Consider the following 112995-nt stretch of genomic DNA (forward strand, 5'->3'; position numbering starts at 1 on the left):
CGCGTTCCCCTGGCCTCGCGCGAGATCTCGGGCGTCCTGAACCTGCGCGGCCGCATCGTCACCGTGGTCGACATGCGTGCCCGTCTCGGCCTGCCCAGGGACGAGGATGGCAAGACCCCGATGGCGGTCGGCGTCGACCTGCGCGGCGAATCCTACGGCCTCCTGATCGACCAGATCGGCGAGGTGCTGCGCCTGCCCGAGGACAGCAAGGAGGACAACCCCGTCAACCTCGACCCCCGCATGGCCAAGCTCGCCGGCGGCGTCCACCGCCTCGACGGACAGCTCATGGTCGTCCTCGACGTCGATCGCGTCCTCGAGCTCAAGAACGAAGTGCAAATGGCTGCCTGAACGGAAACAAAAGACATTCAATGCCGGAGAGCAAAATGAAGACGTGTTTGGTGGTTGACGATTCCAGCATCGTTCGCAAGGTCGCGCGCCGCATCGTCGAATCGCTGGGCTTTCAAGTCATCGAAGCGGAAGACGGCGTCGAGGCGCTGGTCCATTGCAAGAAGGCCATGCCGGAAGCGATCCTGCTGGACTGGAATATGCCCGTGATGGACGGCTTCCAGTTTCTGGGCACGCTGCGCCGCATGCCCGGTGGCGACGAGCCCAAGGTGGTGTTCTGCACCACAGAGACCGGCATCGACCACATTACGAAGGCGATGGGCGGCGGCGCCAACGAATACATCATGAAGCCGTTCGACAAGGACATCGTGATGGCGAAATTTCAGGAAGTCGGGCTGGTCGAGCGCGAAGAAACAGCTGCCTGAAAATACACCTGTCAGTAGCGTCAAGAGGTATCCTGTGAACGCGCCCGACTACGAGTACCTGCGTAAGTTGCTGAAAGAGCGCTCCGGTCTCGACCTGTCCGCCGACAAGCAATATCTGATCGAAAGCCGCCTGCTGCCGCTGGCACGCAAGGCCGGGCTCGCCGGCATTCCCGAGCTCGTGCAGAAGCTGCAAAGCGGTTCGAGTGCGCTGATCACCAGTGTCGTCGAAGCCATGACCACGAACGAGACCTTCTTCTTCCGTGACAAGGTCCCGTTTGATCATTTTCGCGATACCATCATGCCTGAGATCCTCAAGGCTCGTGCTGCCAAACGCAGCGTGCGGATCTGGTGCGCCGCAGGCTCGACCGGACAGGAGCCCTATTCGCTGGCGATGACCTTGAAGGAGATGGGCGCGGCGCTGACCGGCTGGCGGGTCGAGATCATCGCGACCGACCTTTCGCAGGAAGTGCTGGAGAAGGCCAAGTCCGGCGTCTACAGCCAGTTCGAGGTGCAGCGCGGGCTGCCGATTCAGCACCTGGTGAAATACTTCAAGCCGAACGGCGAAACCTGGCAGATCAATCCCGAACTGCGGGCGATGGTCCAGCACCGGCAGCTCAACCTGCTGCAGGATTTCTCCCATCTCGGAACGTTCGACGTCATCTTCTGCCGCAACGTGCTGATCTATTTCGATCAGGAGACCAAGATCAACATCTTCAACCGCCTGGCTCGCCAGATCGAGCCCGACGGCTTCCTGGTGCTCGGCGCGGCGGAGACCGTGGTCGGACTGACCGACACGTTCAAGCCAATTGCGGATCGCCGCGGCCTCTACAAGCCGAACGATCCGCGTGCAGCATTGGCCAAGCCCGCCGCTGAAACTGCGGCGCCGCGCATGGCGATGGCAGGACGATAGACATGGCCGAGGATGGCAAGGGTGCAGAGCGCGTCACATTCAGCCGGGGCTATGATGTCTGCATCATGGCCATCGACGGCACGTGGCGGCGCGACTGCACGCTCAATGCGATTTCCGACACCGACGCCATCCTCACCGTGGAAGGTTCGATCCAGGGGTTGAACCTGAAGGAGTTCTTCCTGCTGCTGTCGTCCACCGGCCTTGCCTACCGCCGCTGCGAGCTGGTGCGCGTCAATGGCGCGGAGATGGATATCCAGTTCCTGCGCGGCAAGAACCGCAAGAAGCGTGGCGCAGCCAGCGGTCATGATGCGGTGGCGTGATCGCCGCGCTCCCGTGCGGCCCGTTGCCGACGCATTGCTTCACATTTTCTGAAAACATCCGAACGAATTGGCGGACCCGGCTTTACGCGGCCTAAGCGCGGACCATGTACCAATCGCTGGTCGCAATTTCAGGGTCCGGCCATGCCAAGAAGCTCTCTCTCCCCCATCCGTTCGAATCTGCCCGATGCCGCCGAGCGGCGCGCGCTTCAGCTCCTCGTGGTCGATGACGACGCCACCCAGCGCAGCCTGATCACGGTGGCCGCCAAGCAGGCCGGCCACGAAGTCGCCGTTGCGCCCTCCGTTGCGGAGGCGATCGAAAAGCTGCGCGCCGGGCGCTTCGACTGCGTGACGCTCGATCTCGTGCTGGAGGATGGCGATGGCACCGATGTGTTGCGTGAGATGGCCGCGGCGAAATTCTCGGGCTCGGTGATCGTGATCAGCGGCATGGACGGCAAGCGCCGCAGCGCCGCTCGCAGCTACGCCCGCTCCGTCGGGATCGAGCTCCAGAGTCTGCCGAAGCCGCTGGATCTGGCGGCGCTGCGCATCAGCCTCGCCAACCTCGGCAAGACCGCGATGGGACTGCCGACCATCCACACCTGGGGCGGCGTCGCCACCGATGCGATCGTGGCGCGGCACCGGGCCTAAAGGCGCGGCGCTGCCATGTCATCGGCTGCGGCCAATCAGCCGCGCCGATCGCGACCTACGCTGAATTGCCGGATTCCGACAGCTTCTGGAGGGCCCGGGCGAGCTCCGCCCGGCAGGCATTGAGGGCGGCGCTCGCGGTCGCATAACGCGGCGTGACGTCATCGAGCACGACAATCTCGGTGGAACCCAGGTTGGCGCTCACGATAGCGCTGTCGTCCTCGGGCTCCATCGCAGCGTCGATCAGACGCATGCTGATCTCGATGCGCGCGATCAGTGAGCGAAGTTCGGCCGCGATCAACTGACGGCTGTCGGTTTCGGCCATCGCGGCGAGCGGGGGTGTGGCTGCGTAATTTAGCATGGATATTCTCCGTCTCCCGCAATTAGGCACCTCAGCGCTACTTGTGCGTTAAGTTCATGTCCCGTACAAATGCGGGTGGGCCGAATCTGCGCCGAAAGCCGAAACTTGAGGCGCGGACGCGAGTCCTTCAATGCCGACACGGCTTGGCGAATGGACGTGGCACATGGTCGAACAAAGCTCCCGTGGTGAGATCTTCGTGGTCGATGACGACCCTGCTGTTCGCGACACCCTGTCGATGGTGTTGAAGGCGGCGGGCTATGAGGTGATCTGTTTTGCGGACGGCGCAGCACTGCTGTCCGTCGCGCGAAACCGCACACCGGCGGCGATCCTGCTCGACGTGCACATTCCCGGAAAGTCGGGTCTCGACATTCTGAAGGAGCTGCACGGCGAGGATTATCCGGCCCCGATCTTCATGATCTCCGGCCAGGGTGACATCGCGATGGCGGTGGGCGCCATCAAGAGCGGCGCGCTCGACTTCATCGAGAAGCCGTTCCGCGGCAGCGAGATCGTCGGCCGCTTGGATGAGGCGATCGGCGCTTATGCACGCAGGCAGGCGGAGAACGCGTCGCCGAAATTCGGCTCGCTGCATTTCCCCGGCCGCGAGCCGCTGACCCGCCGGGAGCGCGAGGTCCTCGAACAGTTCGCCGCCGGTGCCTCCAACAAGGAGGCCGGCCGCACGCTCGGCATCAGCCCGCGCACCATCGAGGACCACCGCGCCAACATCATGAAGAAGCTCGGCGCCCGCAATGCTGCCGACCTGATCCGCATCGTGATGACGGCGGCCCAGCGCGCGTCGTAATGATCTCTTGCCTCGGACGCAGCGCGTCACGCAGTGATGCGCTGCAGAGCCGGGGCCCATCTCTCCAATTTCACATCTCGCAATCCCAGGTTCCGGCTCTGCGCAGCAGCGTTGCACGCTGCCGCGCGTCCGGGATACAAGAGGCACTTCAAGCGCTCAGCGCCTTGCGGATGATGCGGGCGAGATCCGATTTGCGATAGGGCTTCGGCAGCAGCAGCACGCCTGAATCCAGCCGGCCGTGGTGGATGATTGCGTTCTCGGTATAGCCGGACGTGTAGACCACCCGGAGATCGGGACGCGTCTTCAGCACCTCGTCGGCGAGCTGACGTCCGTTCATCTTGCCGGGCATGATCACATCGGTGAACAACAGGTCGAACGGTTGTCCGGCGGCGACGATTGCCAGCGCCTCCGCGGCGTTGGCCGCCTGCAGGGTGACGTAGCCGAGTGAATGCAGCTGCGCGAGCACATATTCGCGCACAAGGCGGTCGTCCTCGACCACCAGGATCGTCTCGTGTCCGCCCTCGATCGACGCCGGCAGGGCGCCTTCGCCGACGACCGCAGGGGTCTTGCCGGGCGGCAGGTACATCTTGATCGTCGTGCCGTGGCCTTCCTCGCTGTAAATCTTGATGTGGCCCGCGGATTGCTTGATGAAGCCGTAGACCATCGAGAGTCCCAGCCCGGTGCCTTTGCCCGGCCCTTTCGAGGTGAAGAAGGGATCGAACACGCGCGCCAGCATATGGGCCGGGATGCCGGTGCCGGTGTCGCTCACTGCGATCAGCACGTAATGTCCGGGCGAGACATCGTTCGCGCTGGCATAGACCTCGTCGAGATAGGCGGCGCCGGTCTCCAGGATCAGCTTGCCGCCATCGGGCATCGCGTCGCGCGCGTTGAGCGCGAGGTTGAGGATGGCCGTGGTGAGCTGGTTGGGATCGACGACTGCGACGCAGCTCTCGTCCTCGAACACGGATTCGATCTGGATCTGCTCGCCCAGTGTCGGCCGCAACAGCTTTGCGGTGTCGACGATCAGCGAGTTGATGTCGACCTCGCGCGGCTGGAGCGGCTGCTTGCGCGCAAAGGCGAGCAGATGCTGCGTCAGCTCGGCGCCGCGACCGGCAGCCTCGTCGATCATCTTCGTGATCGCCGCGAGCCCCGGATCCTTGGCCACCGCATCGGCCAGAATCTCGATCGTCCCGGTGATGACGGTGAGGATATTGTTGAAATCGTGCGCCACGCCGCCGGTGAGCTGGCCCACCGCCTCCATCTTCTCGGCGTGACGGATGCGCTCCTCGGAAGCGATCTTGTCGGTGAGGTCGCGGTAGAACGAATTCAAAAACACGCCTTCGCGCTGCCGGAGCGCCGTGGCGCTCAACTCGGCCGTGAATTCCTTGCCGTCGCGCCGCCGCACAAGGAGTTCGCGCCGGGGGCTGGGTAGCGTTTGTTCCCCGGATTCAAGAAAGAGCTGGACTCTGGCCAAGGCCCCTTCCCGTTCGCTGGGGGCAATAAAGAGATTCAGTGCATTCCTGCCGATGGCCTCTTCACGCGGCCAGCCGAAGAGCTTCTCGGCCTGCGAGTTCCAGATCAGGATGGTACCGACCTGGTCTGTCTGGACGAAGGCGTCGAGGGCGGTCTCGACGATGTTGCGCGCAAGCTGCTCGCTGTCGCGCAAAGACACGGCGGCCAATCTCGCCTCGGTCATGTCGCGCCCGACGAAGAAGTAGCGCTTGACCTGATCCGACCAGCTGCCGAGCCAGGAGAGCCAGACCTCGCGGCCGTCCTTGTGGAGGCAGCGCGTGTCGGCAAGCTTGGGATGCCCGCCGCGCTTGAGCTCGCGCATTTCCTCGCGGGAGTGTTCGAGATGAGAGGGATGAATGAATTCGACGCCGCTGTGTCCGATCATCTCGTCCGGCCTGTAGCCGAGGATGGTCTCGCTGCTCGGACTGATCTGCACGATCTCCCCGCGCGAGTTCATGATCATGATCAGATCCTGCGAGGTTTCAAAAAGCTGCCGGCGCTCCTCGAGTTGCTGCTGAAGCGCACGCTCCGCGCGGCGCCCTTCGGTCAGGCTGCGCGCGGAGCCGGACACGCCGATGATCTCGCCCGACGGCCCCCTGATCGGCGACAGGCTGAGTGAGATGTCGACCAGCGTGCCGTCCTTGCGGAGCCGGACCGTCTCGAAGCGTTCGATCGGTTCGCCGCGGGAGATCCGCGCCAGATAGTCCTTGCCCTGCTCGCGGCGGTCCGGTGGGACGATGATCGCGGTGGATTTCCCGATCGCTTCATTCGCCTGATATCCATAGAGGCGCTCGGCTGCAGGATTCCAGCCGATAATGACGGCGTCAAGGGACTGCATCACGATCGAATCGTCGGACGATTCGACGGCGGCGCTGAACAACAGCTCGCGCGCGGCATGATGGCTTCGTGCGGCCTCAGTGCGGCGATGCTCCTGGACCTCGCGTTCGAGAGCGGCCGCTTTCGCACGCGTTTCTTCGACCATCCGGGCAAAGGCCCGCGCCAGCGCACCGGTCTCGCCGCTTGCATCGACCGGAATGTCGGCCGGCTGTCCGTCGCCGATCGCCGCCACCGCCGTGGTCAGGCGCGTGATCGGGCTCGTCAATGAGCGCGCCAGCAGCACGGCGAGCGAGGCTGCGGCGAGGACGGCCAGCACACCGACGAGCACGGACGTCTTTTGAATGGCCGCGGGCACGAGACCGAACACAGGCGCCGGAATCGTCTCGATGATGGCGACCCAATCCTTGCCCACGAGCAGCGCCGGCGCGATCGCGGCGCCGCTCGGCCGGCCCGATTCATCGGTCATGAGCCGCGTGGATGCATCCAGCGCGCCGGTCAAGGCGGCGAAATATGGAAAGTCCTTGCGCCAGTCATTGGCGCCATCATGCGGCGCACCGAATTCCTGCGCGCGATCGGGATGGACGAGATATTCCCCCCGCGAATTCACGACGTAAAGCTCTCCTCCGGAGGTCCCGGTGGAGCGAATGCTGTCGAGCGCCGGTCGCATGTCGATATTGGCGACGATGATGCCGAAGGGCTTGCCGTCGGCTGCGAACAGCGGCATCGCGACGCGCAGCGTCGGAACGTGCTGGGCCGTGGTCCCTCCCTGGCGGGTGGCAGGCTCGATCGGCGAGACATAAATTTCGCCGGGCCCGAGCCGGATCGTTTCCTGGAAGTAGGCCCGGTCGCTCTTGCTCTCCAGTTCGCTCTCAGGAACGATCCGTGCTGCTCCGTTCGGTCCGGAGCGATCGACCCGGACCAGCTCGCGCTGGTCGTCACCAAGCCCTATGATCCGAAACTGCCCATAAATGGGCTTGGCGTCGATCTCGGCCGCGAGCCGCGCCGCGATACGATTGCGCCAGGTCTGCTCCGAGACGCCGTCGGAAGGGTCGATCCCACCGCTGCCGTGGGCTCGGATCAGGCCGTTGATGGCCGCCGCGGCGCGATAGCCGATCAGGTCGCCGCGTACTCCGGCCACGTAAGATTCAAGATTGGCCGCCAGCAGCCGTGACTGGGCGCCGACCCGCTCCAGAACGCGCGGGATGACCGCCTGCGTGGTGTTGCGATAGCCCAGCCAACCGACTGCAGCGACGGTGACCGCCACGAGCAGGGTCATGGCGATGGCAAGTCGGGTCGCGAGCGTTGTTCCGGGCTTCACGGGGGCATTCGCTGGGCTCCCTGCACCATCGCGCCCGTGCCGGCCCCGAGCGGAGGAGCCGCTGCCATCATCGGCGGCTGGCATTGACATCGGAGCCCTCCGACTCGACGGCCTTCAGGCAACCGTCGACCGCCGCCAGCAACGCATCGGCCCGGAATGGCTTCTGCAGGCTCGCGACCGCGCCGAGCTTGGTCGCCATCTTGAGGAAGTCCGGTTCGGCATAGGCGTCGGGTGTGATCGAGCGACCGGAAATGACGACGATCGGGATCCCCGGTTGCAGCGCCCGGACATGGCGCATTGTCTCCAGTCCGTCCATGCCGGGCATGAAGATGTCGAGGAACAGCAGGTCGAACGAGTTGGCTTCGAACTGAGCGAGCCCCTTGCGGCCGTCGCCGGCGACCGTCACGTGGTGGCCGGCCCGCTCCAAAAGCAGCCGGATTGTTAACTGAACGGCCGGGTCGTCATCCACGATCAGGATGTTGGCCACGCTAAAACCTCCGGGCCGGATGGGATGCTCCAGCGACCCAAATCAAAGCTCCAAATATGAAATTGTTGCGCGGATTACGGGCGCGCTGCAAGCACTTAGGGACTGGCCTGCCGGAGCCACCCGATATTGCGCTGCACCCCGAGGTATGCACGCCTGCATGCATACCGGAAGTCCACCCCGCTACCGATGCCTTGCGGGAAGCGGACTGGCTGTGGGAAGAGCACGGCGGGCTCCCGACGGACAAGGACAATGACCAAAACCAGGAAGAAAACAGCCGACCAGCTCCGCAGCGCGCGCTGGTTCGCGCCCGACGATCTTCGCTCGTTCGGCCACCGCTCACGCGCCATGCAGATGGGTTACGCCCCAGAAGAGTGGAAGGACCGCCCTGTTGTCGCGATCCTCAATACCTGGTCGGACGCCCAGCCCTGCCACATGCATTTCAAGTCGCGCGTCGACGACGTCAAGCGCGGCGTCCTGATGGCCGGCGGCCTGCCGCTGGAATTGCCGGCACTGTCGCTCTCCGAATCGCTGCTCAAGCCGACCACCATGCTCTATCGCAATCTGCTGGCGATGGACGTGGAGGAATTGCTGCGCAGCCATCCCGTCGACGGGGTCGTGCTGATGGGCGGCTGCGACAAGACCACCCCGGCGCTGCTGTTAGGGGCGACCTCGATGAACATCCCGGCGATCTATCTGCCGGCCGGTCCCATGCTGCGGGGCAATTGGAAGGGCAAGACGCTCGGCTCCGGCTCGGACGGCTGGAAATATTGGGACGAGCGTCGCGCCGGAAAGATCTCCGACAAGGACTGGCTCGACATCGAAGCCGGCATCGCCCGCAGCTACGGCACTTGCATGACCATGGGCACGGCCTCGACCATGACCGCGATCGCGGAATCGATCGGCATGACGCTGCCGGGTGCCTCCTCGATTCCGGCCGCCGACGCCAACCACATCCGCATGGCCTCGGAATGCGGCCGCCGCATCGTCGAGATGGTGTGGGAGGATCTGACGCCGAAGACGATCCAGACCCGCAAGGCGTTCGAGAATGCGATCGCGGTGGCGATGGCGATGGGCTGCTCGACCAATGCGATCATCCATCTGATCGCGCAGGCCCGCCGCGCCGGCCAGGATATCGGGCTCGACGATTTCGAGGTCGCGAGCCGCAAGGTCCCCGTGATCGCCAATGTCCGCCCGAGCGGCGATACCTATCTGATGGAGGACTTCTTCTATGCCGGCGGCCTGCCGGCATTGATGGGAGAGATCAAGGAGCATCTGCATCTCGACTGCATCACGGTCACAGGCAAGACGCTGGGCGAGAACATCGACGGTGCCGAGGTGCACAATGCGGACGTGATCCGCTCGGTCGACCATCCCATCTACAAGGAAGGCGCGCTCGCTGTGCTGAAGGGCAATCTCGCGCCCGACGGCTGTGTCATCAAGCCGAGCGCTTGCGCGCCACGCTTCCTCAAGCACACTGGCCCGGCGCTGGTGTTCGACGACTATCCCTCCATGAAGAAGGCGGTCGACGATCCCGATCTCGACGTCACCGAGGACCACATCCTCATCCTGCGCAATGCGGGGCCGCAAGGCGGGCCGGGCATGCCGGAATGGGGCATGCTGCCGATCCCCACAAAACTCGTGAAGCAGGGCGTGCGCGACATGGTGCGCATTTCCGATGCACGCATGAGCGGCACCAGCTACGGCGCCTGCATCCTGCATGTTTCGCCGGAGTCCTATATCGGCGGTCCGCTGGCCCTGGTGCAGAACGGCGATCGCATCACGCTTGATGTCGCCGCCCGCACCATCAATCTCGATGTCTCGGAAGCCGAGCTCGCCAGGCGCCGCGCGGCCTGGAAACAGCCCGAGCGCCGCTTCGAGCGCGGCTATGGCTGGATGTTCACCAAGCACATCAAGCAGGCCAATGACGGCTGCGACTTCGACTTCCTCGAGACCGGTTTCGGCGCGCCGATCGGCGAGCCGTCGATTTACTAAGGGACGCACATGTCAAAGCTTTCCGAAGCTACCCGTAACAAGCTCAAATCCGTCTCCACCGCGACCGTCGCCACGGCGCTGTTCAAGCGCGGCCTGCGCATCCAGATAATCCAGGATGTGCATCCGGTCGGCCCGGACAAGCCGACCATGGTTGGCGAGGCCTTCACGCTGCGCTACATGCCGGCGCGCGAGGACCTCAACACCATCGACGTGTTCAGGGACCGCTCCCATCCGCAGCGCAAGGCGGTCGAAGACTGTCCGCCCGGCGCCGTGCTGGTGATGGACAGCCGCAAGGATGCGCGCGCGGCTTCGGCCGGCGCGATCCTGGTGACGCGGTTGATGAAGCGCGGCGTTGCCGGCGTCGTCACCGATGGCGGCTTTCGCGATTCCGCGGAGATCGCCAAGCTCGGCATCCCCGCCTATCACCATCGCCCGTCGGCGCCGACCAATCTGACGCTGCATCAGGCGATCGAGATCAATGTTCCGATCGGCTGCGGCGACGCGCCGGTGTTTCCCGGCGACGTCATCCTGGGGGATGCCGACGGCGTCATCGTGATTCCCGCCCATCTCGCCGACGAGATCGCGAACGAGACGTTCGAAATGACCGCGTTCGAGGACTTCGTCACCGAGGAAGTCGCCAAGGGCCGCGGCATCTTCGGTCTCTATCCCGCGACGGATCCGCAGACGCTCACCGACTTCGCGGCGTGGCGGAAGAAGAACGGGCGGTAAGGCGGATCCCGGGCTACACAATCACGCCTTCGCCATCCCCGTCGCCCACAGCGCGAACGCGTAGACGATCGCGACTTCGTCGAGCCGGTCGAAGCGCCCCGAGGCTCCGCCATGGCCGGCACCCATGTTGGTGCGCAGCAGAACAGGGCCGCCGCCGGTCATGGTTGCGCGCAGGCGAGCGATCCATTTGGCAGGCTCCCAATAGGTGACGCGCGGATCGGTCAAACCGCCCATCGCCAGGATCGCGGGATAATCCTTTGCCGCGACATTGTCGTAGGGCGAGTAGGACAGGATGGTGCGGAAGTCCTTCTCGCTCTCGATCGGGTTGCCCCATTCCGGCCATTCCGGCGGCGTCAGCGGCAGCGTGTCGTCGAGCATGGTGTTGAGCACGTCGACGAACGGCACTTCGGCGACAATGCCGGCGAACAATTCGCCGGCGCGGTTGGCCACCGCGCCCATCAGCATGCCGCCGGCCGAGCCGCCATGGCCGACGATGCGTTTGGCGCTGGTGTACTTCGCGTCGACAAGCGCGCGGGCGCTGGCGGCGAAATCGTCGAACGAGTTGGTCTTCTTTTCGCGCTTGCCGTCGAGATACCAGCCCCAACCCTTGTCGGCACCGCCGCGGATATGGGCGATGGCGTAGACGAAGCCGCGATCGACCAGCGACAGGCGGTTGGCGTTGAACGAGGCCGGCATCGCCATGCCGTAGGAGCCGTAGCCGTACAGCAGCAGCGGCGCCGCGCCGTCGAGCTTGAGGCCGCGCCGATAAAGGATCGAGACCGGCACCTCGGCGCCATCATCTGCCTTGGCCATGATGCGGGTGGTGACGTAGTCGGCGGCATCGTGCCCGGACGGGATCTCCTGGCGCTTACGCAGCGCGCGCGTGCGCTTCACCATGTCGTAGTCATAGACTTCCGACGGCGTCGTCATTGACGAATAGGCAAAGCGCAAATTCGTCGTGTCGAATTCGTAGGAGCCCATCGTATCCAGCGAATAGGCGGCCTCGTCGAACGCGATAGCATGTTCTTCGTTGGTCGCCAGGTCGCGGATCACGATCGCAGGCAGCGCATTGGCGCGCTCCAGCCGCACCAGATGACCGGCATAGAGATCGAGGTCGATGATGTAGATGCCGGGGCGATAGGGAATCAGGTCGCGCCAGTTCTTGCGCTCGGGGGCGCCGAGCGGCGCGGTGACGATCTTGAAGTCGATGGCCTCGTCGGCGTTGGTGAGGATGAACAGCTCGTCGCCGCGGTCGGCTAGCGAATATTGCACGCCTTCCTCGCGGGCGGCGACGAGCCGCGGCGGCGTCTCGGGGTTGGCGAGATCGATCAGCCGCTGCTCCGACGTCTCGTGGTCGCCGCCGGCGATCACGCAGAAGCGGCCGCTGGTGCTCTCATGCAGATGGGTGAACCAGCCGGAATCCTGCTCTTCATAGACGAGTGCATCGTCGGCCTGCTTGGTGCCGAGCCTGTGCCGCCACACCTGCATCGGGCGATGATTGTCGTCGAGCTTCACATAGAAGAAGCTTTTGCCGTCCTTGCTCCAGACCACGCCGCCGTCGGTTTCCTCGACGATGTCGTCGAGGTCCTGGCCCGTCGCCCAGTCGCGCACGCGGATGGAGAAATATTCGGAGCCCTTGGTGTCGGCGCTCCAGGCCTGCAGCTCGTGGTCGTCCGAGTGCCGGCTGCCGCCGAACTTGAAATATGTGTGGTCCTTGGCGAGCGCGTCGCCGTCGAGCACGATGTGAGCCTCGCCGCCCTCGCGCGGCATGCGGCCGAACAATTCGTGCTGGCCGCCTTCGCGGAACTTGCGGAAATAGGCGAACCGACCGTCCGGCGACGGCACGCTGGAATCGTCTTCCTTGATGCGTCCGCGCATCTCGCGCACCAGCGTCTTTTGCAAGCTTGCGGTGTGGCCGAGCAGGCTCTCGGTATAGGCGTTCTCCTCGTCCAGGTATTTGCGGATATCAGGGTCCAGCACCGCAGGGTTACGCAGTACCTCCTGCCATTTCGCGTCCTTCAGCCAGGCATAGTCGTCGGTCACGGTGATGCCGTGCCGGGTGAAAGAATGCGGCCGGCGCGGCGCAACGGGGGGCTGGGAAGGTGTCTTGGCCTGGGTCACTCGATCCTCATTCAGCTGCGTATTCCACCTTATATCGTCCCGATTCCGCGAATTGCCAGCGGCCGCTGCGCGTCACCGGGTTGTTGGCCGGGCGTCGGTGTGCTTTAGGGGCCATATCGCCGCCGCTGGTCCAGCCTGATGCTCTTCAATTCCTATCCGTTCATCCTGCTGTTCCTGCCGGCCGTGCTGGCCGGCTATTTCTGGCTGGGGAAGCGCGGCAATCTTGCCCCGGTGATCTGGCTGGCGCTCGCCTCGCTCACCTTCTACGCCGTCGGCAGCTGGCAGTTCGTGGCCCTGTTGCTGCTCTCGATCGCTTTCAACTACGGCATCGGTCATCTTCTGATCGTGGCGAAGCTTGGCCCATCGCAACGGAGGGCCGCGCTCGCGCTTGGCGTCACTGGCGATCTCGTCGTACTCGGCATTTTCAAGTACGCCGGCTTCGTCACCGAAAACATCAATGTACTGGCCGGCACGCATTTCGCGGTCCACATCCTGCTACCGGTTGGGATCTCTTTCTACACGTTCACGCAGATTGCGTTCCTGGTCGATGCGTATCGCGGGCAGGTCGCGGCCTATGCGCTGCCGCACTACGCGCTGTTCGTGACGTATTTCCCGCACCTGATCGCGGGGCCGATCCTTCACCACAAGGACATGATTCCGCAATTCGAGCGGAATGAAACCAAGCTACCCGATGCGCGCCTGATCCTGTGCGGCGTCATCATTTTCGCCATCGGACTGTTCAAGAAGACCTGTCTCGCCGATGGTATCCAGCCGCTGGTGACGCTTGCCTTCGAGGCCCGCTCGCCGAGCTTCGACCAGGCCTGGCTGGGCGCGCTGGCTTACACGTTCCAGCTCTATTTCGATTTCTCGGGTTACTCCGACATGGCGATCGGCATATCGCTGATGTTCGGCATTTTCCTGCCGGTGAATTTCAACTCGCCCTACAAGGCCACCAGCATCGTCGACTTCTGGCGCCGCTGGCACATGACCCTGTCGCAATTCCTGCGCGACTATCTCTACATCCCGCTCGGTGGCAACAGGCGTGGTCGCGTGCTGCGCTATGTCAACCTGATGATCACGATGCTGCTCGGCGGGCTTTGGCACGGCGCGGCTTGGACCTTTGTCGTGTGGGGCGCGCTGCATGGCGCCTATCTCTGCGTCAACCACGCTTTCAATGCGCTCGTGCCGAACATCCCGACGGCTTTTGCAATCCCGGGCCGCATCGCCGGCACCGTGCTGACGTTCCTCGCCGTCGTCGTCGCCTGGGTGTTCTTCCGCGCCGCGAGCGTCGAATCGGCGTTGCGCGTTCTCCATGCCATGTTCGATCCCTCCAACATCGTCTTCGGCCGCGAAGAGACCGCGGCTCTGGTGCTGGTCGCACTCTATGCCGGCTTGGTGTGGCTGGTGCCGAACACGCAAACCATCATGGGTTACGATCATGGTGGCCGCCGGGTCGGCGAGGCTTTCCTCGCAGGACGCATGCGGCCGCTGGTCCTCTATGGCGCATCGCTGGCGCTGGCCTTCGGCATTCTGGGCATCCAGAGCCACAGCGAATTCATCTATTTCCGGTTCTGATGCGCGGGGCGTTCACATATCTCAGGCGCCTTCTCCTCGCGAGCATCGCGTGCGTACTAGGTGCTGCCGCGCTCGTCTATGTCGTGGATCCCCTGCAGCTGTTTCGGTCTTCGCCGAGGGCGTTTTATTCCGACGACACGCGCGTGCAGAACGCCGGACTGATCCGGAGCCAGTCGTTCGACACCGCCTTCATGGGTACATCGCTCGCCATTCACTTCCGCCAGAGCGACATCGATCGCGTGCTCGGCGTGCATTCGCTCAAGCTGGCCATGACGGGCTCCAATTCGCGCCAGCAGAGCTTTGTGCTGGAGCAGGCGATCGACCGCGGCGCACGGCGCGTGATCTGGGAGATGGACGACTTCGTCTTCGTCGACGCCGCCGACATCGAGGCCGATCCTTACTTGCCTGTCGATCTCTATCGCCGGACGGCCAAGGGCATCGCGTCCTATCTGTTCAGCGCGGCGATGGCGAAGGAGTCCGCGTTCACGCTGGTGCGGTCGATCCCGCCGCTGCGGGAGCCGCTGAGCCGGGCGGCGCCTTATCTGCCTGTCAAGTTCGCGCTGGCAGATGTCGACGACATCTACGCGCTGCCGCAGGATTACGACGTCGCGCGCGACTATAACGCGAACAAGGCGCTAGCTTCGTTTGCTTACATCACCGCGCCCTCGCGCAGCCGCTTTCTCGGCGAAGGCTATGGTTATATGGCCATGGTCCGGCATTTCGAGCAGGATGCCTTCGGCCTCGCCGCGCGTCATCCGGACGTGACGTTCGACATCTACTTCCCGCCTTATTCGATCCTGCAATTCGTCGCGATGCGCGATGCCTCGCCGGAGACGCTGAAGATCGTGACTGACCTCACCGCGCATATTGCGCAGCGTCTGACGCAGCTTCCCAACGTGCGCCTGCACGATTTTCGCGCGATCAAGGCGGTGACGCACGACTTGAGCAATTACGGCGACGTCATCCACCATTCACCGGTGGTGGATGCGAAGGTGCTGCAGTGGCTCGCGAGCGGGGAATATCGGGTCGACGCCCGCAATCCGACAGCATCGCTCGACGATCTGAAGGCGCAGGTCGAGGCGTATCGTGTGCCTCAGTAGTCTGGGACGCCGTCGGAGTTTGTAACGGGCGCTTTACGCCGCCACCTCTTCGCCGAGATAAGCCACCGCCGCCTCGAGCCCGCCCTTGCCGTGCGGGATCTTCAGCGCGTTGAGGCCGACCTCGATCACGCCCAGCGTCCCGAGCAGCATCGGGGCATTGACATGACCCATATGGGCGATGCGGAAGGCTTGCCCGGAGAGATCGCCGATGCCGGTGCCGAGCACGACGCCGCATTTCTCCTTGCAATAGCGTTGCAGCACCGCCGGGTCGTGGCCGCTCGCCATCGTCACCGTGGTCACGGTGTTGGAACGCTCGCTCGCTTCCGCAACGTTGAAGCCGAGCACCTGGCCTTCCGTCCATGCGCCGACCGCGCGACGTGTGGCTTCGCCGAGCAGGCTGTGACGACGGAAGGCGTTCTCCAGCCCTTCCTCGTGCAGCATGTCGATCGCCTTGCGCAAGGCGAACAACAGATGCACCGGCGCGGTGCCTGCATATTTGCGGTAGTTCTCGGTGCCCTCGCGCTCGCTCCAGCTCCAATAGGGCGTCGACATGTTCGCCTTCTTGTGCACTTCCAGCGCGCGCGCATTGGCCGCGACGAAACCGAGGCCGGGCGGCGTCATCAGGCCCTTCTGCGAGCCGGACATCGCGACGTCGACGCCCCATTTGTCCATCTCGAACGGCATGCAGCCGAGCGAAGCGACGGTGTCGACCATGTACAGCGCAGGATGGCCGGCCGCCTTGATCGCCTTGCCGATCGCCTCGATGTCGTTCTGCACGCCCGAGGCCGTGTCGACCTGGACGACGACGACGGCCTTGATCTTGTGCTCGGTGTCGCGGCGCAGCCGTTCCTCGACCTCGTGCGGCCGCACCGCGCGGCGCCAGTCGCCCTTGAGCACCTCGACCTCGGCGCCCATCAGCGCGGCGGCATTGCCCCAGCCGATCGCGAACCGTCCGCTCTCCAGCACCAACACCTTGTCGCCGCGCGACAAGACGTTGCTCAAGGCAGCTTCCCAGGCGCCGTGACCGTTCGCGATGTAGATGTACGACTTGCCCTTGGTCGCGAACAGACCAGAGATGTCGCGGAGCAGGCTTTCGGTCAGGTCGAGCATCTCCTTGGAGTAGATGTCGATCGCCGGACGATGCATCGCCTGCAGCACCGCGTCGGGCATCGTGGTGGGCCCGGGGATGGCCAGAAACTCCCGGCCCGCGCGAACGGTCATTGCTGTCGGTCCTTGTTGCTTGAGAACAGGATGGTGGGTCGCTGAAACAACGCTTTTACGCGGCACTGGCGCTTCGGAAAAGCGCTCAAAACGCAGGTCTGGGTTATCGTTTGGTCTCGCGGCAGCCGGCGGCTTCCGCCTCCTCGACCGAGCAGAACCAGCGGGTGCCCTTGCTGATCTTCATCTTGATTTGCGCATACCAGCGGCTGGTCGGCTGATGATAGATGCATTCACCGGCGCTGTTGACGTTGCCCTTGATGGTGCAGTCCGGCGACGGCGCGACCGGGCCCGAGGCCGAGGCCAGCAGCACCGCATGCGCGCCTTCCGGCGGCTTGGCGGCGCCCAGGATCGCGGTCTTCTTGTTGCGCACGCGCCAGTCCCAGGGGGCGATGAAGGCGCCCTGCCACATCCCGACCTTGGCGTCACGTGCGGCCTTCTCGTCCGCATCGTAATCGTGGGACATGCGGGCGTAGGCCAGCGCCCAGCCGTTGCCAACCAACCACTTCTGGATGTCCTCACCGCCGACCTCGCAGCGCGCTACGGTGCGGCCGCGTCGGTCGATCGAGCGGGCATGGCAGGTCCAGCTCTTGCCATCGGTATGTTTGGCGAGCTCGTCGCGTGCCGCCACGCCGCAAGTCCAGCGTTCGCCCTTGGTGTTGAGGCAGAGCTGGTCGACCGACGGCGCGTCGATGCCGCCGAGGCGGATTCGCGTACTGCCGATCAGGACGGAATCGCCGTCACGGACTTTCGCGGTGCCGGTGATGTCGGCCGCCTGCGCCAGCGACGGGACAGTCAGCAAAGACAGCGCAATCAGGATCTTTCGCAACATGCCGGTCCGGGGTGTTCAGGAAAATCTCGATAAGCCGCGCAATTGTGGTCGGCTTTGGGCTATCAGGCCAGCATATGCTGAACAGAACGGGTTTCAACTTCCCGTCATTACGAGATCGTGCCCGGGGCACGACCTCACCCCCGCGCCATCACCCGCCGCGCCACCGCCAGTCCCATCAGCACGAAGGCCGATGTCACCTCGGGGCCGCCGACCAGGATCCGCGTCGGCGTCTTCATCTTGTTCCATTCATAGGCGCGGAACGGGCCGCGACGACCGCCTTCGCCGATGGCATCGACGATCACGTTCAGCGCGGGTGCAAAGGCCCGCGGGTCGGCGCCGAGATGGCCGAGCGCGATCAGCGCCAGCGCGGCGTCGAACACGTTCATCTCGGCGGCGATCAGCTCGCCCTTGACGTAGGAGAGCACGCGGTGGCGGATGAAATCGAAATCGCCGTCGGGATCGATCGCGGCCTGCGCGGCCAGCGGCAGCGCCAGGAAGGCCGCATAACATCGGCCGAAATAGGCGCTGTAGAGTTCCGGCAGATAATAGATGTGCGAGCGCGGATTGGCGAAGGCGCCGCTTGCCGCCAGCCGCTTCTGGAAGCCGACGATCCGGTGCACGGTCGCGAGCCGGGCTGGCGTCTCCAGAATCTTCCAGCGTGCCAGGTTGCGAAAGCTCACCTCGAGAATGTCGAGATTGAGCGTCGGATCGAGATCGTTGCCATAGGGGCGCTCGCCGGCGAGATTGTCGATCCAGGTGGCGACGCCGCCCTCGTAGTCGATGTTGTCGTTGAGGGGCACCGTCACGCGCGGTTCGTTGACGCCGGCATGCACCTGGTAGCCCGCATAGAAATCCAGCAGCGGCTGGTCGATGATCGGATCAAGGCAGCCGGCCTGCGTCGCCGCTGAGATCGAGCACGCCGTGGTGTCGCAGTCCGGGACGTAGATGCCGAAGCCGAGGTCCTGCTTGATCTGCGCGAAATAGCGCGAGAAGCGCGGATGCGGCGCCGGCGCAAGCGCGGTGATGACGTTGAAGCGTTGGCCGCCATCGCCCTCGACCTCTTCGCGGCTGATATTGATGCAGAAATCGACCATGTCGGCGATCGCACGCTCCGCTGCCGTCTTGTCCGCAGGCGATGCCAGCCCCGTCTCGACATAGCTGAGCAATGCCTCGATGAAGAACGCATCGTAATAGGCCGAGCGGTGCCGAATCTGCACCGGCTCCCACATCGGCTCGGCGATCCCGCGCCAGGGCGGATCGACCACGGCGCGCGCGGGCGAGCGCGCGATGAAGACGCGCGCGAGGTTGAACAGCAGCGACGAATTCTTGTAGCCGCGCGCGTTCAGCCCGGTGAGCGCCATGATCAGCTCGCGCCCGCGGAAATCGGGATCGCCGATCAGGTTGAAGGCGGCATAGGTCGGCAGAAAGCCGTTCTTGCGGTACGAGCCCAGCAGATGCTGCGCGCAATCGCGGATCACGCCGTCGATCTGCGCCGGTGCCGGCATCGTGCCGACGAACGCGGCCGGGGGCGGTTTGGGATGATCGAGCGCGATGCTGTCGACCAGCTCGGCCACGGGCCGGCCGACCGCGGCCCAGTCGGGCTCGGCATCGTCGCGGGCGCGGACCAGTGCTTCGCGCAGCCGGGCCAGCTTCGCCTCGTCACGTAGTTCGGGCAGGCCGGCACGGCGCAGCAGCACCCGCAGCGCGGGATTGCCGAGCGCGGTCTTGTAGAATTTGGCCAGATGCGGATCGCCGCTGGCCTGACCCGACAATACGGGATCGCAGACGTCATAAAGGGAGGGGCCGTCTTTCCGGGCCATCAGCGCCCGGCACGCGGCACCTGCGAAATAATGAAAGCTCATGAAATACCTGGTCGCGGGGGACTTTCGCGGAGGCCAAGTCGGCGCCAAGTCGGCGACCCATCCTCCGCAAGTCGTTGAAAAAGCTACCCGGATTCGCAGGAAAAACAAATGTGACCGGCATCACGTAAAAACCCGCAACGAGGCCTGCAAAATCCGCCCCCGGAAGGCTACGGGGACGTGGAAAACGGAGAAATTCGGCTCATAAAATATACTGCACGATCAATGGGTTAAATGAATTCTTGGCAATCTATTGCCCGCGAGCCTATATCCGGTTAAGTCTTTATTTGGTGCGGCGCCGCAAATTGCGCGCAATTCGGGGGCACTCCCCCGGCCAATCCCTCAAACCTAAAGACGCCATCGCGCTACTCAAGCAGTGTGCGCGCGCTTGGCAGGTCTTTGGCACCGACAGGAATGAAGCGAGATGAATTTTAGGCAGCTCGACATTTCCAAGCGCTCAATAGCGCTCGCCGCGGCCCTCATCGGCACGGTGTCGCTGGCGATCGGCGCCCATGCTGCCCTCAACATGCGCGTGCTCGACGCCGCCAAGGCCGTTCCGACCGACCAGGTCGCCGGCCCGGTCGGCCAGACCTCCCGCCTGGCGCTCGTGATCGGCAATGGTCATTATCCCGACGCCAGCGCGCCGCTGACGCAGTCGATCAACGACGCCCGCGCGCTGTCCTCCAGCTTGCGCAAGAACGGTTTTGACGTCGACATGGTGGAAGACGCCAGCAAGGACGACATGGTCCGCGCCGTCAACCGCCTGAAGTCCCGCATCACGCACGACACCACGGTCATGCTGTTCTTCGGCGGCTACGGCGTGCAGGCCGGCCGCGAGAGCTACATGCTGCCGGTCGATGCCGTGATCTGGAAGGAAAGCGACGTCCGCCGCCAGGGCGTCTCGATCGAGGGCGTGCTCGACATGATGAAGCAGCAGGGCGCCAAGGCCAAGCTCGTCGTGGTCGATGCGTCCCGCCGTAACCCTTACGAGCGCCGCTTTCGCTCCTACAGCCATGGTCTCGCGCCGATCGGCACGCCCGACAACGCGCTGATCCTCTCCTCCGCTTCCCCCGGCAAGGTCGTCGACGACGGCAAGGGCGAGCACTCGACGCTGGTCAGCGAGCTCCTCAACAATCTGAATGCGCAGGGCAGCAGCGCCGAAAGCATCTTCAACAAGACCCGCATCGCCATCTCCCGCGCCAGCGAAGGCGATCAGGTCCCGACCGTGTCGTCCTCGCTGCTTGAGGACGTGCAGTTCGACCAGGCCGGCGGCTAGAGGCACGACTGCTTCCTCATCGTCATTGCGAGTGCAGCGAAGCAATCCAGACTCCCTCCGCGGAAAGACGCTGGATTGCTTCGCTGCGCTCGCAATGACGGGTGTAGCGAATCTACTTCGCCGCTTCCGCGCTCGCCATCACCGGGCGCACGGGATCGCCTTCGCGGAGCAGCGCGCCGGCGCGGGCGACGACGATATCGCCTTCGTTGACGCCGTCGCGGACCTCGATATTGCCGCCCGACATCAGCCCGATCTCGACGCGCTTGGTCTCGACGCGGTTGCGGCGGATCACCTGCACCACGGTGCCGGCGGATGAGTATTGCACCGCTGTCAGCGGCACCGCGACATTGCAGCTCTGCCCGGTCTTGATCAGCGCGCGTCCGCTCGCATTCAGCAGCAGCGGCTTCTGCGGCGAGATGCCGATATAGACCATGCCCTGCTGGATGTTCGGCTCGACGGTCGGACCGATGCGGCGCACCTTGCCGTCGATATCGCCGGCGCCGGCGATACGCACGGTGACGGGCTGGTTGACCGCGAGCTTCCTGACATCGTTGGTGGCGACCAGGCCGACCAGATCATATTCGCTGCGCGCAACGATCGTGAACAACGCCTCGCCCTTGGCCGAGGCGAGATTGCCGATCTGCGCGGTCGAGGTGGCGATGACGCCGGCGACGGGAGCGGTGATCTGGAGCGTGCCGCCTTCAGGCAGCGCCAGCCGCGCCAGCACCTGACCGGCCGTCGTGGTATCGCCGGCCTCGGCGAGCACGTCCGTCACCTTCAGTCCGGGCCGCTCGGGTCGCACCGAGGTCTCCTCGCGGGCGATGATCGTGCCGGTGGCTTCGACGATGTCGGAGAAGCAGGACTTTGCCGCCTTCAGCACCGTGACCGCCGGGCCCTTGGGGGCGTCGTCATCGGCGGCCGTGGCGGGGCACTGGCCGAGGACCAGCACTCCGGCGACGGCTACGGGACACAGGCTTCGGACCACGGCACGGGGCAAATGACGCATCGGAAATTCCACGGGGGATATGCCTCCAATCGATAGCAGATGGCAGCCGTGCGGACTATGGCGGCGTCGTCCCAAGACAGGACGCTGCGCCGCCGCCGGCTGTCGTTGCAAGTCCTTGATTAGTCGCGGGAATGGAAATCTGGTTCGCGGCCTGCACGCGGGGCCGGCCGGCCTCGAAGCGGCGACGGTTGCGGCTATCACGGTCTTCTCATCCGCTGGAACCAGTTGTATGGAGCTACCATCAGACGTCACGCGGCGCCGCGGCCGCGCAGCTCATGGTTGAGGCGGGATGCAACGGTTCGTTTGCGAGCAGAACATCGTTCACTTCGAGCGGCTGCTCAGTGAAACGGCTGACCCGACGGTTCAGCAGACCGTCCGCGCCCTGCTGGCATCGGCGAAGCGGCAATTGGCGCTGCTGAACTCGGCTGCCTCAGGTGCCGATACGTCGCCCTTCGAGCAGCGCCGGCGCCAGCAGACCGATGCCGAAGCCATCCGGCAGCAATTCCAGCCGGAATTCGACAACTCGCCGCACCCCTACATGCTGCTGGACCCGGGACCGGGCCTGGCGATCGTCGACATCAATGACGCCTATGCGGCGGCGACCTTCATCAGCCGGTCCGAGGTGGTCGGCCGGTCGCTGTTCGAGATCTTTCCCGACAATCCCGACGATCCGCTCGCCGATGGGGTCAGCAACCTCTACGGCAGCTTGAAAACGGTGGGCGAGACGGGGCGCGCCCATGCCATGAATATTCAGCGCTACGACATCCGGGACCCCAATGGCGCCTTCGTCGAGCGCCATTGGCAGCCGATCAACTCGCCGATCCACGATACCGCGGGCCATTTGGTCTACCTGCTGCATCACGTCGAAGACGTCACCGCGCAGGTCACATCAAAGCCGTAGCCGGCCTCTCAGGCCCGGCGATCGCCCATCAGCTTGCCGCTGGAGCGATCAATCAGGTGCAGGCGCATACAGGCCGGACAGGAGACAGGCACGTGCGTCCGATCGGCGGGCTCGTCGCCAAGCCGATGCTGCACGTTCAGGCCTGTCTGGGGGCACTTGAAGACAATATGACGGTCCATAGCGACGATATGACGCTAGGGAGGACCTCGCGAAATTCCGGATGTTTACTTAGGTCGGCCGCCCCGGCCCTCAGGGCAGGGTCAAGAATTCCACCCAGTTCGGCTTCTTTCCGGTGGCGTAGGCTTTCAGCTTGCTGAGCGCGCCGCTGGTCTGGTCGATGGCATAGACGGTCATGCCGTTGGACAGCTCGCCGACGGCGGCGAGATAGCGGCCGGTCGGGTCGATGTTGAAGCCGCGCGGCTGCTTCTCGGTCGGCACGCTGCCGATCGTGGTCAGCTTGCCGCTTGACGCATCGACCTTGTAGGCGGTGAGGGTATTGGTGGTGCGCTCGGAAGCGTAGAGGAAGCGACCGTCCGGGGTGATGTGGATGTCGGCCGCCCAAGGTTTGCCGTTGAAGCCCTCTGGCAGCGCGGTGGTGCGCTGGATTTCGCTCCAGGCCCCGCTCTTGGCCTCATAGCTGAACGCCGCGACGTCGCCGTTCAGCTCGTGGATGAGATAGACGAACTTGCCGTCCGGGTGGAACACGAAGTGCCGCGGCCCGGATTTCTCCGGCACCTTGATGACAGGCGGATCGCTCGGCGTCAGCGAGCCGGCCGCGGCCTCGAATGCAAAGCTCAGGACCTGGTCGGAGCCGAGATTGGTCGCGAACACGAAGCGATTGTCGGGCGAGGGCAGGAAGGCGTGCGCGTTGAGCCCGGTCGGAATCACCTGCTTCGGCTCGCCGACGACGCCGTTCGCTTCCAGTGGATTCGACGCGACCTTGTTGCCGCCATAGGAGGCGCTGAACAGCACTTTCCCGGTGCGGTCGGTTGCGATGTTGGCCATGCTGTCGGCGAGCGGCCCGTTGCCGATGTGGCTGAGGAGGCCTGTCTTGGGATCGATGGCAAAGCTCACCGCGAGGAACGGCTGCGAGCGGACGCCGGCGATCAGCACGCGATGGTCCGGTGTGATCGCGAGCGGCGTCGAGGCGCCCGGCTTTTCGACGCCGGTGAAGGGCGCCGTCTGCACCGCATTCATCTCGCCGTTCTCGGCCATCTTGAACACGCTGATGTCGTTGGAGTCGGCATTGCCGACATAGGCGAAGGTTTCAGCCATGCCGGCATGGACTCCGGAGAGAAGGGCAAGAGACGTGACGAGAGCGGTGGCAATCGCAGCGCGGGGTGCGGGGCGTGTCGGTCTGATCAAGGGCGTCCTCCTGCCGGCGTGGTGTTGTCGTTTTGCAGGGAAGGATAGCGGCCGGTGTTCCGTTGCACCAAGCTCCAGATGGGATTGATCGATACCGAAATTGGATCGGTCGGACCAAGGCGTTTTCGAGCGACGCGGAGGCCGGTTCGCGTCGGGACGAAACCGAAACCTAGTGCACCGAAGCCGTCAGGTCGCGCGAGGGCAGATGCGGACCGGCCGGATGGTCGGGCGGCCCGAGCACGCTCCACACCGCGACCGCGACGAAGGCCGAGGTCAGGATGGTCCAGGCAACGAGGTGCTTCCGCATCAGGCCAGATCCGTTCGTCGAGGGGGCGATGCGCGGGCTGCGCGACCCATCGTGCACCGCCAAAGACGGCGATCCTATGAACTCGTTCACAGCCACAACGCCGAACGCAAATTGCGAACCATTGCCGGGTGAGCGCATTGACACATCATGACCCGTGAAAACGACCTCGAAGGCAAGCCCGACATGGGCGGCAAGCATGGCGGCCAGTCCGGCCAGCCCAAGCCGCCGCCGCGTCCGCGCGAAGGCCCGCGGGACGAAGACGTCGTGGCAAAGCGCCACACCGGTCAAACCGATCGCAAGATCCCACCGACCAACACCAGAAAGCGCTAGACTTGCCTGCGCTTGTTCGAGCCGCAGGCCCCCATCATGGGCTCATTCTGGAACGGCAGCCTCCCGGCGCCGTTACTCCGGGCGCCGCAGGCGGAGGACGCCAAAACGGAGGCTGAAAGTGTTTTGGATCTATTGGGACACCGCCTGGTCGCTCATCATCAGCGGCATCATGTTCGCAACCATCGTTGCCCACCCGGACGCCGAGTTCGTCGAGATCCAGGCCGCCAGGCGGGTGAAGTAAGCCGGGAACTTGGGCGGCGCAGCGTTGCACGCTGCGCCGCACGCGGGACACGAGAATCAGTCGATCACTGCATCATCGCCGCCGCGATCTTCTCCGCCGACATCAACACCGGAAAATTGGTGTTGGCGCACGGCACCACCGGGAAGATCGAGGCATCGACGACGCGCAGGCCTTGAACGCCTTTGACGCGGCCCTGACTGTCCACCACCGACATGGGATCGTCGGCCCGGCCCATGCGGCATGAGCACGAGGCGTGCCACACGCCGATCGTCGCCTTGCGGACGAAGGCTTCCAGTGCCTCGTCGTCGTTGATCACGTCATCGAAGGTGAAGCCTTCGACCACGAAATTGTCGATCAGATAGTGACGCAGCGCCGCCGGTCCGTCCATCAGCGTCGCGGCGATCCCGGTCAGGATCTTGTTCGTGGTGTTGACCACGCCGATCTTGCGCACCCTGTCGGTATAGGCGGCCGGGAACGGCTTGTCCGTCACCTGCTTCACGATGTCGCTCATCTGGATCGCCGCCATCTTGCGGAAGCCGCTCATCAGGCGATCGAGGTCGCGCCGGTCGGACAACAGGTTGAATTCGACGATCGGCTCCGCTGTGGGATCGCGCGAAGCAAGCTTCACCTGCCCGGTCTCGGAATAGGTCTTGTTGACGAAGATCAGCAGCGAGCCGATCTGCGCGCCGACCGCGTGCCAGGCCGATTTGGAGAGCACGACGACGAACATGTCGCCCTTCGGCACGCCGGGAAGTCCGGACGAATAGCGCAGGCCGAGCTGCATGTGCCGCCTGGTGTGCTCGTTCATGCGCGCGCCGCGGCGGACGAAGGATGACAGCGAGATCGAAGGATGATCCATCAGGCGCTGGCCGACGCCCGGCAGTCCCATCAAAACGGGAATGCCGAGATCCCTGAGGTGGCCGACCGGTCCGATGCCGGCGCGCAAGAGATGCGCCGGCGAGTGGATCGCGCCGGAGGAGAGAATGATCTCGCGTCCCCGGAATTCCTGCTCGCGCCCGTCGATCACCGCCTTCACGCCGACGCATTGTGTGCCTTCGAAGATCAGCTCTCTCACCTCAGTGTTGGTGGAGATCGCAAGGTTGGCGCGCTTGCGGGTATCGCGATCGAGATAGCCCATCGCGGCCGAGACGCGCTGCTCGGCCTGGTTGGAATGCGTCACTGCAAAAAAGCCGTCGACGAACTCGCCGTTCTGGTCCGGCAGATATTGATGGCCGGCCTCCTGAAATGCATCGGCGAACGCCTGCGAGTGCCGGGTCCAGTGCTCTCTGGAAATTCTGCGCACCGGAATTCGTCCGTCCTTGCCGTGATACGGCCCGTCGAAATCGAGGTCGCGCTCCACCTTCTTGAAGAACGGCAGCACGTCGTTCCAACGCCAGCCTTCAGCGCCGCGCGCTTGCCATTCATCGTAATCGGTCGGTGCGCCGCGGTTGGCCATCTGACCGTTGATCGACGAGCCGCCGCCGAGCACGCGCGCCTGCTCGTATTTGCGTAACGGCGGGCGCGCTTCGTCAGGATTGTTGTGGCTGACGACCTGGGTCGTGACCTTGAGCTCGGTCCAGTGAAAGCGCGGGTCGAAATAGGCGGTGCCCGGATAGCTGTCCCTGATTTCGGCCGGTTCGTTGCCGGGTGGTGTGTCCTGTCCGGCTTCGCACAGCAGGACCTTGTTGGCGCTCCTGGCGGAGAGCCGGTGGGCCAGCACGGACCCAGCCGAGCCGCCGCCCACGATAATGTAGTCGTACACGATTGGCGTTTCCTCTTGTTCTTGTTCTCTTGTTCTTGTTTTGGGAAGCTAGCGTGGTTTGATCGCGAGGTCACGCCAAAGCCCCCGATGTCGCGTCGCGGTGACATCAGGGGCTCGTTGCTGCTGTCGTCACGCGGACTTTGTCGCGCTCGCCGCGATCTGGGCCGCGAAATCGCGATAGGAGTGCAGCGGACGGCCGAGCATCCCAGTGAGACGTTCGACGTTACCGGCTTCGGGAATCATGCCGTCGGTGACATAGCGCTCGGCCATCAGGCGCATCTCGTAGGCCGTCCACTTCGGCAGGAAGCGCGCCATGCTCTGCTCGAAGCCGCTGGGATCGTCGCCGCCATAGACGATCGGGCGGCCGAGCAGGTCAGACCAGATCTTCGCCACGCCAGGACCGGTCAGCGTGTCGGGACCGACCAGGTTGATGGTCTCCACCGGAAGCTTTTCCGAAGCACGGTCGCGGCGGATCAGTTCGATCGCGGCGACCTCGGCGATGTCGCGCGCGTCGACCATGGCGACACCCTTGCTGCCGATCGGCATCGGATAGACGCCATGATTGAGGATCACGTCCTTGATCATGAGCTCGTTGTCGATGAAGTAGCTCGGACGCAGTATGGTCGCGCTGAAACCCATCCGCGCGAGCATGCGCTCGGCGCCCGACTTCACCGCGAAGTGCGGCACGTTCACGGCCCCGTCGGCGTCGAACACCGACTGATAGACGACGCGTTCGACACCGGCCTCGCGGGCGATGTTGAGCGTGATGATCGCCTGGGTGAATTCATCGCCGGTCACGGCGTTGAGCAGGAACAGCGTCCTGACGCCTGAGAACGCGGCGCGCAGCGCTTCGATGTCGAGCAGGTCGCCCTTGGCGATCTCGACGCCCGCGGGGACATCGGCCTTGGCGGGATCGCGGGTCAGCACGCGCACCTTGGCGTCGCGTTTGACGAGCTGTTCGACAACGTGGCGGCCGACGCGGCCGGTGGCGCCGATTACGAGGATGGTCATGGGGGTCACTCCTTGTTGGGGTTAGACACCCCGCAAATTAGTGATCCACACGCGGACCGATAGCCGCTATATTTGGACAGTCTGTCTCATTGGTGGAACGAATGGATCTGCTGGCCCTCGCCGACTTCAATCTGGTGGCCCGTCACGGCGGCTTTGGGCGGGCCGCCCGGGCTGCCGGCCGCCCGAAAGCGACGCTGTCCCGCCGGGTCTCCGAACTGGAGAGCAGCCTCGATCTGCGCCTGTTCGAGCGCGGAACGCGCAACCTGAAGCTCACGGAGGAGGGTCGGGCGCTCTATGAGCGGACCGGGGCGTTGCTCGCCGAGCTCGACGAGACGGCGGCCGCGATCGCTTCCGGAGGCGACAGGCCGCGCGGGCGATTGCGGATCAGTGCGCCGCTGGTGTTCTCACAGACCGCGATGGGGAAACTGGCGGCCGCGTTCGCGAGGAAATATCCGGAAGTCCGGCTCGAGGTCACGACGGAAGATCGCTCCGTCGACATGATCGAGGAGGGTTATGACCTCGTGATCCGCGTCAATCCGGATCCGGACGAAAGCCTGGTCGGACGAATCTTCCTGCGCGACCGGCTGGTGGTGGTGGCGAGCCCGAGTCTGCGTCGTCCAACGGGCGATCTTGCCGCGCCGGCCGTGGTGCGCAGCGCGGGCGATTTGAGCTCTGCCTGGACTGTGGTGACGCCAGTCGGAAGCGCGGAGATCGCAGTCGAGCCCGTGCTTCGCCTGTCATCGCTCATCATGATCCGCGATGCCGTCCGGGCCGGGGTCGGTGCCGCGCGGCTTCCCGTCTCGCTCGTGAGCCGCGACCTCTCGGCCGGCAGGCTCGTGCACTGGGGCGATGTCGAGGGACCCGAGATCTGTCTCTGGACGCTCTACCCGTCGCGCCGGCTGCTGAGCGCGCGCGTATCGGCGTTTCTCGAATGTCTCAAGGACGCGTTCCCCTCCGGCGAGCCGGAGGAGCTTGCATCGTTCATCGATTGAGCAAGGCGTTGCCGGCTACTTATTGCAGAACCTTCGGCATCACGACGACGAGGTCGACCTGCTTGCCCAGCACACGCGACGCCACGGCGGCGATCAGGGGCGAGTAGCTGTCCTCGATGTCGGACGCGACGTCCTCGTTCCGTGCGAAGGCGTAGAGCATCGAGCCCTCGACCTCATCGAAGCGGATGCCTGCGAAGACCTGATCGAACGTCTCGGCGCCGACGATGCCGGCCATGAGCGCCTGAATGGCGTGGTCCTGAACGCGTGTGAGCTTCATCATGCCGATGAGATATGGCAGTGCCGTACGAATACAAGATGCGCCTGTGCGCGATCGGCTGCTCCGACGACTTCACGTCATGCTGCCCGGCATGAAGCAGCGGATGATGGCGCGGCCGTTGATATAATAGGGCCAGACGATCGTGCGGCCGACGCGATTCGGCTCGGTGATGACAGTGTCGTCAGGCACCTCGATCCATTCGCCCTGGATGCGGACGCGGTAGTGCCCGCCGCGCGTGTCCCAATCGACGTCGTCGAGCGCCGTGCCGTCGGCATCCGCGCAGCACGGACCGCCCCCTTTGCTGTGCAGGCTCTCGAACCAGCCCTTGAGGGGAGAGTTCGCGTAGCGGCCGTCGTCGCGCGCCTGTGCGGCAAAGCCGATCACGGCAGCCGCCGCTATCAGAGGGATCATCCGGAACGTCACGATCGCCATGTCGCCTCGCTCGATTTCGCACACGCGCATCCGTTCGCGGACGGCAAAGCCGCCTGCGATGCGCGTGATGCAATGTTGACGAATTCCCGCCGGCCGGAGTTCCCGGCCGCCTCAGCAGCGCGATAACTGCAAGGTGCGAGGTTTGATCCTATTCTTTCGGATCGGACGTGCTCATTGCCGTGATTGCAGGGGAGGCGATTTCGGCCTCAGGCCGCTGCCGCCTGCTTCGACAGCAATTGCTTCAGCTTCGCCGCCGGCACCGCCGGGCTGAACAGCCAGCCCTGCATCTGGCTGCAGCCGAGCTGGCGCAATACCTCGCGCTGCGCTTCGGTCTCGACGCCTTCGGCCGTCGTCGCCATGTGGCGGGCGGCGGCCATGTGGACCACGGCCTGCACGATAGGGGAGGAATCCTCGGGCTCGCCGATGTCGCTGATGAAGCTACGGTCGATCTTGATCTTGTCGAACGGGAAGCGGTGCAGATAGCTCAGCGAGGAATAGCCGGTGCCGAAATCGTCGAGCGCGATGCGCACGCCGAGCTCGCGCAGCTGCTGCAGGATGGTCAGTGCCTCCTCGTCGTCGCGGATCAGCACGGTCTCGGTGATCTCGAGCTCGAGCCGTTCCGGCGCGAGGCGCGACTCGGCGAGCGCCGCGGCGACCTTCAGCGCCAGCGTCCTCGAGCGGAACTGCACCGGCGAGACGTTGACCGCGATGTGGATGTCGCCGGGCCAGGACGCAGCCTCCGCGCAGGCCTGCCTCAAGACCCATTCGCCGATCTCGCCGATCAGGCCGGTGTCTTCCGCGACCGGAATGAAGTCCGCAGGCGAGACCATGCCGCGCTCCGGATGGCGCCACCTGAGCAGCGCCTCGCAGCCGCTCACGACATTGGCGGACAAATCGACCAGCGGCTGATAGTGGACCTCGAATTCGCCGCGCACCAGCGCCTGGCGCAAATCAAGCTCGAGCTGGCGGCGCTGCCGCGCCTTGTCGTCGTATTCGGGCACGAAGATGCGGAAGGTGCCGCGTCCTTCCGACTTGGCGGCGTACATCGCGAGGTCTGCGCGCTTGAGCAGGTCGTCGATGACGTCGCCGTGGTCGGGCGCGATCGCGATGCCGATGCTGGCATTGGTGGTGATCTCCTGGCCCTTGCAGTCGACCGGCATGCGCAGTGAGGCCAGGATCCGTTCGGCCAGCGCGCTCAGCTCGTCCTGGTCGCAGCTCGCAGCCTTGATGATCGCGAACTCGTCGCCGCCGAGCCGTGCCACCATATCGTTGCCGCTGACGCAGGCGCGCAGGCGGCTCGCCACCTGTCGCAGCAATTCGTCGCCGACCTCGTGTCCCAGCGAATCGTTGACGCCCTTGAATTCGTCGACGTCGATATAGAGGATCGCGAACGGATGGCCCTGGGCGAGCTCCGCGACGCGCCGTTCGAGATGGCCGCGCATCAGCACGCGGTTGGGCAGGTCGGTCAGCGCGTCGTAATGCGCCAGATGCGCGATGCGCTCGTCGGCGCGGATGCGTTCGGTGACGTCGTCATGGGTGGCGAGCCAGCCGCCGGCCGCGCCGGGCTGGTTCTTGATCTCGATCAGGCGGCCGTCCGAGGTCTCGACGATGTTGCTCTGGGTCCGACCGACGTTGTCCAGGATGGCGTCGCAATAGGAATCGACGTCGCCGTCGAACGATCCGGTATCGGCGCGATGCTGGATCACGTCGCGGAAATAGGCGCCGGGCTTCACGACATGGGTCGAGAGACCATACATCTCGATGTAACGGCGGTTGCAGACGATCAGCCGCTGGTCCTGGTCGAACATCAGCAGGCCTTGCGTCATCGTGTTCATCGCGGTGTCGAGCTGCTCCTTCTCCAGGGCGAGCCGGCGCGTCATCTGGCGGAAGATCAGGACCAGCGTGAGCACGAGCAGGCCCATCGACACGACGGCCACGGCGACGAAGAACTTGGTTTGCGTGCGCCAGGTGGCGAGCGTCGCATCCAGCGATTTGGTGGCGACCACGACCAGCGGCTCGCCCGCCAGGAGGCGCGAAGCGACGATGCGGTCCTTGCCGTCGATCGGGCTTGCGAGCTGCGTGGTGACGGAGGTGCGCTCGAACACCGCCATCTGCTCCGGCGTGCCGCCCCGGAAATTCTTCCCGATCATCGCATCGGCATGCGGGATGCGTGCCAACAACTGCCCGTTCTGGTGATGCATGGCAATCGACGAATCCTCGCCGAGGCCGGCCGAGGCGAAGAAGGCTTCGAGCTGGTCGGGCGTGATGGCGCGCGACACCAGCCCGAAGAACTCGCCGTGCGGACCGGATACGCGCCTTGCGAACACGATCGCCGGCCCGGACCCGAACCGGCCCGGCACCACCTCGACCTCCTCCTGCGCCGCCGGATCGCCCTTGAGACGAGCGAAATAGCTGCGATCGGAAACCGAGACGTCGGGGACGGGCCAGCTCCGCGACGAGTTGATCAGCCTGCCGTCGGAGTCGAATACGTTGGCGCCGGCGACGTCCGACCAGCCGCTGGCCTTGGCGCGCAGCACCTCATGCATGGCGAGCGTTGCCATCTCGCTGCGGAACACATCGGCGGACTCGATGCCGTGGCTTTCGAGTTCCGCGATGATGCTTTTCTGCAGCACCGCAAAATCCTCGAACTCGCGGTCGAAATGACGGGCGAGCAGGCGAACCGAGTTTTCCAGGCTGTCGCGGCCGCTCTCGATCGCGTTCTGGCGGAAGCGATCGACGGTGAGGCCGGTGCCGATGGCCATGGCCGCCATCAGTACGAAGCCGCCGGCGATCAGCCACGTCAGCGGCGCGCCCCGCCAGCGGCGAAGCAGCGCGCGCAATCGTGCGGTCCATCGAATCGATGTGCCCATCCAGCCCTCCCGTGGGATGCAGGATGCCGCAAAACCGACAAGAGCCCGTTACCATTAAAGGTTAGGGAACTATGAATCGGAACAATATCAGGGGCTTGGCGCGGCGCCGGTGGACAAGGTCCTGTACGGTGGGCAAAGCGTAGCGTGCCCACGCACTTTTTGCGGTCGAGGCAGATGGTGGGCACGGCGCAAGAGCGCCTTTGTCCACCCTACAAAGCGTCTCCTCTCACTCCCGCTTCACTTCCCATGTCAGCGCCTGCGCATTATCCTTGGCGAAGATCTCGGGCACGTCGAATTTCCCGGTCTGGAGATCATAGCGGCATCGCCAGCCGCCCAGTCCTTTCATCACGGTGTTTTTCGGGTGCTTGTCGTACTCGCCGCCGAGGCCGATCACGAGGTAGCGGTTGTTGGGCCAGTTCATGCCGAGCTCTTGATAGGCGTTTTCCGTGCCTTCCAGCAGATTGGCCGAGATGTGAAAGTCGAGCCTGGCGAAGTGCTTCGTTTCCGGGCGGCCATAGAAATAGGCCCAGGCGAGCTCACTGAGCGACTTCTTCTTGGTGGCACCAACGAAGACGCCGTTCTCGAGATGATAGAGGAACAAATCCTGCTCGCCCGAGCCGGTCTTCTGCATCCGCACCAGCCATTGCGAGTCCGCGGTGAAGCGGAAGCCGGCGCCATAGCCCTGCTCGGGCTTCAGCTCCGTCATCTGGTCGCCGCGTCGCGCCCAGACCTGCCACTTGACGCCGAACAGATCTTCGCTGTCCTTCATGTACTGCTCGAGCCTGGTGGCGCCGTCCGGCGAGGTGAAGGCGAGATCTGGATTGTCCGTCAGGACGAATCCCGGCGGCGGCCCGGAGGCGGACAGCGCGGGAGAGGCGGCGAGCGTCAGGGCAAGCGCCAGAAATGGCGCGGCGCGGCAAAATGCGGGCATGATGAAATTCCAAAAAGAATGGCCGCTACGGCCTCGTTGATTTGACGCCGACAGGGCCCACTCGGTTCATCCCTATGACCGGCTTGCTGCCGGTGCCAAAACGGCGCAATTTGCGCCTGATGATTTGCGACCTGAGTTTTTGATCGAGGTTTGAAGGCTGATGATCACCGCATCCAAGGCCGTCATTGCATTCTGTCTGCTCGCGGTGGCCGGCACCGTGCTGGTGATCGGTCCAACCGAGCTGCGCCGCATGCTGCCGGGCGGGGCAAGCACCGAGGTCGCCGCCGTCACCAAGCCCGAGAGCAAGCCGGAGGCAAAGGCCGAGGCCAAGGATGAAGCCAAGCTTGAGGCCAAGCCTGAGGTGAAGGTCGAGCCCAAGACAGAGTTGAAGGTTGAAGAGCCGAAGCTCGCTGCGGCCGCACCGCCTGCGCCGTCCGTTGCCCCTGTGACTGCCGACGCGCCGAAGCCGGATGCGCTCGCGGAGACGCGGAAGCAGGTCACGGCGCTGGCCGATGTCGCTCCAGTGAAGCCGCAGCCTTCCGTGGCGGACACCGGCCCTCGTTTCGACGTCGCGCGCGTTGACGATCATGGCGAGGCGGCGGTGATCGCAGGCCAGGCCGCGCCGGGCGCGAAGGTCGAGCTGCTGCGCGACGGGCAACCGCTCGACAGCGTCGTGGCCGATGCGTCCGGGCAGTTCGTCATGACTCCGCCAAAGCTTCCCGCCGGCAGCTACGAGCTGGCGCTGCGCGCTCACGCACCCGACGGCACCGTCACGCAGTCCGGCCGCACCATGCCGGTGACGATCGCTGAAGTCGCGCCGCCCGCGCGCGTCACACCGGTCGCAAAGCAAGACGCAAAGCCTGATGCGAAGCCCGACGACAAATCCGACCTCGCTGCCCTGCCGTCGCCGCGCCTTGCGGCGGTCCCGGAGCGATCGGCGGTTCGGCCCCGCCTGATGGGCGCGCCCAAACCCAAGTCGATGGCGCGGGTGCCGGCGGCAGGGCCGACGGTCGCATCGGCCTCGCCCGCGGACGCGCTCACCACCGGAACGGTCGAGGCCAGCGGCAGCCGGGTGATTTCGCGCGGCGACAGTCTCTGGGCATTGAGCCGCCTCGCCTATGGCGACGGCGCCCGCTACGCCGTGATCTTCAACGCCAACCGCGAAAAGATCCACAACCCCAACCTGATCTATCCAGGTCAGACGGTGGTGGTGCCGCAAAAGGCGCAGTAAGGCGTGGCCGAGACGGCGGTCCTTCGTCTCCCTCGCCCCGTTCTTACGGGGAGAGGGCGGGGTGAGGGGCTATCTCCGCGATCATTCTCCGTCGATAGACCCGTACCCCCTCACCCGGAACGCATCTGACGATGCGTTCCGACCTCTCCCCGCAAGCGGGGCGAGGTAAAGCGCGCCGCGATGATGCCTCACAGCTCTGCGACGCTTTGGTCGTCTCGCCGTGGAACAATTGGTTCCCTCGCGAGTCTTGCTCATGCGTCGTGATGCGCGCTTGGCGCTGGAGGAGGGCCAAGAGGTGGTCAGCTCGGTGGTCAACTCGGTGAGCCTATCGGGATCGCGCTTGAGGCTGGCGCTGGCCGGCGCGGTGCTGGTGCTTCTGACAGTGATGCTGCCTGATACGGCGCAGGCGCAGTTCGGATTCCGCGGCGGACCGCTCGGCGTGGCGCGCTTTGCCGTCGGTCATATGCTCGGCCTGTCGCGCCTTCGCCACGCCCGCATGGCGGTGCGCGGCGGCCGCTATCGCTCCGCGGCGCTGCGGTCGCAAGATCCGCGCGGCAGCGAGCGCGGCCAGCCAGCGAACCCCTATGTCATGCGCGCGGCGCTCACGGCGCAGGCCGCGCTCTCGGGCTGGCACGGGGGGCGTCGTCCGCAGGGCTGGTGGCGGCATCCGGACGGCAGCTATGGCTGGATCGGTCCCATGTTCTGGCCGTTCGCGCATGACGATCTCACCAATGCGGTGATTGATGGCGATACCACCAGCCTCTCGCTGTACGGCTATGGCGATATCTACGCCGCGATCTTCGCGCCCTACGCGGCCCCGGAGCTCGCCGCCTACACCGCGCCGCATGGCCGTCGTGCGCGACGTGTGCCGTCGGCCGAGGCGGTTTGCGACAGCAGCGACACCGGCGGCCTGCCCGTCGAGCGCATCGCCGCCGCCGTGCAGCCGAACGAGATGCAGCGCACCGCGCTGGATGAGCTCGCATCGGCCTGGACGAGCGCGCGCGATACCATTCGCGCCTCCTGCCCGGCGCAGGCGCCCACCAATGCCGCCGAGCGCCTCGGTGTGATGCAGGCCCGCCTCGATGCGATGATCAAGGCCATCGATGCGCTGGCGCAGCCGCTCGCCAAATTCGTCGAGCTGCTCGACGACGGCCAGAAAGCTAAGTTCGACTCGCTGGCGAGGGAGCGCCAGGCCGCGCTTGCTTCGGCTCAGCACAAGGACGCGCAGCCGGCTCAAGCGGCGCAGGCGGGCAAAGCCTGCGATCCCAATTACGATCCCCGCTACGATGTGCAGGCCCAGCGCCAGTACGAGCAGCTCGTGCAGCAGCAATGGCCCGCCGACGACATCGCCTCGACCCTGAAGCTCGACGACACCGGCCGCGCCCGCCTCGACGTGCTCCAGGACACCACGCTCCGCACTCTGCAGACGCTGAGCTCTTGCCCGATGAAGGCGGCAGCCACCCCGCAGGCCCGCCTCGCCGCCGTGAAGACGCGCCTCCAGACGATGCAGCAGGCGGTCGCCGGCGTCGCTGACGCGCTCGACGATTTCGAATTCGATCTGAGCGGCGAGCAGAAGGCCGCGTTCGAGGCGATCGGGCCGAAGCGGGGGGCGTGATTAGCGAAGACGGGCTTGATTAGAGGAGCAGGTGGCCTGCTCTTCCGTTCACATCCTCCGCCTTGCCGCCGTCGCATCCAGCACGTTGTCCACCGCCTCGCGCCAGCCGAGGATCTCCATCGCCAGCACCGGGTGATTGAAGCCTTTGAGCTGGAGATCGTCGAGGGCGCGGGCTTCGACCCATGGCTCGACCATGCCGTAGACGCGGCGGCTGACCACGATCTGGTTGGGCTTGGCCTCGCTGCACAGGCGAGACGCAAGGTTGGTGACGCTGCCGATCGCGGCATATTCCAGCCGCTGCTCGAAGCCGACCTGGCCGAGCGTGGCATAGCCGAGCGCGATGCCGATGCCGAAGCCGAGGCTGTGACCGCGGTTGCGCCAGCGTTCGGTCAGCGGGCCGATCGTGTCGCGCATCTCCACCGCCATCTTCACGGCGCGCGCGGTATGGTCCTCGAACTGGATCGGCGCGTTGAACAGGATCATCACGCCGTCGCCGGCGTATTTGTCCAGCGTGCCCTCGTATTTGAAGATCAGCTTGCCGAGGGCCGCGTGATACTCGCGCAGCACGTTCATCGCCTCTTCCGGCTCGGTCGCTTCCGTGAACGCGGTGAAGCCGCGCAGGTCGCAGAACACCACCGTCACCTCGCGGCGCTGGCTGGTGAGCAATCCTTCCGGACTGTCCGATGAGGCGATCAGCTGCGCCACCTGCGGCGCGAGGAAGCGCTCGAGCTTGCGAATGCGCTCGATCTCGCCGAGCTGGGTCTTGACGCGCTCTTCCAGCGACTTGTTCCAGTCCTTGAGCTGCTCGGTCTGCTGCTTGAGCTTGTCGGCCTGGGCGCGCACGGTCTCGTTCGCCGTCTCCAGCGCGTGGCTCTTGTGATCGACCTCGGTGAACAGGCGCGCATTGCGCATCGCCAGCACGGCCTGGTTGGCGAAGGTGCGCATCAAGCCGGTGAGGCTTCCTTCGAATGCGCCGATCGCCCGGCGCAGCACCACCAGCGCGCCGAGCGTGCCCTGCTGGTCGAGCAGCGGCACCACCAGCACCGAATGGAAGCCAGCGGCGACCGCGACGTCGCGCAAGGGCTGCTCGGCGGCGTGGTCGAGATCGGCAATCGCGATCGGCTCGCCGCTCGCGGCGGCATGGCTCAGGATGTTCGCGCCTTCGTCGATGGTGACATGGACGCCCTCAGCCGACTTGTCGATGCCCTTGGCCTCGATCAAATTGAAGCGATGTCGTTCGGCCTCATAGCCGTAGATCAGCACCGCATCGGCATGGCTGATCTCCAGCGCGCGGGCGGCGATCGTCGGCAGCACGGCGTTGAGGTCGAGCGAGGAGGCGAGGGCGCGGCCGACCTCTTCCAGCACCTTCAGCTCGTTGATCGACTGCGCGAGATCGCGGGTGCGCTCCTCGACCTTCGTCTCGAGGTTGGTGTACGTCTCCTGCAGCTGGCCGGCCATGCGGTTGAACTGGCCGGCGAGCTCCTCCAGCTCGTCCGAAGTGTGCACGTCGATGCGGTGGCTGAAGTCGCCTTCGCCGAGCCTGTGCGCGCCATCGCGCAGCGCCGTGATCGGAATGATCATGCGGCGCGCCAGCAGCGTGCCGGCGAGGATCGCGACCAACAGGCCCATGCCGATCAGAAGCGCGATGCGCACGAGCTGGTCGCGGATCGGCGTCAGGGCCTGCGTGGTCGGCTGCTCGAACAACACGCTCCAGCCGAGCTTCGGCACCGTGCTCGCGGCCGACAGCACCGAATGGCCGTTGAAATCGGTGCCTGACGTGTCGGGCTCGCGGCCCGGCGCGATGGCAGCCGCAACCTGCGGCAGCTTCGACAGGTCCTTGCCGATCTCGGGTCCTTTCGACGAGGTCGCGAGCACGCGGCCGCGCGCGTCGACCACATAGGCAAAGGCGGCCTTGCCGACCTGGGCGTCGGACAGAAAGTCCGAGAGGAAGCCGAGATCGACCTCGGCCACCGTGACGCCGGCGTTGAAGCCGGAATGCGCCACCGAGATCGACATCACCGGCTTCTGGTCGACGAAGTAGGCCGGGGCATAGCTGACGCCGCGGGCGACCGCTTCGGTGAAGCGTATGTCGCGCGCGAGGTCGGCATTGCCGCCGGTCGTGGTCGACTGGCGCGAGACGCGCAGCACCTCGCGACCCTCGCCATTGAGCTGGAACAGCTGCGAGACTACGGCGACCTGTTGCAGCAGCTGGGCGTAGTCGGCGCGGCGCTTCTCGATCGTGTCACGGCTGGCCGTGGTCACCCAGCTGATCTGGCGCTCCAGCTCGGAGACGGATTGCTCGATGCGCCGGGCGGCGCCTTGCGCCTTGTCCTCGAGCCCGTCAGTCAGCTGTGTCTTGGTGGCGCGATAGGAGATCCAGGTCTCCATCGCGCCGTTGACGGCAAGCACGAACACGACGAGGCCGACGAGGGAGACGACGTATTTGGCGAACAGGCCCTCGCGCAGAAACCAGGTCTTGTCTTTCGCACCCGTCATCCGGTTCCTCTCGCGCCGCGGCCGACGCCGGCGCTATGGGCGGTACAGGCCCATTGCCCTTCTAGCACAATTTGGGCTTTTGGACGGGCAAGAGGCCGGACCAGGCGCAGGTGTGGGACCCGCCGGTGAATGCAGGGCTGACCGGCAGGGCGGCGGATTGCCGCAGCTGACAGGCTCCCTCCTCCGTTCGGAGGAAGAGCTGTGTGATGAGGCGGTGTAAGGGCTTCGCGTGGAGTTCGATGCCTTGATCCCCCAATCACCTGTTAAAGAGCTGTCGCATCAGGTCGTTCATCGGCTGACTGTCCTGCTGCGCCTCGGCCGGGTCCTGGGTTGGGGGCGCGGGCGAAGCCTGCGGCGCCGGGCTGGTCGGCGCGCCGGGCAGGCTGCGGCTGCGGCCGGTGCTGTTTCCGGCGCCGCCTGCGAGCCCCTGCTGGATCAGATTGCCGATCGCCTCGCCCAGCTGGCCGCCGAGCAGATTGTTCTGTCCCTGTCCTTGCCCCTGCTGCGGGGCTTGCGGATTGGCGTTGCCGCTCGGTGCGGCGCCACCGAGGCCAAAACTGTTCAATATGTTGCCGAGCCCGGCACCATCGGGTCCGAACAGGCCCTTGCCCATCTCGCGCAGCTTCGCATAGGCCGCGTCCGGATTGTCGAGCACACCGGCCATATCAGGGTAGATCCGTGGCTGCGACCACGCGCCTGTGATCATCACGGGGATGCCGAAGCCGACCGGCTCGGACGCGCGGCCCTGGCCTTGCGTCGTCATCACCAGCTTCGGCTCGACGCGAAAACCCATCATCTTGGTGTCGAGCGCGATCGTGCCGGCGCCGGTGACACGCACCAGCGGTCCGATCAGGTTGAGATCGGTCGTCACCGCCTGGCCCTTGTCGATGCGGAACGACGCCGAGAGTTGCGAGAGGTCGGTGCTCTGCTCCTGGCTGTTGTCCTGGTTTCCCTGCCAGCCCGACAGCGTGCCCGATGTCAGCGAGCGGATCATCTGCGCGACGTTGATGCCGCGGATGGCGCCGTCCTGGAAATTGACGAAGGCGGTGCCCTGCACGTTCGCCATCAGCGCGCGCTGACTGGCGCCGGCGCTGCGCAGCGCGAGCTTGGCCTGCAGCCTGCCGTCGATCCGGTCGAATTCGGCAAGGCCCTGCAGCAGTGGCAGCGCGCGCACGCCGACGAGGTCGGAATGCATCGCAAAGCTCGGCGCGCCGCTGGTCGCGTCGAGAATCACCTCGCCCGAGACTTGGCCGCCATAGGCGCCGAGATTCGCGGTGCCCGCCTTCAAGACGCCGCCGGCGAGCTTCGCATCGAGCGCCAGTGGTGCAAGACGGGCATCGCCGATGACGGCTTCGTTCGCCGAGATCCTGATCTGCGCGTCGACATAGTTGAGCCCGGACACGTCGATCGGCGTATCGCTCCAGGGCTGGCCGGTCGCGCCCTCGGGCGATTTCGCCAGCGGGATCGCAAGCCGCTGGAAATCGAGATCGACCTTCACCAGAGGTTTGCTGGCGATGTCGACCGAGGCCCAGCCGTTGAAGCCGCCATCGCCGAGCGTGCCATTGACGCCATTGATCATCACGACCGCGCCGTTCAGTCGCATGTCGGCATGGCCGGCCAGCTGAGACTTCAGCACGTCGGGCATGTCGATGACGAAATCCACGGGGATGCTCTGTCGCTCGATCGGGGGCGCCGGCGGTGTCGCCTTGATGTCGAACTTGGTCGGGTGCTCGCCGACGCGTGCGGTGCCGGCGAGATTGACCTTGCGGTCGAGGCTTATGACGGCGTCGGCGTTGATGGCGCTGATGCGGCTGTCGACACGATCGCGGGCACGCGAGAATGCGACTTCGCCGTTGATGATCTTGACTTGGCCGATGCTCGCGCCATCCGCATCGAGTGCGATCGGTTTCGGCGATGCATCGGCGTTCGGCAGACGCTCACGCAGCAGCGGCTGGTACAACACCGGATGGGTGACGACGATCTCTTTGATGTCAGGATGGCCCGACCATACGCTCGAAAGCGACATGTCGGCTTGCACGCTGTCGATCGTCACCCGCGTAATGCCGCTGCGGTCCTTTGGGTCGGACAGCGTGAGGTCCTTGAGCGTGATGTTCAGCGTCGGCCACAGGCTGATCCTGGTGGTGCCGTCGATCGAGAGGCGATAGCCGCTCGCCTGCTCGACGCGCGAGGCAATCGTCGCGGTCAGGAAGCCCGAGGGGATCCCGATCACCAGCAGGAGGACGATCACGACGATGACGGCGGCCAAAGCTGCGCCGACGAATTTCACGGCTCTCATGTCGACTTTCCAAAAACGGACGAGCGGCGCCGCATCCGGCAGATGCCCCGTCCTTTAAGCCCGAGTTTATCCCGGGATGGGAAGCCGCTCCAAGTCGCTAAAAATAGTCGGGAGGTGCTGCAAAGTTATGTGACTTATGACACACTTTCCCGACGCGGTTTTACGCGATTCTGACGTTGATGCTTCCAAGCGATTTGCAAGTGGTTTGCCACAGAACCTGGCCAAGGAATTCACAAGGACGTTGAAATGAGCAAGCAGGCCGAATTTGCGGTCATTCTGAAAATGAATGCCATGTTCGCCGATCTTGGGGCGGATGAACTCCAGCGGCTGTCCAGCCTCTGCCACACCCAGCATCTGGCGAATGGCGAGGTGCTGTTCCAGAAGGGCGACCCGGGCGATGCGCTGTTCGGCGTGCGCCGCGGCCAGGTGCGCATCGAGACCGGCGCCTCCGACGGCAGCCGGCTGACGCTGAACTTCATGGGGCCGGGCGATCTGTTCGGCGAGGTCGCCGTGCTGGACGGCCAGAGCCGCACGGCGGATGCGACTGCCGGCGAAGCCAGCGAATTGTTCGTGCTGCGGCGCGAAGACTTCCTCGCCTTCCTCGAGCGCGAGCCCAAGGTCGCGATCAAGATCATCGCGCTGCTCTGCCAGCGCATCCGCTGGCAGAGCGAGCGCATGGAGGAATCCATGTTGCAGCCGCTGCCGGTGCGCCTGGCGCGCCGGCTCTGCGCGCTCGCCGCCGATTTCGGCTCCGAGGTGCACATCTCGCAGGAGCAGCTCGGCGTCTTCGTCGGCGCCGCCCGCGAGAGCGTCAATCGCCAGCTTCAGGCCTGGCGCAAGGACGCGATCCTGGACCTCCAGCGCGGCCGCATCCTGCTGCGGAACATGACGAAGCTGACCGCGATCGCGCGGAACGAGTAAGGGCAGCCATCGCGGCGAGATGTTCGTTTCGCCGCGAAACGCGCCGGCGTAACTTACTCCGCCGCAGGGCGCGCGACATTCGTGGGCGCGTGTGCCGCGTCTGTCGCCTCGTGATGACCACCCGTCTCGGCGTCCGCGCTGTGCACGATCAGGCGCTTGCCGAAGCGCCAGATCAGGGCGCCGAAATCGTCCATCACCATGAACATCGCGGGCACGAACACCAGCGACAGGATGGTCGAGAAGATCAAGCCGCCGATCACCGCGAGCGCCATCGGCGAACGGAACTCGCCGCCGGCGCCGACCGCGAGCGCGCTCGGCATCATGCCGGCGGCCATCGCGATCGTGGTCATCACGATGGGGCGGGCGCGTTTCATGCCGGCGTCGATCATCGCTTCGTCGCGCGGCTTGCCGGAATTGATGGATTCGATCGCGAATTCCACCAGCATGATCGCGTTCTTGGTGACGATGCCCATCAGCATCAGAATGCCGATCCACACCGGCGTGGTGAGCTGCTTGCCGGTGATGAGCAGCGCGGCGATCGCGCCGCCGATCGAGAGCGGCAGCGAGAACAGGATGGTGATCGGTTGCAGGAAGGTGCCGAACAGCAGCACCAGCACCGCATAGACCATCATCAGGCCGGCCGTGATCGCGGTGGCGAAGCCGTCGGACAGCTCGTTGAGGCTTTCGGCATCGCCGGAAGGTGAGACCTTCACGCCCTTCGGCAGGCTCTTCATGACGGGGAGATCGTAGATCTTCTTGGTGGCGTCGCCGAGCGCCGCGGAGCCGACGAGGTCGGCGGCGACGGTGGCCTGCCGCTCGCGGTCATAACGGTTGATGCTGGTCGGGCCCTGGTCGAGCTTGACGTCGGCGATGACCGAGAGCGGCACGCCGCCCTTCTCGCCGTGCTCGCCGAGCGGCACCCGCAGCTGCTCCAGCGTCTTCAGATTGCCGCGCGCGGCGTCTTCGAACTGCACCCGGATCGGCACCAGGCGATCGCCGACGTCGAACTTGGCGAGTGCGGGACCGACGTCGCCGATGGTGGCGACGCGGATGGTCTGCGACAGGCTTTCGGTCGAGACGCCGAGCCGTGCGGCGAGATCGGCGCGCGGCTCGATGCGCAGCTCGGGACGTTCCAGCGAGGTTTCCGAGATCACGTTGGAGATGGTCGGAATCCGCTTCATCTGCGTCGCGAGCTCGCTGGCGACGTTGTTGACGATGTTGGCGTCGACACCCGTTACCACCAGCGAGATCGCGCGCAGGCCGTTCTCGTCGAGGAACCAGAAGCGGATATCGGGAACGTTCTCCAGCTCCTGGCTGATCGAGAATTCGAGCTCGCGCTGAGTGATCTTGCGGTCGTTCTTGGGCGTGTAATTGATGATCAGGGAGGCGCGGCGGACTTCCTGCGTCCCGGGAGGGACGCGGCCGCCATCGACGAAGATGCTCTTCACCTCGGGCCGCTTGCGCAGGCGCGCGACGATGTCCTCGGTGACCTTCTCGGTATAGGCGAGCTGCGTGCCCGGCGGCAGTTCGAGCGCGAGCAGCGAGCGGGCGCTGTCCTGCGCCGGCAGGAAGCCCTGCGGCAGCAGCGTGATGCTCCAGATCGAGGCCGCGAAGATGCCGAAGCCGATCAGCACGGTGATGAAATAATGCTTCACCGACCACGAGACGAGGCCGTGATAGGTGCGCAGGATGCGGCCCGGCGGCGGCTCTTCGTGGGAATGATGCTTGAGGAAATAGGCCGCCAGCATCGGCGTCACGAACCGCGCCGCGAGCAGCGAGAAGAACACCTGCACCGAGACCGTAATGCCGAACTGCTTGAAGAACTGTCCGGCGATGCCCGACATGAAGCTTGCCGGCGCGAAGATCGCGATGATGGTCAGCGAGATCGCGATCACGGCGAGGCCGATCTCGTCGGCGGCCTCTAACGCGGCACGGTAGGGCGATTTGCCCATGTTCATGTGCCGCACGATGTTCTCGATCTCGACGATGGCGTCGTCGACCAAAATGCCTGTCGACAGCGTGATGGCGAGGAAGCTGACGAGGTTGAGCGAGAAGCCGAGGATGTCCATCGCCCAGAACGCCGGGAAGATCGACAGCGGCAGCGAGACCGCGGCGATGATGGTGGCGCGAAGGTCGCGCAGGAACAGCAGCACGATGACGACGGCGAGGATGGCGCCTTCGAACAGGGTCGAGATCGCCGCTTCGTAATTGCCGTTGGTGTAGTCGACGGAGGTGTCGATCAGCTTGAGGTCGACATCGGGATAGGCGGCCTTGAGCGCGTCGATGCGCTTCTGCACGGCTTCGGCGACCTTGACGTCGCTCGCGCCCTTGGAGCGCTTGATGCCGAGCGCGACCACCGGCTCGCCGTTGAAGCGGGCGAAGGTGCGGCGGTCGGCGATGGTGTCGGTGACGGTACCGAGGTCGTCGAGCCGGACCTCGCCGCCGCCGAACAGCGGGACCATGGTGCCGGCGAGATCGCTCAGCGTCTTGGCGCCGGCGAGCGTGCGGATCGCCTGGTCGTTCTTGCCGATCTCGGCGCGGCCGCCGGCGACGTCGACATTGGTACCGCGCAGGCTCTGGCTGACATTGACCGCGGTCAGTCCCATCGCCTGCAGGCGATCAGGATCGAGCGAGACCAGGATCTCGCGCTCGACACCGCCGATGCGCTCCACCTGGGCGACGCCGCGCACGCCCTGCAGCGCGCGCTTGACCACGTCGTCGACGAAATAGGAGAGCTGCTCCGGCGTCTTGCCGGGCGAGATCGCGGCGTAGGTGACGATCGGCAGGCCGATCACGTCGACGCGCTGGATCAAGGGCTCGGTGACGTTCTGCGGCAGGTTCGAGCGCACGCGCGTCACCGCGTCCTTGACGTCGTTGAGCGCGCGGTCGGTGTTGGTCTCGAGCGCGAACTGGATGGTGGTGACCGAGACACCGTCGGTGATCGAGGAGGTGATGTGCCTGATACCCTCGACGCCGGAGACGGCGTCTTCAACCGTCTTGGTGACCTGGGATTCGAGCTCCGCGGGCGCGGCGCCGAACTGCGCCACCGCGACCGAGATCACGGGAATGTCGGCCGACGGCAGCCGCGTGATCGCGAGCTTGCTGAAGGAGGTCCAGCCGAGAATCAGGAGGATGATCGAAAACACCACCGACGGCAGCGGATTGCGGATCGACCATGCCGAGATATTGAGAGCCATCAGCGTACCCGCGTGCGATCGAGTTCATCGGCGAACATGGTCTTGATCTGGTCGCCGTCATGGAGCGAGGAGCCGGCGTCGGCCACGACGATCTCGCCGACGTTGACCCCTTCGAGGATTTCCGTTTGGCTGTCGGATGTCAGCCCGACGCGCACCCGCCGCGTCTCGACGATGTTGCCCTTGACCACCTGCACGGTGAGATGGTCGATCGCGGTCTTGGGGACCGCGACGCCGCAGCTTCGCTTGGCGTCGATCGAGGCGCGGGCGAACACGCCGACCTTCAGCGACGGATTGTTGGTGAGGCTGATGCGGACGCGGCCGAGCTGCGTGGCGCGGTCGATCTGGGGCGCGACCAGCCTGACGCGGCCGATCAGATCGGCGGCGTCGTCCCGGCTGATCCGCACCGTCGCGCCGGGGCTGAGCTTGGGCATATGCACGGCCGGGACCTGAGCATCCAGCTCGATCTCGTTGTTGACGGCAATGCGGAACATCGGTCCGGCCTGCGGCGAGGCCGGTGCGCCGACGATGGTGCGGACTTCCGTGATCAGGCCCGGCGCAGGCGCCTTCAGCGAGATCGGCCCCTGCGGGCCCGGCCGTTGCGGCTGGCCGGGGATCTGCGGCGGCGCCGTCAGCCGCGCCAGCTCCTGGTTCTCGGTGACGACAGTGCCTTCGGTGACGAAGAGGTCGGTGACCCTCGATCCCTCCTGATCGGCCATGACCACGGCCTCGCGCCGCGGCACGAAGAAGCCGGTCGCTCGCACCAGGTCGGAGAAGCAGGCATTGGTCGACTTCGTCACGATGACGAGCGCTTCGCCCGGCGTCTCCTTCGGCTCGGGGTGATGCCGATGCTCGAACCAGTAATAGCCGACGCCGAGCGCAACGATGAACGCCACGGTTCCCGCAGGCTTGAGATATTCGGAGATGTTCATCGCCGGATCATCCTGGCCTGGCGCGTGGTTGGCGGGGGCGTTTGCCTGAAACGAAGCGGCGTCCCGCAGGGTTGCGGGACGCGCGCTGGGCTTGAGACTTTACACCACATCGGAACGTGTCACTGCAAAGGATTACGCGGTGGTCACTTCGATGCGGTGGTCTTGTTTTCCATGTTCACGACCTGCACGCGGCGGTTCACCTCGGCCATCGGCTGGCTCGGATCCTTCAGCTTGCTCTTGCCGTAGCCGACCGTGACGAGGTCGCTCGCGGCGATGCCGTACTTCTCGACCAGATAGCGCTTGATCGAATCCGCGCGGCGTTCCGACAGGTCCTGATTGTAGCTTTCGCCGCCGGCGGCATCGGTGTGGCCGGCGACCACGAAGGTGGAGCCCTTCAGGTCGGGGCTGGTCAGCGCACGGCCGAGCGCCTGCACCGAGGGCATCGACTTGGCGCTGATATTGGCCGAGTTGTAGTCGAAGGTGATTTCGAGATCGATATTCGGCTTGTCCTTGGCGGCGGAGGCGATCTCCTCGCGCTCTGTCGAGGACAGCGATCGCGTGGTGCGGCCGCGGACGGACTGCATCAGCTTGGTTTCCGCCGGATTCGGCGCCGGGTCGGCCTGCGGTGCCATCGAGAGGCCGCGGGTCAGGGGCTTTTTCGGCGGCGCCAGGGCGCGGACGATCTCGTCCTCGGTGACGTTCTTGCTGTTGTTGTCGTCGCCGGCGAACGCCGGTGTCAGCGACAGCGCCGCACCGAGGGTGACGATGGACAAGATCGCGGTCAGTCCCTTTGCAGCCAATCTCATTGTCTGTCCCTCCTGCGCGAAGTCCGCGCGGTTCCAAAATTCCTGCAAATGGCGACGAAGGCCGCCTGCGGCATCCGTTCCGTTAGTCTTGGCCGGACCGCTGGGGGTTCGAGGCGGCGCCCGCCTCAAACCAAAAAAATATCAACGCACTCCGTAGCTTGCGAATTCCTGGACGATATTCGGGTCCATCGCCTTGGCATTGGCGATGTCCAGCGCCCCCTCCTGGACCGAGCCATTGCGCTGCTTGGCGAGGCCGCGCCCATAGAGCGAGGAGGTCAGGCGCGGGTTGATCCTCAGCGCCGCGTCGAAATCGGCAATGGCGTTCTTCACCGCCCCGGATTTGAGGTTCACCAGCCCCCGGCTATCCAGCGCGTCGACGAAGTTCGGCCGCAGCCGCAGGGCCTCGTTGCAATCCTTCAAAGCGCCCTGGAGATCGCCCACCACGGTCCGGGTCCAGCAGCGGTTGTTCAGCGCCTCGACGTCCTTCGAATTGATCCGCAGCGTGTCGTCGAAATCCTTGATGGCGAGGCTGTAGGCCCCCTTGCTGGCATAGACCTGTCCACGCCGGTACAGCGCATTCTGGTCATCGGGATTGGCGGCGATCTTGGCCGTCAGGCTCTTGATGGTGGGATCCTCCGCCAGCGCGGACGCGCTCGGCCCGCCATCCGCGTTCGGAGCCGGCTCGGCGGGTTTGACCGGCGGGGGCGGCGGAGCCGGAGGCAGCGCGGCCTCGACCTGCGGTTTCGGTGCGGGAGGTGGTGATGGAGGTGCGGGCGGCGCCGGCGGATTGTTCGAAGCCACCGGTGCCGGTGGTGGGGCCGGCGGAGCCGGAGGCGGGTTGTTGGCGACCGGAGGAGGCGCCGGTGCGGGAGGCGCCGGTGGCGGCGTCGTCGCCGTCGGGCGCGAGCCCGCGGCTCCCGGAATGAACGAGAAGTCTTCGGCGAGCGAGGACGAGATCCACGGCACCTGCTCGCCGCGCGAGGCGCGGGTAACGCCCATCTTGGTGCGGTTCAGGGTTTCCTCCGCCATCAGGTCGGGGACGCGGATTTCCTTGAGCAGTTCCTGCACGAACAGGCTGTGGTCGCCGCCGGCATCCGACACCACCGATGCCAGCGCCGCCGAATACATCACCAGCGTGCCGTTCGGCGCGATGACCGGGGTGAGCCCCGCCGAGAAGCTGCGGAACCGCCGTTCGAACGGGTTGCGCCTGGAGGCGTCAATCAGCGCGATCTTGACGCCGGCGCCGCGCGTGTTGAGCTCGCCCAGCACCGCTTCGATGCTGAATCCGTCGCGGCGGACGTCGGACTCGGTCCAGATCTGCGCATCGACCGGGATCATGTAGCTCTGCCGCGCCGACTGGATGCCGAACCCGCTGTAGAACAGCAGCGCCACCGAGCCCGGCTTGATCTTGCCGTAGAGCTTGTCGAATGCGCGGCGCATGCCGTCGCCGGTCAGGTTCTCGCCGACCTCCACCGAGAAGCCGTCGCGCTTGAGCTCGTCGGCGACGTCGCGGGCGTCGTTGATCGGCTCCTTCAGCGGGCTGTCGGCATCGGGATATTTGGCATTGCCGATCACCAGCGCGAAGCGGTCGCCGGCCGCAAGCGACGGCGCGGTCGGGATGAACGAAACAAGCAGCAAAGGCAGAAGACAAAGGAAGCGAATTTTCATAATCAGCGCGGTCCAGCCAAAAAGGCGCCGTTCCAGCTTGCGCCGCGGCGACCTTAACTTACGCAAAGTGCATTATCAAACCGGCGAACGGGGGCGTCAACCGCTTGGAGATTCTGCATTATCGCGCCAATTGACCGCGAGGTGCAGGCCGGCTGCGAGGGGAATAATTCGGTGGTCACGCTTCTCCTCGACGCACGCTTGCTCACGGTTCCGGGCATCATGTTAGGCCGGCGCTCGCGACGATAATGTGATTGGTCTCACATTGTGACCTCGTGTCCGCCCCGGATGTTTGACCTTTGTGGCGGGCGATGGCTTGGTGCGCGCAGGCCCAACCAGAAAAGCAAGAGCCGGGATCAGAGCCAATGGGAAACGTCTACGAGATCTACGCCCTGCGCTATGCGACGATGTCGCCGCGCACCCCCAGCATGAACTTCCTGGCGCCCGACCCGCATGACAATGCGGCGCAGGACCTCGATTATTTCGTCTGGCTGATCCGGGGGCAGGGACGCGATATCCTGGTCGATACCGGATTCAACGCCGAGGAAGCGAGCCTGCGGGCGCGCAAGTTGACGCTCAATCCGGTCGATGCGCTCGAGCGCTTCGGCGTTGCCGCCTCCAGCATCCGCGACATCATCGTGACGCATCTGCATTACGATCACGCCGGCAATCTCGACCGCTTCCCGAACGCGCGCTTCCATCTGCAGGAGCGCGAGATGGCCTATGCCACCGGCCGCTGCATGTGCAATGGCCTGCTGCGACATCCGTTCACGGTCGAGCACGTCACGCAGATGGTGCGCCATGTCTATGGCGAGCGCGTCAGCTTCCATTCCGGCGATGGCGAGGTCGCGCCCGGCGTCACCGTGCATCGCGTCGGCGGCCATTCCGACGGCCTCCAGGTGGTGAAGGTCGAGACCGCGCGCGGCGCGGTCGTGCTGGCGTCCGACGCCGCGCATTACTACGCCAATCTGCAGCGACGCAGCCCGTTTCCGATCGTCTACAATGTCGGCGACATGGCCGTCGGCTGGGAGACGATCGAGCGCCTCGCCGGCCATCCCGACCGCTACATTCCCGGCCACGATCCCATCGTGACGGAGATCTACCCGCGCGCCAGCGACAAGGTGGACGCCTGGGCACTGCATCTGCCGCCGTCGCGGTCGTTTGCGAAATGACGGCGAGTCCAGCGACGCTCGCGCTCCGCGCGTCCTTGACTCAGGCTGAGAGGTCTCTGCGCGCTACTTGAGTCGGTAAGCCGCGTGGCAACCCACGCAAGCAGCCATCACCTCGCCGAGAGCCCCGATAGCCGGCTTCAGGTCACCGGTGACGCCGACGTTCTGCGCCTCGATGGCGAAACGGCTCGCGGCCTTGTGCATCATTGTGCCGGTGTCCTGCATGCCTTGCGGCATGTACTTGGCGACCTCCGCCGCGCCGTGCAATCGGAGCGAACTCATGCCCAGCCGCTCCTCGGCGATTCTTCCCGCCTTCTCCGGCTCGCCGGCGGCCAATGCCTCGTTGATCTGCTGAAGCGCCGAGAGGTGATCCCGCATGTTCGCGATGGTGTGTTCGACCAGTTCAGGCGGAAACTGAACAAACTCGCGCGTGTCGGTTGCGGCGGTGCCGTGGTCCATGTGGCCCTGATGCATGTGATGCTGAGCGGCTGCGTAGCCGGCCGAAAGAACCAGTCCACCCGATACGAGAATGGTGAAGAGGACGCGCATTGATCGCCTTTCCCAATTGAGATCCGAAAAGCATAGCGGCGCCAAGATGATCCGCATATGATTGCGGTCATATGGCCCTGACCGAAAAAATCCCAAAGAGGCTCGACCGGGCCCTCGCTTCAGGCTTGGACTGGAAATCTCTGACGCGCGCCGCGCCACTGCTGGCGTCCCTGCCGGAGCCGGCACGGCGGCTCACGCGCTTGCTGGAAATTTCGCGTCATACCTCAATATTCAGTCAGGGCGACCGTCCCCACGCCATGTACTTCGTGCTCTCGGGAGAGGTGCGGCTTATCCGCCGTTCGAGGTCTGGAGGAGAGATCATCCTGCAGCGGGCACGTCACGGCTTCCTCGCCGAGGCCAGCCTCGATCAACCCGCCTATCATTGCGATGCAGTCGCCGCGCAGCCATCGTCGCTGTTGGCGATCCCCCGAAAAGCATTCAGCAAAGCGCTTGTGGTCCCCGAATTTCGCAATGGGTGGATCGCCCATCTGGCGCGGGAGCTTCGTAAAGTGCGTGCCAATGCGGAAAGGCTCAGCCTGAGAACGGCGCGGGAGCGAGTCCTCCATTTCATCGAGACTGAAGGCGACAGCGGCGTCGTCAATCTGAGCCAATCCAAGAAGGATTGGGCGGCTGAGCTCGGGCTTACGCACGAGGCGCTCTACCGGGCGCTGGCGCAAATGGCGAAGGGCGGAGAACTGATCGTGGAGCGCTCGCGATTGACTTTGCGATGAGCCCGCAACTGCTCGCCCTCATGAAGCCGACGTCTGTCTCCTGCGAGCACGCACCCTAATACGCCTGCTTCGCGTCCGCCTCTTCGCTGGTCTGAATCAGATCGAGGCTCTGCTCGATCTTGCCGAGCAGTGCCGAGAGCTGCCTGCGTTCCTGCGCCGAGAGGCAGGCGAGGATCTCATCTTCCCGCCGCAGCAGTTGCGGGAAGAGCTCTTCGTAGAGCGCGCGGCCCTTCGTCGTCAGTTGCAGGCGGAACTCGCGGCGGTCGGCTTCGTTCTCGACGCGCTCGATCAGTTTCTCATGCAGCAGCGCGGTCACCGCGCGGCTGATGGTGGATTTATGCGTGCGGGTGCATTGCGCGATGAACTGCGCGCTGCAGGCATCGTTGCGGAATCCGAGCGTCGCAATCACCCGCCAGGCCGGAATGTCGAGGCCGTGACGCTCCTGATATTCGACCGCGAGCGCGGAACTCACCTCCGCTGCGAGCCGGTTGAGGCGGAACGGCACGAATCTGAACAGATCGAGCCGCGCCTTTGCCTTCGGCGTTGGCGGATCTGCCTCGCGTGCCTTCAGCGCAGTGTCTGTCGTCCTCGCCAAGGAGAGTGCTCCGAAATATAGTTGACGGCCGTCCGGCTCCGGTCCAAAATAGTTGCACGTGAGACTATCTAGCAGATCAGTCCCTTCCTGACCAGAGCCGAGGTTAGTGTATGGCTCCCGCCAATACGCATCGGGCCAAAATCCAGTTCGGCTATCGCCGTCACGGCGACCAGGATCGCCCCGGCCAAAGTCCGGCCGAGCATCCGGTGGTAATCGTTGGCGCCGGTCCGGTCGGGCTGTCGCTGGCGATCGATCTCGCCCAGCGCGGCCAGCGCGTCGTCCTCTTAGATGATGCCGACCGCATCGGCGAAGGCTCGCGCGCGATCTGCTTCTCCAAGCGTTCGCTGGAATATTGGGACCGGCTCGGCGTCGCCGACCGCATGGTTGCCAAGGGCGTGGTGTGGAGCGTCGGCCGCATCTTTCATGGCGAACAGCAGCTCTATCAGTTCAACCTGCTCCCGGAGGATGGGCACAAGCGGCCGGCGTTCATCAATCTGCAGCAATATTACGCCGAGGCCTATCTGGTCGATCGCATCCAGGATTTGCCTGCGGTCGACCTGCGCTGGCGGAACAAGGTGACGGCGCTGGAGCAACGCAACGATTCGGCCCTCCTGACGATCGAAACGCCCGAGGGCGCCTATCGCCTGCAGACGCAATATGTCGTCGCCTGCGACGGCGCGCGCTCCTCGCTGCGGCAGATGGTCGGCGCCGACTTCGCGGGGCAGGTGTTCGAGGATCAGTTCCTGATCGCCGACGTCAAGATGACCGCGGAATTCCCGACCGAGCGCTGGTTCTGGTTCGATCCGCCATTCCATGCGGGACGCTCGGCGCTGCTGCACCGGCAGCCTGACGATGTCTGGCGCATCGACCTTCAGCTCAACCGCTATGCCGACCCGCTTCTCGAGAAGAAGCCCGAGAATGTGCGGCCGCGGATTGCGCGCATGCTCGGCCACGACAAGTTCGAGTTCGAGTGGATCTCGCTCTACAAATTCCAATGCCGCCGGATGGATCGCTTCATCCACGGCCGCGTGGTCTTTGCCGGCGACTCCGCGCACCAGGTCTCGCCGTTCGGCGCGCGCGGGGCCAATTCCGGGCTCGAAGACGCTGAAAATCTGTCCTGGAAGCTCGATCGGGTGCTGCGTGGCACCTCGCCCGCAAGCCTGCTCGAAAGCTACCATGTCGAGCGCAGCATGGCGGCCGACGAGAATATCCGCGAATCCACCCGCTCGACCGATTTCATGGCGCCGAACTCGCACCAGGAGGCGCGGCTACGCAAGGCGGTGCTGTCGCTCGCCAACGAGACCGAGTTCGGCAAGCGCATGGTCAATGGCGGGCGGCTTTCGGTGCCGTGCAGCTATGATTCGCCGCTGTCGTCTTCAGACGCGGATGCGTGGCGCGGCGGGCCATCTCCTGGCTGTTCCATGCCGGACGCGCCCGTTGCCACACGCGCGGGCGAGCTGGCCTATCTGACGGATGCGTTCCGCAACGGTGGAACGGACTTTACCCTGCTGTCGTTCAGCAATGGCGCGGCGATTGATGTGCCCGAAGGCGTCAAGGATATCAGCATCGGCGGCGAGCGCGGGCTCGCCGATCCGCAAGGCCTCGTCGCCAAGCGCTACGATGCTGAGCCGGGCTCTGCCTATCTGCTCAGGCCCGATGGCTATGTCGCAGCACGCTTCCGCCACCCGACCGCGGCCGCGATTGCGGCCGCCCTTGCGCGTGCGGAAGGCTTGAACTGAGGTCCCGGATGTCGTTGTCCACCAGCTCCAATTTCGCGCGCCCCGATGACGCCTTTCGTGCCATCGTCGAGGCGCATCGCGGCCTCACTGACGAGCAGAGCGCGGATTTCGACGCGGCGCTGGTCCTGATTCTCGCCAACCATATCGGCGACATCGACGTGTTGCGTCAGGCGATCGCCCTGGCGAAGCGGCGCATGATCGACGGCCAGCAGCAACAACAGCAACAACAGCAACAACAGCAACAACAGCAACAACAGTAACCGTGCAAGGAAAGAACTGATGGCGAAGAACTTCGCATCCACCGGCGATCTCGCCGAGAAGAAGATCACCTTTTCCGAGATCGGCACCGATCTCTACGCCTTCACCGCGGAGGGTGATCCGAACACGGCCGTGATCGTCGGTGACGACGGCTGCCTGGTGTTCGATGCGCAGGCGACGCCGGCAATGGCGAACAAGGTGATCGAGCGCGTCCGCAAAGTCACCGACAAGCCGATCAAATATGTCGTGCTGTCGCACTATCACGCGGTGCGCGTGCTCGGGGCCTCCGCCTACAAAGCGCAAGGCATCGTCGCCTCGCAGGAAACCTATCGTCTGATCGAGGAGCGCGGAAAGCAGGATTGGGATTCCGAGTATGGCCGTTTTCCGCGCCTGTTCCAGGACGCGCAGAGCATCCCCGGCCTGACCTGGCCGACGCTGACCTTCGAAGGCGAGATGTCGATCTATCTCGGCAAGCGCGAGGTGCGGCTGCTGCAGCTCGGTGCCGGCCACACCTCCGGCGACATCGTCGCCTGGGTGCCGGATTCCGAGGTGATGTTCTCCGGCGACCTGATCGAATATCACTCGGCCTGCTATTGCGGCGATGCGCATTTGCGCGAATGGCCGATGACGCTGAACGAGATCCGCAATTTCAATCCCAAGGCAATTGCGCCGGGCCGCGGCGATGCGCTGAAGGGCACCGCCACCGTGCGCGAAGCCATCGCGATGACGCGCGATTTCGTCGCCTCGCTCTATGGCGCCGCCGAAATCTCGGTCGCAAAGGGACGCACGCTCAAGGAGTCCATGGCGGCGACGCGCGAGGTGATGGATCCGAAGTTCTCCAGCTTCGCGATCTACGAGCACTGCCTGCCGTTCAATGTGTCGCGCGCCTATGACGAGGCGTCGGGGATCGACGACCCCGTGATCTGGACCGACAAGCGCGACCAGGAAATGTGGGCGGCCCTGCAAGGAGGAGGATAGTCATGAACATCAATACCTCGCCTGACCAGATCATCCGCAGCTCGGCGCAGGTGACGCCGGGCTACATGTCGGGCTTCGGCAACAGTTTTGAGACCGAGGCGCTGCCGGGCGCGTTGCCTATCGGCCGCAACTCGCCGCAGCGCTGCGCCTACGGGCTCTATGCCGAGCAGCTCTCGGGCTCGCCCTTCACAGCGCCGCGCGGCGCCAATGAGCGCTCCTGGCTCTACCGCATCCGTCCCTCGGTGAAGCATTCCGGCCGCTTCGAGAAGGTCGATGCCGGCCTGTGGCGCTCGGCGCCGTGCCACGAGTACGATCTGCCGATCGCGCAGCTGCGCTGGGACCCGACGCCGCTGCCGAAGGAGGAGGTCACCTTCGTTCAGGGCGTGCAGACCATGACGACGGCGGGTGACGTGAATACGCAGGCCGGCATGGCCGCGCATGTCTATCTCATCACCAAATCGATGGTGAACCAGCATTTCTACAATGCCGACGGCGAGCTGATGTTCGTGCTTCAGCAGGGCAACTTACGCTTCGTCACCGAGTTCGGCCGCATCGATGCCGAGCCCGGCGAGATCGTGGTGATCCCGCGCGGCGTCAAGTTCCGCGTCGAGATTCTGAACGGGCCGGCGCGCGGCTATCTCTGCGAAAACTATGGCGGTGCCTTCACGCTGCCGGAGCGCGGGCCGATCGGCGCCAACTGTCTCGCCAACGCGCGCGACTTCCTCACGCCGGTCGCGAATTACGAGGACAAGGACACGCCGACCGAGCTGTTCGTGAAGTGGGGCGGGGCGCTGTTCAAGACGAACCTGCCGCATTCGCCGATCGACGTGGTCGCCTGGCACGGCAATTACGCGCCCTACAAATACGATCTGCGCACCTTCTCGCCGGTCGGCGCGATCGGCTTCGACCATCCCGATCCCTCGATCTTCACTGTGCTGACCTCGCCGTCGGAGACGGCGGGCACCGCGAATATCGACTTCGTCATCTTCCCCGAGCGCTGGATGGTGGCCGACAACACCTTCCGCCCGCCCTGGTATCACATGAACATCATGAGCGAGTTCATGGGGCTGATCTACGGCGTCTACGACGCCAAGCCGCAAGGCTTCGTCCCCGGCGGCATGAGCCTGCACAATTGCATGCTGCCGCACGGCCCCGACCGCGACGCCTTCGAGCACGCCTCCAATGGCGAATTGAAGCCGGTGAAGCTCACCGGCACCATGGCCTTCATGTTCGAGACCCGCTATCCGCAGCGGGTCACCGCCCACGCCGCGAAGTCGTCGACGCTGCAGGACGATTATGCCGATTGCTGGAAGGGCCTCGAGAAGAAGTTCGATCCGAGCAAGCCGTAGTCTTCTTCCCCTCTCCCCCTGTGGGAGAGGGTGGCTCGTCGCGCAGCGGCGAGACGGGTGAGGGGTCTCTCTCCGCGAGCGCATCTCTCACATCTGAACACGCGGACAGAACCCCTCATCCGGCGCTTCGCGCCACCTTCTCCCACAAGGGGAAGGAAGAAAGAACCGAGTCAAACGTGACAACCCATCCCAACGACCCCAGCCTCCAGTCCTTCATCCAGGTCGATCCCGCCTCCGACTTCCCGATCCAGAACCTGCCCTATGGCGTGTTCTCGACCCCAGGCAATCCGACGCCGCGGGTCGGCATCGCGATCGGCGATTACGTGCTCGATCTCTGGGAGCTGGAGCAGGACTCGCGGCTCGACGTCGGACCCCTCGGCGTGTTCTCCGGGCCCTCGCTCAATGCCTTCATGGCGCTCGGGCCAACGGTCTGGAGCAGGACCCGCGCGCGCATCAGCGAACTGTTGCGGCACGATCATCCCGAGCTGCGCGATAACGAGGAGCTGCGCAGGCAGGCGCTGGTGCCGATGCGCGATGCAAAGCTGCATCTGCCCATCGCGGTTTCCGGCTACACCGATTTCTATTCCTCCAAAGAGCACGCCACCAATGTCGGCGTCATGTTTCGCGGCAAGGACAATGCGCTGCAGCCGAACTGGCTGCACATGCCGATCGCCTATAACGGCCGCGCCTCCACCGTCGTGGTGTCGGGTACCAAGGTGAAGCGCCCGCGCGGGCAGTTGAAGCCGCCGAATGTGGAGGTGCCGAGCTTTGCGCCCTGCAAGCGGCTCGATTTCGAGCTGGAGATGGGCGTCGTGATCGGCCAGCCCTCGCCGATGGGCGGAATGCTCAGCGAGCAACAGGCCGAAGAGATGATCTTCGGCTTCGTGCTGCTCAACGACTGGAGCGCGCGCGACATCCAGCAATGGGAATATGTGCCGCTCGGCCCGTTCCTGGCCAAGGCGTTCGCGACGTCGATCAGCCCATGGGTGGTGACGCGCGAGGCGCTGGAGCCGTTCCGCGTGAAGGGGCCCGAGCAGGAGCCGGTGCCGCTCGATTATCTCAAGCAGACCAGGCCCCAGAACTACGATATCGCGCTCGACGTCGCCTTGCGCGCGGCCGGCGCCAATGCGCCTGCCGGCATCAGCCGCACCAATTTCAAATACATGTACTGGTCCTCGGTGCAGCAGCTGATGCACCACGCCTCCTCCGGCTGCGCCATGAATGTCGGCGATCTCTTAGGAAGCGGCACCATCTCCGGTCCGGAGAAGAACCAGCGCGGCAGCCTGCTCGAGATCAGCTGGAACGGCACCGAACCGGTCGAACTGCCCGGCGGCGTCAAGCGCTCGTTCCTGGAGGACGGCGACAGCCTCGTGATGCGCGGCTGGTGCCAGGGCAACGGCTATCGCGTCGGATTCGGCGAGGTCGAGGGGACGATTTTGCCGGCGGAGTAGCCTACCGCTTCTCCGGCGGCACGTCCTGGACCCGCGCGCAATGCGCCGCGACGTCGTCCAGGCTGTACTTCAAATGCACCCGCTTGTCCGATGGCGCCTGCTTCGCCGTGCACACACCCGGCCGCCACTCCTGCGTCGGGCGGATCGGGCGCGGGGCGAAGCCGCCGCCGCAGTTCGGGCAGACGTTGAAGAGCTTCGTCTCGACGCACTCCGCGCAGAACGTGCATTCATAGGAGCAGATCCGCGCATCGATTGCATCAGGCGGCAGGTCGCGGTCGCAATATTCGCAGTTGGGTCGAAGCTGGAGCGCCATGGCCTAAGTCTCCCGGATTGGCCGCGATGATTGCAGATCGCGCCCGCGACTCGAATGGCGTAGTTCCCTCGATTTCAGCCAGCCTTCAGATCCTTCAGCGGCAGCTTCGCGCTTTCCTTGAGCCGGTCGAGCACGATCGAGGAGCGCACATGCGCCACGCTCTGGTGCGGCATCAACACGTCATTGACGAGATTGGACAGGCCCTTGAGATCGCGCAGCACGGCCTTTAGCACGTAATCGGCATCGCCGGTGAGCGAATAGGCCTCCTGGATTTCGTCGATCCGGTTGACCAGCGCGCGGAAGCGCTTGGAATTATCAGGCGAGTGGGTCGCAAGCCCCACCTGGATGAAGGCGATCACGCCGAAGCCGAGCGCCTCGCTGGAGAGATCGGCATGATAGCCCGCGATCACCTTCTCCTCCTCCAGCCGCATCCGTCGCCGCGAGCATTGCGAGGCCGACAGGCCGGCGAGGTCGGCCAGCTCCTGGTTGGTGAGGCGGCCGTCGTCCTGCAGCGCGCTGAGGATCTTGAGGTCGAAAGCGTCCACCGGAATCATGCGTCTTTTGTCCAAATCGTGCACGGATCGTGCATAAAATAGCGAAATCGAGTCTCATTTGCACGCTCTTTGCGGGCCTCATGAAGGATAATTCAGCCAGCAGCAATTTGGGAGAACCGCCAATGGGTCCGTTTCCGCACGATGCACCGCCGGCCACTGTGAGCGTCGAGAATCCGATGGGCACCGACGGATTCGAGTTCGTCGAATATGCGCACCCGAACCCGCAAGAGCTGCACGCGCTCTTCAAGCTGATGGGCTTTACGCCGGTCGCGCGCCACAAGACCAAACGAATCACGGTCTATCGCCAGGGCGACATCAACTATCTCGTCAACGAGGAGCCCGGCACTCACGGCACCGAGTTCGTCGCCGCGCACGGTCCGTGCGCGCCGTCGATGGCGTTCCGCGTGGTCGATGCGAAGGCGGCCTATGAGCGCGCGATCGCGCTCGGCGCCGAGCCGGCGGATGTGCCATCCGCACAAAAGACGCTCGACATGCCCGCGATCAAGGGCATCGGCGGCAGCCTGCTCTATCTGGTCGACCGCTACGGCGCCAAGGGTTCGGCCTATGATGCCGAGTTCGAGTGGCTGGGGACGCGCGATCCCAAGCCGGTCGGCGCCGGCCTGTTCTATCTCGACCACCTCACCCACAACGTCCATCGCGGCCGCATGGATGTCTGGGCCGGCTTCTACGAGAAGCTGTTCAACTTCCGCCAGATCCGCTTCTTCGACATCGAGGGCCGCGCCTCCGGCCTGTTCTCGCGCGCGCTGACCAGCCCCGACGGCAAGATCCGGATTCCGATCAACGAGGACGCCGGGGATTCCGGCCAGATCGAGGAATATCTCAAGACTTATCGCGGCGAGGGCATCCAGCACATCGCCTGCGGCTGCCGCGACATCTACCGTACCATCGAGGGCCTGCGCGAAGCCGGCCTGCCCTTCATGCCGTCGCCGCCCGACACCTATTTCGAGAAGGTCGACGCGCGCCTGCCCGGGCACGGCGAGGACCTCGCGCGCTTGCAGAAGAACGGCATCCTGATCGACGGCGAAGGTGTCGTCGACGGCGGCCAGACCAAGGTGCTGCTGCAGATCTTCTCGGCCAACGCGATCGGCCCGATCTTCTTCGAGTTCATCCAGCGCAAGGGCGACGACGGTTTCGGTGAGGGCAATTTCAAGGCCCTGTTCGAGTCGATCGAGGAAGACCAGATCCGCCGCGGGGTGCTGAAGGTGGAGAATGCGGCGTAGCCGTCAGTCACGCTGCGGTAGGGCGGGCAAAGCGCAGCGTGCCCACGTCCTGGCCAATTGATGGAAGACGTGGGCACGGCGCTGTGCGCCTTTGCCCACCCTACGGCTGTATGCACTTGGCTACTTCGCAGCCTTCCACGCCTTCATCACCGCCGCAATCTCCGCCGTCTCCGGCTCGCGCGCCATCGACGGCGTGCGCGAGAACCTTGGTGCCGGCGCGGGTTGCTTCACGCCGTGGCGCTCGATGAAGACGTTGCGCGCGACCATATGCGGATGCTCGGTCGCTTCCGACATGGTCAGAACAGGCGCGAAGCAGATGTCGGTGCCTTCCATGATCTTGCACCAGTCCTCGCGCGTCTTGCTCTTGAACACGGCCTTCAGCTTCTCCTTCAGCGCCGGCCAGGCCTTCGGGTCCATCTGCGCGTCGAAATCCGCATCCGTCAGACCGGCATGCTGGCGCAACAGCGCATAGAACTGCGGCTCGATCGAACCGATCGACACGAAATGCCCGCAGGCGCATTCGTAGACCCCATAGAAATGCGCGCCGCCGTCGAGAAAATTCCGGTTGCGGCCCTCGGTCCAGCGTCCCAGCGTCTTCATGTCGAAGAAGAAAGACATCAACGACGCTGCGCCGTCGCACATGGCGGCGTCGACCACCTGGCCTTTGCCGGACTTTGATGCTTCCAGCAGTGCTGCGAGCACGCCCACGACGAGATAGAGCGCCCCGCCGCCGAAATCGCCGACCAGATTGAGCGGCGGCACCGGCGCTTCAGCAGGGCCGATCGCGGCCAGCGCGCCGGTGATTGAGATGTAGTTGATGTCGTGGCCGGCGGCATTGGCCAGTGGGCCTTCCTGGCCCCAGCCGGTCATGCGGCCGTAGACGAGCTTTGGATTGCGCGCGAGCACGACGTCAGGCCCGAGCCCGAGCCGCTCCATCACCCCGGGACGAAAACCCTCAACCAGCGCATCGGCATTGGCGAGGAGGTCGAGCGCTTGCGCGATCGCCGCCTTGTCCTTCAGGTCGAGCTCGATCACCTTGCGGCCGCGGCCCGCGACCGACTTCATGCTCTTCTTCGCGCCGACGCGGTCGAGCGTGACGACGTCGGCGCCCATGTCGGCCAGCATCATGCAGGCGAACGGGCCGGGTCCGATGCCGGCGAACTCGACGATTCGGAAGCCCGCGAGCGGGCCGGAGGTTCGGACGGACGATGTGGGGGCTGATTTGTCGAGCACGTTGTTGTTTCCTCGGGTCGCGGGCAAATGCCGGGGATCCGGCCAACGCCTCTGACATTGCTCTTGTGGGCTCTTTGGGGGGCGAGTTAATTGGCTGATTAACTCTTCTCGCCTTCCCGCCGAGGAGGCAAGCGGTTTTCATGCCGCATCGGCAAAATAAAACGGCGCGCACCGAAGTGCGCGCCGCGGAAAATTTGTGTCGAGGCGCTGGCGCGCTGTGATCAGCTCGCAGCCGCCACTGCGCGCTGCGCCATCACCTTGACGAGGTTGGCACGGTACTCGGCCGTGCCATGGATGTCGGCGAGCATTCCGCTGGCGGGAATGCTGACGCTGTCGAGCGCCGACGGCGACCAGTTCGCCTTCAGCGCCGCTTCGATGGCGCCGACCCGCATCACCCCGCTCTGCGACGCGCCGGTCGCGGCCACGCGGATCTCGCCCGACTTCGTCTGGGCGACGAAGACGGCGGTCAGCGCAAAGCGCGAGGCCGGATGCCGCATCTTGGCGTAGCCCGCCTTCGCGGGCACGGGGAACGACACGGCCGTGATGATCTCGCCGTCTTCAAGCGCCGTGGTGAACAGGCCCTTGAAGAAATCCTCCGCCGCAATCGACCGCTTGTTGGTCTTCACGGTGGCGCCGAGCGCGAGCAGCGCGGCCGGATAGTCTGCGGCGGGATCGTTGTTGGCGATCGAGCCGCCGATCGTGCCGCGATAGCGCACGGCAGGATCGCCGATCAGCGAGGCCAGATAGGCGAGCGCGGGGATCGCCTTCTTTGCGGCCTCGCTGGTGGCGACGTCGTAATGCGGCGTCGCCGCCTTGACGGTCAGCGTATCGCCTGACGCTTCGACGCCGATCAGCTCCTTGATCTTGCCGAGGTCGATCACATCGGAAGGACTGGCGAGTCGCTGCTTCATCACCGGCAGCAGCGTCTGGCCACCGGAGAGGAATTTCGCCTCGCTGCTCTTGCCGAACAGGCTGGCGGCTTCGTCGACCGAGGAAGCGCGATGATAGGTGGTCTGGTACATCTTCGGTCCTCCCTCTTAAGCCGCGTGGATCGTGCGCCACACCCGGTCGGGGGTTGCGGGCATTTCCAGATTGTTCTTGCCGATCGCATCCGTGATCGCGTTGATCACGGCCGCGGAGGCGCCGATCGCGCCGGCCTCACCGCAACCCTTGATGCCCAGCGGATTGCCCGGGCACAGCGTCGTGGTGTGGGAGAGGTTGAAGGAGGGCACGTCGTCGGCGCGCGGCATGGCGTAGTCCATGAACGAGGCCGTGACCGGCTGGCCGTTGGCATCGTAGACCGCATGCTCGAGCAGTGCCTGGCCGATGCCTTGAACAAGGCCGCCATGGACCTGGCCCTCGACGATCATCGGGTTGATCAGCCGGCCGAAATCGTCGGCCGCGACGAAGTTGACGAAGGAGGTCTTGCCCGTTCCGGGGTCGACCTCGAGTTCGCAAATATAGGCGCCGGCCGGGAAGGTGAAGTTGGTCGGGTCGTAGAAGGCGCTTTCCTTCAGGCCCGGCTCCATCCCATCAGGCAGATTGTGTGCGGTGTAGGCCGCGAGCGCGACCATCGGTAGCGCAATCGCCTTGTCGGTGCCCGTCACCTTGAACTCGCCGTTCTCGATGACGATGTCGGCTTCCGAGGCCTCGAGCGCATGCGCGGCGATCTTCTTGGCCTTGGATTCCATCTTCTCCATCGCCTTCAGGATCGCGGTGAGACCGACGGCCGCCGAGCGCGAGCCGTAGGTGCCCATGCCGAACTGAACCTTGTCGGTGTCGCCATGGACGATCGAGACCTGGCTGATCGGAATCCCGAGGCGATCCGCAACCAGCTGGCAGAACGTCGTCTCGTGACCCTGGCCGTGGCTGTGCGAGCCGGTGAGGATCTCGATGGTGCCGACCGGGTTGACGCGCACCTCGGCCGATTCCCACAGGCCGACGCCGGCGCCCAGGCTCCCGACCGCCTTGGACGGCGCGATGCCGCAGGCTTCGATGTAGCAGGATACGCCGATGCCGCGCAGCTTGCCGTCGGCTTTCGCCTTGGCCTTGCGGGCGGGGAAGCCGGCATAGTCGATCGCCTTCATCGCGGCATCGAGCGAGGCATTAAAGTCGCCGGTGTCATAAGCCATGATCACAGGCGTCTGGTGCGGGAACTGGGTGATGAAGTTGGTCCGGCGCAGCTGGGCCGGATCGACCTTGAGCTGCCGCGCCGCCGTCTCCATCAGACGTTCGATCAGGTAGCTCGCCTCCGGGCGACCTGCGCCGCGATAGGCGTCAACCGGCGTGGTGTTGGTGTAGACGCCGATCACCTCGGCATGGATCGCCGGGATGTTGTACTGGCCCGACAGCAGCGTCGAGTAGAGATAGGTCGGCACCGAGGACGAGAACAGCGACATGTAGGCGCCGAAATTGGCGTAGGTCTTCACCTTCAGGCCGGTGATCTTGTTGTTGGCGTCGAACGCCATCTCGGCGTGGGTGACGTGGTCGCGGCCATGCGCGTCGGTGAGGAAGGCCTCGGTGCGGTCGCCGGTCCACTTCACGGGACGGCCGACCTTCTTCGAGGCCCACAGCGCCACCATCTCTTCGGGATAGATGAAGATCTTCGAGCCGAAGCCGCCGCCGACGTCGGGGGCGATCACGCGCAGCTTGTGCTCGGGGGCGATATTGTAGAACGCCGACAGCACGAGGCGGGCGACGTGCGGGTTCTGCGAGGTGGTGTAGAGCGTGAAGTGCTCCTCCGCCGCATCGTAATCGGCGATCGCCGCGCGCGGCTCCATCGCGTTCGGGGCCAGGCGGTTGTTGGTGACGTCGAGCTTGACGACATTGGCAGCCTTGGCGAAGGCGGCATCGGTCGCGCCCTCGTCGCCGATCACCCAGTCATAGACCTGGTTGCCGGGGGCTTCGGGGTGAAGCTGCGGTGCGCCGGATTTGATCGCGGCGTGAACGTCGGCGACGGCCGGAAGCTCTTCATAGTCCACGACGACGGCTTCGGCCGCGTCGCGCGCCAGATTCTTGCTGTCGGCGATCACGACCGCGACGGCCTGACCGACGAAGCGCACCGTCTCCGGCGCCATGGCCGGCCATGCGCCCATCTTCATCGGGCTGCCGTCCTTGGAGGTGATGGCCCAGCCGCAGATGAGATTGCCGACCTTGTCGTCGACCAGCTGCTGGCCGGTGAGAACCGCGACGACGCCCGGCATTTTCAGCGCAGCGGAGGAATCGATCTTCTTCACCTTGGCGTGCGCGTGCGGGCTGCGGACGAAGTGAGCGTGGCTCATGCCCACCAATTTGATGTCGTCGACGTACCGGCCCTTGCCGGTAATGAAACGCTTGTCTTCCTTGCGCACGACTCGCGCGCCGATGCCTTCAACACCCATGTCTGGTCCTCCCCAGGAGTTTCCTTGACCGCGCTTTCCCTCGAAAGCGGCAGCGGTGATTGTTCTTTCGAGGCGAGCCGCTTTACTCGGCCGCCTGCGAGACCTTCATGCGTCCGGCTGCATCCAGCACGGCCTTGACGATGTTGTGATAGCCGGTGCAGCGGCAGATATTGCCTTCGAGCTCGTGACGGACGGTCGCCTCGTCGAGCTGGCCACCATGGCGCTGCACGATGTCGATCGCCGACATGATCATGCCTGGGGTGCAATAGCCGCACTGCAGGCCGTGATTGTCGCGGAAGGCGGCCTGCATCGGATGCAGCTCGTCTCCCTTGGCGATGCCTTCGATGGTGGTGACGTTGGCGCCGTCAGCCTGGCCTGCCAGCATGGTGCAGGATTTCACCGCCCTGCCGTCCACATGCACGACGCAGGCGCCGCACTGGCTGGTGTCGCAGCCGACATGCGTTCCGGTGAGGTTGAGGTGATCGCGCAAGACGTGGACCAGCAGCGTGCGGTCCTCGACATCGACGGCAACGGCCTTGCCGTTCACCGTCAGTTTGACTGTAGACACAGTGTACTCCTCCCGAATGTTTGTCGTTATTCCAATTAGAGACAGCGCGAACGAAACTTTGCAACTGGGATTTTGGTGACCGTGCGTCATCGAAAGGTCATCGTGGCGGCAGCCGCCGATGCGCGATTCGGTCACACCGGTCCGTGCCGTCGCCGACGTGTGGCGCGACCTCGTGGTGAGCTTTTGAAAGAGGTGCCCGCTGCGTCTTTGACGGCGTGTGCCTGTAGGCCCATCGCGCGAAGCGCTCTTTGGTCGTGCCTCACGCCTCGCGCCGTCGCACGTCGATTTCTCCCTTCGATGCCTTGTTCGTTGCGCCGAATAGGAGCACGCGCCCATGCCGTTGTAATCGCGATCTTGGTAGTAGGCGGCTGCGGATTAAGTCATTGATTTTATTTGCGGCAATGCAACAACATGCCGCCGAGCCGAGGACGCGGAAGGACCGTCGGCGTCGCAGCACTCGGATGTCATTCCGGGGCCCGAGCGGAGCGAGGGAGCCCGGAATCCATCAAGCCGCAGAGTCCACGGCTAAATGGATTCCGGGCTCGCGACGTCGTCGCGCCCCGGAACAACGTTGATCGACTGAGCCGCGGCAAGAGCCGCCCTAGTACTTACTGGCGATTGATCGCAGCCGGGCGCCACCTTAGTCGGAGCTGACAAGCAACAGCAAAAGGGTGGAAACGATGCAGATGAACGACAGCCAGCGCATCCCGGCATCGAAAGCCAAGGTGTGGGCTGCGCTCAACGATCCCGATATCCTCAAGCAGTGCATTCCCGGCTGCCAATCGCTCGAGATGTCGTCGCCGACGGAGATGACTGCGACCGTGGTGCTGAAGGTCGGGCCAGTGAAGGCGACGTTCGGCGGCAAGGTGACGCTGACCGATATCGAAGCACCCACCAGCTATCGCATCATCGGCGAAGGTGCCGGCGGCGTTGCGGGCTTCGCCAAGGGCGGCGCGACGATCAGGCTGGAAGAAGAATCTCCTGACGTCACCATCCTGCACTACGAGGCGGATGCGCAGATCGGCGGCAAGCTCGCGCAGCTCGGTTCGCGGCTGATCGATTCGACGTCGCGAAAGCTGGCCGCGAATTTCTTTGAAAGTTTTGCGGCACTGGTAGCGCCATCATCGTGATTGCTGACGAGCACGCTTGCCACACGATCATCCCGGATGAGTTCGCTCGTCCGGGACGACGATCGAGAGTGGGACGATGCCATCAGCACTCGGTTGGTGCATTTCGCTCTGCAATTCAAGGCAAAGACGCGAGCCGCGGCAACGAGATGAGCGCAAAAATTGCCACTGATTCTCACTACTACCTTCCGCCTATACTAAGCGCGCGGCGGCAATGTTGTAATTCCGAACGATGGTTCGCAGACAAACTGCGTATCACGAGCGCATCGCGCTCGGGCGCTCAACGCGGCGCATGCAACAACATCGGAGGAAATACATGACCTTTTCGAAGGGCTTCCTGGCTGGCATTTCGATGATTGCCATGCTGGCCGCCGCAACATCCATCGCTCGCGCCAACGACTCCGTGATCAAGGCGCAATCCGATCAGAAGCAGTGGGCCGTCCCCGGTCACGACTACGGCAACACGCGCTTCAGCCCGCTCAAGCAGATCAACACCGAGAATGCCGGCAAGCTGACGCTCGCTTATTCGTTCTCGCTGGCCTCGCTGCGTTCGAACGAATCATCACCGATCGTGATCGGCGACACGCTCTACGTCTCGACCTCCTGGGGTCCGAAATACGTCTATGCGCTGGATGCCGCCACGGGTAAGCGCAAATGGACCTTTGAACCGGAAATTCCCGACGACGTGCTGCAATACGCCTGTTGCGACGTCAACAACCGCGGCGTCTCCTATGCCGACGGCAAGATTTTCGTCGGCCGGCTCGACGGCAAACTGACGGCGCTCGATGCCGCGACCGGCAAGGCGCTGTGGACGTCCAAGGTCGTCGATTACAAGCAGGGCTCGGTCATCACCTCGCCGCCGCTCGTCGTGCGCGACAAGGTCATCACCGGCTTCGGCGGCGGCGAGTACGGCGCGCGTGGTTCGCTGCAGGCCTTCGACATCAACACCGGCAAGCAGCTGTGGCAGACCTACACCGTTCCCAGTCCGGACGAGCCCGGCGGCGACAGCTGGAAGGGTGACTCCGCCCAGCATGGCGGCGGCGCGGCCTGGCTGGTCGGCTCCTACGATCCGAAGACCGACACGGTCTATTGGGGCACCAGCAATCCCGGTCCGTGGAACACAGGCGTTCGTTCGACCGGCGACGGCAATTTCGGCAAACTGACCAACCTCTACACCGCCTCGACGCTGGCGCTCGATCCCAACACCGGCAAGATCAAGTGGCACATCCAGACCACGCCGGCCGATGCCTGGGACTATGACGGCGTCAACGAAGCCGTGCTCGCCGACCTCAAGATCGGCGGCAGCACGGTTCCGGCGCTGATGAAGGCGGATCGCAACGGCTACTTCTTCGTCGCCAATCGCGAGACGGGCAAGGTGCTCTCGGCCGAGAAGTACGTCTTCTCGAACTGGGCCAAGAAGTGGGACGTCAACACCATGCGTGCGGAAGAGGATCCGGACAAGCGTCCGGGCCCGAACCATCCGGCAAAGGACATCTGCCCGAACCTGATCGGCGGCAAGAACTGGCAGCCGATGTCGTTCAACCCGCAGACCGGCCTCGTCTACATCCCGTCCAACAATGTCTGCATGGACTGGGCCGTCTCGGACGTCGCCTACAAGCGCGGCGTGTTCTATCTCGGCGCCGAATTCCCGACCAAGGAAGGCCCCGGCGGCTTCCTCGGCGAACTCATGGCGTGGGATCCGGTCGCTCAGAAGAAGGTGTGGTCGATCAAGGAAGACCTGCCGTTCAACGGCGGCACACTGACCACCGGCGGCGGCCTGGTGTTCGCCGGCAACCTTCACGGCGACTTCCGCGCCATCGATGCGAAGAACGGCAAGGTGCTCTGGAGCAAGAATCTCGGCTCCGGAATCGGTGCGGGGCCGGTGACCTATGAGGTTGGCGGCAAGCAGTATGTCGCCATCGTCGTTGGTCGTACCGCCGCGATACCTGCGTTCCTGGGCGATATTGGAAAGAAGATGACGGCCGCAGCCCCCGAGGGCGGTTCTCTCTTCGTGTTCTCCGTCCAGTGACGACTGGCGCGCGTATCCCGAGGTGACAGGATACGCGCGCATTTTTCTCAGGCGACAGTTGCGGCGCCGGCCGATGGCTCGTGCCGCAACGCCTTACCGGCAAAGCTCCGGCACAACAAAGCTACGGGAGAAGAGGATGCGTCCGAATCAGTCTGGCACCGGCACGAGCCGAAATCGCGCCATCTCAGGCCTGTTCGCTTGTATCGCCGCAGCGTCGATCGTTGCGGCCTCGCCACTGCATGCCGAGGAGGCGGAGCCGTTCCGTCTCTGTGCCGATCCGACCAATCTTCCGTTCTCGAGCGATAATCCGTCGCAACCGGGGTTCTATGTCGAGATCGGGCAGGCGCTGGCGCAGGCACTCGGCCGGCCGATCGCCTATGACTGGTACAAATCCTATTTCGGCAAGCGGACCGTGCGCGTCACGCTGCTCGGCAAGCAATGCGACGCCATGATCGGCCTGCCGCGCTCCGAGGATTTCATGGGACCGGCCGTGATCTTCTCCAGCACTTTCGCCAGCGAAGGCTATGCGCTGGTGGCGGCGAAGGGAGCGGTGATCGGCGGCGTCGACGGCCTCAAGGGCAAGCGCGTCGCGGTGCAGTTCGCCAGCACGCCGCAAAACCTGCTTGCGAGCCGTGACGATATCCAGAAGGTCACGGTGCTGTCGCCCGAGGAAGCCATGCAGGCGCTTGACCAGGGCAAGGCCGATGTCGCCTTCATATGGGGACCTGTCGCCGGCTGGCTCAACAAGACCAGCTACAACGATCGCTATCAGATCCAGCTGACCGAGGGCGAAGGCCTGTCATGGGACGCCGCCATCGGCTTTGCGAAGGCATCCACCGAGCTGCGCGATCGCGTCGATGCCGTCCTGCCGCAGCTTCAGAGGACGATCGCCGAGCTCGCGGTGAAGTATGGCTTGCCGACGGGCCAGCCGGTGCGCTTCGGTGCGGCCCAGCCGGTGCCGGCGGGAACAACGACCGGGATGGGAACCGGCCCCAGTGTGGTGCAGGTCGCCAACGTGGTGGCGAGTGAGGTCAAGGGCGACGCGTCCGCACCCAACGCGGAGGCCGTCGGTGCCGGCAAGGAGATCTTCAACGGCACCTGCGCGCATTGTCATGGTCCCGATGCCGTCCAGAGCGAGCGGAAGATCGACCTCAGGCTCCTGCATCACCGCTACGGCGAGGACATGCGCGACACGTTCTGGAAGACCGTGCATGAAGGCCGGCCGTCCAAGGGCATGCCGGCCTGGAAGGAAGTGTTCACCGACGAGCAGTTCGACAGCATTTATTCCTTCCTGCTGACGGTTCAGGCGGAATCGAACGACTGAACGGCCTTGACCGGACGGGAAAGAGAAGATGTGCTAGCGTCCATCCGCCATCCTCAGGGCGCCGAACCGGCGCAGGATGGTGCCGCTGCCATGCATGCGGTGGATTCACTTGGAAGGCGCCATGGCCAGCTTCCTGATCATCGATGATCATCCGCTGTTTCGCGAGGCGCTCGGCAATGCCGTGCGGCTGGCGTTGCCGGAGGCGCGGATTCTCGAGGCGATGTCGATCGAGGATGCCTTGCACACTCTCTCGGCCGAGCAGGGCGTCGACCTCGCGCTGCTTGATCTCTCGCTGCCGGATGCGACCGGCTTCTCCGGCTTTCTCCGTCTGCGTGAGGCCTATCCGCGCCTGCCCGTCGCGATCGTTTCGAGCGAAGAGGACCAGCGCGTCGTCGGCGAGGCGCTGGCGCTCGGAGCCGCCGGCTATCTGCCGAAGTCGACGTCGAAGCGCGAGCTGGCACGATCGATCGAAGGCGTGCTCAGCGGATCGGTGTCGGTCCCGAAGGATTTTGTGGCGGCGCCGCAGCGGGGCCGGGCCGATGCCAGCAAGGCGCTCGAAGTCAAGCTGCGCGAGCTTACGCCGCAGCAGCTTCGCGTGCTCGACCTGTTGCGTCGCGGCTATCCGAACCGGCAGATTGCCCAGGAGCTTCAGCTCGCGGAATCCACGGTGAAGGCGCACATCACCGAGATCCTGCGCAAGCTCGGTCTGTTCAGCCGCAACAAGGCGATCGTCGAGATCGGCAAGATGGATCTGCCCGGCCCGCGCAGCCGGCTCAATGCGCGCCTCGATCGTGGGAGGGCGTCGTGATGGCAAGTCGCGTCTTTGATCTGGATCAAGCCGGCGACATCAGGCGGAGACATTCTCATCCTGGGCAATTCCACATCGACCCCAGCGGCATTCCCGGCTTTGGCCAGATCCTCAGAGCGGCTCACGCACGATGCGATTTCTGATTGTCGAGGACCATCCGTTGTTTCGCGAGGCGCTCGAAGGTGCGCTTCAGATGGTGGAGCCTGCGGCCGAGATCCTCCAGGCGATTTCGATCGACGACGCGCTCGAGCAGGTCGCCGCGATCCCGGACATCGACCTCATCCTGCTCGATCTGTCGATGCCCGGCACGACGGGCCTTTCAGGCATCATTCGCGTCCGCAAGACGTTTCCCAGGATTCCCGTCGTCATCGTCTCGGGCCATCAGGACCCGCAGATCATCTCCGGTGCATTGTCATTGGGCGTGTCGGGCTACGTCCTCAAATCATCGTCCAAGCAGACGTTGGCGCAGTCGATCGGCGAGGTGCTGCGCGGCTCGGTCTGTGTTCCCGCCGCCTATCACGGGTCGGTCCGCGCGCAGCGTGCGGCCGGTCCGGCGGAGGATCTCCTGAAACGTCTGCACGATTTGACGCCGCAGCAATTGCGCGTGCTCGACATGCTCAAGCGGGGCCTGCAGAACAAGCAGATCGCCTATGAGCTGAAGATTTCGGAGACCACGGTGAAGGTCCACGTCTCCGATATCTTGCGCAAGCTCAACGTGCTGAGCCGCACCAAGGCGATCGTCGAAATGTCCAGGATCGACTTCGCGAATCTGGCCGCCGAGAGCCCCGCGACGCGGCGCGAGCGGGCTCAGCCGGAGCAGCCGTGAGGCGACTTCTGCCGATGGGTCGCACGGATCGAGCTGTGATTGGCCGAAGATTACGTCTTGGGAATTATCGGCTTGAAGAAATGTAGAATACTACCGCTACTGTGCATGGGGTTGTTTTCGGATTTTGTCCGAAGGCCATCCGATCAGCTCAGCAGGAACGACAGCAGCGCGCGCATCTCGGCGGGCCTGATCGGCTTCTTCAGCACTTCGAGGCCGTGACGGCTCGCTTCCTTCGCCGCCTTCTCGGAGTAATCGGCGGTGATGATCATGGCCGGCGTATCGAGCTTCAGATGCTCTCGGACATCGGCGATCGCCGATAGGCCGCTCTCGCCATGGTCGAGGTGGAGATCGGCGATGATTGCGTCGGGCGCGCCGCCGAGCTCATTGAGGCGCAACAACGCGTCCGCGGTCGATCGCGTGGTCGCGACGTCGCAGCCCCATCCCTCCAGCAGGGCGGCCAAGGCTTCCGAGCCGTTCGGATCGTTCTCGATCAGCAGGATCTTGGCGCCCTCGAGGCCACCATAATGCTGCTCGGCCGGCTTGACCTCGTGCACCTCGTCGCGGACTTCAGTGAGGTCCGCCGGCTCCAGTTCCAGGGAGAAGGTCGAGCCCCTGCCGATCTGCGAGGACAGCCGCACCTTGTGTCCGAGCACGGTTGCGAAACGCCGGACGATGGAGAGGCCCAGCCCGAAACCGGCCTGGTCGGCGGCGCTGGCCTCGCCGCGCTGGAATTCGCGGAAGATCGCCTCCTGCTGCGCCTGCGCGATTCCCGGCCCGGTGTCGGAGACCTGAATGCAGATGCGGTCTCCCCTCGGCCGGCACCCCATCACGACGCCACCGCTGCGGGTGTAGCGGATGGCATTGGCCAGCAGGTTTTGCAGGATCCGTCGCAACATCATCGCATCCGACCTCACCACCAGCTGCGAGGCGCGGATACGCAGGGACAGGCCTTGCCGCGCCGCGATCGGCTCGAACTCGTTGCGGAGCTGCTCGAACAGAGGTGCGAGCGCGATGGCGTGGACGTCGGGCTTGAGCGCGCCGGCGTCGAGCTTGGCGATCTCCAGCAGCGAGCGCAGCAGGTCCTCCAGCATCAGCAGCGAGCGGTCGGCCTGATCGATCAGGAGGCCCGCCTCCTGCGATTCCATCATCTCGGTCAGCGCCGACAGGGTGAGGCGGGCCGCATTGAGCGGCTGTAACAGGTCGTGGGTGACGGAGATCAGCACCGAGGATTTCAACGAGCTCGCGGCCTCGGCCTGCTGCTTGGCGCGGTAGAGACCCTCATTGGCGCGCTCGACCGAGTGCAGCGCCTCGCGCAATTGATGCGTCCGGTCGCGAACCTTGTGGTCGAGCGCGATGGCGGTTTCGAACAGGGAGAAGGCGTTGAGCTGCTGGTCCATCGAGCGCTCGACGCGCGACATCAGCGCGGCGTTGATCTTCCGCAGCTTGGCGGCCTCGCGCTGCAGCTGGTCCATCGTATCGGAGCTCTGCGACATGTCCGTCACGCCGGGCGCCTTCCGATCGCGACGCCCGTAAAAGTCTGGTTCACATGCATCGAGCCGAACTGTTCGCCATAGGTGTGGAATCCGACGACGCGGTTCTGCCGGTACAGCTCGGACATGTCGCGGGCGAGCTGGTGCTGCTCGGCATCGAGGCGGCGGAGCAGACATTCAAAGCCGATATAGAGCGAGACGTCTCCGATCTGGTCGCGGATGTCGGCGAAGGTCTGACGCGTCGAGCCGACCAGGCTTTTCGACGAGGCCGCGGTCAGCACCATGCCCTCGTCGATGGCGCAGAAGAAATGCAGCGAGCCGTCCGGCTCGACGCGCTGGATCGACCGGGCATAATATGAGCCGCCGACCCGCACCAGGACGGGGTGGGATGCGAAGGAGAACGGGTCGAGCTTGGCATCCATGATCCCGACCATGCGGGAATATTCCTCGGCCGCCGGCTCGGCATTCAACTCCCTGACCGTTCGATTTTCGATGTCGGCCTCCGTGACCACCATCTTCTGCGCCCGCGGCTCGAAATTGTCGCACTTGAACACCCGGAACGGCAGCGACGTGCTCAGCAGGATCAGCAGCGCGGCATTGCTGTGTGCCTTACCGTCGAAGAACACAAAGGTCTTCTCGAAGCGCATCCCGTCGCCCGCGGAGCCGCCGACGACGGGGATATCGTCGAGCGAGGCATAGATCGCGGACATCACCGCTTCTTCGCGCCGGCACAGGCCGTCGATCAGGACCAGGCCGAAGGGGCTCCCACGGTCGATCTGCGGGCTCGCCCGCAGCAGCTCGTGCCGGAGCTCGCCGCCGATCCTGCGGCCGTCCTCGACCTGGAAGCTCTCGAGATTGAAAATGGGCCGCACCGCCGCCGAGAAATCGGCGCGGCTGAAGGCGAGGGCCACGACACTGTTCTCGTCCCAGCCGTCAGGGGCGAGCTCGCCCGCGGTGGTGCAGCCGCAGACCTGGGTCTCATCGAAGTGTCGGGTGATCTCGGCGATGAAACGATGAGGGTCGTAGCGGGGAGAGAGGAAGACCAGGATCAGTGCCAGCTCGTCGGACGGGAGCTGGGCCGCAAGCTCGGCCACGGCTTCATCGACGGTGGCGGCCTTCGATTTGGCAACGGCAACACCAGACGCACCGCCAAACCGAAACTCGGTTTGCCCCACTCCGCTTCTCCCTTGAGGACCAGCTTGGTCTGACGCCAAGTGCGTGATTATTGCCTGACAAGTACCGTAAGAATAAGGCGTTTTCCGGTTGGCCGCAACACGCGAGCTCGCTCGGGGCCCCCTTCCCGGAGCTGGGACTCTCCGCTCCCGAATACAGATCGGACGAATTTACCGCCCTTTATCGATTCTGCCTTAGTTTTGCGCATCCAGGTCTGGGGGCGGGGCGCCTCCGGATCGCGGCTGAAGACTGAATGGGGGTTGGGAATGTCCGGGCGTACCGCATCGCCGTCTAAGCGCAGCTTGTTTCCGACCCTCCGGTTCCGCGCCAAGATCATCCTCGGTTTTGCAGCCGTGCTGGTCATCTCGGCCGGAAGCATGGCGTTCTCCTATTTCGGCTTCGAGCGCGTCTCATCCGGCGTCGGGTCCTATCGCAACAGCGTCTCGGAGGCCGATCTCGCCCGCAACATCGATCGCGAGCTGCTTGCCTACCGCTCGGCCGTCAAATATTTCGTCGTCACCGGCAAGGAAGACGACGCCAAGACCGCGCTGGACGCCGAGACCAGCCTGAAGAATGCCATCGACCAAGCGGTCAAGAGCGCCAAGACGCCGGCGCGGCAGGACAGCCTCGACAAACTCGCCAAGGAATTTTCGAACTTCTCCGCGACCTTCGCCAAGGTCCTCAAGGCCAAGCGTGACAGCACGTTGCTGGTGCAGAACCAGCTCTCGCGGCAAGCCAATCTCCTGAAATACAAGCTCGACGACATCGGCAACAACGCTTCCGATTCCGAGGCGCAGGCGATCGAGTTCGGCACCAAGCAGGTCAACGCCCAATTCCAGACCGCGAGCTCGGCGGCGACCAATTTCGTGCTGACGTCCGACCAGGCGATCGCGAGCAGTGCGCTGGCGCGGCTGAAATTCGTCGAGAACTCGCTCGGCGCGGTCTATTCCATGGACGACAAGATCGTCGCCGGCCTGAAAGATGCCAAGGCGATCCTCACCGCTTATCGCGAAGCGCTGGAGAAGCTGATCGCCAACGCCAAGCTGGTCGATGAGCTCGTCACCGAGATGAGCGGATCGGCTGGCGCGATCCTTCAGGGCGCCACCGCCATGAAGGCGGATCTGGTTGCCGAACAGCAGCGCCTGGATTCGGAATCGGAAGCCACCATCGGCAAGACCGAGCAACTGGTGCTGATGCTGGCCGTCGGCGGTACGCTGTTGGGTGCGGTCCTCGCCTTCCTGCTCGGCACCGGCATCTCGCGGCCGATGATCGCGATGTGCAAGGCGATGCGCGAGCTGGCTTCGGGGAATTTCGACGTCGTGCTGCCGGGCCTCGGGCGCAAAGATGAGATCGGCGAGATGGCGGGCGCGGTCGAGGAGTTCAAGGTTCAGGCGGTGGCCAAGGCCGAGCGCGATGCCGCCGCCAGCGAAGCGCAGAACAAGGAGCAGGCCGCGTCGCGCCGCGCCGAGCTGATCCGCTTTGCCGATGATTTCGAGAGCGCGGTCGGCGCCATCGTCTCCAACGTCTCGGCCTCCGCCGTGCAGCTGGAATCGGCGGCCTCGACGCTGACCCGCACTGCCGAAACGACGCAGAGCCTGTCGAGCCAGGTCGCCGGCGTGTCCGAGCAGGCCTCCTCCAACATGCAGTCGGTCGCCACCGCGACGGAAGAGCTGTCGGCCTCGGTCGAGGAGATCGGCCGCCAGGTTCGCGATTCCAGCCGCATTGCCGAGGCCGCCGTGGGGCAGGCCAAGGAGACCGACGGCCGGATCGGTAAACTCTCGCACGCCGCCCAGCAGATCGGCGAGGTGGTCAAGCTGATCACGGCGATCGCCGAGCAGACCAACCTTCTCGCGCTCAACGCCACCATCGAGGCCGCGCGGGCCGGCGAGGCCGGACGCGGCTTTGCGGTGGTCGCGAGCGAAGTGAAATCGCTGGCGAGCCAGACCGCCAAGGCGACGGACGAGATTTCCTCGCACATCGCGGGCATGCAGGGCGCGACCGCCGAGTCGGTCGCCGCGATCAAGGAGATCGGTGCGACCATCGGCCAGATCTCGTCGATCTCAACCTCGATTGCGAGCGCCGTCGAGCAGCAGGGCGCGGCGACGCAGGAGATTGCGCGCAGTGTCCAGACCGTCGCGCAGGGCACCCAGACTGCGGCGACCGATATCGGTCAGGTCAATCGCGGCGCCGCCGAGACCGGCTCGGCCTCGGAAGAGGTGCTGAACTCGGCCAAGACACTCTCCAGTGAAAGCGCGCGCCTGCGGGCCGAGCTCGACCGCTTCATGGCAAATATCCGGGCAGCTTAAAGCCTGGATCGTTTGACGTCGGCCGAACGTCACGTAGCCCGGGACCCCATCCCCCCATCCCCTAACCGCAAGTTGCGATGCCGTAAATTTACCGCAGCTTATCCTTTGCCCATTACCGTGAATACGAGTCGGGGAGCGGGCTGCTGCCGGGCTGCGCCTGGTTTTCCGCGAATGGAATGGGGTGGGGGAATGTCCATCAAGTCGAAGCCGAGCTCTCTGAAGCTCTTCACCTTGCGTTTTCGCGCAAAGATCATCCTGGGCTTCGTGGCGGTGCTCGCCATTCTCGCCGTCAGCATGGCGTTCGCCTATTTCGGGTTCGAACGGATCGCGGGCGCCGTCGCCTCCTACCGGGCCAGCGTGGCCGAAGCCGACCTGGCACGGACCATCGATCGCGAGTTGATCAGCTATCAGGGATTGACCCGGGCCTACACGCTGACTGGCGCCGCGGACGACGAAACGGCAGCCAAGGCGGCCGAAGGAAACCTGAAGGCGGCGATTGCGAAATCCATCTCTGCCACGTCAGGCGCGGCGCGCCGCGAGGAGGTCGGCAAGCTCGAGGCCGAATTCCAGCGTTTCACGAAGGTGTTCAGCGAGATCATCACGCTGACACGTGAGAACAACAAGATTGCGACCGACGAGCTGAACAGCGTCGGCAACAAGATCCGCTTCAAGTTCGACGACCTCGCCGATACTGCAGCGTTGGCTGGCCTCGCCTCGGTCCAGAGCACGGCCAAGGACATCACCTCGCAATATCTCGCGGTCTCCACCTCGGTCAGCGCCTTTGTCGCCAAGCCGGAGCCGAAGACCGCGGACGGCGTCGTCGCCCGCATCAAGTTTCTGGAGACGTTGCTGGTCTCGATCTACGCCAACGACCAGAAGATCACCGACCGAGTCACTGAAATCGGCAATTTGCTGAAGCAGTACCGCGCATCCTTTGCCAAGCTGTCGGACAATGTGAAGATCATCGTCAAGTTGAACGGCGAGATGACCAAGACGGCTGCGTCCATCCTCAAGCTCTCGGGTGAGTTGCGGTCGAACCTGTCGGACGATCAGCAGCGCATCGAGGCAAGCGCGAATGCGACGATCGCGGAAACCGAGCGGCTGATGCTGATGCTGGCGCTTGGCGGTCTCACCATCGGTGCCGTGCTGGCGCTGATGCTCGGCAATGGCATCTCGCGGCCGATGATCGCGATGTGCAAGGCGATGCGCGAGCTGGCTTCGGGGAATTTCGATGTCGTGCTGCCGGGTCTTGGCCGCAAGGACGAGATCGGCGAGATGGCGGGTGCGGTCGAGGAGTTCAAGGTTCAAGCGGTGGCCAAGGCCGAGCGCGATGCCGCCGCCAGCGAAGCACAGAACAAGGAGCAGGCCGCGTCGCGTCGCGCCGAGCTGATCCGCTTTGCCGATGATTTCGAGAGCGCGGTCGGCGCCATCGTCTCCAACGTCTCGGCCTCCGCCGTGCAGCTGGAATCGGCGGCCTCGACGCTGACCCGCACTGCCGAAACGACGCAGAGCCTGTCGAGCCAGGTCGCCGGCGTGTCCGAGCAGGCCTCCTCCAACATGCAGTCGGTCGCCACCGCGACGGAAGAGCTGTCGGCCTCGGTCGAGGAGATCGGCCGCCAGGTTCGCGATTCCAGCCGCATTGCCGAAGCCGCCGTGGGGCAGGCCAAGGAGACCGACGGCCGGATCGGTAAACTCTCGCACGCCGCTCAGCAGATCGGCGAGGTGGTCAAGCTGATCACGGCGATCGCCGAGCAGACCAACCTTCTCGCGCTCAACGCCACCATCGAGGCCGCGCGGGCCGGCGAGGCCGGGCGTGGCTTTGCGGTGGTCGCAAGCGAAGTGAAATCGCTGGCGAGCCAGACCGCCAAGGCGACGGACGAGATTTCCTCGCACATCGCGGGCATGCAGGGCGCGACCGCCGAGTCGGTCGCCGCGATCAAGGAGATCGGCGCGACCATCGGCCAGATCTCGTCGATCTCAACCTCGATTGCGAGCGCCGTCGAGCAGCAGGGCGCGGCGACGCAGGAGATTGCGCGCAGTGTCCAGACCGTCGCGCAGGGCACCCAGACTGCGGCGACCGATATCGGTCAGGTCAATCGCGGCGCCGCCGAGACCGGCTCGGCCTCGGAAGAGGTGCTGAACTCGGCCAAGACACTCTCCAGTGAAAGCACGCGCCTGCGGGCCGAGCTCGACCGCTTCATGGCAAACATTCGCGCGGCGTAACAGCTGCTCTGCTTCGCTGTCGTCCGGAAGCGGATCTGCGCTTCGCCTGTCCGGGACGACAGCGGCAGGCCTCACTCCCTCCCAAACGCCCGCTTCAGCTCGCCCTTTGCTCTCTCCAGCCGATCGCGTTGCGTCTTTGGCAACGTCTTGCCGGCGCGGTTGATATAGAACGTCAGCATCGACAGCGCCGAGCGATATGCGCCGGCCTTGCGGCGCGAGCTGTGCTCCGCGGACCGCTTCAGCGAGTCTGCGATCTTCTTCGCGCTCGTGAGCTTGAACACGCCGCGCTTGAGATCGAGCGCGTCGCTCTCCCTTGTCACGCGCTGCGACCATCGCTTTGATGTCGCGCGCCTGGTGCTCTTGCGCGCGGCGGTTTTGCGCGAATGTGTCGTCTTTCTGACGGGAGCCATGCGTCAACTCCTTACGGCTCCAGCGGAAACGGCCGGCAGGCGATGCCGTTCCCGCGGGAACCTGCCGTTGCCGCAGGCGTTGTCGCAGTCGGCAGGCGGATGCCGCCCCCCAGACCCAGCAACGCGATGGAATTGCAGCAGAGCCCGGCGCTGAATTATGGACCTGCAATCTCGGCGGCGGCCGCGCCCGATCGTATCGTCGCGACCAGCATTCCCGCGCGGCTGGACGCCCTGCCCTGGAGCAGCTTCCATACCCGCGTCGTGCTGGCGCTCGGCATTACCTGGATTCTCGATGGTCTCGAGGTGACATTGGCCGGCGCGCTTTCGGGCGCGCTGAAGCAGAGCCCGATGCTGCATTTCTCCAATCTCGATCTCGGCATCGCGAATTCTGCCTATCTCGCGGGCGCGGTCATTGGCGCGCTCGGCTTCGGCTGGCTCACCGACCGCATCGGCCGCAAGAAGCTGTTCTTCATTACGCTGGCGCTCTATCTCTCCGCGACGGCGGCGACCGCGCTCTCGTGGAATATCACGAGCTACGCGCTGTTTCGCTTCCTGACCGGCGCCGGCATCGGTGGCGAGTACACGGCGATCAACTCGACGATCCAGGAACTGGTGCCGGCGCGCTATCGCGGCTGGACCGATCTCGTCATCAACGGCAGCTTCTGGATCGGCGCGGCGATGGGTGCGGTGGCCGCGATCGTGCTGCTCGACCCGGCGGTCATTGGCCCCGATCTCGGCTGGCGTCTGGCGTATCTCATCGGCGCGGTCATCGGCCTCGTCGTGCTCCTGATGCGGATGTGGATTCCGGAAAGTCCGCGCTGGCTGATGATTCACGGCCGGCCGGACCAGGCCCACAAGATCGTCCACGACATCGAGCGAACGGTGATCGGACACGATCAGGATACGAGCGACGGGCGTTTCCCCAAAATGCGGCTGAAGATGCGCGATCACACGCCGATCGGCGAAGTCGTGCATACGCTTTTTGCCGCCTACCGCCAGCGCGCGCTGGTCGGCCTTGTGCTGATGGTGGCGCAGGCCTTCTTCTACAACGCGATCTTCTTCACCTTCGCACTGGTTCTGACCGACTTCTACGGCATCAGCGCCGATCATGTCGGCTGGTATTTGCTGCCGTTCGCCGCCGGCAACTTCCTCGGTCCGCTGCTGCTTGGACGTTTGTTCGACACGCTCGGCCGCCGCGCCATGATCATGTTCACCTATGGCGTCTCGGGCCTGCTGCTGGCGCTGTCGGGCTACCTGTTCTCGATCGGTGCGTTGAGCGCGCAGGGGCAGACCATCGCCTGGATGGTGATCTTCTTCTTTGCATCGCCTGCCGCAAGCGCGGCCTATCTCACGGTGAGCGAGACCTTTCCGCTCGAAGTTCGCGCGCTGGCGATCGCGGTGTTCTATGCGGTCGGCACGGGCATCGGCGGCGTCGTGGGTCCCGCGCTGTTCGGCGCGCTGATCGACACGGGATCGCGCAGCAGCGTGTTCGCCGGCTATTTGCTGGGAGCATTCCTGATGATCGTCGCTGCGATCGTGGCATGGCGCTACGCCGTTTCCGCGGAGCGTAAATCGCTCGAAGAAATCGCACGGCCGCTCGCTTCCATGGAGTAGACTATGAAATCGGAACTCGCTGAACTGGATCAGAAGCGTCCCATGCCGGATGATGAAGCGCCCGATGCTGTGCCCGTGCCGCACGCGCTCGTCCCGCATCTCAACGAGACTGCGATCCTGCTCGACATCGACGGCACGCTGCTCGAGCTGATGCCCACCCCGCGCGAGGTGTGGGTGCCGCCCGGCCTGTCGGAGACGCTCAACCGGCTGACGGAGCGCACCTCGGGCGCGTTGGCCATGGTCAGCGGCCGCTCGCTCAACGACATCGACCTGATCTTTGCGCCCGATGTGTTTCGCGCCGTCGCGGGTCATGGTGCGGAGATGCGACTGACGGTGGGGAATGAGGCCGATGACGTCCATGCGCCGCCGATGGACAAGGAGCTGAAGCGGCGGCTGGCCGCGATCGCAAAGCTCAGCCCCGGCATTCTGCTCGAGGACAAGGGGTATTCACTGGCGCTGCATTATCGCCTCGCGCCGCATGCGGAGAAGGCGATCTATGAAGCGGTCTCGCTGATCCGCGCCGATTTGCCCAATGCGCCGATCGAGGTGCTGCCCGGCAAGTTCGTCTGCGAGATCAAGCATTCCGGTTTTACCAAGGCGACGGGCGTGCGCGAGCTGATGAAGCACGAGCCTTTCAAGGGTCGCCGTCCGATCTTCATCGGTGACGACGTCACCGATGAAACGGTGTTTGCGATCATGCCGGAAATGAACGGCCTTTCTTTCTCGGTCGGTCGCCGTGCCATGGGTGTCAACGGTCACTTCGATACGCCAAACGATGTCCGCGCTTTTCTTGCCCGCCTGCTTGACGACACCCGACTAGAATAAGGCATCGTCATCGCAGGGCCACATTGTGCTCCCGCGGGTTCCGGCACGCGCGCATGCGTGCCGTGCCGAATTGATGCCGCACCTGCATTTCCCGAACGAAATCGTTGGGTTCCTCTGAAGGAAACTGGTTCCAACGCGCGTGCCTGACTTTGGTTTCATTTCGTGGAAATGATGACCGGAACCATATTGATGAACGGCAGTTAAACGGGGTGGAATGAACAGGAGGGGACGACCTGTGAACTTAGTTGTCGTTTCAAATCGAGTTGCGCGCGGTAAACCCAACGAGCCCATGACGGGCGGTCTGGCTGCGGCCTTGCTTCCCGTCGTGGAGCATTCCGGTGCCATCTGGGTGGGTTCCTCCGGCCGCGTTCGAGACGGCCATCAGAAGGAGCCGTTCGCCGAGATCGAGGCGCTGGGATCAGGCGCGATTGCGACGCTGGATCTGCCGGCGGCGCATTACGGCGGCTATTACGAAGGCTTTGCCAATTCGGCGCTGTGGCCGGCGCTGCATTCGCGCAGCGATTTGATCCGCGTCTCCCGCGAGGACTATGTCAGCTACCGAGAAGTCAACGCGTTCATGGCGCGCGCCTTGATGCGCTTCCGAAAGGTCAAGACCGCGTTCTGGGTGCAGGACTATCATTTCCTCGCGCTTGGTGCGGAGCTGCGCGATCTCGGCGTCGATGATCCCATCGGCTTCTTCCTGCATACGCCCTGGCCGGTTGCGGCGGTGATGCAGGGCGTGCCCAATCATCGTGAGCTGATCACGGCGATGCTGGCGTATGATCTGCTCGGTTTCCAGACCGAGGCGGATTGTCAGAATTTCCTCGGCTATGCCGGCGGTGAGCTCGGCCTCGTCATCGAGGACGGCGTCGTGCTCTCGCAGCACGGTCGCACGCGCTGCGAAGTGTTTCCGATCGGCATCGACGCAGAAAAGTTTGCAGCCTATGCGGCGAAGTCGGCCTCGCATCCCGATGTGTCACGCCTGCGCCGCAGCCTGAACGGCGAGCGGCTCGCGATCGGCGTGGACCGGCTCGACTATTCCAAGGGCCTCGTCAATCGCATCAGCGCGTTCGATCGGCTCTGGACGGACCAGCCGCAGTTTGCGCGCAGCATCTCGCTGCTGCAGATCGCCAACCCGTCGCGCGGCGGAATCGAAGCCTATGGCAATCTCCAGAATGAGGTCGCCCGCCTCGTCACTGACGTCAACGGGCGCCATGGCGAAGTCGATTGGACGCCGATCCGCTATCTCAACAAGGGCTTCAGCCAGGCCGTGCTCGCCGGCCTCTACCGTACCGCGCAGATCGGCGTGGTGACGCCGCTGCACGACGGCATGAACCTTGTCGCCAAGGAATACGTTGCCGCGCAGAATCCGGCCGATCCGGGCGTGCTGGTGCTGTCGAAGTTCGCCGGCGCCGCCAACGAGCTCGACACTGCGCTCCTGGTCAATCCGCATGACGTCGACGGCATGGCCCGCGCGATTGCCGTCGCTGCCGCGATGCCGCTCACCGAGCGCAAGATGCGATGGGAGGCAATGATGAAGACCCTGCGCGGCCATACCATCCAGCAATGGTCGTCGGATTTCGTCGCCGAGCTGGAGAAGTGCCGCACGGAGAAGGTTGCCGCCGCCCCGCTCGCCGCGCAGCCGCCGCAAGCGTTGCGCTGGCTGAAGTCGGCGATCTCAGGTGTCCGGTTGATCTAGCCTCTCCCGGTTCCTGCGGGGAGAGGCGAGCCTCAATAGCAGTACGACACACCCTCCAGAATCGCGCATTTCCGCTTGTTCGGGGCGTTCGGATTGTCCATCGGCACCATGCCCTTGCCTTGACCGACGAATACGCCGGGCCCGACATGCACGGAGCTCTTGTTGCCGATGATCACGCTCTGGTGCGGCGTTGAGCTGGAGTGGGTGCCGTCCGGCCAGAGAATGGCATCGCCTGAAAGCACCCCGCGCCGCCCGTCGTCGCAGGTTACATCGACGCCCTGGCGCGTGCAGGCCTGGGCCTGAGCGGGCGCCGCAAAGCCGGAGCCAAGGGCCGAAATCAGGCTGAGCGCGGCGATGGTCTTACGGATGGTCATGGCGTCCCCGGTCATGTCTGGCGTCCTCAGGTGAATCGTCGCGCCAAACCTGCCATCGGTTCAGCCTGCGAGCGTTCCGACCAGATCCATCTCGCGACATATTCTGTTGTAAATACAATATGTTGCGGAAAATTTACCCGATTTGTCCGCGATCCCTTGCAAAATCACCGGCGCCCCTTCAAGAGAGTGCGCTCCGGAGAGATGGCCGAGTGGCTTAAGGCGCACGCTTGGAAAGCGTGTGTGCGGGAAACCGTACCGTGGGTTCGAATCCCACTCTCTCCGCCACGGCTCTAGGTGTCCAGCCGCAGTCCAGTGCTGAAGCGACAATCTTCCTCTACGTCGAGACGCCGAATAGCTTGCGCACTGCCGGCAGCCATTCGCCAGTCATGGTGAACTCGAGCCCGATTCGAGCGCCGCAGGCAATCGCCAGCATGGTCATCGGCGCCGAAACGGCGAGCGTCGAGAAAGCGGTCAAGCCCTGGCCGATGGTGCATCCCATCGACATCACCCCTCCGAAGCCCATCAGAAGCGCGCCGGTCATGTGACGCTTCAATTCGCGCGCGTCGTCGCAGGCTTCCCAGCGAAAGCCGCGCGCGATCATCGCCGTGGCAAAAGAGCCCGCCACGACACCGGCAACGGAGCCTATGCCGAAATTCAGCCGCGCCCCCGAGAAGGTGGCGATGTAGAGGATGGTGTCGCCGAGCGGCGCGACGAAAGTGAGGGAGGAGACGCGGGTGGGATCGAATTCGTCGTCGGCCAGCCACCCCGTCGCGAACCAGCCGAATGCGACCGCGCCGCCGACTGCGAGGCCCGAGGCGAAAAGCCGAGGCGACCGGATCAGCCGGCCGTCTGCAACGGCCCAGACGGCAAGCGCAACGCCGATCGATACGACAAGGAGTGCACGCGTCGCGCTGCCCGCGCCCAGGAGCGACGTCAAGGTTTGGTTGGTGCCTTCCGCCAGCTGCAGCGACAACGGTTCGATCAGCATCACGCGCAGCATCCCCGTGATGCCTCGCATGGTCGCGAGCGCAGAGAGGCCGAGCACGAGAAAGACCACGATGGCTCGCAAGTCGCCGCCGCCGACGCGAACCAGCGTGCCGAAACCGCAGGTGCCGACCAGGGCCATACCGATGCCGAACATCAGCCCGCCGATGATCGCGCCGCCGAGTCCGATCGACGACGTCAAATAGATCGACCGCGACAGATCGACGACGCCGAATTCAGCAAGAGCCTGGGTCGCAAGCAGCGCCACGGCCGCGGCCAGCGCAAAGGACTTCAGCCGGCGCAAATCCGACCCGAAAAACGCGTCCTCCAGCATCGCCAATGTGCAAAATCGCCCTGCGCGGCCGGCGACACCGAGCACGGCCCCGGCGGCAAGCCCGCATGCGAATGCTATGGTCGACGGATTCAGCATTCCTCCCGGAGATGTTTGCTCTTCGCTTCGGGTAGTCTGCGCCGGAAGGCCACCGAAAGCCAGCGCGGAGAATTACCGGCGCCGGCGGCGCACCGGCTCGCAGAACACGTCGTAGACAGCAGTCAAAATCTTGCGGACGTCCTCGCTGGCGAGGCTGTAGTAGATCGTCTTGCCGTCGCGGCGCGTGGTGACGAGCCGGTCGAGCCGGAGGCGCGCGAGCTGCTGGGAGACGGTCGACTGCCGCTCGCCGAGGAACTGCTCGAGCTCGGTCACCGACTTCTCGCCCTCGGCGAGGATGCAAAGCAGCAGCAACCGGGATTCATGCGACAGCGCCTTCAGCATGTCGCTCGCCTCGCGCGCCTTCTCGATCATCTGCTCGAGTTCGGCGGATCCCTCGATCTCCTTCAGCTTTGGCAACGGCATCGCGTCAATTTCCCTAACGACATCCTTTGGTCACGACCTGCCGGGCGTCGATCCGGAACTGGTCAGGATCCGGTTCAGCAGGCCGAAGAAGAAGGCATCCCCCGGATAGCCGCGGATGCGGCCGATCTCCCGGCCCTCTTGTAGCACGACGAAGCTCGGCGTGAAGGCACCCGGATCGATCCCGGAGAGATCGGCGGGCAGGGGACGGTTGAGGTCGACACGGCGCAGCGGCGCGGCCTGACCCTCCTCCGTCCTGCCGTAGATCGGCGCGATCTCGGCGTCGAAGCGCGCGCACCACACGCAGCCGGCTCGTTCGAACATGACGAGTTCGGCGGCGTGCGACCGCGCCGCGGGCAGCGCGAGCATTATAACGATCACGAGCAATCCGACGATGCGGCTCATCCTGCGTAATGGACCTTCTGGACTTTCCTAGCTCTTTATATCATTAAATTCGTATATGTGCTAGGGATGGATGCAAATGAACTTGGACGTCACGCTTGGTGCGGCCTTTGTGGCAGGCCTGTTGTCGTTTCTGTCGCCCTGCATCCTGCCGCTCGTTCCGCCGTTCCTCTGCTACATGGCCGGCGTCTCCGTCACGGATCTCTCGGATGGTCGGCCCGAACTGCGGCCGCGCATCCTGGCTTCGGCGCTTGCCTTCGTGGCCGGCTTTTCCCTGGTTTTCGCCGCGCTGGGCTCGACGGCATCGATTGCGGGACATTTCGTCTCTGCTCATCTTTCGACACTCGGTATCGTCGCAGGCGTCCTGATCGTCGTGATGGGCCTGCATTTTCTCGGCGTGCTCAGGATTCCGCTGCTCTATCGCAGCGCCACGCTGCAGATCGAGAGCCGGCCGGCCGGCGTTGCGGGCGCCTTCGTCATGGGGCTGGCGTTCGCGTTCGGCTGGACGCCCTGCGCCGGGCCCATCCTCGCCGCAGTCCTGCTCATGGCGGGGTCCGAGGACACCACCGCGAGAGGGGCTCTCTTGCTGCTTGCCTATTCGGTCGGCACTGGCATTCCCTTTCTTGTCGCCGCCGCCTTCACCGGCCGCTTCATCGGAGCGCTCGGCCGCGTGCGCCGGCATTTGGGCATGATCGAGAGGACAATGGGCGCCTTTCTGGTCGCGACGGGATTGATGTTCCTGACCGGGCTCATGCCTATGGTCTCGGAATGGCTGCTGGAGCATTTCCCGGCGCTGACCAGCATCGGTTGATCTAGCCGAAACGGAAATCCAGCAGTTGAGCGTAAGATTGCAGCTCGATCAGATAACGATGCACGAGCGGTCCGTCACCCGCCATCGCCGCATGAGCGATCTCGCTGCTGCTGGCGATCGCGCCGTCGATCAGCCGCCGGAACTCGTTTCTCTCAGCGATGTCCGCCCGCGCCCAATCGTTGCAACGCTGCAGACGATCGCGCAGTACACCTGCCGCGGCGACGGTATCCCCGGCGTGTGCAGGTGCGGGCTGCTCGCCGAACCGAGTGGCTGCGATGCGCAACTTTTCCATGGCGGGCGCGATCTCGAAGACGCAGTCGCCGAGATCGTAGAGGCCGGACTGGCGTCGAAGCTGATGGAATGATTGGCGGAGCAGTTGCAGCTCGCGGCCGGCGGCGACATTGTCTCCGCTGTCCAGTGCGTGCGCGACGGCTCCAAGCCGCTCGCCGCCCCGGCTGAGAAATTCCGTCAGGGGTGCCGCCGTGTGAGGCGACGGGAAACTCGATGCATTTGTCTCGAGCCGCTTCCAGGCTGTCACCGCCTCCTCGGTCTCCATCTGCGCCAATGCGGTGTTTCCGGTTCGCGCGTAGCTCGCGGCCGTGCGCAGATTGGCCATGACAGGCTCCATCGCCGACGCGAAATCCTTCGCGCCGTCGCTCTCGGCGCCCAACGCGAGCGTGCTCCAGGCCAGCAACGCCAAAAGCGCGATGATGCAGCGCAAGATCGGAAATCCTTGTCATATTCCTGTATTCGAATATCATAATAAATCTGGCGCAACTCGCAACATCCTCGAAGGCTGAAATTCCCGATGTCTCTCAGCAGGTCGACGCGTCGTGGTTTTCTGGCATTGGCCTCTAGCGCCGCCCTGGCCGCGGGCCGCGGTGTGGCCGTGGCCGAGCCCGCGCTGGGAGATGACGGCCTCTATCACGAGCCCTGGTTCCTGCAGAGCTTCCTCGACCTGCGCGAGGACCTCGAGAGCGCTGCCGCCAACGGCAAGCGCCTCGTCATCATGTGGGAGCTGCGCGGTTGTCCCTATTGCCGCGAAACGCATCTGGTGAATTTCGCCGATGCCGGCATTGCGAACTACATCCGCGACAATTTCGAAGTGCTCCAGCTCAACCTGATCGGGTCCCGTAAGGTTACGGATTTCGATCGTCAGGAGCTGTCCGAGAAGGACCTTGCCCAGAAATACGGGATCAGGTTCACCCCGACGTTCCAATTCTTTCCGCCGTCGCCCAGCGGCATCGAGGCGAAGGATTCGATGGCGCGGGAAGTCGCGCGAGCGCCCGGCTACCTGAAGCCGCAGCATTTTCTGGCGATGTTCCGTTTCGTGCGGGAGCGCGCCTATGAGCGCGGCTCGTTCAAGGATTTCCTCGCCGCCAGCGGCTAGTCCAGCGTGGCCTGCAGATTTATCTTGACGACATCGAATACATCAACATATCATAATAAATGAATGTGACGGGTCGTTGGGTCCGTCGTCAACGAGGCGGGCGTCACCTCGCCATCAAGGGTAGGAAACATGCGGCGCTCGCTTGCTGCTGCGTTTGCTTTATGTCTGATGGCCGGAAGCGCGTACGCGCAGGAGCCGATCAAGCTCGACGTCGTCAACGATTCCCTGCCGAAATCCCTGACCGGTTCGCCCGGCAATGCCGACGCCGGCAGGAAGGTGTTCCTGACCCGCACGCTCGGCAATTGCCTCGCCTGCCACCAGGTCACCAGCCTGAAATCCGAGGAATTCCACGGCGAGTTTGGTCCGTCGCTCGACGGCGTCGCCGGCCGCTACAGCGAGGCGCAACTGCGCCTCATCGTCGCCGACCCCAAGCGCATCTTCACCGATACGGTCATGCCGGCGTTCTTCAAGAACGACGGCTTGAGCCGGGTGCGCCCGGAGTTCGTCGGCAAATCCATTCTGACGGCCTCGCAGGTCGAGGATGTCATCGCTTTTCTCAAGACGCTGAACTGACGGCGAGGAGGATCAGGAATGAAAGCCATCAATCGACGGCAGGCATTTGCGCTCGGGGGCGGCTTCGTCATGCTGACCCTGATGCCCATGGCGGCCGATGCCGAAGTGACGAACGATGCGGCGAAGTGGATCGAGAAGTTCACCGGCGGCAAGACGCCTGCCAAGGGCAAGATCTCGCTCGATCTGCCCGAGATCGCGGAGAACGGCAACACTGTGCCGCTGTCGATCAACATCGAGAGCCCGATGACCGCGGAGTCCTACGTCAAGGACGTCATGATCATCGCGGACGGCAACCCGAATGCGGGCGTCGCGACGCTGTCGTTCACGCCGCTGTCGGGCAAGGCGGAAGCATCGATCCGCATCCGGCTCGCGACCACGCAGAACGTGGTGGCGATCGCGAAGATGAGCGACGGATCGCTGTTCACGGAGCAGAAGACCGTGAAGGTCACCATCGGCGGCTGCGGCGGCTAAGGGCTCAGGAGAGAGAAGATGGCAGACAAACCGCGCATCAAGCTTCCGAAGGAAGCGGCCAAGGGCGAGGTCATCCAGATCAAGACCCTGGTTTCGCACGTCATGGAATCCGGCCAGCGCAAGGACGCGCAGGGCAAGACCATTCCGCGCAAGATCATCAACAAGTTCGCCTGCGAGTTCAACGGCAAACCCGTTTTCTCCTGCGCGCTGGAGCCGGCGATCTCGGCCAATCCCTACATCCAGTTCGATGCCAAGGTGGACGAGGCCGGGACGTTCAAGTTCTCCTGGACCGACGACGACGGCACGGTGATCGCAGCCGAAGAGAAGATTGCGCTCAAGGCCTGATGCGCGCGGCGCTTCGAGGGAGGGACGGATGCTGCAACGATATGTTGGGCTCGCTGCCGCGGCCGTCGTGTTCGCGTCGGTCGCGACCTGCGCCTCCGCGCAGGAAGCCGAACGCAAGGGCATCCCGGCGCCGCCCGGGCACGTGTTCAAGACCATCATCTCCGGCTACGAATTCCGCAGTAAGGAGACCCGTGCGCTACAGGACGACGACCTCGAAAATCCGGGCTTTCTGGCCGTCGAGCGAGCCGCCGACGTCTGGAAGAAAGCCGAGGGTAGTGAGGGCAAGTCCTGCATGAGCTGCCATGGCGAGGCCGAGACCAGCATGAAGGGCGTCGGCGCCGCCATGCCGAAATGGGACGACAAGCTGAAGAAGCCGGTCAATCTCGAACAGCGCATCAACATCTGCCGCACCGAGCACATGAAGGCGGAGCCCTGGAAATTCAAATCCCAGGAACTGACCGACATGACGACGTTCGTGCGCTATCAGTCGCACGGCATGCCGGTGACGGTGAAGGCCGTCGGCCCGATGTCGCCATGGTTCGAGCGCGGCAAGCAGATCTACTACACGCGGTTCGGCCAGCTCGATCTCGCCTGCGCCTCCTGTCACGAGCGCAACAACGGCAAGTTCATGCGCGCGGATTTTCTAAGCCAGGGCCAGACCAACGGCTTTCCGACCTACCGGCTGCGCGACCAGCGCCTGGTGCCGCTGCACGAGCGGTTTGAGGGTTGCATGTTCGACGTGCGCGCCGAGCCGTTCAAGCCCTTGTCGGACGAGTTCCTTGCGCTCGAGCTCTACGTCGCCTGGCGGGGGATCGGATTGCCGGTCGAGACCCCCTCAGTGCGCAACTGAAGCGATGAGCTTGCAGGAGTATTTCGCATGATCTCACGGCGCGAATTCATCCAGGTGGCTGCGGCAACGGCGGCACTCTCGGCCGGTGTCGGCTCCGGCCTGGCCCGGGCGGTTGCCCAGCAGCGCCTGACCGAGAAGGAATTGCTGGCGTTCGAGCCGCTCGGCAACGTCACGCTGGTGCATGTGACCGACATTCACGGTCAGCTCATGCCGCTCTATTTCCGCGAACCGTCGACCAATCTCGGCGTCGGCGAAGCGAAGGGGCTGCCGCCGCACGTCACCGGAAAGGAATTCCTCGCGCGCTTCGGTATCGCCCCGGGCTCGTCGGCGGCCTACGCCCTGACGTCGGAGGATTTCGAGGCGCTGGCCAAGAGCTACGGCCGGATCGGCGGTCTCGATCGTGCCGCCACCGTGATCAAGGCGATCCGCGCCGAGCGCGGCGACAAGGTCGCGCTGCTCGACGGCGGGGATACCTGGCAGGGTTCGTGGTCATCGCTGAAGACGCGCGGCCAGGACATGATCGACTGCATGGCGCTGCTCAAGCCCGACGCCATGACCGGCCATTGGGAGTTCACTTACGGCACCGAGCGCGTCAAGCAGGCGATCGAGGGACTCGGCTTCCCGTTTCTCGGCCTCAACATCCGCGACACCGAATGGAACGAGGCGGCGTTCGATGCCTCGACCATGATCGAGCGCGGGGGCGTCAAGATCGCGGTGCTCGGCCAGGCCTTCCCCTATACGCCGGTCGCCAATCCGCGCTGGATGATTCCGAACTGGTCGTTTGGCGTGCGCGAGGAGGATGTCCAGGCGCAGGTCGACAAGGCTCGCAAGAGCGGCGCGCAGCTCGTCGTGCTGCTCTCGCACAATGGCTTCGACGTCGATCGCAAGCTCGCAAACCGGGTCAAGGGCATCGATGTCATCCTGACCGGTCACACCCATGACGCGCTGCCGGAGGCGGTCAAGGTCGGTAAGACCCTGCTGATCGCATCGGGCTCGTCCGGCAAGTTCGTCTCGCGGCTCGATCTCGACGTCCGCGACGGCGAGGTCAAGGCTTTCCGGTACAAGCTCATTCCGCTGTTTTCCGACGTGATCAGGGCGGATGCGGAGATGGCGGCCAAGATCGCCGAGGTGCGCAAGCCCTTCGCGTCGGAGCTGTCAAAGGTGCTCGGCAAGACGGAGTCGCTGCTGTACCGGCGCGGCAATTTCAACGGCACGTTCGATGATCTGATCTGCCAGGCGCTGATGCAGGAGCGGGATGCCGAGATCGCGCTGTCGCCGGGCTTCCGCTGGGGCACCAGCGTGCTGCCGGGCCAGGACATCACCTTCGAGGACGTCACCAACGCAACCGCGATCACCTATCCCGCAGTCTACCGCATGGGCATGACGGGTGCGCGATTGAAGGAGATCGTCGAGGACGTCGCCGACAATCTCTTCAACGTCGATCCCTATTATCAGCAGGGCGGCGACATGGTGCGGATCGGCGGCCTGTCCTATGCGATCGATGTCACGAAGCCGCAAGGCAGCCGCATCTCGGACATGCAGATGCTCAAGACCGGCGCGCCGATCGACCCCGCCAGGGAATATCAGGTCGCCGGCTGGGCCAGCGTCAACGAAGGAACGGAAGGGCCGCCAATCTGGGAGGTCGTCGGCAATTATCTGACCCGACAGAAGGTGGTTCGCCTCGAACCCAACAGAGCCGTCAAAGTCACCGGAGCGTAAGAAGCGATGTCGAAGATGGACAGTCCCCGGCAATCCCGTCGCAACTTCCTGGCCGCTGGGGCCGGTGTTGCCGCATCGGTGCTCGCCAAGCCCGCTCTTGCCGGCGCCGGCAATCCGGCCAACCAGCCCCCCAATGTCCCCGAATGGACCAAGGCACTCGGCGAAGGCGTCGCCGTGCGCCCCTATGGCAAGCCCTCGAAGTTCGAGAAGGACGTCGTCCGGCGCGACGTCGAATGGCTGACCGCCTCGCGCGAATCCTCGGTGAGCTTCACCCCGCTGCATGAGCTCGAAGGCATCATCACCCCGAACGGGCTCTGCTTCGAGCGGCACCACGGCGGGATCGCCGAGATCGATCCGGCCGATCATCGCCTGATGATCCACGGGATGGTCGAGCGTCCGCTGATTTTGACGCTGGAGGAGCTGAAGCGCTATCCGCGCGTCAACCGCATCCACTTCATGGAGTGCGCGGCGAATTCGGGCATGGAGTGGCGCGGCGCGCAGCTCAATGGCTGCCAGTTCACCCACGGCATGATCCACTGCGTGCAGTACACCGGCGTGTCGCTGCGCACGCTGCTGGAAGAGGCCGGCGTCAAGACCAACGGCAAGTGGCTGCTGGTCGAGGGCGCCGATGCGGCGGCGATGGATCGCAGCCTGCCGATCGAGAAGGCGCTCGACGACTGCATCATCGCCTACAAAATGAATGGCGAGGCGCTCTATCCCGAGCAGGGCTACCCGATGCGGCTCGTGGTGCCGGGCTGGCAGGGCAATCTCTGGGTCAAGTGGCTGCGCCGCATCAAGGTCGGCGACCAGCCCTGGCATACCCGCGAGGAGACGTCGAAATACACGGACCTGCTGCCGAACGGCAAGGCACGCCGGTTCACCTGGTCGATGGACGCCAAGTCGGTGATCACGAACCCCAGCCCGCAGGCGCCGATCAAGCACGGCAAGGGCTTCACCATCGTGTCGGGTCTCGCCTGGAGCGGCAACGGCAAGGTGAAGCGCGTCGACGTGTCGCTCGACGGCGGCCGCAACTGGTGGCCGGCGCGGATCGATGGTCCCGTGCTCGACAAGGCGCTGACGCGCTTCTACTACGAGTTCGACTGGAACGGCGAGCCGCTGCTGCTGCAATCGCGTGTGCAGGACGAAACCGGATACGTGCAGCCGAGCAAGGCCGAGCTGCGCAAGATTCGCGGCGTCAACTCCATCTATCACAACAATGGCATCCAGACCTGGCACGTGCAGGCCAATGGTGAGGTCGAGAATGTCGAAGTCGCTTAAGTTCATTGCAGCTGCGCTGCTCGCTTGCGGGCTGAGCGCGCCGGCGCTCGCGCAACAGAAGGCGGACGCCAAGGGCGGGCCGCGCTACAACATCGGGCGCGCACCGACCGCGGACGAGATCCGCGGCTGGGATATCGACGTGCGGCCCGACGGCCAGGGCCTGCCGGAGGGCAAGGGCACAGTTGCGCAGGGCGAAAAACTGTTCATGGACAATTGCTCGACCTGCCATGGCGAGTTCGGCGAGGGCAACGGCCGCTGGCCGGTGCTGGCCGGCGGCAAGGGCTCGCTGACCTCAGACAATCCGGTCAAGACGGTGGGCTCGTACTGGCCCTATGCGTCCACCGTGTTCGACTACGTCCGTCACGCCATGCCCTACGGCAATGCGGAGTCGTTTTCCGTCAACGAATACTACGCGCTGGTCGCCTACGTCTTGTACCTGAACGACGTCGTCGCCGACCAGAATTTCGAGTTGACCAACAAGAACCTTGCCACGATCAAGATGCCGAACGAGCAAGGCTTTGTGATGGACGACCGCGCCACCAGCGAGAAGTCCTTCTGGCAGAAGGACCCTTGCATGAAGGATTGCGTCGCGCCGGTGAAGATCACCGGGCGCGCCGCCGTTATCGACGTGACGCCTGAAGACGGCAAGGATGGGAAGCCAAGAGGCGTGGAGTGAGGATCGAAGCAAGCCGCCGTACGGCACTATGCGCGGCGTTTGCCGCCGGCTTGCTCATCGCAACCTTTCCGGCTTCGTCCCGGGCGGCCGAGCCGCACCGGCTCGCGCTGCAGATCAGCGACGACGACCCGGTCAAGATGCGCGCGGTCCTCGATGTTGCGGCCAACGTCTCGCGGCACTATTCGGGGCAGGGCGAGGACGTCGAGATCGTGGTCGTCGCTTTCAATGGCGGCCTCGACATGCTCCTCGATGACCGCTCGCCGGTGAAGGAGCGCCTGTTGAATTTTCTGAAATCGATGCCCAATGTGAGTTTCGTCGCCTGCGGCAACACGCTGGAGACACTGGCGGCGAAGGAGGGCACGCGACCGCCGCTGATCGAGGGCATCAGCGTCACCCAGGTCGGGGTTGCCGCGCTGATGAATCTGGCGGAAAAGAACTGGACGATCGTCCGTCCCTGAGGAGGGGGCCCGCCGATGCGATGGTTGATGGGAATGGCTGTGTTGCTCGCGCTGGCGGTGCCTGCCGGCGCCACCGAGCAGGAGCTCGAACTGTCGATCAACGGCCGGACGGCACTCGCGACGCTGCGCACGCCAGCGTCGATGGGACCCGACACGCCGCTCATCGTGATGACCCACGGCACGCTCGCCCACAAGGACATGGAAGTCATCCAGGGCGTTGCCAAGGCGCTGGAACAGCGCGGCATCGCCTCGCTCGCCCATACGCTGTCGCTTGGGCTCGACCGGCGCAAGGGAATGTATGACTGCGCCGTGCGGCACGACTACGTCGCTGCCGAGGCGGATGCGGAGATCGCTGCCTGGGTGAACAGGGCCAAGGGGATGTCGCGGCTCGTCTTCACGTTCGGCCATTCTCGCGGCGGCAACCAGGTTGCGCGCTATCTCGCGGCGGGCGAAGCCCCGTCGGTGGTTGGCGCGGTGCTCCTGGCGCCGGTCACCGCAAAGGCGGAGGGCGATTTGCGCGCCTCCTATGCGCGGACTTATGGTAAGCCGCTCGAGCCGTTGCTGGAGCAGGCAACGAAGGCCGTCGCAGCGGGCCGCGGCGGAGAATGGATGGACGTGCCCGGCTTCATCTATTGCCGCAACGCCGTGGTGACCGCGCGCGCCTTCACGTCCTTCTATGCCGCCGATCCCAGCCAGGACACCGCAGCGCTGGTGTCGCGCATGAAGCTGCCGGTGCTGGTGCTCGCCGCCACCAAGGATACGGTCGTTCCCGATGTGATTGCGTCCTTCGCTCCGCTTGCCGATTCGAGCGGCGGCCGGGTACAACTCGACAAGATCGACGGTGCCGATCATTTCTTCCGCGACCTCTTCGCGGAAGACGTCGCCGATCGCATCGCTGAATTCATCAAGCAGACACGATAGGAGGGACCATGCAGCGCCGATCCATGCTTCGCGCCAGCCTTGCCGGACTATTTGGCGCTCTTGGCATGCGCGAGGCGTCTGCAGCGACGGAAACGCCCGCGCGGCAGCGCGTCGTCTACCACCTCGCCGACGCCGACCGTGTCGTCTTCGTTCTGGGTAACCTCCAGAATCATGTCGACGGCGTCGGTGGACCGGGCAAGGCCGACATCAGGCTCGTCGTGCATGGGCCGGCGCTGCGCGCCTTTCACGCGCTCGCCGCCGAGGATCACACCGTTGCGATGATGACAAAGCTCGTCGATGCCGGCGTCGGATTTGATGCCTGCGCCAACACGATGAAGGCGCAGGGCGTCAAGCTCGACGACCTCACGCCCGGCTTCGTGGTGGCCGAGAAGGGCGGCGTGGTGCGGCTCGCCGAGCTGCAGCAGCAGGGATATGCCTATCTCCGCCCCTGACGCCGTCCGAGAGTTGATTTGGCTCATAGGGCGCCGCCGTGGTGGGCGGTAGACTGGCAGACCTTTAGGGACTACCGAGGCGGCCGTGCTGACGACACTCATCGATTTCGTGGGGGAAGACCTGTCGTCATGGCTGAGCGGCCTCCTGGTCGGCGGCCTGTTCGGATTCTTCGCCCAGCGCAGCCGCTTCTGCCTGCGCGCCGCTGCCGTCGAATTCTCCCGCGGTGAGGGCGGACCGCGCCTGGCGGTCTGGCTCCTGACTTTTGCCGCGGCGCTCGTGGGCACACAGGCGCTGGTTGCGGTCGGTTGGCTCGACGTGTCCGAGGCGCGCCAGCTCGCGCAGCAGGGCAGCATCTCGGGCGCGCTGGTCGGCGGCGTGATGTTCGGCTGCGGCATGATCCTCGCTCGCGGCTGCGCCAGCCGGCTGCTCGTGCTCTCGGCCAACGGCAATCTCAGGGCGCTCCTGTCGGGTCTGGTGTTCGCGGTCACTGCGCAGGCTTCGTATCGCGGCCTGTTGTCACCGGCGCGCGAGTGGGTGACCAATCTCTGGTTGGTCGATGGCGGCCCGTCGCGCGATATCATGGCGGTGTTCGGCGGTGGCACGCTCGAGAAGCTCGCCTTTGGCGGACTATGGCTGTTCGCGGGGCTCGTCTTCGCTTTTCGCAGTCAGTTGCGGCGCCGGCTGATCCTCGCCGCGCTGGCCACTGGCCTGGCCGTCGTCGCCGGCTGGTTCTTCACCTATCAACTCGCGCAGGCTTCCTTCGCCCCGGTGCCGCTGAAGAGTCTCACCTTCAGCGGCCCGTCGGCCGAATTGCTGATGCTGGTCCTGAACAGCTCGCAACTCCGGCTCGGCTTCGATCTCGGCATCATTCCCGGCGTGTTCCTCGGCTCGTTCGTTGCCGCGACAAGCGCGCATGAGCTGAAACTGGAAGGATTTTCGGACGGGCTGGGCATGCGCCGCTATCTGCTCGGCGCGGTGCTGATGGGATTTGGCGCCATGCTTGCGGGCGGCTGCGCGGTCGGCGCGGGGGTGACCGGTGCCTCGGTGTTCGCGCTGACCGCCTGGATCGTGCTCGGCGGGATGTGGTTGGGGGCGGGCCTCACCGATCTGCTCGTCGACCGCGGCGGCATGCCGCAGCCGCAGCAGGCGAGTCCGACCGCCTCGAGTGCTGACGCCGTACTTTAGAATTTACTAAATTACAATTTTTGAATATGATTTTCGTTGCCGGTCGATCGTGCCGTGAGAGCGCGGCGCGGGCCGCTGTCGGGGAAAACGCACATGACCACCATGACGGAAAGCTATGTTCGCGAAGCTCCGCGTACCGCGCGGATCGACTGGTCGCCCTATCTCGTCGGCGCCGGTATCGGACTTCTGAGCTGGATCGCTTTTGCGGTGTTCGGCGATCCGCTGGGCGTTACCACCGCCTATTCGCGCATCGCTTCACTGTTCGCAGCCCCGGTCATTGGCCCGGAGGCGGTTGCCCAGAACTCCTACTGGAAGAGCATGCCGCTGAAGTGGGACTACGGCGTCTGGTTCCTCGTAGGCCTTCCCGCAGGGGCGTTCATTGCCGCGGTGATGTCGGGCACGTGGCGGCTGGAGCTCGTGCCGGAGGTCTGGAAGGAGCGGTTCGGACCATCGATCGCCAAGCGCTTTGTCGGCGCATTCCTCGGTGGCGCCGTGATCATGTACGGCGCACGCCTCGCCGGCGGCTGCACCAGCGGACACGGCATCTCCGGCGGGTTGCAGCTCGCGGTGTCGAGCTGGCTGTTCCTCGCAGTGATGTTCGCCACCGGGCTCGGTATTTCCGCGCTCATGTTCCGCAAGCGCTGAGAGGAGAAACAGAGATGACCGCTATGATGACGATCCTCGGCCCGCTCGTGATGGGCGCAGCCTTCGGCTTCCTGCTGCAGCGTGGCAAGGTGACGAGCTGCAACGTGATCGAGAATCAGTTTCGTCTGCGCGACTTCACCGTGCTGAAGGTGATGGGCACCGCGATCGTGGTCGGCGGCATCGGCGTGCTGCTGCTCGTCGATACCGGCAACACGAAGTACTACGTCAAGGATGCCAATTTGCTGGCGGTCGCGCTTGGTGCCGCGCTGTTCGGCGTCGGCATGGTGGTCTACGGCTACTGTCCGGGAACGGCGCTTGGTGCCATCGCAACCGGCAGTGTCCATGCCCTGGTCGGTGCGCTCGGTATGATCGCCGGCGCAATCCTCTATGCGCTGAGCTTCGACTGGTTGAAGGCCCACGTGCTCAATGTCTGGGCATTGGGCAAGGTTCGCCTTCCGGACGTGACGAACATCCCCGATATCGCCTGGTTCGCCGCGCTGGCAGTCGGCGCTGCGCTGTTCTTCTGGTGGGTCGAGTCCAGGGAAGCCAGGCAGACGCGCAGCTAGTTAGCTGAACGACGCCTCCCGCTCAGCGGGCGGAAGGCTATCGTTTGCGAGGTCCGCAGAACAGCCGGTGCAGGGTCGAAACCAGCTCTTCGACCCGACGGTCGGCGATGCGGTACCACACCGTTTGACTGTCGCGCCGGGCGGCGACGATACCCTCCGCCTTCAGTTTGGCGAGGTGTTGCGACAGTGCCGAGGCGGATAGGCCCACCTCCTCGGCGAGCGCCCCGGCATTTGCTTCGCCATATTCGACCAGCTTGCAGACGATGAGCAGGCGATGTTCGTTGGCGAACATGCGCATCAATGCGGCCACATCTCTGGCTTGTCGTTCCAGCGCGCGGGTGTTTGGTCTGCCCATGACGGCGTTCAACAGCACCCGCGTTGCGGTGTCAACGTGCCCACGCCGACCAGAAGGGCGAGGCGCGTGAGCGGCACGCCGGGTTGAATTTGGGTGGTCTGCGAGGTATCCCGGTGGCCGGAAACATATTTTCCTAGCTCAAAATCAGGCCGTAAGATTGCAAACCTTGCCGTATCGCTTTTCCGTGGCTCCGATGATGGATTGGACCGACCGGCATTGCCGGGTGTTCCACCGCCATCTGTCACGGCGGGCGCTGCTCTACACGGAAATGTTGACCACAGGGGCCATCATTCATGGCGACCGGGAGCGTCTGCTTGGGTTCGACGCGATCGAGCATCCGGTCGCGCTTCAGCTTGGCGGGTCGGATCCCGGTGAACTGGCGAAGGCGGCAAGGATCGGCGAAGAGTTCGGCTATGACGAGATCAACCTCAATGTCGGCTGTCCGTCCGATCGCGTGAAGGATGGCCGCTTCGGCGCGTGCCTGATGGCGGAGCCGGAACTCGTGGCGAGGTGCGTCGAGGCGATGAAGCGCGCGGTCGCCGTTCCCGTCACCGTCAAGTGCCGCATCGGCATCGATGCCCAGGACCCGGAAGTCGCGCTCGACACGCTCGCGCGCGCGGTGGTCGCCACCGGCTGCGATGTGCTGATCGTGCATGCCCGGAAAGCCTGGCTCAACGGGTTGTCGCCCAAGGAGAACCGCGACATCCCACCGCTGGACTATGACCGCGTCTATCGGCTCAAGCGCGCGATGCCGGACGTTCCGATCATCATCAACGGCGGCGTTCTGACGCTCGACGAGGCGCAAGCGCATCTTGCCCATGTCGACGGAGTCATGCTCGGTCGTGCCGCCTATCAGGAGCCGTGGCGGCTGCTGTCGGTCGATTCCGAGATTTTCGGTGAGGCGGCGCCGTGCGCCACGATGCAGGACGCGTTCGAGGCCATGATGCCCTATATCGAAGCGCAGCTTGCCCGCGGCACGCGGCTGCATGCCATCACGCGGCATTTCGTGGGTGCATTCCATGCTGTGCCGGGGGCGCGCGCGTTTCGTCGTCATCTTGCCGAGCACGGTACGCGGCCGGGGGCGGGAGTGAATGTCTTGAGAGATGCGATTGCCAAACTCGCACTCAGGCAGGCCGCCTAGCGCATCGCTTCTGATGGCGGTGCGGCAGCTACGCTGCGCCAGCGCGCCATGCAGAAACGCACCTGTACAGGGTCGCATGTCCTTCGTAACTTTCGCCGCTCAATTTCAGGAGAGGGGACGTGGCAAAGAAGGCGACGAAGAAGCAAAGCGTTTCGAAGAAGGTTGCGAAGACCTCGAGCAAGAAAGGCCCAGTCCGCAAGCGGGCTGCCGCCAAGGTGACAAAGAAGACCACGCCGCCGTCTCGTAAATCAGCCGTTGCACGCCGCCCCAGAGGTCCGGCCTGGCAATGGTCGGCAGTCGAAACTGCGGCGGCGATCCGCTCCGGCGCCATCTCTGCGGTGGAAACCGTCGAGGCGCATCTGGAGCGGATGCATGCCGTCAATCCGAGGCTGAATGCGGTCGTCGTCGATCTCGGCGAGGAAGCCCTGAAGGCGGCGCATGGGGCCGACAAGCAGCGCGCCCGAGGCGCCGAACTCGGTCTCCTCCACGGCGTCCCCATCACCATCAAGGAGAACGTCGACTACGAGGGCCGGCCCAATTTCAACGGCGTTCCCGCCAACAAGAATCTCATCGCGCCGTCGGATTCGCCCGTTGTCCGCAATCTGAAGAAGGCGGGTGCGATCGTCATCGGCCTCACTAACACGCCGGAATTCTCGTTCCGCGGCTTCACCGACAATCCGCTGCATGGGCTGACGCTCAATCCCTGGGATCCTGACATCACCTGCGGCGGCTCCTCGGGCGGCGCGGGTTCAGCCGTCGCCGCCGGCATCGGCACCATCGCGCATGGCAACGACATCGGAGGTTCGCTGCGCTGGCCGGCGCATTGTAATGGTGTTGCCACCATCAAGCCGACGCAGGGTCGTATTCCCGCTTTCAACGCAAGCGCAACGGCGGAGCGGCCGATGCTGGCACATCTGATGTCGGCGCAGGGACCGCTCGCCCGTCATGTCGCGGACGTTCGTCTGGCGCTCGAGGTGATGAGCCAGCGCGATCCCCGCGATCCCTGGTGGGTCCCGGCGCCCCTGACCGGACCGAAGCCGAAAGGGCCGATCAAGGTCGCGCTGGCCAAGATACCCGATGACATGGAAGTCGATCCGGCGGTCAGCGCGGCACTCCGCCAGGCCGCCGACCATCTGGAGCGATCCGGCTATCGCGTCAGCGAGGTCGAGGTGCCCGACGTCAACGGCGTCTGGCAGACCTGGTGCGACATCATCACCAACGAGACCATGGTGATGCAGGAGGCGGGCATGCTGAAGGTCACGTCCGAAGACTTCCACAAGGCGTGGGGCGGGATGAAGACCAAGGCCAATGTTCTCGACCTCAAGGCCTGGATGCAGGCGACGGCCGCTCGCAACGGCCATATCCGCGCCTGGCAAATGTTCTTCGAGGACTATCCGGTGGTGCTGGCGCCGACAACGGTGAAGCCGACACCGGGGCCGCGCGAGGACACCGTCAGCGCCGAGCGTGTGCAGGAAATCTTCTGGGGCGAAATCCGCTTCATCTCCGCGATCAACGTGCTGGGCCTGCCCGGCGCGGTGGTGCCGGTGGCCGTGCACGACGGCAAGCCGATCGGCGTGCAGCTCATCGCAGGCCGCTACCGTGAGGATATCGCACTGGACGCTGCCGCCGCGATCGAAAAGCGCGCTGGCGTACTGGCTCACCAGCTCTGGGAAATGATGGCTTGATCTGGCGTTCGAGGTCTCGCGCGTCGGCGCGATGCCTCTTACGATATCGTGGCCGGGAAGCCGGGTCCTCCGGCCTCCCGGTGATGCCAGTGCAATCGTAAATCCAAATTGACTTAGATTTTAGCCAATTCACCAATAACCATTAGGGTTACTTCCTCGATCTCTAAGCGAATTATTGTCCGCTTTACCACCCGGCTCTAACACAGGGGCGGCGGACAACGCACATGCCTCATACAGGCCAATAAGTGCGGCCCGCGTCCCACGCGGAGGTGGTACGATGCGCAACGAAACGATCGCAATTCACGCCGGCTACGAACCCGAAGCTACCACGCACGCCGTGGCCGTGCCGATCTATCAGACCGCCGCCTACGCCTTCGACAGTGCCGACCACGGCGCAGCGCTCTTCAATCTCGAAGCCGAAGGCTTCCGCTACAGCCGCATCGCCAATCCCACCAGCGCCGTGCTGGAGAAGCGTATCGCCCAGCTCGAAGGCGGCGTCGGCGCGCTTGCGGTCGCCACCGGTCAGGCCGCGCTGCATTTCGCCTTCGTCAATGTCGCCGACCACGGTGGCAATATCGTCTCCGTACCGCAGCTCTACGGCACCACGCACACGCTGCTCTCCCACATCCTGCCGCGGCAGGGCATCACCGGCCGATTCGCCGAGAGCGATGCGCCTGACGCGATTGCGAGGCTGATCGACGAGAATACCCGCGCCGTGTTCGCCGAGACCATCGGCAATCCCGCCGGCAACGTCTGCGACATCGAGGCGCTGGCCAAGATCGCGCATGCGCATGGCGTGCCGCTGATCGTCGACAATACGGTCGCAACGCCGATCCTGCTCAAGCCGTTCGACTACGGCGCCGACATCGCCGTGCATTCGCTGACCAAGTTCCTGGGCGGTCACGGCACCACGCTCGGCGGCGCCATCGTCGATTCCGGCAACTTCCCCTGGGCCAATCACGCCGACCGCTTCCCGGCCTACAACAAGCCGGACGCCTCCTATCACGGCCTCGTCTATGCCGAGCGTTTCGGCAGGACGGCTTATATCGAGCGCGCGCGCAGCGTCTATCAGCGCACGATGGGATCGGTGCTGTCACCGTTCAACGCGTTCCTGTTGCTCCAGGGCATCGAGACGGTGGCGCTGCGCATGGAGCGCCACGTCGAGAACGCCCGCAAGGTGGCCGAATTCCTCCGCAAGGACCCGCGCGTGGCCTGGGTCAATTACACCGGCTTTCCGGACAGCCCCTATTATCCGCTGGTCCAAAAGTATCTCAACGGCAACGCCTCCTCGCTGTTCACCTTCGGCATCAAGGGCGGGATGGAGGCCGGCAAAACCTTCTATGACGCGCTGAAGCTGATCACGCGCCTCGTCAACATCGGCGACGCCAAGTCGCTGGCCTGCCATCCAGCCTCGACCACGCACCGGCAGATGTCGCCGGAGCAACAGCGCACGGCCGGTGTGCTTCCCGAGACCATCCGTCTTTCGATCGGGATCGAGCATGCGGCCGATATCATCGAGGATATCGATCAGGCGCTGGAAAAGGCCTGTCCGGCCGCACGCCTTCAGGCGGCGGAGTAGGCAGTCGGGCCGATGAACGTCTTGATCGCCAGGGATCAAGGTATCGCAAGCCCGGCGCTGGTGCCCGCCGAGGACGATCTCGCGCGCGATCGCGGCGGCGCCGAGCTCACCATCGGACTGATCAACAACATGCCGGATACGGCGCTGAAGGCGACCGAACGACAGTTCATGAAGCTGCTCCAGGCCGCCGCGGGGCATCGCCGCATCCGCTTCCATTGCTTCTCGCTGCCGTCGGTGACGCGCTCGCCGGAAGCGAAGTGGCATGTCGAGAGTGAATATTCCGATCTCTCCGACCTCAGGCGCCAGACATTTGACGGGCTGATCGTGACCGGCGCCGAGCCGGTCGCGCCCGAGCTCAATCAGGAGCCGTACTGGCGTGACCTCACCGAGTTGATCGACTGGGCCAAGGTCAACACCCGCTCGACGATCTGGTCGTGCCTCGCCGCACACGCCGCGGTGCTGTATCTCGACCGCGTGGAACGACAGCGCCTGCCAACCAAATGCCATGGCATCTTCGATTGTGAGACTGTGACCGGCGATCCGCTGACGCGTGACGCGCCGGCGCCGCTCAAAATTTCGCATTCTCGCCTGAACGAAGTCGCGGAGGACGATCTCTCTCGGGCCGGGTACGAGGTGTTGACCCGGTCGGCCCAGGCCGGGGTCGACATCTTCGTCAGGCAATATGCCAGCCGTTTCATCTTCTTCCAGGGGCACCCCGAATATGACGCGCTGTCGCTTCAGCGCGAATATCTACGCGACATCGGCCGTTACCTCGCGCGCGAACGTGAGGCCTATCCAGCCCTGCCTCTGAGTTATTTCGACGCAGCGACGGAGGAGAAACTGGCGCGGTTCGAGAGGCGGGCGAGACAGCAGCGCCATCCGGCGCTCACCAACGAACTGCCTGCACTGACCTTGCGCGCGGATATCGATGCCGGCAGCGCCGCCGCGGCGCTCTTCCGCAATTGGCTGCAATATCTTGGCGCGAATGCCGATGCTCCGCTGCTCGCGCGTTAAATGGGAGCGTCCGGTTCCACGTTAGGATTACCCAGGCGTTAAGCTTGCCTCGGACCACGTGCAAATGTTTCAGTAGAGAAACGTGGAATCACAGGGAATGCACCCTTGCTGTCGGACCTCAACGGACGCTTGAGCAATCGGCTGGCCCGGCATTTCCGCGCCGCGCCGCACCGTTTGCAGGCGCATGTGCCGATGGTGAGCTTCACCTTCGATGACGCTCCGGATAGCGCCGCAGACGAGGGCGCTGCGCTGCTGGAACACCATGGCGGCCGCGGCACGTTCTACCTCGCCGGCAGTTTGATCGACCAGCCAGGGGATCACTGGCACGGGCTGTCGAACGATGCGATCGTCCGGCTGCATCGCGGCGGCCACGAGATCGGTTGCCACACCTTCTCGCATCTGCGCGCGGTCGATCTCGACGAGAGTGCAATGGCGCGTGAGATCGAACGCAACCGCAGCTATTTTCACGGCATCGATTCCTCGATCCGGCTGGAGAATTTCGCCTATCCCTATGGCCTCGCCTCGGTCTGGCGCAAACCGCAGCTCGCCAAGACCTTCCGCTCGGCGCGTGGCATCCTTCCCGGCGTCAACAGCGACGTCATCGATCTCCAGTTCCTGCGCGCCTCGCCCCTGGTCAATTGCGAGATCGACGCGGCGGGCGTGGATCGCTACTTGGACGAGGCGGTCGCAAGTGGTGGCTGGCTGATCTTCTACGGCCATGACGTGATCGATCACCCGAGCCCCTATGGCTGCACGCCGGCTCTGCTGCGTCACGCCCTGAAGGCCGCGGAACAGCGTGGCATGCCGATCGTGACGGTCGCCGAGGCCTTGCGCAGGATCGGCGCGTAGCTTTTCACCTCTCGCCACGAGCGGAGGGTGAAGATATGCTTGCCACGCCCGCGCGGTCATGCGACTGGCCTTGCGACGAATCTCTTGAAGCCCCAACTCCGCCATGTCCGCCCCTTCCACCGCTCCGCTGTCAGCGCCGGCCGATGGCCGGGACGCGCTGTCCGTGCTGCATTCGGTGTTTGGCCTGCCGGGTTTCCGCGGCGCCCAGGCCGAGATCATCCGGCATGTCACCAATGGCGGCAATTGTCTGGTGCTGATGCCGACCGGCGGCGGCAAGTCGTTGTGCTATCAATTGCCGTCACTGTTGCGCGAAGGCTGCGGTATCGTGGTTTCTCCCCTGATCGCGCTGATGCGCGACCAGGTCGCCGGATTGATCGAGGCCGGCGTCAATGCCGCGGCGCTGAACTCGTCACTGACATTGCAGGAAGCCTCCGATATCGAACGGCGCCTGATCGCGGGCGATCTCGACCTGCTCTATGTCGCGCCGGAGCGCCTGGTGACGCCACGCTGTCTGTCGATGCTGGCGCAGGCCAGGGTGGCACTGTTCGCGATCGATGAAGCGCATTGCGTCTCGCAATGGGGGCACGATTTCCGGCCTGAATATGTCGGCCTCTCCGTCATTGCCGAGCGGTTTCCGGACGTGCCGCGCATCGCGCTGACCGCGACCGCCGACGAATTGACGCGGAAAGAGATCGTCCAGCGGCTTCAGCTAACAGACAGCCCGCAATTCGTCTCCAGCTTCGACCGTCCCAATATCCGCTACGAGATCGTCGACAAGCGCAATGCGGTGTCGCAGCTGAAGGAGTTCATCCGGGAGCGCCATGCAGGCGATGCCGGTGTGGTCTATTGCCTGTCGCGCAACCGCGTCGAGGAGGTCGCCGCCGCGCTCGACGATGCCGGCATCGCCGCGCTGCCCTATCACGCCGGGCTCGACAGCAGCGTGCGCTCGCGAAATCAGGACCGCTTCCTCAACGAGGACGGTATCGTGATCGTCGCCACCATCGCCTTCGGCATGGGCATTGACAAGCCGGACGTGCGCTTCGTTGCCCATCTCGATCTGCCCAAGAGCATCGAGGCCTATTACCAGGAGACCGGGCGGGCAGGGCGCGACGGTAAGCCGTCCGCAGCCTGGATGGCCTATGGGCTCTCCGACATCGTGCAGCAGCGCCGCATGATCGACGAATCCACCGGCTCCGAGGATTTCAAGCGCGTCTCGATCGGCAAGCTCGATGCTCTGGTCGGGCTCGCAGAGACGGCGCAGTGCCGGCGAAAGCGGCTGCTGGCCTATTTCGGCGAGGTCGTGACCATCGAGAATTGCGGCAATTGCGACAATTGCCTGACCCCGCCCAAGATGCGCGACGGCAAGGTGCTGGCGCAGAAGCTGCTGTCCTGCGTCTATCGCACCGGCCAGCGCTTCGGCGCGATGCACCTGATCGACGTGCTGATCGGACGCCTGACCGAGAAGGTGACGCAGTTCGGCCACGACAAGCTCTCGGTGTTCGGCATCGGGCGCGAGCTCAATGAAAAGCAGTGGCGCACCGTGCTGCGGCAGCTGGTGGCGATGGGACATTTGCAGAGCGACAGCGAGGCCTTCGGCGCGCTGAAGCTGACGGAGTCCGCGCGCGGCGTATTACGAGGCGAGACCGAGGTGTGGCTGCGGGAGGAGGCGCCGGGCACCCGTATCCGCGCGAGCCGCGCCAAATCCCGGCGCGGCGATCTCGCGCCGGCAGGGAATGCGCCGCAGGGCGATGTCGATCCGGAATTGCGTGCGCGGCTGCGGTCCTGGCGCTCGGATGTGGCGCGCGAGCGCGGGGTGCCGGCCTACGTCGTGCTGCACGATGCCACCATTGACGGCATCGTCCGCGCCTGGCCGACCACACTGGACGAGTTGCGCAACGTGCCGGGAATTGGCGACAAGAAGCTCGAGCACTACGGCGAGGAGCTGCTGCAGATCGTCAGGACGCGATAGTGTGCCGCGCAGCGGTGGTCCCGGGGGTCGCGACTTGGTCGCGCCCCGGGACGACAGTCTTCGTGTGTCTAGCTCAACCGTTCCTGAACGCGTACGCATACCCGTTGAGGGCCGGCGCGCCGCCGAGATGGGCGTAGAGGATCTTCGCACCCTTCTCGAAATGGTTCTTCTGCACCAGGTCGATCAGGCCCTGCATCGACTTGCCCTCGTAGACGGGGTCGGTGATCATGCCTTCGAGCCGCGCTGTGAGGCGGATCGCTTCCTTGGTCTCTTCGGACGGGACACCATAGGCGGGATAGGCGTAGTCCTCGACCAGCACGACGTCGTCGGCGACGAGGTCCTTGCCGAGCTCGACCAGCTTGGCGGTGTTCTGCGCGATCTCGAGCACCTGTGCCTTGGTCTGATCAGGCGTGAACGAGGCATCGATACCGATCACCTTGCGCGCCCGCCCGTCCGCGGCGAAGCCGACCAGCATGCCGGCATGGGTCGACCCGGTGACGGTGCAGACGACGATGTAGTCGAACTTGAAGCCGAGCTCCTTCTCTTGGCGGCGCACTTCCTCGGCGAAGCCGACATAGCCGAGGCCGCCGAATTTGTGGACGGAGGCGCCCGCCGGGATCGGGTAGGGCTTGCCGCCCGCAGCCTTCACTTCCTCGATGGCCTGTTCCCAGCTTTTGCGGATGCCGATGTCGAAGCCGTCGTCGACCAGGCGCACATCGGCGCCCATGATGCGCGAGAGCATGATGTTGCCGACGCGGTCGTAGACGGCGTCCTCGTGCGGCACCCAGGCTTCCTGCACCAGGCGGCACTTCATGCCGATCTTGGCGGCGACGGCGGCGATCATGCGGGTGTGGTTCGACTGCACGCCGCCGATCGACACCAGCGTGTCGGCGTTGGAGGCGATCGCGTCGGGGATGATGTATTCGAGCTTGCGCAGCTTGTTGCCGCCATAGGCGAGGCCGGAATTGCAGTCCTCGCGCTTGGCGTAGATCTCGACATTGCCGCCGAGGTGCTTCGACAGCCGCTCCAGCTTCTCGATGGGCGTCGGTCCGAAGGTGAGCGGATAGCGTGCGAATTTATCCAGGTTCATTGCGTCATCCCGATTGGTGTTATGGCTGGGATGTCGCTAGCACCGTGGCGCAAAAAGGTGCTTTCAAATATCGAGCAGATGTTGTGCCATATATTGCAGCAAGTAGCATCCTTGCTATGAATTCTTTCGACAGAAACCATTTTTTAGAAAGATCCTTTCATGGCCTCCCGGCTCGACCGAACCGACCTCAAGATATTGAGATTGCTGCAGAATAACGGTCGGCTCAGCAACGCCGAGCTGGCCGTATCAGTCGCGATCAGCCCGGCGACCTGCCATCGCCGCACCCAGCGCTTGTTCGAGGACGGCTTTATCGCCACCGTCCGCGCCATGGTTGCACCGAAGAAGGTGGCGAAGGGCACGCTGGTGATGGTCGGCGTTGTGCTCGACCGCTCGACCCCGGAGAGCTTTGCGATCTTCGAGCAGGCGATCGCGAAGCTGAAGTTCGTGCTCGACTGCCACCTCGTCGCAGGTGATTTCGATTACTTCCTCAAGATCCGCGTCGGCGACATGGAGGACTTCAACCGCATCCATGGCGAGCAGCTGATCGCGCTGCCTGGCGTCCGCCAGACCCGCACCTTCTTCGTCATGAAAGAGGTCGTCGACAATGCGCCGCTGGAGTTCTGAGTGGAGCGTTTTCCAGCGACGTGGAAGCCGGTTCGCGTAATGAAAACGCGTCAAACAGCAGTCCAGCGCTATTGATGCGCGGTGCGCCTCATGAGAGATTCGACCGATGCAGCCGCTTCCCTTTCGCCAGCATGATCCCGTTGCCCCCAGCTACCGGCGCGGCTGGGTCGACAACGCCATCGCGGCGATCGAAGCCGACCAGTGCCGCACAGCCGACACCCATCTGATCCGCCTGATCGTGCCGGCGCTGGCGGGCATCGACCTCTATCTGAAAGATGAGTCGACGCATCCGACCGGCAGCCTGAAGCACCGGCTGGCGCGCTCGCTGTTCCTCTATGCGCTGTGCAACGGCCACATCCGCGAAGGCGCGCCCGTCGTGGAAGCATCGTCCGGCTCGACCGCGGTGTCGGAAGCCTATTTCGCGGAGATGATCGGCGTGCCCTTCTATGCGGTGATGCCGCGCACGACTTCGGCCGAGAAGATCGCCGCGATCGAGCATTATGGCGGCAATTGCCACCTGATCGACGACGGCCGCGCACTTTATGCGGAGGCCGCCGCGCTCGCCACCCGGCTGGGCGGTCACTACATGGACCAGTTCACCTTCGCGGAGCGCGCCACCGACTGGCGCGGCAACAACAACATCGCCGAGTCTATCTTCACGCAGCTGAAGGGCGAGCCGCGTCCGCTTCCGGACTGGATCGTGATGGGGGCGGGCACGGGCGGCACCTCGGCCACCATCGGCCGCTATTTGCGCTATCGCCAATATCCGACGCGGCTGTGCGTCGCCGATGTCGAGCATTCCGCCTTCTTCGACTGCTTCCGCTCGCAGGACCGCTCGCATGTTTGCGAACGCCCCTCGTTGATCGAAGGCGTCGGCCGGCCGCGCTGCGAGCCGTCCTTCGTGCCTGGCGTGGTCGACCGCATGATGAAGATTCCGGATGCGGCGACGGTCGCGGCCATGAACGTGCTGTCACGGCGGTTGCGGCGCGCGGTCGGAGGCTCCACGGGCACCAACTTCCTGGCGCTGTGCCGGCTTGCCTCAGAGATGAGAGAGGCGGGCCGGACCGGGTCGCTGGTGACGCTGATCTGCGATTCCGGCGAGCGTTACCGGCAGACCTATTACGAGCCCGAATGGCTGGCCGCGCGCGGTCTCGATCCGGCGCCGTTCGAGGCGGCCTTGAAGTCGTTTCTCGAGACCGCACAGCCATTGGCGCTTGCGGTCGAGGACGTCGTCAATCCCCAGAGCCCATGAGCGCGAAGGCTCAGTAGCCGCGCCTTTTCCATTGGCGAAAAGGCGCCGATGTCACAGCAACTTCACTTGCCATGCGCGCGCACGCAAGCGAGCCTGCCGTCTTCTCAACGAGGAGACCCTCCGTGCGCCTTCCCATTCTCGATCCGAAAGAGCTGACCGACGAACAGAAGCCGCTCTATGCCGACATGCAAGCGGGTATCAAGGACCACTTCAAGGGCTTCGTGAACATGCGCGACGACGGCGCGCTGCTCGGCCCCTGGAATCCCTGGCTCCGCGAGCCGCGCTTCGGCAAGCCGGTATGGGAACTGGTCAAGGCGATCGCTTCGAACCCGCTGCTGCCGGCGCCGGTGCGCGAGGTCGCGATCCTTGTCACGGGCTCGCATTTCCGCTCCGGCTACGAGCTCTATGCTCACGTGCTGGTCGCCGAGCAGCGCGGACTCTCGGACGAGAAGCTCGCGACGATCGTCGCCGGGCAGCGACCGGTCGATCTTACCAAGCAGGAGGCGGTCGCCTATGACATGGCGTCTGCGTTGGTGAACGGCGGCGTGCTGCCCGAGCTGACCTATCGGGCCGCGGTGAAGGAATTCGGCGAGCACGGCGCGGCCGAGCTGTCCTATCTGGTCGGCGTCTATTGCATGGTCTCGGTCACGCTGAACACGTTCGACGTGCCGGTGCCGGATTAGTTGCGCACGGCGTAAAGCGGCGTACGCAGCGTCACCTGATAGGCCGGCTTCGGCATCCACGAGATCTGCGCGGTGATGCCGAACAGGCGGTTGTCGTTGTCGTCCATGCGGTCGAGGTCGAGCCGCAGGATCGGCTGGGTGAAGGACTCCGCCAGCGTCCGGCCCGCAAGCTGCGCGCCGCCGAACGACTGCATGCCGAGCCGCCCGGTGAACTTCCAGTTGCTGGGCCATTGGTAATAGCCGCCGGCATAAAGGATCGTGTTCGGCCGGATGCTGGTGAACGGGCTTGCGATCGTGGTGTAGGTGTATTGTACGCCGGCAAGCCAGCCGCGCGTCTCGTCCTCGTCGAGCGCGTAGTCGAACTCCAGGATGTTGTTGAACGAGTTCGTCATGCCCTGGTCGTTCGGTACCGATTGCGTCAGGGTGGATTGCAGCGTGATGGTCGGGATCCTGCCGCCGTTCTGCTTGTAAAGATCGGCCTGCACGCCAATGTTCCAGCTCGTGATGTCGAAGGCCGACCAGCCGCCGCCGAGGTCCGTGGTCGAGCCTGACACCCCGCCATAGAGCGAGACGCGGTCGCTGACGTCGACGGTCAGCGGCAGGTCGACCGCAATCGATTTCGCGACCGGCAGCCCGTTCGGCAGCGTCGTGCCCCGTCGCGCCGCCAGGGCTTCGAACGCGGCCGAGAGCGAGGTGTTGCCAAAGCCGAGCCCGAGCGTGCCTGCCGGGATGGTCGCATAGATCGTGCGGAGATCGAGATAGATGTTCGGGACATCCGGCTTTGCCGGCGTGTCTGGCGCCTCATCCGCGGCATAGGCAGCGCCCGACGGGACCGTCAGACAAAGCAATCCCACCGCGACAGAGCGCCAAGCCATAACCTGCAACGGCCTGTGATGTGACAAGTGAAGACCCGACGCGTCGCGCTGTGACGACAAGGATTGCTAGATGGAACGTGTTCGCGGGTGTGGTCAAGCGGCATCCCCAGCGAGGAACGCGATGGGTGCGCGTGGCTGCCCTGCCGTGACCAAACCGGCACACCCTCCGGCAAGGGAGAGGCGAGGATGAGCGTTACCTTTCCACCGCCCGCCGCACCTGCTCGCCGATCTGCGACAGCACGAGCTGTGCCTGCGGCAGGATCGCACCCATGGCGTGGAAATTGTGGACCATGCCGTCATGGCAGACGTGCTCGACCACCACGCCTGCGGCAAGCAGCTTGCGCGCATAGGCATTGCCCTCGTCGCGCATCGGGTCGTACTCGGCGGTGTGGATGATCGCGGTCGGCAGGCCTGCGAGCCGTGTCGCGCGCAAGGGTGAGATGCGGGGATCGGCGGCATCCAGACCCTCGGGCAGGTAGTCGGACAGGTCGGCCTCGATGGTGATGCGATCGATCAGATGCCCTTCCGCGAAGGCTTCGCGCGAGGGTGAAGTCTCCTCGAAATCCAGCACCGGACAGATCAGGCATTGTGCGACGATCGAGAGCCCGGCGCTCTGCGCTGCCTCCTGGCACACGATCGCGGCCAGCGTGGCACCGGCGGAATCGCCGCCGACCACCAGCCGTTCGGCATCGATGCCGAGGGAGGGCGCTTCACGCGCAACCCATTCGGTCGCCGCGATCGCGTCGTCGACGGCGGCAGGGTACTTGTGCTCGGGCGCCAGGCGATAGTCGACCGAAACGAGACGGCAGCCGGTCGCGTGCGCCAGCGCCGCCGCGATGCGGTCATGCGTCGCAACGCTGCCGGCCACGAGCCCGCCGCCGTGAAAGAACACGAAGCCGGGAGCGCTTTCGCCGGCAGATGCGGGAGAATAGAGGCGAAAGGGCAGCTCGCCGCCGGGGCCGGGCAGCGTGCCGTCGGACACGGTCACGTCAGGCGCCTCGGCGCGGGCAAACTGCATCAGCTTCGCCAGCGATTGCCGGCGCGCCTCGACACTCGGCCGGCTGCGGGCCTGCGGCGCAGCGGCTGCCATCATGGTCAACAAGCGCTTTGCGAGCGGATCGAGCGGCATGGGAAACTCCGTGAACTGCCCGACATTATAGCCGGTTTGTTTGCGGCTTTGTCTTGCCTTCCGGAAGGGGGGATGGGGTGCTTCGCCGCAGCAAATCGTTTAGAAATTCGGACAATAGTGCCCGGATCTATCTGAAGGGAGGCTTGATATGGCCGAGATCAAGAAGCCGATCGAATATTCGCCGAGCTGGACCTTCTTCGAGGGCAAATGGCACGACGGCAACGTGCCGATCATGGGGCCGCGCACCCACGCGGCCTGGCTCGGCTCGGTGGTGTTCGACGGTGCGCGCGCGTTCGAAGGCGTCGCCCCCGATCTCGACCGTCACGTCGCCCGCGCCAATCAGTCCGCGATCAATTTTGGCCTGAAGCCGGTGGTCGATGCCGGCACCTGGCTCTCGCTCGCCGACGAAGGTATTGCACGCTTTGCTGCGAATGCCGAGCTCTATATTCGCCCGATGTACTGGGCTCAGAACGGCTCGGGCGGCGGCGTGCTGTTCGACCCCGAGACCACTAATTGGTGCCTGTGCATCTACGAGGCGCCGATGCCGAAGCCGGTCGGGAACGCGATCACGCTGTCCCCGTTCCGCCGGCCAACGGCCGAATGCGCGCCGGTCGATGCAAAGGCCGCTTGCCTCTATCCGAACAATTCGCGCGCGCTCGCGGAAGCGGCCTCGCGCGGTTTCCAGAATGCGCTGATGCTCGACATGCTCGGCAATGTCGCCGAGTTCGGCAATTCCAACGTGTTCATGGCGAAGGACGGCGTGGTCTTCACGCCGGTACCGAACGGCACCTTCCTCAACGGCATCACGCGCCAGCGCGTCATCAGCCTGCTGCGCGGCGACGGCGTTACCGTGGTCGAGAAGACGCTGCGCTATGCGGACTTCCTCGCCGCCGACGAGATTTTTTCAACCGGCAATTTCGCCAAGGTCGCGCCGGTGATCCGCATCGACGCACGCGAGCTGAAGCCGGGCCCGATCTACGCCAAGGCGCGAAAACTCTATTGGGATTTTGCGCATGCGGTGAAGCTGGCGGCGTAGCGCTCGCAATGACATGGAGCGTGCGGTATGCGCTTACGAGCGCCGCCGGAACCGGCTGAACTGGAATGCCTGCGTCGAATGCCAGGGCGTTTGATGCCTCTCGCTCCGCGTCTCAACCAGCTCGAAGTCCGGCCCGAGCTCACCTGAAAGGCTCGCGCTGTCGTGCCGCTGCACCGGCAGGCCGCTGCATTTCTCCGGTCCGTCGGGAGCGAATGTCGCGATGATGACATGTCCGCCCGGCGCAACCGCCGTTCGCAGACGCTCGACGTAAGCGGCCCGATCGCGTGGATCTGTCAGGAAGTGAAACGCGGCGCGATCGTGCCAGACATCGTAAGTCCTCGCCGGCCGCCATGTCGTCGCATCGGCAACGATCCAGTCGACCGCTGAGGCGGCGGGCCCGATTCGCTGCTTCGCTGCATCGAGTGCATTGGCAGAGAGGTCCAGCACGGCGAGATTGCGATACCCCTCGTGCAGCAGGGCATCCGCCAGTCGCGAGGCGCCGCCGCCGATGTCGATGATAGCGGCGCTGCGGTCAGGGGTCGCAGCGCGAATCATCTCCAGC

Annotated in this window: 104 protein-coding genes and 1 tRNA gene (1 of these 105 only partly in view); 62 read left to right on the forward strand and 43 right to left on the reverse strand. The window is 64.6% G+C overall.

Annotated features, from left to right (window positions below; all coding sequences use genetic code 11):
• The 5 genes from IF809_RS17115 to IF809_RS17135 form a co-directional block, all read left to right on the forward strand.
• On the forward strand, positions 1-348 hold a 348-nt coding region (locus IF809_RS17115; RefSeq protein ID WP_462838057.1), incomplete at its 5' end, for a chemotaxis protein CheW.
• Positions 349-383: 35 nt separating this feature from the next.
• Complete coding sequence (locus IF809_RS17120; protein ID WP_128963449.1) at positions 384-770, forward strand: response regulator; 387 nt, start codon at positions 384-386, stop codon at positions 768-770.
• A 34-nt stretch (positions 771-804) separates the two neighbouring features.
• Complete coding sequence (locus IF809_RS17125; protein WP_128963450.1) at positions 805-1680, forward strand: CheR family methyltransferase; 876 nt, start codon at positions 805-807, stop codon at positions 1678-1680.
• 2 nt (positions 1681-1682) lie between these two features.
• Positions 1683-2000, forward strand: coding sequence for a PilZ domain-containing protein (locus tag IF809_RS17130; protein ID WP_128963451.1), 318 nt, complete (start codon positions 1683-1685; stop codon positions 1998-2000).
• 141 nt (positions 2001-2141) lie between these two features.
• A complete protein-coding gene (locus IF809_RS17135; RefSeq protein ID WP_128963452.1) occupies positions 2142-2645 on the forward strand; it encodes a response regulator in 504 nt (167 codons plus the stop codon).
• A gap of 55 nt (positions 2646-2700) precedes the next feature.
• Here the strand turns inward: IF809_RS17135 and IF809_RS17140 are convergent, their stop codons facing one another.
• On the reverse strand, positions 2701-3003 hold the full coding sequence (locus IF809_RS17140; protein WP_128963453.1) for a hypothetical protein: 303 nt from the start codon (positions 3001-3003) through the stop codon (positions 2701-2703).
• Between the two features lie 163 nt (positions 3004-3166).
• On the opposite strand from IF809_RS17140, the gene IF809_RS17145 reads away from it, so the two are divergent.
• Positions 3167-3802, forward strand: a complete 636-nt coding sequence (locus IF809_RS17145; RefSeq protein ID WP_092293530.1) for a response regulator transcription factor — start codon at positions 3167-3169, stop codon at positions 3800-3802.
• A gap of 148 nt (positions 3803-3950) precedes the next feature.
• Here IF809_RS17145 and IF809_RS17150 read toward each other — a convergent pair whose 3' ends face one another.
• Positions 3951-7559, reverse strand: a complete 3609-nt coding sequence (locus IF809_RS17150) for a PAS domain S-box protein (RefSeq protein WP_462838058.1) — start codon at positions 7557-7559, stop codon at positions 3951-3953.
• Positions 7537-7956 (reverse strand): response regulator, encoded by a 420-nt coding sequence (locus IF809_RS17155; RefSeq protein WP_128963455.1) that lies wholly within the window; start codon positions 7954-7956, stop codon positions 7537-7539. Before IF809_RS17155 ends, IF809_RS17150 begins: the two co-directional genes overlap by 23 nt.
• Before the next feature lie 249 nt (positions 7957-8205).
• Here IF809_RS17155 and araD point away from each other — a divergent pair, with 249 nt between their 5' ends.
• Positions 8206-9948, forward strand: coding sequence for an L-arabinonate dehydratase (gene araD / locus IF809_RS17160; protein WP_462838059.1), 1743 nt, complete (start codon positions 8206-8208; stop codon positions 9946-9948).
• Between the two features lie 9 nt (positions 9949-9957).
• Entirely contained in the window at positions 9958-10677 is a 720-nt protein-coding gene (locus tag IF809_RS17165; RefSeq protein ID WP_462838060.1) for a ribonuclease activity regulator RraA, read from the forward strand.
• Positions 10678-10698: 21 nt separating this feature from the next.
• On the opposite strand, the gene IF809_RS17170 is transcribed toward IF809_RS17165, so the two are convergent.
• Positions 10699-12798 carry a S9 family peptidase gene (locus IF809_RS17170; protein ID WP_462838061.1) on the reverse strand — a complete coding sequence of 700 codons (2100 nt, stop codon included), beginning with the start codon at positions 12796-12798 and terminating at the stop codon, positions 10699-10701.
• 138 nt (positions 12799-12936) lie between these two features.
• On the opposite strand from IF809_RS17170, the gene IF809_RS17175 reads away from it, so the two are divergent.
• Together IF809_RS17175 and IF809_RS17180 are read left to right on the forward strand one after the other, a co-directional pair.
• Positions 12937-14373: an MBOAT family O-acyltransferase gene (locus IF809_RS17175; RefSeq protein ID WP_128963459.1), complete on the forward strand. Its 1437-nt coding sequence runs from the start codon at positions 12937-12939 to the stop codon at positions 14371-14373.
• The gene (locus IF809_RS17180) at positions 14373-15473 is read left to right on the forward strand and encodes a hypothetical protein (protein WP_128963460.1); all 1101 of its coding nucleotides are present in this window, start codon (positions 14373-14375) and stop codon (positions 15471-15473) included. Before IF809_RS17175 ends, IF809_RS17180 begins: the two co-directional genes overlap by 1 nt.
• 33 nt (positions 15474-15506) lie before the next feature.
• On the opposite strand, the gene IF809_RS17185 is transcribed toward IF809_RS17180, so the two are convergent.
• The 3 genes from IF809_RS17185 to IF809_RS17195 all read right to left on the reverse strand — a co-directional run bounded on the left by IF809_RS17185 (position 15507) and on the right by IF809_RS17195 (position 19385).
• Positions 15507-16694 carry a pyridoxal-phosphate-dependent aminotransferase family protein gene (locus IF809_RS17185; RefSeq protein WP_128963461.1) on the reverse strand — a complete coding sequence of 396 codons (1188 nt, stop codon included), beginning with the start codon at positions 16692-16694 and terminating at the stop codon, positions 15507-15509.
• Between the two features lie 103 nt (positions 16695-16797).
• The gene (locus IF809_RS17190; RefSeq protein WP_128963462.1) at positions 16798-17523 is read right to left on the reverse strand and encodes a thermonuclease family protein; all 726 of its coding nucleotides are present in this window, start codon (positions 17521-17523) and stop codon (positions 16798-16800) included.
• A 134-nt stretch (positions 17524-17657) separates the two neighbouring features.
• Positions 17658-19385, reverse strand: a complete 1728-nt coding sequence (locus tag IF809_RS17195; RefSeq protein ID WP_462838062.1) for a hypothetical protein — start codon at positions 19383-19385, stop codon at positions 17658-17660.
• 421 nt (positions 19386-19806) lie between these two features.
• On the opposite strand from IF809_RS17195, the gene IF809_RS17200 reads away from it, so the two are divergent.
• Positions 19807-20658, forward strand: coding sequence for a caspase family protein (locus IF809_RS17200; protein WP_128963464.1), 852 nt, complete (start codon positions 19807-19809; stop codon positions 20656-20658).
• A 112-nt stretch (positions 20659-20770) separates the two neighbouring features.
• Here IF809_RS17200 and IF809_RS17205 read toward each other — a convergent pair whose 3' ends face one another.
• Complete coding sequence (locus tag IF809_RS17205) at positions 20771-21664, reverse strand: efflux RND transporter periplasmic adaptor subunit (protein WP_164938386.1); 894 nt, start codon at positions 21662-21664, stop codon at positions 20771-20773.
• A gap of 289 nt (positions 21665-21953) precedes the next feature.
• Between IF809_RS17205 and IF809_RS17210 the strand changes: the two genes are divergently transcribed.
• A complete protein-coding gene (locus tag IF809_RS17210; protein ID WP_128963466.1) occupies positions 21954-22565 on the forward strand; it encodes a PAS domain-containing protein in 612 nt (203 codons plus the stop codon).
• A gap of 249 nt (positions 22566-22814) precedes the next feature.
• Here the strand turns inward: IF809_RS17210 and IF809_RS17215 are convergent, their stop codons facing one another.
• Complete coding sequence (locus IF809_RS17215) at positions 22815-23894, reverse strand: lactonase family protein (protein WP_244659391.1); 1080 nt, start codon at positions 23892-23894, stop codon at positions 22815-22817.
• Positions 23895-24099: 205 nt separating this feature from the next.
• Positions 24100-24237 carry a hypothetical protein gene (locus tag IF809_RS17220; protein ID WP_164938387.1) on the reverse strand — a complete coding sequence of 46 codons (138 nt, stop codon included), beginning with the start codon at positions 24235-24237 and terminating at the stop codon, positions 24100-24102.
• A gap of 147 nt (positions 24238-24384) precedes the next feature.
• On the opposite strand from IF809_RS17220, the gene IF809_RS17225 reads away from it, so the two are divergent.
• Together IF809_RS17225 and IF809_RS17230 are read left to right on the forward strand one after the other, a co-directional pair.
• Positions 24385-24567: a hypothetical protein gene (locus tag IF809_RS17225; protein WP_128963468.1), complete on the forward strand. Its 183-nt coding sequence runs from the start codon at positions 24385-24387 to the stop codon at positions 24565-24567.
• A gap of 118 nt (positions 24568-24685) precedes the next feature.
• A complete protein-coding gene (locus IF809_RS17230) occupies positions 24686-24808 on the forward strand; it encodes a hypothetical protein (protein ID WP_283815000.1) in 123 nt (40 codons plus the stop codon).
• A gap of 64 nt (positions 24809-24872) precedes the next feature.
• Here the strand turns inward: IF809_RS17230 and IF809_RS17235 are convergent, their stop codons facing one another.
• Complete coding sequence (locus tag IF809_RS17235) at positions 24873-26570, reverse strand: GMC family oxidoreductase (protein WP_462838063.1); 1698 nt, start codon at positions 26568-26570, stop codon at positions 24873-24875.
• Positions 26571-26699: 129 nt separating this feature from the next.
• The gene (locus tag IF809_RS17240) at positions 26700-27581 is read right to left on the reverse strand and encodes an SDR family oxidoreductase (protein WP_128963470.1); all 882 of its coding nucleotides are present in this window, start codon (positions 27579-27581) and stop codon (positions 26700-26702) included.
• A 101-nt stretch (positions 27582-27682) separates the two neighbouring features.
• Here IF809_RS17240 and IF809_RS17245 point away from each other — a divergent pair, with 101 nt between their 5' ends.
• Positions 27683-28573, forward strand: coding sequence for a LysR family transcriptional regulator (locus tag IF809_RS17245; RefSeq protein WP_128963471.1), 891 nt, complete (start codon positions 27683-27685; stop codon positions 28571-28573).
• A 19-nt stretch (positions 28574-28592) separates the two neighbouring features.
• Here IF809_RS17245 and IF809_RS17250 read toward each other — a convergent pair whose 3' ends face one another.
• The 4 genes from IF809_RS17250 to IF809_RS17265 form a co-directional block, all read right to left on the reverse strand.
• On the reverse strand, positions 28593-28853 hold the full coding sequence (locus IF809_RS17250; protein WP_164938388.1) for a hypothetical protein: 261 nt from the start codon (positions 28851-28853) through the stop codon (positions 28593-28595).
• 69 nt (positions 28854-28922) lie between these two features.
• Positions 28923-29282, reverse strand: a complete 360-nt coding sequence (locus tag IF809_RS17255) for a hypothetical protein (RefSeq protein ID WP_128963473.1) — start codon at positions 29280-29282, stop codon at positions 28923-28925.
• Positions 29283-29488: 206 nt separating this feature from the next.
• Positions 29489-32152 (reverse strand): bifunctional diguanylate cyclase/phosphodiesterase, encoded by a 2664-nt coding sequence (locus IF809_RS17260; protein WP_462838064.1) that lies wholly within the window; start codon positions 32150-32152, stop codon positions 29489-29491.
• Positions 32153-32378: 226 nt separating this feature from the next.
• The gene (locus tag IF809_RS17265; protein WP_462838065.1) at positions 32379-33083 is read right to left on the reverse strand and encodes a hypothetical protein; all 705 of its coding nucleotides are present in this window, start codon (positions 33081-33083) and stop codon (positions 32379-32381) included.
• 160 nt (positions 33084-33243) lie between these two features.
• Here IF809_RS17265 and IF809_RS17270 point away from each other — a divergent pair, with 160 nt between their 5' ends.
• Together IF809_RS17270 and IF809_RS17275 are read left to right on the forward strand one after the other, a co-directional pair.
• On the forward strand, positions 33244-34314 hold the full coding sequence (locus tag IF809_RS17270; protein WP_462838066.1) for a LysM peptidoglycan-binding domain-containing protein: 1071 nt from the start codon (positions 33244-33246) through the stop codon (positions 34312-34314).
• A 253-nt stretch (positions 34315-34567) separates the two neighbouring features.
• Complete coding sequence (locus IF809_RS17275; RefSeq protein WP_462838067.1) at positions 34568-35929, forward strand: Spy/CpxP family protein refolding chaperone; 1362 nt, start codon at positions 34568-34570, stop codon at positions 35927-35929.
• Positions 35930-35977: 48 nt separating this feature from the next.
• Here IF809_RS17275 and IF809_RS17280 read toward each other — a convergent pair whose 3' ends face one another.
• Together IF809_RS17280 and IF809_RS17285 are read right to left on the reverse strand one after the other, a co-directional pair.
• Positions 35978-38425, reverse strand: a complete 2448-nt coding sequence (locus IF809_RS17280; protein ID WP_462838068.1) for an adenylate/guanylate cyclase domain-containing protein — start codon at positions 38423-38425, stop codon at positions 35978-35980.
• Positions 38426-38681: 256 nt separating this feature from the next.
• On the reverse strand, positions 38682-40721 hold the full coding sequence (locus IF809_RS17285) for an AsmA family protein (protein ID WP_462838069.1): 2040 nt from the start codon (positions 40719-40721) through the stop codon (positions 38682-38684).
• Positions 40722-40967: 246 nt separating this feature from the next.
• Between IF809_RS17285 and IF809_RS17290 the strand changes: the two genes are divergently transcribed.
• Positions 40968-41642 (forward strand): Crp/Fnr family transcriptional regulator, encoded by a 675-nt coding sequence (locus tag IF809_RS17290; protein ID WP_128963480.1) that lies wholly within the window; start codon positions 40968-40970, stop codon positions 41640-41642.
• Between the two features lie 53 nt (positions 41643-41695).
• Here the strand turns inward: IF809_RS17290 and IF809_RS17295 are convergent, their stop codons facing one another.
• The 4 genes from IF809_RS17295 to IF809_RS17310 all read right to left on the reverse strand — a co-directional run bounded on the left by IF809_RS17295 (position 41696) and on the right by IF809_RS17310 (position 48242).
• Positions 41696-44839: an efflux RND transporter permease subunit gene (locus IF809_RS17295; RefSeq protein WP_462838070.1), complete on the reverse strand. Its 3144-nt coding sequence runs from the start codon at positions 44837-44839 to the stop codon at positions 41696-41698.
• Positions 44839-45768, reverse strand: a complete 930-nt coding sequence (locus IF809_RS17300; RefSeq protein ID WP_128963482.1) for an efflux RND transporter periplasmic adaptor subunit — start codon at positions 45766-45768, stop codon at positions 44839-44841. The genes IF809_RS17295 and IF809_RS17300 overlap by 1 nt, the downstream gene beginning before the upstream one ends.
• A gap of 143 nt (positions 45769-45911) precedes the next feature.
• Entirely contained in the window at positions 45912-46574 is a 663-nt protein-coding gene (locus IF809_RS17305; RefSeq protein WP_453981423.1) for an OmpA family protein, read from the reverse strand.
• A gap of 141 nt (positions 46575-46715) precedes the next feature.
• Complete coding sequence (locus IF809_RS17310; protein ID WP_128963484.1) at positions 46716-48242, reverse strand: caspase family protein; 1527 nt, start codon at positions 48240-48242, stop codon at positions 46716-46718.
• A 362-nt stretch (positions 48243-48604) separates the two neighbouring features.
• Here IF809_RS17310 and IF809_RS17315 point away from each other — a divergent pair, with 362 nt between their 5' ends.
• Positions 48605-49411, forward strand: a complete 807-nt coding sequence (locus IF809_RS17315; RefSeq protein WP_164938389.1) for an N-acyl homoserine lactonase family protein — start codon at positions 48605-48607, stop codon at positions 49409-49411.
• A 63-nt stretch (positions 49412-49474) separates the two neighbouring features.
• On the opposite strand, the gene IF809_RS17320 is transcribed toward IF809_RS17315, so the two are convergent.
• The gene (locus IF809_RS17320) at positions 49475-49957 is read right to left on the reverse strand and encodes a hypothetical protein (RefSeq protein WP_128963486.1); all 483 of its coding nucleotides are present in this window, start codon (positions 49955-49957) and stop codon (positions 49475-49477) included.
• Between the two features lie 71 nt (positions 49958-50028).
• Here IF809_RS17320 and IF809_RS17325 point away from each other — a divergent pair, with 71 nt between their 5' ends.
• Positions 50029-50688 carry a Crp/Fnr family transcriptional regulator gene (locus IF809_RS17325; protein WP_128963487.1) on the forward strand — a complete coding sequence of 220 codons (660 nt, stop codon included), beginning with the start codon at positions 50029-50031 and terminating at the stop codon, positions 50686-50688.
• 55 nt (positions 50689-50743) lie between these two features.
• Here IF809_RS17325 and IF809_RS17330 read toward each other — a convergent pair whose 3' ends face one another.
• A complete protein-coding gene (locus IF809_RS17330) occupies positions 50744-51283 on the reverse strand; it encodes a MarR family winged helix-turn-helix transcriptional regulator (protein ID WP_128963488.1) in 540 nt (179 codons plus the stop codon).
• A gap of 110 nt (positions 51284-51393) precedes the next feature.
• Between IF809_RS17330 and IF809_RS17335 the strand changes: the two genes are divergently transcribed.
• From IF809_RS17335 to fahA, 5 genes are all read left to right on the forward strand, one after another.
• The gene (locus tag IF809_RS17335) at positions 51394-53022 is read left to right on the forward strand and encodes an FAD-dependent oxidoreductase (RefSeq protein WP_462838071.1); all 1629 of its coding nucleotides are present in this window, start codon (positions 51394-51396) and stop codon (positions 53020-53022) included.
• 8 nt (positions 53023-53030) lie between these two features.
• Positions 53031-53282: a DUF2783 domain-containing protein gene (locus tag IF809_RS17340; protein WP_462838072.1), complete on the forward strand. Its 252-nt coding sequence runs from the start codon at positions 53031-53033 to the stop codon at positions 53280-53282.
• A gap of 19 nt (positions 53283-53301) precedes the next feature.
• Positions 53302-54258 (forward strand): MBL fold metallo-hydrolase, encoded by a 957-nt coding sequence (locus IF809_RS17345; RefSeq protein ID WP_128963491.1) that lies wholly within the window; start codon positions 53302-53304, stop codon positions 54256-54258.
• 2 nt (positions 54259-54260) lie between these two features.
• The gene (gene hmgA / locus IF809_RS17350) at positions 54261-55607 is read left to right on the forward strand and encodes a homogentisate 1,2-dioxygenase (protein ID WP_462838073.1); all 1347 of its coding nucleotides are present in this window, start codon (positions 54261-54263) and stop codon (positions 55605-55607) included.
• 176 nt (positions 55608-55783) lie between these two features.
• Entirely contained in the window at positions 55784-57058 is a 1275-nt protein-coding gene (gene fahA / locus IF809_RS17355) for a fumarylacetoacetase (protein WP_462838074.1), read from the forward strand.
• Position 57059: 1 nt separating this feature from the next.
• On the opposite strand, the gene IF809_RS17360 is transcribed toward fahA, so the two are convergent.
• Together IF809_RS17360 and IF809_RS17365 are read right to left on the reverse strand one after the other, a co-directional pair.
• On the reverse strand, positions 57060-57371 hold the full coding sequence (locus IF809_RS17360; protein WP_462838075.1) for a DUF1272 domain-containing protein: 312 nt from the start codon (positions 57369-57371) through the stop codon (positions 57060-57062).
• A 74-nt stretch (positions 57372-57445) separates the two neighbouring features.
• On the reverse strand, positions 57446-57925 hold the full coding sequence (locus IF809_RS17365; protein ID WP_462838076.1) for an Lrp/AsnC family transcriptional regulator: 480 nt from the start codon (positions 57923-57925) through the stop codon (positions 57446-57448).
• 122 nt (positions 57926-58047) lie between these two features.
• On the opposite strand from IF809_RS17365, the gene hppD reads away from it, so the two are divergent.
• Positions 58048-59166: a 4-hydroxyphenylpyruvate dioxygenase gene (gene hppD / locus IF809_RS17370; RefSeq protein WP_462838077.1), complete on the forward strand. Its 1119-nt coding sequence runs from the start codon at positions 58048-58050 to the stop codon at positions 59164-59166.
• Between the two features lie 120 nt (positions 59167-59286).
• Here the strand turns inward: hppD and IF809_RS17375 are convergent, their stop codons facing one another.
• The 4 genes from IF809_RS17375 to IF809_RS17390 all read right to left on the reverse strand — a co-directional run bounded on the left by IF809_RS17375 (position 59287) and on the right by IF809_RS17390 (position 64347).
• Entirely contained in the window at positions 59287-60399 is a 1113-nt protein-coding gene (locus IF809_RS17375; RefSeq protein WP_128963496.1) for a CaiB/BaiF CoA transferase family protein, read from the reverse strand.
• 221 nt (positions 60400-60620) lie between these two features.
• Positions 60621-61421 (reverse strand): FAD binding domain-containing protein, encoded by an 801-nt coding sequence (locus IF809_RS17380; RefSeq protein WP_128963497.1) that lies wholly within the window; start codon positions 61419-61421, stop codon positions 60621-60623.
• Between the two features lie 15 nt (positions 61422-61436).
• Positions 61437-63779: a xanthine dehydrogenase family protein molybdopterin-binding subunit gene (locus tag IF809_RS17385; RefSeq protein WP_462838078.1), complete on the reverse strand. Its 2343-nt coding sequence runs from the start codon at positions 63777-63779 to the stop codon at positions 61437-61439.
• Positions 63780-63861: 82 nt separating this feature from the next.
• Positions 63862-64347, reverse strand: a complete 486-nt coding sequence (locus IF809_RS17390; protein WP_128963499.1) for a (2Fe-2S)-binding protein — start codon at positions 64345-64347, stop codon at positions 63862-63864.
• Positions 64348-65027: 680 nt separating this feature from the next.
• On the opposite strand from IF809_RS17390, the gene IF809_RS17395 reads away from it, so the two are divergent.
• From IF809_RS17395 to IF809_RS17415, 5 genes are all read left to right on the forward strand, one after another.
• Positions 65028-65477, forward strand: coding sequence for an SRPBCC family protein (locus IF809_RS17395; RefSeq protein ID WP_128963500.1), 450 nt, complete (start codon positions 65028-65030; stop codon positions 65475-65477).
• Between the two features lie 313 nt (positions 65478-65790).
• On the forward strand, positions 65791-67503 hold the full coding sequence (locus tag IF809_RS17400) for a PQQ-dependent methanol/ethanol family dehydrogenase (protein WP_244659388.1): 1713 nt from the start codon (positions 65791-65793) through the stop codon (positions 67501-67503).
• A gap of 136 nt (positions 67504-67639) precedes the next feature.
• Positions 67640-68827, forward strand: coding sequence for a c-type cytochrome (locus tag IF809_RS17405; RefSeq protein WP_462838079.1), 1188 nt, complete (start codon positions 67640-67642; stop codon positions 68825-68827).
• Between the two features lie 121 nt (positions 68828-68948).
• Entirely contained in the window at positions 68949-69635 is a 687-nt protein-coding gene (locus IF809_RS17410; protein ID WP_128963502.1) for a response regulator, read from the forward strand.
• 130 nt (positions 69636-69765) lie between these two features.
• Positions 69766-70461: a response regulator gene (locus IF809_RS17415; protein WP_128963503.1), complete on the forward strand. Its 696-nt coding sequence runs from the start codon at positions 69766-69768 to the stop codon at positions 70459-70461.
• 143 nt (positions 70462-70604) lie between these two features.
• Here IF809_RS17415 and IF809_RS17420 read toward each other — a convergent pair whose 3' ends face one another.
• Positions 70605-71954: a hybrid sensor histidine kinase/response regulator gene (locus IF809_RS17420; RefSeq protein WP_164938394.1), complete on the reverse strand. Its 1350-nt coding sequence runs from the start codon at positions 71952-71954 to the stop codon at positions 70605-70607.
• A 5-nt stretch (positions 71955-71959) separates the two neighbouring features.
• Positions 71960-73126 (reverse strand): FIST N-terminal domain-containing protein, encoded by a 1167-nt coding sequence (locus tag IF809_RS17425; RefSeq protein WP_128963505.1) that lies wholly within the window; start codon positions 73124-73126, stop codon positions 71960-71962.
• A gap of 264 nt (positions 73127-73390) precedes the next feature.
• Between IF809_RS17425 and IF809_RS17430 the strand changes: the two genes are divergently transcribed.
• Both IF809_RS17430 and IF809_RS17435 read left to right on the forward strand, forming a co-directional pair.
• Positions 73391-75430: a methyl-accepting chemotaxis protein gene (locus tag IF809_RS17430; RefSeq protein WP_164938395.1), complete on the forward strand. Its 2040-nt coding sequence runs from the start codon at positions 73391-73393 to the stop codon at positions 75428-75430.
• A 189-nt stretch (positions 75431-75619) separates the two neighbouring features.
• Positions 75620-77653: a methyl-accepting chemotaxis protein gene (locus tag IF809_RS17435; RefSeq protein WP_164938396.1), complete on the forward strand. Its 2034-nt coding sequence runs from the start codon at positions 75620-75622 to the stop codon at positions 77651-77653.
• Between the two features lie 71 nt (positions 77654-77724).
• On the opposite strand, the gene IF809_RS17440 is transcribed toward IF809_RS17435, so the two are convergent.
• Positions 77725-78063 (reverse strand): DUF3175 domain-containing protein, encoded by a 339-nt coding sequence (locus IF809_RS17440; protein ID WP_128963508.1) that lies wholly within the window; start codon positions 78061-78063, stop codon positions 77725-77727.
• 126 nt (positions 78064-78189) lie between these two features.
• On the opposite strand from IF809_RS17440, the gene IF809_RS17445 reads away from it, so the two are divergent.
• From IF809_RS17445 to IF809_RS17455, 3 genes are all read left to right on the forward strand, one after another.
• Positions 78190-79677, forward strand: a complete 1488-nt coding sequence (locus IF809_RS17445) for an MFS transporter (RefSeq protein WP_164938963.1) — start codon at positions 78190-78192, stop codon at positions 79675-79677.
• Between the two features lie 3 nt (positions 79678-79680).
• Positions 79681-80502, forward strand: a complete 822-nt coding sequence (gene otsB / locus IF809_RS17450; protein WP_128963510.1) for a trehalose-phosphatase — start codon at positions 79681-79683, stop codon at positions 80500-80502.
• Positions 80503-80737: 235 nt separating this feature from the next.
• Positions 80738-82201 (forward strand): trehalose-6-phosphate synthase, encoded by a 1464-nt coding sequence (locus IF809_RS17455; RefSeq protein ID WP_453994276.1) that lies wholly within the window; start codon positions 80738-80740, stop codon positions 82199-82201.
• Positions 82202-82233: 32 nt separating this feature from the next.
• On the opposite strand, the gene IF809_RS17460 is transcribed toward IF809_RS17455, so the two are convergent.
• Positions 82234-82575, reverse strand: a complete 342-nt coding sequence (locus IF809_RS17460) for a hypothetical protein (protein WP_462838101.1) — start codon at positions 82573-82575, stop codon at positions 82234-82236.
• A gap of 195 nt (positions 82576-82770) precedes the next feature.
• Here IF809_RS17460 and IF809_RS17465 point away from each other — a divergent pair.
• Positions 82771-82860, forward strand: a tRNA-Ser gene (locus tag IF809_RS17465).
• A 49-nt stretch (positions 82861-82909) separates the two neighbouring features.
• Here IF809_RS17465 and IF809_RS17470 read toward each other — a convergent pair.
• The 3 genes from IF809_RS17470 to IF809_RS17480 form a co-directional block, all read right to left on the reverse strand.
• Entirely contained in the window at positions 82910-83989 is a 1080-nt protein-coding gene (locus IF809_RS17470; RefSeq protein ID WP_453981447.1) for a YeeE/YedE family protein, read from the reverse strand.
• A gap of 72 nt (positions 83990-84061) precedes the next feature.
• Positions 84062-84412: an ArsR/SmtB family transcription factor gene (locus tag IF809_RS17475; protein WP_028137430.1), complete on the reverse strand. Its 351-nt coding sequence runs from the start codon at positions 84410-84412 to the stop codon at positions 84062-84064.
• 30 nt (positions 84413-84442) lie between these two features.
• Positions 84443-84814: a thioredoxin gene (locus IF809_RS17480; RefSeq protein ID WP_462838080.1), complete on the reverse strand. Its 372-nt coding sequence runs from the start codon at positions 84812-84814 to the stop codon at positions 84443-84445.
• A gap of 76 nt (positions 84815-84890) precedes the next feature.
• Between IF809_RS17480 and IF809_RS17485 the strand changes: the two genes are divergently transcribed.
• A complete protein-coding gene (locus tag IF809_RS17485) occupies positions 84891-85622 on the forward strand; it encodes a cytochrome c biogenesis CcdA family protein (protein ID WP_462838081.1) in 732 nt (243 codons plus the stop codon).
• A 1-nt stretch (position 85623) separates the two neighbouring features.
• Here IF809_RS17485 and IF809_RS17490 read toward each other — a convergent pair whose 3' ends face one another.
• Complete coding sequence (locus IF809_RS17490) at positions 85624-86343, reverse strand: hypothetical protein (protein ID WP_164938398.1); 720 nt, start codon at positions 86341-86343, stop codon at positions 85624-85626.
• Positions 86344-86430: 87 nt separating this feature from the next.
• Here IF809_RS17490 and IF809_RS17495 point away from each other — a divergent pair, with 87 nt between their 5' ends.
• The 14 genes from IF809_RS17495 to IF809_RS17560 all read left to right on the forward strand — a co-directional run bounded on the left by IF809_RS17495 (position 86431) and on the right by IF809_RS17560 (position 97152).
• Positions 86431-87012: a SoxW family protein gene (locus tag IF809_RS17495; RefSeq protein WP_462838082.1), complete on the forward strand. Its 582-nt coding sequence runs from the start codon at positions 86431-86433 to the stop codon at positions 87010-87012.
• 129 nt (positions 87013-87141) lie between these two features.
• Positions 87142-87585, forward strand: a complete 444-nt coding sequence (soxX, locus tag IF809_RS17500) for a sulfur oxidation c-type cytochrome SoxX (protein WP_462838083.1) — start codon at positions 87142-87144, stop codon at positions 87583-87585.
• An 18-nt stretch (positions 87586-87603) separates the two neighbouring features.
• On the forward strand, positions 87604-88056 hold the full coding sequence (gene soxY / locus IF809_RS17505; RefSeq protein WP_453994292.1) for a thiosulfate oxidation carrier protein SoxY: 453 nt from the start codon (positions 87604-87606) through the stop codon (positions 88054-88056).
• An 18-nt stretch (positions 88057-88074) separates the two neighbouring features.
• A complete protein-coding gene (soxZ, locus tag IF809_RS17510; protein WP_453981454.1) occupies positions 88075-88401 on the forward strand; it encodes a thiosulfate oxidation carrier complex protein SoxZ in 327 nt (108 codons plus the stop codon).
• Positions 88402-88429: 28 nt separating this feature from the next.
• Positions 88430-89251, forward strand: coding sequence for a sulfur oxidation c-type cytochrome SoxA (gene soxA, locus IF809_RS17515; protein ID WP_462838084.1), 822 nt, complete (start codon positions 88430-88432; stop codon positions 89249-89251).
• Between the two features lie 27 nt (positions 89252-89278).
• A complete protein-coding gene (soxB, locus tag IF809_RS17520) occupies positions 89279-90970 on the forward strand; it encodes a thiosulfohydrolase SoxB (protein WP_462838085.1) in 1692 nt (563 codons plus the stop codon).
• 6 nt (positions 90971-90976) lie between these two features.
• Positions 90977-92248 (forward strand): sulfite dehydrogenase, encoded by a 1272-nt coding sequence (gene soxC, locus IF809_RS17525; protein ID WP_128963521.1) that lies wholly within the window; start codon positions 90977-90979, stop codon positions 92246-92248.
• Positions 92232-92924: a c-type cytochrome gene (locus IF809_RS17530; protein ID WP_164938399.1), complete on the forward strand. Its 693-nt coding sequence runs from the start codon at positions 92232-92234 to the stop codon at positions 92922-92924. The genes soxC and IF809_RS17530 overlap by 17 nt, the downstream gene beginning before the upstream one ends.
• Positions 92925-92974: 50 nt before the next feature.
• Positions 92975-93382: a DsrE family protein gene (locus IF809_RS17535; RefSeq protein WP_462838102.1), complete on the forward strand. Its 408-nt coding sequence runs from the start codon at positions 92975-92977 to the stop codon at positions 93380-93382.
• A 15-nt stretch (positions 93383-93397) separates the two neighbouring features.
• Positions 93398-94303: an alpha/beta hydrolase gene (locus IF809_RS17540; protein ID WP_462838086.1), complete on the forward strand. Its 906-nt coding sequence runs from the start codon at positions 93398-93400 to the stop codon at positions 94301-94303.
• An 8-nt stretch (positions 94304-94311) separates the two neighbouring features.
• The gene (locus tag IF809_RS17545; RefSeq protein ID WP_128963525.1) at positions 94312-94755 is read left to right on the forward strand and encodes a DsrE family protein; all 444 of its coding nucleotides are present in this window, start codon (positions 94312-94314) and stop codon (positions 94753-94755) included.
• A gap of 85 nt (positions 94756-94840) precedes the next feature.
• Complete coding sequence (locus IF809_RS17550) at positions 94841-95941, forward strand: YeeE/YedE family protein (protein WP_462838087.1); 1101 nt, start codon at positions 94841-94843, stop codon at positions 95939-95941.
• A 93-nt stretch (positions 95942-96034) separates the two neighbouring features.
• On the forward strand, positions 96035-96586 hold the full coding sequence (locus tag IF809_RS17555; RefSeq protein ID WP_128963527.1) for a YeeE/YedE thiosulfate transporter family protein: 552 nt from the start codon (positions 96035-96037) through the stop codon (positions 96584-96586).
• A gap of 14 nt (positions 96587-96600) precedes the next feature.
• Positions 96601-97152: a YeeE/YedE thiosulfate transporter family protein gene (locus IF809_RS17560; RefSeq protein WP_453981463.1), complete on the forward strand. Its 552-nt coding sequence runs from the start codon at positions 96601-96603 to the stop codon at positions 97150-97152.
• 37 nt (positions 97153-97189) lie between these two features.
• Here the strand turns inward: IF809_RS17560 and IF809_RS17565 are convergent, their stop codons facing one another.
• The gene (locus IF809_RS17565; protein ID WP_128969113.1) at positions 97190-97507 is read right to left on the reverse strand and encodes an ArsR/SmtB family transcription factor; all 318 of its coding nucleotides are present in this window, start codon (positions 97505-97507) and stop codon (positions 97190-97192) included.
• A 127-nt stretch (positions 97508-97634) separates the two neighbouring features.
• Here IF809_RS17565 and dusA point away from each other — a divergent pair, with 127 nt between their 5' ends.
• The 6 genes from dusA to recQ all read left to right on the forward strand — a co-directional run bounded on the left by dusA (position 97635) and on the right by recQ (position 105744).
• Positions 97635-98648 (forward strand): tRNA dihydrouridine(20/20a) synthase DusA, encoded by a 1014-nt coding sequence (gene dusA / locus IF809_RS17570; RefSeq protein WP_462838103.1) that lies wholly within the window; start codon positions 97635-97637, stop codon positions 98646-98648.
• 119 nt (positions 98649-98767) lie between these two features.
• Positions 98768-100333, forward strand: coding sequence for an amidase family protein (locus IF809_RS17575; protein WP_462838088.1), 1566 nt, complete (start codon positions 98768-98770; stop codon positions 100331-100333).
• 277 nt (positions 100334-100610) lie between these two features.
• Positions 100611-101912 (forward strand): O-acetylhomoserine aminocarboxypropyltransferase/cysteine synthase family protein, encoded by a 1302-nt coding sequence (locus IF809_RS17580; protein ID WP_128963531.1) that lies wholly within the window; start codon positions 100611-100613, stop codon positions 101910-101912.
• A gap of 12 nt (positions 101913-101924) precedes the next feature.
• On the forward strand, positions 101925-102926 hold the full coding sequence (gene metA, locus IF809_RS17585) for a homoserine O-succinyltransferase MetA (RefSeq protein WP_462838089.1): 1002 nt from the start codon (positions 101925-101927) through the stop codon (positions 102924-102926).
• Positions 102927-103031: 105 nt separating this feature from the next.
• A complete protein-coding gene (locus tag IF809_RS17590) occupies positions 103032-103775 on the forward strand; it encodes a polysaccharide deacetylase family protein (protein WP_462838090.1) in 744 nt (247 codons plus the stop codon).
• Between the two features lie 103 nt (positions 103776-103878).
• Positions 103879-105744, forward strand: a complete 1866-nt coding sequence (gene recQ / locus IF809_RS17595; RefSeq protein WP_462838091.1) for a DNA helicase RecQ — start codon at positions 103879-103881, stop codon at positions 105742-105744.
• 73 nt (positions 105745-105817) lie between these two features.
• On the opposite strand, the gene IF809_RS17600 is transcribed toward recQ, so the two are convergent.
• Positions 105818-106834: a 1-aminocyclopropane-1-carboxylate deaminase gene (locus IF809_RS17600; RefSeq protein ID WP_128963535.1), complete on the reverse strand. Its 1017-nt coding sequence runs from the start codon at positions 106832-106834 to the stop codon at positions 105818-105820.
• A 159-nt stretch (positions 106835-106993) separates the two neighbouring features.
• On the opposite strand from IF809_RS17600, the gene IF809_RS17605 reads away from it, so the two are divergent.
• The 3 genes from IF809_RS17605 (at position 106994) to IF809_RS17615 (ending at position 109393) form a co-directional block, all read left to right on the forward strand.
• Entirely contained in the window at positions 106994-107458 is a 465-nt protein-coding gene (locus tag IF809_RS17605) for an Lrp/AsnC family transcriptional regulator (RefSeq protein ID WP_128963536.1), read from the forward strand.
• Positions 107459-107564: 106 nt separating this feature from the next.
• Positions 107565-108710, forward strand: a complete 1146-nt coding sequence (locus IF809_RS17610; RefSeq protein ID WP_462838092.1) for a PLP-dependent cysteine synthase family protein — start codon at positions 107565-107567, stop codon at positions 108708-108710.
• Between the two features lie 122 nt (positions 108711-108832).
• Positions 108833-109393: a carboxymuconolactone decarboxylase family protein gene (locus IF809_RS17615; protein ID WP_092293145.1), complete on the forward strand. Its 561-nt coding sequence runs from the start codon at positions 108833-108835 to the stop codon at positions 109391-109393.
• Here IF809_RS17615 and IF809_RS17620 read toward each other — a convergent pair.
• Positions 109390-110268, reverse strand: a complete 879-nt coding sequence (locus IF809_RS17620; RefSeq protein WP_462838093.1) for a hypothetical protein — start codon at positions 110266-110268, stop codon at positions 109390-109392. The genes IF809_RS17615 and IF809_RS17620 overlap by 4 nt on opposite strands.
• Positions 110269-110461: 193 nt before the next feature.
• A complete protein-coding gene (locus tag IF809_RS17625; RefSeq protein WP_462838094.1) occupies positions 110462-111397 on the reverse strand; it encodes an alpha/beta hydrolase in 936 nt (311 codons plus the stop codon).
• 148 nt (positions 111398-111545) lie between these two features.
• Between IF809_RS17625 and IF809_RS17630 the strand changes: the two genes are divergently transcribed.
• A complete protein-coding gene (locus IF809_RS17630; protein WP_128963541.1) occupies positions 111546-112433 on the forward strand; it encodes a branched-chain amino acid aminotransferase in 888 nt (295 codons plus the stop codon).
• A gap of 33 nt (positions 112434-112466) precedes the next feature.
• On the opposite strand, the gene IF809_RS17635 is transcribed toward IF809_RS17630, so the two are convergent.
• Positions 112467-112995, reverse strand: the 3' portion of a protein-coding gene (locus IF809_RS17635) for a class I SAM-dependent methyltransferase (protein WP_462838095.1). Its footprint extends 89 nt past the window's final position; 529 of the gene's 618 nt are visible here — the last part of the coding sequence; the start codon falls outside the window, past its right edge — the gene reads right to left on this strand; the stop codon is at positions 112467-112469.

The organism is Bradyrhizobium sp. UFLA06-24 (genome assembly GCF_054967145.1).

What these genes read in the sequence shown, in the direction of transcription:
- IF809_RS17120 (WP_128963449.1), top strand. Translation starts at nt 384, where the DNA reads ATGAAGACGTGTTTGGTGGTTGACGATTCCAGCATCGTTCGCAAGGTC.
- IF809_RS17130 (WP_128963451.1), top strand. Translation starts at nt 1,683, where the DNA reads ATGGCCGAGGATGGCAAGGGTGCAGAGCGCGTCACATTCAGCCGGGGC.
- IF809_RS17135 (WP_128963452.1), top strand. Translation starts at nt 2,142, where the DNA reads ATGCCAAGAAGCTCTCTCTCCCCCATCCGTTCGAATCTGCCCGATGCC.
- IF809_RS17140 (WP_128963453.1), bottom strand. Translation starts at nt 3,003, where the DNA reads ATGCTAAATTACGCAGCCACACCCCCGCTCGCCGCGATGGCCGAAACC.
- IF809_RS17145 (WP_092293530.1), top strand. Translation starts at nt 3,167, where the DNA reads ATGGTCGAACAAAGCTCCCGTGGTGAGATCTTCGTGGTCGATGACGAC.
- IF809_RS17150 (WP_462838058.1), bottom strand. Translation starts at nt 7,559, where the DNA reads ATGTCAATGCCAGCCGCCGATGATGGCAGCGGCTCCTCCGCTCGGGGC.
- araD (WP_462838059.1), top strand. Translation starts at nt 8,206, where the DNA reads ATGACCAAAACCAGGAAGAAAACAGCCGACCAGCTCCGCAGCGCGCGC.
- IF809_RS17165 (WP_462838060.1), top strand. Translation starts at nt 9,958, where the DNA reads ATGTCAAAGCTTTCCGAAGCTACCCGTAACAAGCTCAAATCCGTCTCC.
- IF809_RS17175 (WP_128963459.1), top strand. Translation starts at nt 12,937, where the DNA reads ATGCTCTTCAATTCCTATCCGTTCATCCTGCTGTTCCTGCCGGCCGTG.
- IF809_RS17180 (WP_128963460.1), top strand. Translation starts at nt 14,373, where the DNA reads ATGCGCGGGGCGTTCACATATCTCAGGCGCCTTCTCCTCGCGAGCATC.
- IF809_RS17185 (WP_128963461.1), bottom strand. Translation starts at nt 16,694, where the DNA reads ATGACCGTTCGCGCGGGCCGGGAGTTTCTGGCCATCCCCGGGCCCACC.
- IF809_RS17190 (WP_128963462.1), bottom strand. Translation starts at nt 17,523, where the DNA reads ATGTTGCGAAAGATCCTGATTGCGCTGTCTTTGCTGACTGTCCCGTCG.
- IF809_RS17195 (WP_462838062.1), bottom strand. Translation starts at nt 19,385, where the DNA reads ATGAGCTTTCATTATTTCGCAGGTGCCGCGTGCCGGGCGCTGATGGCC.
- IF809_RS17200 (WP_128963464.1), top strand. Translation starts at nt 19,807, where the DNA reads ATGAATTTTAGGCAGCTCGACATTTCCAAGCGCTCAATAGCGCTCGCC.
- IF809_RS17205 (WP_164938386.1), bottom strand. Translation starts at nt 21,664, where the DNA reads ATGCGTCATTTGCCCCGTGCCGTGGTCCGAAGCCTGTGTCCCGTAGCC.
- IF809_RS17210 (WP_128963466.1), top strand. Translation starts at nt 21,954, where the DNA reads ATGCAACGGTTCGTTTGCGAGCAGAACATCGTTCACTTCGAGCGGCTG.
- IF809_RS17220 (WP_164938387.1), bottom strand. Translation starts at nt 24,237, where the DNA reads ATGCGGAAGCACCTCGTTGCCTGGACCATCCTGACCTCGGCCTTCGTC.
- IF809_RS17225 (WP_128963468.1), top strand. Translation starts at nt 24,385, where the DNA reads ATGACCCGTGAAAACGACCTCGAAGGCAAGCCCGACATGGGCGGCAAG.
- IF809_RS17240 (WP_128963470.1), bottom strand. Translation starts at nt 27,581, where the DNA reads ATGACCATCCTCGTAATCGGCGCCACCGGCCGCGTCGGCCGCCACGTT.
- IF809_RS17245 (WP_128963471.1), top strand. Translation starts at nt 27,683, where the DNA reads ATGGATCTGCTGGCCCTCGCCGACTTCAATCTGGTGGCCCGTCACGGC.
- IF809_RS17250 (WP_164938388.1), bottom strand. Translation starts at nt 28,853, where the DNA reads ATGATGAAGCTCACACGCGTTCAGGACCACGCCATTCAGGCGCTCATG.
- IF809_RS17255 (WP_128963473.1), bottom strand. Translation starts at nt 29,282, where the DNA reads ATGGCGATCGTGACGTTCCGGATGATCCCTCTGATAGCGGCGGCTGCC.
- IF809_RS17260 (WP_462838064.1), bottom strand. Translation starts at nt 32,152, where the DNA reads ATGGGCACATCGATTCGATGGACCGCACGATTGCGCGCGCTGCTTCGC.
- IF809_RS17265 (WP_462838065.1), bottom strand. Translation starts at nt 33,083, where the DNA reads ATGCCCGCATTTTGCCGCGCCGCGCCATTTCTGGCGCTTGCCCTGACG.
- IF809_RS17270 (WP_462838066.1), top strand. Translation starts at nt 33,244, where the DNA reads ATGATCACCGCATCCAAGGCCGTCATTGCATTCTGTCTGCTCGCGGTG.
- IF809_RS17275 (WP_462838067.1), top strand. Translation starts at nt 34,568, where the DNA reads ATGCGTCGTGATGCGCGCTTGGCGCTGGAGGAGGGCCAAGAGGTGGTC.
- IF809_RS17280 (WP_462838068.1), bottom strand. Translation starts at nt 38,425, where the DNA reads ATGACGGGTGCGAAAGACAAGACCTGGTTTCTGCGCGAGGGCCTGTTC.
- IF809_RS17285 (WP_462838069.1), bottom strand. Translation starts at nt 40,721, where the DNA reads ATGAGAGCCGTGAAATTCGTCGGCGCAGCTTTGGCCGCCGTCATCGTC.
- IF809_RS17290 (WP_128963480.1), top strand. Translation starts at nt 40,968, where the DNA reads ATGAGCAAGCAGGCCGAATTTGCGGTCATTCTGAAAATGAATGCCATG.
- IF809_RS17295 (WP_462838070.1), bottom strand. Translation starts at nt 44,839, where the DNA reads ATGGCTCTCAATATCTCGGCATGGTCGATCCGCAATCCGCTGCCGTCG.
- IF809_RS17300 (WP_128963482.1), bottom strand. Translation starts at nt 45,768, where the DNA reads ATGAACATCTCCGAATATCTCAAGCCTGCGGGAACCGTGGCGTTCATC.
- IF809_RS17305 (WP_453981423.1), bottom strand. Translation starts at nt 46,574, where the DNA reads ATGAGATTGGCTGCAAAGGGACTGACCGCGATCTTGTCCATCGTCACC.
- IF809_RS17310 (WP_128963484.1), bottom strand. Translation starts at nt 48,242, where the DNA reads ATGAAAATTCGCTTCCTTTGTCTTCTGCCTTTGCTGCTTGTTTCGTTC.
- IF809_RS17315 (WP_164938389.1), top strand. Translation starts at nt 48,605, where the DNA reads ATGGGAAACGTCTACGAGATCTACGCCCTGCGCTATGCGACGATGTCG.
- IF809_RS17320 (WP_128963486.1), bottom strand. Translation starts at nt 49,957, where the DNA reads ATGCGCGTCCTCTTCACCATTCTCGTATCGGGTGGACTGGTTCTTTCG.
- IF809_RS17325 (WP_128963487.1), top strand. Translation starts at nt 50,029, where the DNA reads ATGGCCCTGACCGAAAAAATCCCAAAGAGGCTCGACCGGGCCCTCGCT.
- IF809_RS17335 (WP_462838071.1), top strand. Translation starts at nt 51,394, where the DNA reads ATGGCTCCCGCCAATACGCATCGGGCCAAAATCCAGTTCGGCTATCGC.
- IF809_RS17340 (WP_462838072.1), top strand. Translation starts at nt 53,031, where the DNA reads ATGTCGTTGTCCACCAGCTCCAATTTCGCGCGCCCCGATGACGCCTTT.
- IF809_RS17345 (WP_128963491.1), top strand. Translation starts at nt 53,302, where the DNA reads ATGGCGAAGAACTTCGCATCCACCGGCGATCTCGCCGAGAAGAAGATC.
- hmgA (WP_462838073.1), top strand. Translation starts at nt 54,261, where the DNA reads ATGAACATCAATACCTCGCCTGACCAGATCATCCGCAGCTCGGCGCAG.
- IF809_RS17360 (WP_462838075.1), bottom strand. Translation starts at nt 57,371, where the DNA reads ATGGCGCTCCAGCTTCGACCCAACTGCGAATATTGCGACCGCGACCTG.
- IF809_RS17365 (WP_462838076.1), bottom strand. Translation starts at nt 57,925, where the DNA reads ATGATTCCGGTGGACGCTTTCGACCTCAAGATCCTCAGCGCGCTGCAG.
- hppD (WP_462838077.1), top strand. Translation starts at nt 58,048, where the DNA reads ATGGGTCCGTTTCCGCACGATGCACCGCCGGCCACTGTGAGCGTCGAG.
- IF809_RS17380 (WP_128963497.1), bottom strand. Translation starts at nt 61,421, where the DNA reads ATGTACCAGACCACCTATCATCGCGCTTCCTCGGTCGACGAAGCCGCC.
- IF809_RS17385 (WP_462838078.1), bottom strand. Translation starts at nt 63,779, where the DNA reads ATGGGTGTTGAAGGCATCGGCGCGCGAGTCGTGCGCAAGGAAGACAAG.
- IF809_RS17395 (WP_128963500.1), top strand. Translation starts at nt 65,028, where the DNA reads ATGCAGATGAACGACAGCCAGCGCATCCCGGCATCGAAAGCCAAGGTG.
- IF809_RS17400 (WP_244659388.1), top strand. Translation starts at nt 65,791, where the DNA reads ATGACCTTTTCGAAGGGCTTCCTGGCTGGCATTTCGATGATTGCCATG.
- IF809_RS17405 (WP_462838079.1), top strand. Translation starts at nt 67,640, where the DNA reads ATGCGTCCGAATCAGTCTGGCACCGGCACGAGCCGAAATCGCGCCATC.
- IF809_RS17410 (WP_128963502.1), top strand. Translation starts at nt 68,949, where the DNA reads ATGGCCAGCTTCCTGATCATCGATGATCATCCGCTGTTTCGCGAGGCG.
- IF809_RS17415 (WP_128963503.1), top strand. Translation starts at nt 69,766, where the DNA reads ATGCGATTTCTGATTGTCGAGGACCATCCGTTGTTTCGCGAGGCGCTC.
- IF809_RS17420 (WP_164938394.1), bottom strand. Translation starts at nt 71,954, where the DNA reads ATGTCGCAGAGCTCCGATACGATGGACCAGCTGCAGCGCGAGGCCGCC.
- IF809_RS17430 (WP_164938395.1), top strand. Translation starts at nt 73,391, where the DNA reads ATGTCCGGGCGTACCGCATCGCCGTCTAAGCGCAGCTTGTTTCCGACC.
- IF809_RS17435 (WP_164938396.1), top strand. Translation starts at nt 75,620, where the DNA reads ATGTCCATCAAGTCGAAGCCGAGCTCTCTGAAGCTCTTCACCTTGCGT.
- IF809_RS17440 (WP_128963508.1), bottom strand. Translation starts at nt 78,063, where the DNA reads ATGGCTCCCGTCAGAAAGACGACACATTCGCGCAAAACCGCCGCGCGC.
- IF809_RS17445 (WP_164938963.1), top strand. Translation starts at nt 78,190, where the DNA reads ATGGAATTGCAGCAGAGCCCGGCGCTGAATTATGGACCTGCAATCTCG.
- otsB (WP_128963510.1), top strand. Translation starts at nt 79,681, where the DNA reads ATGAAATCGGAACTCGCTGAACTGGATCAGAAGCGTCCCATGCCGGAT.
- IF809_RS17460 (WP_462838101.1), bottom strand. Translation starts at nt 82,575, where the DNA reads ATGACCATCCGTAAGACCATCGCCGCGCTCAGCCTGATTTCGGCCCTT.
- IF809_RS17470 (WP_453981447.1), bottom strand. Translation starts at nt 83,989, where the DNA reads ATGCTGAATCCGTCGACCATAGCATTCGCATGCGGGCTTGCCGCCGGG.
- IF809_RS17475 (WP_028137430.1), bottom strand. Translation starts at nt 84,412, where the DNA reads ATGCCGTTGCCAAAGCTGAAGGAGATCGAGGGATCCGCCGAACTCGAG.
- IF809_RS17480 (WP_462838080.1), bottom strand. Translation starts at nt 84,814, where the DNA reads ATGAGCCGCATCGTCGGATTGCTCGTGATCGTTATAATGCTCGCGCTG.
- IF809_RS17485 (WP_462838081.1), top strand. Translation starts at nt 84,891, where the DNA reads ATGAACTTGGACGTCACGCTTGGTGCGGCCTTTGTGGCAGGCCTGTTG.
- IF809_RS17495 (WP_462838082.1), top strand. Translation starts at nt 86,431, where the DNA reads ATGTCTCTCAGCAGGTCGACGCGTCGTGGTTTTCTGGCATTGGCCTCT.
- soxX (WP_462838083.1), top strand. Translation starts at nt 87,142, where the DNA reads ATGCGGCGCTCGCTTGCTGCTGCGTTTGCTTTATGTCTGATGGCCGGA.
- soxY (WP_453994292.1), top strand. Translation starts at nt 87,604, where the DNA reads ATGAAAGCCATCAATCGACGGCAGGCATTTGCGCTCGGGGGCGGCTTC.
- soxZ (WP_453981454.1), top strand. Translation starts at nt 88,075, where the DNA reads ATGGCAGACAAACCGCGCATCAAGCTTCCGAAGGAAGCGGCCAAGGGC.
- soxA (WP_462838084.1), top strand. Translation starts at nt 88,430, where the DNA reads ATGCTGCAACGATATGTTGGGCTCGCTGCCGCGGCCGTCGTGTTCGCG.
- soxB (WP_462838085.1), top strand. Translation starts at nt 89,279, where the DNA reads ATGATCTCACGGCGCGAATTCATCCAGGTGGCTGCGGCAACGGCGGCA.
- soxC (WP_128963521.1), top strand. Translation starts at nt 90,977, where the DNA reads ATGTCGAAGATGGACAGTCCCCGGCAATCCCGTCGCAACTTCCTGGCC.
- IF809_RS17530 (WP_164938399.1), top strand. Translation starts at nt 92,232, where the DNA reads ATGTCGAAGTCGCTTAAGTTCATTGCAGCTGCGCTGCTCGCTTGCGGG.
- IF809_RS17540 (WP_462838086.1), top strand. Translation starts at nt 93,398, where the DNA reads ATGCGATGGTTGATGGGAATGGCTGTGTTGCTCGCGCTGGCGGTGCCT.
- IF809_RS17545 (WP_128963525.1), top strand. Translation starts at nt 94,312, where the DNA reads ATGCAGCGCCGATCCATGCTTCGCGCCAGCCTTGCCGGACTATTTGGC.
- IF809_RS17555 (WP_128963527.1), top strand. Translation starts at nt 96,035, where the DNA reads ATGACCACCATGACGGAAAGCTATGTTCGCGAAGCTCCGCGTACCGCG.
- IF809_RS17560 (WP_453981463.1), top strand. Translation starts at nt 96,601, where the DNA reads ATGACCGCTATGATGACGATCCTCGGCCCGCTCGTGATGGGCGCAGCC.
- IF809_RS17565 (WP_128969113.1), bottom strand. Translation starts at nt 97,507, where the DNA reads ATGGGCAGACCAAACACCCGCGCGCTGGAACGACAAGCCAGAGATGTG.
- IF809_RS17580 (WP_128963531.1), top strand. Translation starts at nt 100,611, where the DNA reads ATGCGCAACGAAACGATCGCAATTCACGCCGGCTACGAACCCGAAGCT.
- metA (WP_462838089.1), top strand. Translation starts at nt 101,925, where the DNA reads ATGAACGTCTTGATCGCCAGGGATCAAGGTATCGCAAGCCCGGCGCTG.
- recQ (WP_462838091.1), top strand. Translation starts at nt 103,879, where the DNA reads ATGTCCGCCCCTTCCACCGCTCCGCTGTCAGCGCCGGCCGATGGCCGG.
- IF809_RS17600 (WP_128963535.1), bottom strand. Translation starts at nt 106,834, where the DNA reads ATGAACCTGGATAAATTCGCACGCTATCCGCTCACCTTCGGACCGACG.
- IF809_RS17605 (WP_128963536.1), top strand. Translation starts at nt 106,994, where the DNA reads ATGGCCTCCCGGCTCGACCGAACCGACCTCAAGATATTGAGATTGCTG.
- IF809_RS17610 (WP_462838092.1), top strand. Translation starts at nt 107,565, where the DNA reads ATGCAGCCGCTTCCCTTTCGCCAGCATGATCCCGTTGCCCCCAGCTAC.
- IF809_RS17620 (WP_462838093.1), bottom strand. Translation starts at nt 110,268, where the DNA reads ATGGCTTGGCGCTCTGTCGCGGTGGGATTGCTTTGTCTGACGGTCCCG.
- IF809_RS17625 (WP_462838094.1), bottom strand. Translation starts at nt 111,397, where the DNA reads ATGCCGCTCGATCCGCTCGCAAAGCGCTTGTTGACCATGATGGCAGCC.
- IF809_RS17630 (WP_128963541.1), top strand. Translation starts at nt 111,546, where the DNA reads ATGGCCGAGATCAAGAAGCCGATCGAATATTCGCCGAGCTGGACCTTC.